This is a genomic window from Paenibacillus cineris, assembly GCF_018333335.1.
Taxonomy (GTDB): Bacteria; Bacillota; Bacilli; order Paenibacillales; family Paenibacillaceae; genus Paenibacillus_AQ; species Paenibacillus_AQ favisporus.
In genome coordinates this window covers 919219-1034561 of the sequence record NZ_BORU01000001.1, presented here as the reverse complement: position 1 = coordinate 1034561, position 115343 = coordinate 919219, and the positions used below count along the sequence as shown (strand labels likewise).

At 52.0% G+C, this 115343-nt stretch carries 102 protein-coding genes, 1 tRNA gene and 1 other RNA gene (2 of these 104 only partly in view); 36 read left to right on the top strand and 68 right to left on the bottom strand.

The genetic code is table 11. The annotated features are described in order from the left end of the window. The 7 genes from KI379_RS05180 to KI379_RS05150 form a co-directional block, all read right to left on the bottom strand. Nucleotides 1-578: the 5' portion of a DUF5696 domain-containing protein gene (locus tag KI379_RS05180; RefSeq protein ID WP_212982956.1), read on the bottom strand. The gene continues 1978 nt to the left of window position 1, outside the view; 578 of the gene's 2556 nt are visible here — the first part of the coding sequence; it begins with the start codon at nucleotides 576-578; the stop codon falls past the left edge of the window. Nucleotides 579-595: 17 nt separating this feature from the next. After that, entirely contained in the window at nucleotides 596-1222 is a 627-nt protein-coding gene (locus KI379_RS05175) for a Yip1 family protein (RefSeq protein ID WP_212982955.1), read from the bottom strand. Next, the gene (locus KI379_RS05170) at nucleotides 1212-2678 is read right to left on the bottom strand and encodes a hypothetical protein (RefSeq protein ID WP_212982954.1); all 1467 of its coding nucleotides are present in this window, start codon (nucleotides 2676-2678) and stop codon (nucleotides 1212-1214) included. The genes KI379_RS05175 and KI379_RS05170 overlap by 11 nt, the downstream gene beginning before the upstream one ends. Before the next feature lie 16 nt (nucleotides 2679-2694). After that, a complete protein-coding gene (locus tag KI379_RS05165; protein WP_212984614.1) occupies nucleotides 2695-3558 on the bottom strand; it encodes a carbohydrate ABC transporter permease in 864 nt (287 codons plus the stop codon). Nucleotides 3559-3571: 13 nt separating this feature from the next. After that, nucleotides 3572-4531 (bottom strand): carbohydrate ABC transporter permease, encoded by a 960-nt coding sequence (locus tag KI379_RS05160; protein WP_089546167.1) that lies wholly within the window; start codon nucleotides 4529-4531, stop codon nucleotides 3572-3574. Between the two features lie 15 nt (nucleotides 4532-4546). Next, a complete protein-coding gene (locus KI379_RS05155) occupies nucleotides 4547-7426 on the bottom strand; it encodes an extracellular solute-binding protein (RefSeq protein WP_212982953.1) in 2880 nt (959 codons plus the stop codon). 94 nt (nucleotides 7427-7520) lie between these two features. Beyond that, a complete protein-coding gene (locus tag KI379_RS05150; protein ID WP_212982952.1) occupies nucleotides 7521-8915 on the bottom strand; it encodes an ABC transporter substrate-binding protein in 1395 nt (464 codons plus the stop codon). 276 nt (nucleotides 8916-9191) lie between these two features. Here KI379_RS05150 and KI379_RS05145 point away from each other — a divergent pair, with 276 nt between their 5' ends. After that, nucleotides 9192-9962: a helix-turn-helix domain-containing protein gene (locus KI379_RS05145; protein ID WP_212982951.1), complete on the top strand. Its 771-nt coding sequence runs from the start codon at nucleotides 9192-9194 to the stop codon at nucleotides 9960-9962. 127 nt (nucleotides 9963-10089) lie between these two features. Here KI379_RS05145 and KI379_RS05140 read toward each other — a convergent pair whose 3' ends face one another. The 10 genes from KI379_RS05140 to KI379_RS05095 all read right to left on the bottom strand — a co-directional run bounded on the left by KI379_RS05140 (nucleotide 10090) and on the right by KI379_RS05095 (nucleotide 26528). Next, nucleotides 10090-12825, bottom strand: coding sequence for an endo-1,4-beta-xylanase (locus KI379_RS05140; protein WP_212982950.1), 2736 nt, complete (start codon nucleotides 12823-12825; stop codon nucleotides 10090-10092). A gap of 105 nt (nucleotides 12826-12930) precedes the next feature. Beyond that, entirely contained in the window at nucleotides 12931-13824 is an 894-nt protein-coding gene (locus KI379_RS05135; protein ID WP_076169193.1) for an ABC transporter ATP-binding protein, read from the bottom strand. A gap of 3 nt (nucleotides 13825-13827) precedes the next feature. Continuing rightward, the gene (locus KI379_RS05130; protein ID WP_244879197.1) at nucleotides 13828-16710 is read right to left on the bottom strand and encodes an ABC transporter permease; all 2883 of its coding nucleotides are present in this window, start codon (nucleotides 16708-16710) and stop codon (nucleotides 13828-13830) included. A 43-nt stretch (nucleotides 16711-16753) separates the two neighbouring features. Beyond that, on the bottom strand, nucleotides 16754-17821 hold the full coding sequence (locus KI379_RS05125) for an efflux RND transporter periplasmic adaptor subunit (protein ID WP_076169194.1): 1068 nt from the start codon (nucleotides 17819-17821) through the stop codon (nucleotides 16754-16756). Beyond that, on the bottom strand, nucleotides 17775-18506 hold the full coding sequence (locus KI379_RS05120; protein ID WP_212982948.1) for an ABC transporter ATP-binding protein: 732 nt from the start codon (nucleotides 18504-18506) through the stop codon (nucleotides 17775-17777). The genes KI379_RS05125 and KI379_RS05120 overlap by 47 nt, the downstream gene beginning before the upstream one ends. Nucleotides 18507-18845: 339 nt before the next feature. Then, nucleotides 18846-20306 carry a glycoside hydrolase family 43 protein gene (locus KI379_RS05115; RefSeq protein WP_212982947.1) on the bottom strand — a complete coding sequence of 487 codons (1461 nt, stop codon included), beginning with the start codon at nucleotides 20304-20306 and terminating at the stop codon, nucleotides 18846-18848. 104 nt (nucleotides 20307-20410) lie between these two features. Beyond that, nucleotides 20411-22042, bottom strand: a complete 1632-nt coding sequence (locus tag KI379_RS05110; RefSeq protein ID WP_212970134.1) for a response regulator — start codon at nucleotides 22040-22042, stop codon at nucleotides 20411-20413. After that, the gene (locus KI379_RS05105; protein ID WP_240913228.1) at nucleotides 22020-23783 is read right to left on the bottom strand and encodes a sensor histidine kinase; all 1764 of its coding nucleotides are present in this window, start codon (nucleotides 23781-23783) and stop codon (nucleotides 22020-22022) included. Before KI379_RS05105 ends, KI379_RS05110 begins: the two co-directional genes overlap by 23 nt. 18 nt (nucleotides 23784-23801) lie before the next feature. Beyond that, nucleotides 23802-25433 (bottom strand): extracellular solute-binding protein, encoded by a 1632-nt coding sequence (locus tag KI379_RS05100; RefSeq protein WP_212984613.1) that lies wholly within the window; start codon nucleotides 25431-25433, stop codon nucleotides 23802-23804. A 270-nt stretch (nucleotides 25434-25703) separates the two neighbouring features. Next, nucleotides 25704-26528, bottom strand: a complete 825-nt coding sequence (locus tag KI379_RS05095; protein WP_212982946.1) for a sugar phosphate isomerase/epimerase family protein — start codon at nucleotides 26526-26528, stop codon at nucleotides 25704-25706. A 98-nt stretch (nucleotides 26529-26626) separates the two neighbouring features. Between KI379_RS05095 and KI379_RS05090 the strand changes: the two genes are divergently transcribed. Then, nucleotides 26627-27460 carry an AraC family transcriptional regulator gene (locus tag KI379_RS05090; protein ID WP_244879195.1) on the top strand — a complete coding sequence of 278 codons (834 nt, stop codon included), beginning with the start codon at nucleotides 26627-26629 and terminating at the stop codon, nucleotides 27458-27460. 49 nt (nucleotides 27461-27509) lie between these two features. Here the strand turns inward: KI379_RS05090 and KI379_RS05085 are convergent, their stop codons facing one another. The 9 genes from KI379_RS05085 to KI379_RS05045 all read right to left on the bottom strand — a co-directional run bounded on the left by KI379_RS05085 (nucleotide 27510) and on the right by KI379_RS05045 (nucleotide 40117). Next, nucleotides 27510-28883, bottom strand: coding sequence for an ABC transporter substrate-binding protein (locus KI379_RS05085; protein WP_212982945.1), 1374 nt, complete (start codon nucleotides 28881-28883; stop codon nucleotides 27510-27512). Between the two features lie 293 nt (nucleotides 28884-29176). After that, a complete protein-coding gene (locus KI379_RS05080; RefSeq protein WP_163877868.1) occupies nucleotides 29177-29947 on the bottom strand; it encodes an alpha/beta hydrolase in 771 nt (256 codons plus the stop codon). 64 nt (nucleotides 29948-30011) lie between these two features. Continuing rightward, a complete protein-coding gene (locus KI379_RS05075; protein WP_306433642.1) occupies nucleotides 30012-31310 on the bottom strand; it encodes an SGNH/GDSL hydrolase family protein in 1299 nt (432 codons plus the stop codon). A 122-nt stretch (nucleotides 31311-31432) separates the two neighbouring features. After that, nucleotides 31433-32971: a response regulator gene (locus KI379_RS05070; RefSeq protein WP_212982943.1), complete on the bottom strand. Its 1539-nt coding sequence runs from the start codon at nucleotides 32969-32971 to the stop codon at nucleotides 31433-31435. Next, on the bottom strand, nucleotides 32964-34784 hold the full coding sequence (locus KI379_RS05065; RefSeq protein ID WP_163877878.1) for a sensor histidine kinase: 1821 nt from the start codon (nucleotides 34782-34784) through the stop codon (nucleotides 32964-32966). The genes KI379_RS05070 and KI379_RS05065 overlap by 8 nt, the downstream gene beginning before the upstream one ends. A gap of 24 nt (nucleotides 34785-34808) precedes the next feature. Then, nucleotides 34809-36347, bottom strand: coding sequence for a response regulator (locus KI379_RS05060; protein ID WP_212982942.1), 1539 nt, complete (start codon nucleotides 36345-36347; stop codon nucleotides 34809-34811). A 121-nt stretch (nucleotides 36348-36468) separates the two neighbouring features. After that, nucleotides 36469-37380 (bottom strand): carbohydrate ABC transporter permease, encoded by a 912-nt coding sequence (locus KI379_RS05055; RefSeq protein WP_076169204.1) that lies wholly within the window; start codon nucleotides 37378-37380, stop codon nucleotides 36469-36471. Nucleotides 37381-37394: 14 nt separating this feature from the next. Next, nucleotides 37395-38381, bottom strand: coding sequence for an ABC transporter permease (locus KI379_RS05050; protein WP_212982941.1), 987 nt, complete (start codon nucleotides 38379-38381; stop codon nucleotides 37395-37397). An 80-nt stretch (nucleotides 38382-38461) separates the two neighbouring features. Beyond that, nucleotides 38462-40117: an ABC transporter substrate-binding protein gene (locus KI379_RS05045; RefSeq protein WP_076169206.1), complete on the bottom strand. Its 1656-nt coding sequence runs from the start codon at nucleotides 40115-40117 to the stop codon at nucleotides 38462-38464. 314 nt (nucleotides 40118-40431) lie between these two features. On the opposite strand from KI379_RS05045, the gene KI379_RS05040 reads away from it, so the two are divergent. After that, nucleotides 40432-41196 carry a helix-turn-helix transcriptional regulator gene (locus tag KI379_RS05040; RefSeq protein ID WP_076169207.1) on the top strand — a complete coding sequence of 255 codons (765 nt, stop codon included), beginning with the start codon at nucleotides 40432-40434 and terminating at the stop codon, nucleotides 41194-41196. Between the two features lie 18 nt (nucleotides 41197-41214). Here KI379_RS05040 and KI379_RS05035 read toward each other — a convergent pair whose 3' ends face one another. The 6 genes from KI379_RS05035 to KI379_RS05010 all read right to left on the bottom strand — a co-directional run bounded on the left by KI379_RS05035 (nucleotide 41215) and on the right by KI379_RS05010 (nucleotide 49163). Further along, nucleotides 41215-42759: a carboxylesterase/lipase family protein gene (locus KI379_RS05035; protein WP_212982940.1), complete on the bottom strand. Its 1545-nt coding sequence runs from the start codon at nucleotides 42757-42759 to the stop codon at nucleotides 41215-41217. 53 nt (nucleotides 42760-42812) lie between these two features. Next, on the bottom strand, nucleotides 42813-44579 hold the full coding sequence (locus tag KI379_RS05030) for a hypothetical protein (protein ID WP_212982939.1): 1767 nt from the start codon (nucleotides 44577-44579) through the stop codon (nucleotides 42813-42815). A gap of 39 nt (nucleotides 44580-44618) precedes the next feature. Continuing rightward, complete coding sequence (locus tag KI379_RS05025) at nucleotides 44619-45527, bottom strand: carbohydrate ABC transporter permease (protein ID WP_212982938.1); 909 nt, start codon at nucleotides 45525-45527, stop codon at nucleotides 44619-44621. Beyond that, on the bottom strand, nucleotides 45524-46444 hold the full coding sequence (locus KI379_RS05020) for an ABC transporter permease subunit (protein WP_212982937.1): 921 nt from the start codon (nucleotides 46442-46444) through the stop codon (nucleotides 45524-45526). The genes KI379_RS05025 and KI379_RS05020 overlap by 4 nt, the downstream gene beginning before the upstream one ends. A gap of 394 nt (nucleotides 46445-46838) precedes the next feature. Further along, complete coding sequence (locus tag KI379_RS05015) at nucleotides 46839-48119, bottom strand: glycoside hydrolase family 27 protein (RefSeq protein WP_212982936.1); 1281 nt, start codon at nucleotides 48117-48119, stop codon at nucleotides 46839-46841. A 129-nt stretch (nucleotides 48120-48248) separates the two neighbouring features. Continuing rightward, nucleotides 48249-49163, bottom strand: a complete 915-nt coding sequence (locus KI379_RS05010) for an AraC family transcriptional regulator (RefSeq protein ID WP_212982935.1) — start codon at nucleotides 49161-49163, stop codon at nucleotides 48249-48251. A 346-nt stretch (nucleotides 49164-49509) separates the two neighbouring features. On the opposite strand from KI379_RS05010, the gene KI379_RS05005 reads away from it, so the two are divergent. From KI379_RS05005 to KI379_RS04985, 5 genes are read left to right on the top strand one after another with little or no spacing between them, the layout of a single operon-like run. Further along, a complete protein-coding gene (locus KI379_RS05005) occupies nucleotides 49510-50799 on the top strand; it encodes an ABC transporter substrate-binding protein (RefSeq protein WP_244879194.1) in 1290 nt (429 codons plus the stop codon). 30 nt (nucleotides 50800-50829) lie between these two features. Beyond that, a complete protein-coding gene (locus KI379_RS05000; RefSeq protein WP_212984610.1) occupies nucleotides 50830-51744 on the top strand; it encodes a carbohydrate ABC transporter permease in 915 nt (304 codons plus the stop codon). A 15-nt stretch (nucleotides 51745-51759) separates the two neighbouring features. After that, nucleotides 51760-52605 carry a carbohydrate ABC transporter permease gene (locus KI379_RS04995; RefSeq protein WP_212982934.1) on the top strand — a complete coding sequence of 282 codons (846 nt, stop codon included), beginning with the start codon at nucleotides 51760-51762 and terminating at the stop codon, nucleotides 52603-52605. Nucleotides 52606-52638: 33 nt separating this feature from the next. Further along, complete coding sequence (locus tag KI379_RS04990; RefSeq protein WP_212982933.1) at nucleotides 52639-53328, top strand: PIG-L deacetylase family protein; 690 nt, start codon at nucleotides 52639-52641, stop codon at nucleotides 53326-53328. Between the two features lie 28 nt (nucleotides 53329-53356). Beyond that, nucleotides 53357-54283 (top strand): AraC family transcriptional regulator, encoded by a 927-nt coding sequence (locus KI379_RS04985; RefSeq protein ID WP_212982932.1) that lies wholly within the window; start codon nucleotides 53357-53359, stop codon nucleotides 54281-54283. Between the two features lie 75 nt (nucleotides 54284-54358). On the opposite strand, the gene KI379_RS04980 is transcribed toward KI379_RS04985, so the two are convergent. The 3 genes from KI379_RS04980 to KI379_RS04970 form a co-directional block, all read right to left on the bottom strand. After that, a complete protein-coding gene (locus KI379_RS04980) occupies nucleotides 54359-54742 on the bottom strand; it encodes a YmaF family protein (protein WP_212982931.1) in 384 nt (127 codons plus the stop codon). Nucleotides 54743-54935: 193 nt separating this feature from the next. Then, the gene (locus KI379_RS04975; RefSeq protein WP_145135652.1) at nucleotides 54936-55796 is read right to left on the bottom strand and encodes a hypothetical protein; all 861 of its coding nucleotides are present in this window, start codon (nucleotides 55794-55796) and stop codon (nucleotides 54936-54938) included. A 113-nt stretch (nucleotides 55797-55909) separates the two neighbouring features. After that, on the bottom strand, nucleotides 55910-56941 hold the full coding sequence (locus tag KI379_RS04970) for a Cfr family 23S rRNA (adenine(2503)-C(8))-methyltransferase (protein WP_212982930.1): 1032 nt from the start codon (nucleotides 56939-56941) through the stop codon (nucleotides 55910-55912). Nucleotides 56942-57421: 480 nt separating this feature from the next. Here KI379_RS04970 and KI379_RS04965 point away from each other — a divergent pair, with 480 nt between their 5' ends. Continuing rightward, nucleotides 57422-57841 (top strand): DUF1259 domain-containing protein, encoded by a 420-nt coding sequence (locus KI379_RS04965; RefSeq protein WP_212984609.1) that lies wholly within the window; start codon nucleotides 57422-57424, stop codon nucleotides 57839-57841. A gap of 53 nt (nucleotides 57842-57894) precedes the next feature. Further along, the gene (locus KI379_RS04960) at nucleotides 57895-58314 is read left to right on the top strand and encodes a DUF1259 domain-containing protein (protein WP_076169218.1); all 420 of its coding nucleotides are present in this window, start codon (nucleotides 57895-57897) and stop codon (nucleotides 58312-58314) included. A 111-nt stretch (nucleotides 58315-58425) separates the two neighbouring features. On the opposite strand, the gene KI379_RS04955 is transcribed toward KI379_RS04960, so the two are convergent. Then, the gene (locus KI379_RS04955) at nucleotides 58426-60039 is read right to left on the bottom strand and encodes a GMC family oxidoreductase (protein WP_212982929.1); all 1614 of its coding nucleotides are present in this window, start codon (nucleotides 60037-60039) and stop codon (nucleotides 58426-58428) included. A gap of 42 nt (nucleotides 60040-60081) precedes the next feature. On the opposite strand from KI379_RS04955, the gene KI379_RS04950 reads away from it, so the two are divergent. Further along, nucleotides 60082-60417, top strand: a complete 336-nt coding sequence (locus KI379_RS04950) for a hypothetical protein (RefSeq protein ID WP_212982928.1) — start codon at nucleotides 60082-60084, stop codon at nucleotides 60415-60417. 171 nt (nucleotides 60418-60588) lie between these two features. Here KI379_RS04950 and KI379_RS04945 read toward each other — a convergent pair whose 3' ends face one another. Further along, nucleotides 60589-61746, bottom strand: coding sequence for a DUF5050 domain-containing protein (locus KI379_RS04945; RefSeq protein ID WP_212982927.1), 1158 nt, complete (start codon nucleotides 61744-61746; stop codon nucleotides 60589-60591). Nucleotides 61747-62007: 261 nt separating this feature from the next. On the opposite strand from KI379_RS04945, the gene KI379_RS04940 reads away from it, so the two are divergent. Then, nucleotides 62008-62388 carry a hypothetical protein gene (locus KI379_RS04940; protein ID WP_212982926.1) on the top strand — a complete coding sequence of 127 codons (381 nt, stop codon included), beginning with the start codon at nucleotides 62008-62010 and terminating at the stop codon, nucleotides 62386-62388. Between the two features lie 82 nt (nucleotides 62389-62470). Here the strand turns inward: KI379_RS04940 and lepB are convergent, their stop codons facing one another. Then, nucleotides 62471-63043: a signal peptidase I gene (gene lepB / locus KI379_RS04935; protein WP_145135663.1), complete on the bottom strand. Its 573-nt coding sequence runs from the start codon at nucleotides 63041-63043 to the stop codon at nucleotides 62471-62473. Nucleotides 63044-63988: 945 nt separating this feature from the next. Between lepB and KI379_RS04930 the strand changes: the two genes are divergently transcribed. After that, nucleotides 63989-64279 (top strand): hypothetical protein, encoded by a 291-nt coding sequence (locus tag KI379_RS04930; RefSeq protein ID WP_244879193.1) that lies wholly within the window; start codon nucleotides 63989-63991, stop codon nucleotides 64277-64279. A 205-nt stretch (nucleotides 64280-64484) separates the two neighbouring features. Here the strand turns inward: KI379_RS04930 and KI379_RS04925 are convergent, their stop codons facing one another. Continuing rightward, on the bottom strand, nucleotides 64485-67097 hold the full coding sequence (locus KI379_RS04925; protein WP_212982925.1) for an adenosylcobalamin-dependent ribonucleoside-diphosphate reductase: 2613 nt from the start codon (nucleotides 67095-67097) through the stop codon (nucleotides 64485-64487). Nucleotides 67098-67549: 452 nt separating this feature from the next. On the opposite strand from KI379_RS04925, the gene KI379_RS04920 reads away from it, so the two are divergent. From KI379_RS04920 to KI379_RS04910, 3 genes are all read left to right on the top strand, one after another. Further along, on the top strand, nucleotides 67550-69295 hold the full coding sequence (locus KI379_RS04920; protein WP_373309528.1) for a DEAD/DEAH box helicase: 1746 nt from the start codon (nucleotides 67550-67552) through the stop codon (nucleotides 69293-69295). Then, on the top strand, nucleotides 69295-70236 hold the full coding sequence (locus KI379_RS04915; RefSeq protein WP_212982923.1) for a YqhG family protein: 942 nt from the start codon (nucleotides 69295-69297) through the stop codon (nucleotides 70234-70236). The genes KI379_RS04920 and KI379_RS04915 overlap by 1 nt, the downstream gene beginning before the upstream one ends. Nucleotides 70237-70377: 141 nt before the next feature. Beyond that, on the top strand, nucleotides 70378-71364 hold the full coding sequence (locus KI379_RS04910; RefSeq protein ID WP_212982922.1) for a hypothetical protein: 987 nt from the start codon (nucleotides 70378-70380) through the stop codon (nucleotides 71362-71364). Between the two features lie 97 nt (nucleotides 71365-71461). Here KI379_RS04910 and KI379_RS04905 read toward each other — a convergent pair whose 3' ends face one another. Then, a complete protein-coding gene (locus KI379_RS04905; protein WP_076170208.1) occupies nucleotides 71462-71680 on the bottom strand; it encodes a YqzE family protein in 219 nt (72 codons plus the stop codon). 221 nt (nucleotides 71681-71901) lie between these two features. Here KI379_RS04905 and KI379_RS04900 point away from each other — a divergent pair, with 221 nt between their 5' ends. After that, on the top strand, nucleotides 71902-72567 hold the full coding sequence (locus KI379_RS04900) for an N-acetylmuramoyl-L-alanine amidase (protein WP_373309582.1): 666 nt from the start codon (nucleotides 71902-71904) through the stop codon (nucleotides 72565-72567). Here the strand turns inward: KI379_RS04900 and KI379_RS04895 are convergent. Beyond that, nucleotides 72542-73450, bottom strand: coding sequence for a divergent polysaccharide deacetylase family protein (locus KI379_RS04895; protein WP_244879191.1), 909 nt, complete (start codon nucleotides 73448-73450; stop codon nucleotides 72542-72544). The genes KI379_RS04900 and KI379_RS04895 overlap by 26 nt on opposite strands. A 174-nt stretch (nucleotides 73451-73624) precedes the next feature. Further along, nucleotides 73625-73709: transfer RNA gene (locus KI379_RS04890), tRNA-Leu, on the bottom strand. Nucleotides 73710-73912: 203 nt separating this feature from the next. Here KI379_RS04890 and KI379_RS04885 point away from each other — a divergent pair. Continuing rightward, the gene (locus tag KI379_RS04885; protein ID WP_076170211.1) at nucleotides 73913-74374 is read left to right on the top strand and encodes a hypothetical protein; all 462 of its coding nucleotides are present in this window, start codon (nucleotides 73913-73915) and stop codon (nucleotides 74372-74374) included. 58 nt (nucleotides 74375-74432) lie between these two features. Here KI379_RS04885 and KI379_RS04880 read toward each other — a convergent pair whose 3' ends face one another. The 4 genes from KI379_RS04880 to KI379_RS04865 form a co-directional block, all read right to left on the bottom strand. Then, nucleotides 74433-74648: a hypothetical protein gene (locus KI379_RS04880; RefSeq protein WP_076170212.1), complete on the bottom strand. Its 216-nt coding sequence runs from the start codon at nucleotides 74646-74648 to the stop codon at nucleotides 74433-74435. A 373-nt stretch (nucleotides 74649-75021) separates the two neighbouring features. Beyond that, nucleotides 75022-75351 carry a hypothetical protein gene (locus KI379_RS04875; protein ID WP_076170213.1) on the bottom strand — a complete coding sequence of 110 codons (330 nt, stop codon included), beginning with the start codon at nucleotides 75349-75351 and terminating at the stop codon, nucleotides 75022-75024. A gap of 118 nt (nucleotides 75352-75469) precedes the next feature. Next, the gene (locus tag KI379_RS04870) at nucleotides 75470-76042 is read right to left on the bottom strand and encodes a xanthine phosphoribosyltransferase (RefSeq protein WP_076170214.1); all 573 of its coding nucleotides are present in this window, start codon (nucleotides 76040-76042) and stop codon (nucleotides 75470-75472) included. A gap of 91 nt (nucleotides 76043-76133) precedes the next feature. Beyond that, nucleotides 76134-76724 (bottom strand): DedA family protein, encoded by a 591-nt coding sequence (locus KI379_RS04865; RefSeq protein ID WP_076170215.1) that lies wholly within the window; start codon nucleotides 76722-76724, stop codon nucleotides 76134-76136. A 185-nt stretch (nucleotides 76725-76909) separates the two neighbouring features. Here KI379_RS04865 and KI379_RS04860 point away from each other — a divergent pair, with 185 nt between their 5' ends. Beyond that, on the top strand, nucleotides 76910-77938 hold the full coding sequence (locus KI379_RS04860) for a YkvI family membrane protein (protein ID WP_076170216.1): 1029 nt from the start codon (nucleotides 76910-76912) through the stop codon (nucleotides 77936-77938). 75 nt (nucleotides 77939-78013) lie between these two features. Here the strand turns inward: KI379_RS04860 and KI379_RS04855 are convergent, their stop codons facing one another. Further along, nucleotides 78014-79141 carry a glycosyltransferase family 4 protein gene (locus tag KI379_RS04855; protein ID WP_076170217.1) on the bottom strand — a complete coding sequence of 376 codons (1128 nt, stop codon included), beginning with the start codon at nucleotides 79139-79141 and terminating at the stop codon, nucleotides 78014-78016. A gap of 289 nt (nucleotides 79142-79430) precedes the next feature. Here KI379_RS04855 and KI379_RS04850 point away from each other — a divergent pair, with 289 nt between their 5' ends. Beyond that, nucleotides 79431-80441 (top strand): GGDEF domain-containing protein, encoded by a 1011-nt coding sequence (locus KI379_RS04850; protein WP_244879343.1) that lies wholly within the window; start codon nucleotides 79431-79433, stop codon nucleotides 80439-80441. 43 nt (nucleotides 80442-80484) lie between these two features. Continuing rightward, nucleotides 80485-81882 carry an RsmB/NOP family class I SAM-dependent RNA methyltransferase gene (locus KI379_RS04845; protein ID WP_076170219.1) on the top strand — a complete coding sequence of 466 codons (1398 nt, stop codon included), beginning with the start codon at nucleotides 80485-80487 and terminating at the stop codon, nucleotides 81880-81882. Nucleotides 81883-81968: 86 nt separating this feature from the next. Here KI379_RS04845 and KI379_RS04840 read toward each other — a convergent pair whose 3' ends face one another. The 5 genes from KI379_RS04840 to KI379_RS04820 form a co-directional block, all read right to left on the bottom strand. Then, complete coding sequence (locus tag KI379_RS04840; RefSeq protein ID WP_076170220.1) at nucleotides 81969-82769, bottom strand: Cof-type HAD-IIB family hydrolase; 801 nt, start codon at nucleotides 82767-82769, stop codon at nucleotides 81969-81971. A gap of 78 nt (nucleotides 82770-82847) precedes the next feature. After that, nucleotides 82848-83609 (bottom strand): pseudouridine synthase, encoded by a 762-nt coding sequence (locus KI379_RS04835; RefSeq protein WP_116232469.1) that lies wholly within the window; start codon nucleotides 83607-83609, stop codon nucleotides 82848-82850. After that, nucleotides 83606-85168, bottom strand: coding sequence for an RsmB/NOP family class I SAM-dependent RNA methyltransferase (locus KI379_RS04830; RefSeq protein ID WP_212982920.1), 1563 nt, complete (start codon nucleotides 85166-85168; stop codon nucleotides 83606-83608). The genes KI379_RS04835 and KI379_RS04830 overlap by 4 nt, the downstream gene beginning before the upstream one ends. A gap of 206 nt (nucleotides 85169-85374) precedes the next feature. Further along, entirely contained in the window at nucleotides 85375-86223 is an 849-nt protein-coding gene (locus tag KI379_RS04825) for a GTP pyrophosphokinase (protein WP_076170223.1), read from the bottom strand. A gap of 24 nt (nucleotides 86224-86247) precedes the next feature. Then, nucleotides 86248-87342 carry a quinone-dependent dihydroorotate dehydrogenase gene (locus KI379_RS04820; RefSeq protein WP_212984608.1) on the bottom strand — a complete coding sequence of 365 codons (1095 nt, stop codon included), beginning with the start codon at nucleotides 87340-87342 and terminating at the stop codon, nucleotides 86248-86250. A gap of 188 nt (nucleotides 87343-87530) precedes the next feature. Between KI379_RS04820 and KI379_RS34225 the strand changes: the two genes are divergently transcribed. Then, a complete protein-coding gene (locus tag KI379_RS34225; protein WP_258167940.1) occupies nucleotides 87531-87665 on the top strand; it encodes a hypothetical protein in 135 nt (44 codons plus the stop codon). Between the two features lie 65 nt (nucleotides 87666-87730). On the opposite strand, the gene KI379_RS04815 is transcribed toward KI379_RS34225, so the two are convergent. From KI379_RS04815 to KI379_RS04805, 3 genes are all read right to left on the bottom strand, one after another. After that, nucleotides 87731-89182: a L,D-transpeptidase gene (locus KI379_RS04815; RefSeq protein WP_212982919.1), complete on the bottom strand. Its 1452-nt coding sequence runs from the start codon at nucleotides 89180-89182 to the stop codon at nucleotides 87731-87733. A gap of 123 nt (nucleotides 89183-89305) precedes the next feature. Further along, nucleotides 89306-89548 carry a ferredoxin gene (locus KI379_RS04810; RefSeq protein WP_089546064.1) on the bottom strand — a complete coding sequence of 81 codons (243 nt, stop codon included), beginning with the start codon at nucleotides 89546-89548 and terminating at the stop codon, nucleotides 89306-89308. 165 nt (nucleotides 89549-89713) lie between these two features. Then, nucleotides 89714-91036 carry a DNA polymerase IV gene (locus KI379_RS04805; protein ID WP_244169261.1) on the bottom strand — a complete coding sequence of 441 codons (1323 nt, stop codon included), beginning with the start codon at nucleotides 91034-91036 and terminating at the stop codon, nucleotides 89714-89716. Between the two features lie 155 nt (nucleotides 91037-91191). Here KI379_RS04805 and cimA point away from each other — a divergent pair, with 155 nt between their 5' ends. After that, entirely contained in the window at nucleotides 91192-92811 is a 1620-nt protein-coding gene (gene cimA, locus KI379_RS04800; RefSeq protein ID WP_076170226.1) for a citramalate synthase, read from the top strand. Between the two features lie 129 nt (nucleotides 92812-92940). Here the strand turns inward: cimA and KI379_RS04795 are convergent, their stop codons facing one another. Continuing rightward, the gene (locus KI379_RS04795) at nucleotides 92941-93492 is read right to left on the bottom strand and encodes a TlpA family protein disulfide reductase (protein ID WP_076170227.1); all 552 of its coding nucleotides are present in this window, start codon (nucleotides 93490-93492) and stop codon (nucleotides 92941-92943) included. 240 nt (nucleotides 93493-93732) lie between these two features. Here KI379_RS04795 and KI379_RS04790 point away from each other — a divergent pair, with 240 nt between their 5' ends. Next, entirely contained in the window at nucleotides 93733-94188 is a 456-nt protein-coding gene (locus KI379_RS04790) for a Mov34/MPN/PAD-1 family protein (RefSeq protein ID WP_212982918.1), read from the top strand. Here KI379_RS04790 and KI379_RS04785 read toward each other — a convergent pair. From KI379_RS04785 to KI379_RS04775, 3 genes are read right to left on the bottom strand one after another with little or no spacing between them, the layout of a single operon-like run. Beyond that, nucleotides 94174-94914: an exonuclease domain-containing protein gene (locus KI379_RS04785; protein ID WP_076170229.1), complete on the bottom strand. Its 741-nt coding sequence runs from the start codon at nucleotides 94912-94914 to the stop codon at nucleotides 94174-94176. The two genes, KI379_RS04790 and KI379_RS04785, sit on opposite strands and share 15 nt — an antisense overlap. After that, nucleotides 94911-95990, bottom strand: coding sequence for a DUF294 nucleotidyltransferase-like domain-containing protein (locus KI379_RS04780; protein WP_105441570.1), 1080 nt, complete (start codon nucleotides 95988-95990; stop codon nucleotides 94911-94913). The genes KI379_RS04785 and KI379_RS04780 overlap by 4 nt, the downstream gene beginning before the upstream one ends. Before the next feature lie 50 nt (nucleotides 95991-96040). Further along, nucleotides 96041-97486, bottom strand: a complete 1446-nt coding sequence (locus KI379_RS04775; RefSeq protein WP_076170231.1) for an ammonium transporter — start codon at nucleotides 97484-97486, stop codon at nucleotides 96041-96043. A 264-nt stretch (nucleotides 97487-97750) separates the two neighbouring features. Here KI379_RS04775 and KI379_RS04770 point away from each other — a divergent pair, with 264 nt between their 5' ends. Both KI379_RS04770 and KI379_RS04765 read left to right on the top strand, forming a co-directional pair. Continuing rightward, entirely contained in the window at nucleotides 97751-98185 is a 435-nt protein-coding gene (locus KI379_RS04770) for a MerR family transcriptional regulator (RefSeq protein WP_076170232.1), read from the top strand. A 31-nt stretch (nucleotides 98186-98216) separates the two neighbouring features. After that, nucleotides 98217-98903: a zinc metallopeptidase gene (locus KI379_RS04765; protein ID WP_076170233.1), complete on the top strand. Its 687-nt coding sequence runs from the start codon at nucleotides 98217-98219 to the stop codon at nucleotides 98901-98903. Nucleotides 98904-98956: 53 nt separating this feature from the next. On the opposite strand, the gene KI379_RS04760 is transcribed toward KI379_RS04765, so the two are convergent. Both KI379_RS04760 and KI379_RS04755 read right to left on the bottom strand, forming a co-directional pair. Beyond that, nucleotides 98957-99874 (bottom strand): LysR family transcriptional regulator, encoded by a 918-nt coding sequence (locus KI379_RS04760; RefSeq protein ID WP_076170234.1) that lies wholly within the window; start codon nucleotides 99872-99874, stop codon nucleotides 98957-98959. A 48-nt stretch (nucleotides 99875-99922) separates the two neighbouring features. Beyond that, the gene (locus KI379_RS04755; RefSeq protein WP_076170235.1) at nucleotides 99923-100540 is read right to left on the bottom strand and encodes a rhomboid family intramembrane serine protease; all 618 of its coding nucleotides are present in this window, start codon (nucleotides 100538-100540) and stop codon (nucleotides 99923-99925) included. Between the two features lie 121 nt (nucleotides 100541-100661). Between KI379_RS04755 and tpx the strand changes: the two genes are divergently transcribed. Beyond that, complete coding sequence (gene tpx / locus KI379_RS04750; RefSeq protein ID WP_076170236.1) at nucleotides 100662-101180, top strand: thiol peroxidase; 519 nt, start codon at nucleotides 100662-100664, stop codon at nucleotides 101178-101180. Between the two features lie 71 nt (nucleotides 101181-101251). On the opposite strand, the gene KI379_RS04745 is transcribed toward tpx, so the two are convergent. The 3 genes from KI379_RS04745 to KI379_RS04735 all read right to left on the bottom strand — a co-directional run bounded on the left by KI379_RS04745 (nucleotide 101252) and on the right by KI379_RS04735 (nucleotide 102932). Then, nucleotides 101252-101644 carry a DUF1499 domain-containing protein gene (locus KI379_RS04745; protein WP_076170237.1) on the bottom strand — a complete coding sequence of 131 codons (393 nt, stop codon included), beginning with the start codon at nucleotides 101642-101644 and terminating at the stop codon, nucleotides 101252-101254. A gap of 187 nt (nucleotides 101645-101831) precedes the next feature. Beyond that, nucleotides 101832-102023, bottom strand: a non-coding RNA gene (gene ssrS, locus KI379_RS04740) — 6S RNA. A gap of 75 nt (nucleotides 102024-102098) precedes the next feature. Beyond that, entirely contained in the window at nucleotides 102099-102932 is an 834-nt protein-coding gene (locus KI379_RS04735) for a YesL family protein (RefSeq protein WP_212982917.1), read from the bottom strand. Between the two features lie 176 nt (nucleotides 102933-103108). On the opposite strand from KI379_RS04735, the gene KI379_RS04730 reads away from it, so the two are divergent. Then, the gene (locus KI379_RS04730; RefSeq protein WP_208629305.1) at nucleotides 103109-103228 is read left to right on the top strand and encodes a YjcZ family sporulation protein; all 120 of its coding nucleotides are present in this window, start codon (nucleotides 103109-103111) and stop codon (nucleotides 103226-103228) included. A gap of 59 nt (nucleotides 103229-103287) precedes the next feature. On the opposite strand, the gene KI379_RS04725 is transcribed toward KI379_RS04730, so the two are convergent. Beyond that, the gene (locus KI379_RS04725) at nucleotides 103288-104853 is read right to left on the bottom strand and encodes a DEAD/DEAH box helicase (RefSeq protein WP_089546056.1); all 1566 of its coding nucleotides are present in this window, start codon (nucleotides 104851-104853) and stop codon (nucleotides 103288-103290) included. Between the two features lie 323 nt (nucleotides 104854-105176). Between KI379_RS04725 and KI379_RS04720 the strand changes: the two genes are divergently transcribed. The 4 genes from KI379_RS04720 to KI379_RS04705 all read left to right on the top strand — a co-directional run bounded on the left by KI379_RS04720 (nucleotide 105177) and on the right by KI379_RS04705 (nucleotide 109438). Continuing rightward, nucleotides 105177-106001, top strand: coding sequence for a YitT family protein (locus KI379_RS04720; RefSeq protein ID WP_373309526.1), 825 nt, complete (start codon nucleotides 105177-105179; stop codon nucleotides 105999-106001). A 187-nt stretch (nucleotides 106002-106188) separates the two neighbouring features. Beyond that, complete coding sequence (locus KI379_RS04715; protein ID WP_076170738.1) at nucleotides 106189-106383, top strand: hypothetical protein; 195 nt, start codon at nucleotides 106189-106191, stop codon at nucleotides 106381-106383. 347 nt (nucleotides 106384-106730) lie between these two features. Continuing rightward, nucleotides 106731-107903 carry a putative glycoside hydrolase gene (locus KI379_RS04710; protein WP_212982916.1) on the top strand — a complete coding sequence of 391 codons (1173 nt, stop codon included), beginning with the start codon at nucleotides 106731-106733 and terminating at the stop codon, nucleotides 107901-107903. Between the two features lie 176 nt (nucleotides 107904-108079). After that, on the top strand, nucleotides 108080-109438 hold the full coding sequence (locus KI379_RS04705; protein WP_076170242.1) for an MATE family efflux transporter: 1359 nt from the start codon (nucleotides 108080-108082) through the stop codon (nucleotides 109436-109438). A gap of 139 nt (nucleotides 109439-109577) precedes the next feature. On the opposite strand, the gene pfkA is transcribed toward KI379_RS04705, so the two are convergent. Together pfkA and KI379_RS04695 are read right to left on the bottom strand one after the other, a co-directional pair. Continuing rightward, nucleotides 109578-110546, bottom strand: coding sequence for a 6-phosphofructokinase (pfkA, locus tag KI379_RS04700; protein WP_076170243.1), 969 nt, complete (start codon nucleotides 110544-110546; stop codon nucleotides 109578-109580). A gap of 17 nt (nucleotides 110547-110563) precedes the next feature. Then, nucleotides 110564-111595, bottom strand: a complete 1032-nt coding sequence (locus KI379_RS04695) for a tetraprenyl-beta-curcumene synthase family protein (protein ID WP_373309581.1) — start codon at nucleotides 111593-111595, stop codon at nucleotides 110564-110566. A 327-nt stretch (nucleotides 111596-111922) separates the two neighbouring features. On the opposite strand from KI379_RS04695, the gene KI379_RS04690 reads away from it, so the two are divergent. After that, complete coding sequence (locus KI379_RS04690) at nucleotides 111923-113116, top strand: MFS transporter (protein ID WP_212982914.1); 1194 nt, start codon at nucleotides 111923-111925, stop codon at nucleotides 113114-113116. Nucleotides 113117-113285: 169 nt separating this feature from the next. Here the strand turns inward: KI379_RS04690 and KI379_RS04685 are convergent, their stop codons facing one another. Then, entirely contained in the window at nucleotides 113286-113483 is a 198-nt protein-coding gene (locus tag KI379_RS04685) for a cold shock domain-containing protein (protein ID WP_068694440.1), read from the bottom strand. A 278-nt stretch (nucleotides 113484-113761) separates the two neighbouring features. Between KI379_RS04685 and KI379_RS04680 the strand changes: the two genes are divergently transcribed. From KI379_RS04680 to pepF, 3 genes are all read left to right on the top strand, one after another. Beyond that, the gene (locus tag KI379_RS04680) at nucleotides 113762-113995 is read left to right on the top strand and encodes a hypothetical protein (protein ID WP_076170246.1); all 234 of its coding nucleotides are present in this window, start codon (nucleotides 113762-113764) and stop codon (nucleotides 113993-113995) included. 6 nt (nucleotides 113996-114001) lie between these two features. Beyond that, the gene (locus KI379_RS04675) at nucleotides 114002-114196 is read left to right on the top strand and encodes a hypothetical protein (RefSeq protein ID WP_076170247.1); all 195 of its coding nucleotides are present in this window, start codon (nucleotides 114002-114004) and stop codon (nucleotides 114194-114196) included. 200 nt (nucleotides 114197-114396) lie between these two features. Next, nucleotides 114397-115343, top strand: the 5' portion of a protein-coding gene (gene pepF, locus KI379_RS04670; RefSeq protein WP_076170248.1) for an oligoendopeptidase F. It continues 844 nt past the right edge of the window; only the first 947 of its 1791 coding nucleotides appear in the window; the start codon lies at nucleotides 114397-114399; its stop codon lies off the right edge, out of view.

Here is a 115343-nt window from a genome sequence, read left to right as displayed (position 1 = left end):
GCGATTTTCAGAGCCCGCTGACCCGTTTTGTCCAGCTTGCCCAGCATCGCCTCGATCCGCTCGCTGCTGAGCATCATCGGCAAATCGGCTGCCGACTTCACGGCAGTTCCGAACTGGTACGTCACCCTTACCCCGCTTGGGATCGGTTCGAATTTGATCTGCTTATGCGAGACGCTGTCCGTGAACGTATTGATGGAATTCACCTGGCCGAAATTGTTGTAATAATCGATCTTGAGCTGGGAAGAAAGGTTGGCTTTGTTCACCCCCGAGGCGAGCGGGTCCTTGCCCTGCTCCGGCGGGTTGCTGTACCACGTCTCTCCGGTTTCCTTATTTAACACAGCAATAGCGCCCGTACTCTCGTCCACGAACAGCCGCAGTCGTTCATTTTCGGCTACGCCTTTCATGCCGGCTGCGCGGGCGTCGGTGAAAGTCGCCTTCAAAGGCTGGCCCTTGGTGAATCCAACTGCAGCCGGTGCATCATTGGCCCCGGAGCGGGCGGCGTTCGAATCAGCACAGCCGGCCAGCGCGATCCCCGCCATCAGTACCGGGAGCCACAGGGCGATTCTGGCTTTGCGCATGGTTTCTCCTCCTTTCTTTAGTTTCTCAGCATGATTTCCTGATAAATGACGTGAACGAACGAAATCATCTGCTGAATCAGTCCGAAAAACAGCAGGCAGATAAAAGCCATAAAGCCCATCGCCACGATCGTCAGCAGGATCGTCCCGATGGTTTTCGACGGCGAGTATTGATGCACGGTCATGTTGCCGACGAACAAAAGATACGCCGACCAGAGGAAGGCCGCGGTGCTGCAGAAGTTATAAAACGCCGTCTCTTGCAGCGATATGACATTGCTCAGCCAGATCCACGGGAAGTTGATGATCATCATCGGAACAAGAGCAAAGCACGTCGACGTAAAAATGTCTACGAACTTCCCTTCGCCGTCCATGAGCGTCGTCAGCGACCAGTTGGCCACGCACCAGAACAAAACCGGGACAACGATGTACACCACTTCCATCAGGCTGTTCATATCATCCGGATTGGTGATTTTGACCAGGAAGCCGCTGTACTGGTTGCTAAGGACATTGGTGAGGATCATCAAAAACAAAATAATCAAGGAAGCGATCAGCGTGTGCCGCTTGTTTCGTTCGTATTTCAGGTCCCAATAGGCGTTAAACGGATGCACGATGAGATAAAACGGGTATTTTACGAGCTCACGATTCAATCCTAACACCTCCTTGTCTCCTCATCCGCTTCCGGAGCTTTTTGAAGAGCAGGAGAGCTGCGGCGAGCACGATCAATCCGGTCATGACTGCCGGGAAGTATTCTCTCATCACCTCTTTGCGGTAAAGCAGGTACGCCTTTGAATAATTGGCTTGATCATAGCTTTCCTTGAAATACTGCATAGCCCCTTTGTAGTCCCCTTTCCGAAGGAGGGCCTTGCCCACGCCGGAATAAGCAAATTCCAGGTTCGCATTCATATTGATCGCCTGTTGATAGAGATCAAACGCCTTTTCCTCATCGCCCCTATAGTAGCTCCGGACCGCTTCGTTCAACATCCGGCCGTACGCTGTTGTCTGAAACACCGTTATCTCGCCGAATGCCTTATCCAGTACAAGAAAATCGTCCCCGACCCGTTCAATCGCCGCGGGGGTGTTAAATTGGCCCATTTGATTGCCCAAGCCGCCGAATATGTACATCAGATGTCCATCCCCGCTGTAAGTGAAGATTCTGCCCCGCTTGGAGTCGAGGACCGAATACAACTCACTGTCGGTGACATCGATATCGATCAGCCGTGAAGGGCCGATATCTTTTGAATACCGGATATCCCCCACCAGGCTGAGATATCCCGTCCGCCGGAGAATATCGTTGCCCTGAGCGTTCAGTTTTTTGATCGGGTTATTCGAGTAGTCACCGCTTGTTGCGTAAATGAAGCCTTCGTCATCCATATCCAGATTTGTGAATTCGGTAGGCGTGAACATCACCATTTGGCTCCGCTGCGCCTGCGTAGACATCCTTTTCCAGAACAGCTCCACAGGATCAACCGTCACCCGGTTGGCGCCGATGAACGAGGTGAACGCTCCGTCCGGATTGAATTCCATAAAACCGTCAAATACGCCGGTCGACATGACGTAGATCCGCTGCGCCGTGTCAACAACCACCCGAACCGGCTGAAAATCGAAATTGGCCTGCAGCAGGTCGGACTTCGGCGCTTCAAGCACCCCCGCCACCCTTAAGTTTGAATCCAGATGAACCACCCGTTTATTGCCCGTATCGGCGATAAAGAGCTCTTTCCGGTCGGTCACGAAAATCCCTTGCGGGTTATTGAACGTATCTTTCTTCCCCTTGTGGTCAAAGGAATCCACCACCTTAACCGGCTTAAAATGCTCGTCAAGGATGACGATGCGGTTGTTGCCGGAATCGAGCACGTAAATCTCTTTGTCGGCCGTTACGTGGATGTCGCTTGGGTTTTTGAAGGGGCCTACGCCAAGCTGCGCGCCGTTCAGCAAGGACGTGGCCTCATACGCGGCAGGAGCCGGCGTCGTATCATTCCAGAAGGAATAGTTGTAGGAGGCGCTGCCTTCGGCGTGAGCCGCATTTACGCCTAAATTCGTCCCCAGCAGGCAGCAGAGGGCAGCCACCAGGAGGTACTTTTTCACTTTCGGTATGCTCATTCGCATCGTGCTAGTCTCCCCTCTATTCTTTCATTCCGGAGGTCGCCATCGTCTGAAGGACGTTGCTCTGCGAAATGATAAAGAGTGTAATCGGCACGACCATCAGAATCAGCGCGACGGCAGCTCCCACGCCGGCCCGGGCAATCCCGCCCGCGGTGATTTGACCTAAGGCGTAGTGAAGGGTTTTGAGGTTCTCGCTGTAAATGAAATTGCCCCCGTCCGAGCCCCACAGCATCGGAAACTGCAAAATCATCAGCGTTAGCCAAGCAGGCTTCACATTGGGCATGACGATCGTCCAATAAATCCGGTATTCGTTCGCCCCGTCGATTTTGGCCGCTTCCAGCAGGGCATCCGGAATCTGTTCCATGAACTGCTTCATCAGGAATAAGCCTAGCGGGAACGCAAGCGACGGGACGACAATCGATGCGTGCGTATTGATCCAGCCGAGCCACGACATCACCATATAGTTGGGAATCGCCGTAACATGCCCGGAAAACATCAAGGACATGACGACGATCGAGAACAGGATCCTGGACCCGGGAAAACGGTATTTTGCCAGCGGATAAGCCGCGGCGGAAGACAGCAGGATATGGCCGACGGTCCCTACAATCGTAATGAAGAGCGTATTCACGATATACCGGGACAGCGGAACCCAGGAATTTCCCATCAACGCCACCAAATCGTAAAAGTTGTCCATCGTCGGATTGTTCACGAAGAAACGCGGCGGAAACAGGAACAGTTCGTTCAGCGGTTTAAAAGCATTATTAACGGCGTAGATCAGCGGCAGCGCCATGAATGCGCCGAATACGGCCAGGAACGCGAACAGCATAAAGCTGACGGTAAAAGAGCGGTTCAGCCTTCTCGGCATGCGAAAGGCGGCCATCATTCTCGTCACCAAATCACTCCCCTACCTTTCTGAGCAATCGCTGCGTCAATTTGTTGGCACCGAGCATCATGGCGAACAGCACCGTCGCAATCGCGGACGCATACCCCATTTCAAAGCGGATCGTTCCGTAATCCATCAAGTGCGTGACGATCGTATGCCCCGCGTAGTTGACACTGGGAAAACCGGCGAGCGCCACCGAGATATCGGCCACTGCAAACGAGCTGGTGATCTGCATAACCGCACCGAACATCAGCTGCGGCCTCATGGACGGCAGCGTAATGAACCACAGCTCCTGCCAGCGGTTGCGGATGCCGTCGATCGCTCCGGCTTCAATCAGGGACTTGTCGATCGTCTGCAATCCCGCGATAAAAGCCAGGAAGCTGGTACCAAGGCTGAGCCACAGCTGGACGATCATGATGATCGGCAAAATGTACTTCTCGTTCGTCAGCCATTGGATCGGTTCCAGCATAAAGCCGAATTTAATTAAAAAGCCGTTCAAATAGCCGTATCTGTCGCCTGAAAAAATAATGAGCCAAATAAAGAAAACGTTGCCGGAAATCGACGGCGCATAGAAAACAAGCGTCATCAATGCGCGGACCTTCGGGGACAGCTCATTGATAATCCATGCAAACAGAAAGCAGGCAATGTAGCTGATCGGTCCGCAAATGACCGCAAACAGCAGCGTATTTTTCAAAGCGATCATAAAGACGTCATCATTCAAAAACAATCTGGAGTAGTTCTGCCACCCGACAAACCGGGGGAATTCCAGCATATTGAAATAAAAGAAGCTGAGAACGATCGAGAAAACGACCGGAACCACCGTAAAGGCAAAAAAGATCAGCATGTACGGACTCATCAGGATGTAATAATGCTTGTTTTTCTTCAGCTCTCTCCAGACGTTGGCCAGCCGCGACTGCTTTTTCGGCTGCACGAGGCTCGATACGGCGGACGGGCTGGTTGTTTCGGCTTGCATCCGATTCCCCCCTTACTATTCAGGTAAATTGAATTCCTTCCGCTTGACCGCAATTTCGTCATTGATGTACAAGAGGTAATCCGACAAAGCCTCACGGGGATTCTCGCTGGCGTTGACGACTTTGCGGAATGCGTTGTCCAGATGCCGGCCGGTAAAATAGCCGCCCGGAACCTGCGGGATTCCCCGGACCCATTTCCACTGGTTCTCCAAATTTCGATAGTCTTTAACCGGCCAAGGCAGCTCCTCAAGCGCCTCGACGTTGGCTGTCGGATAACGGGCAGCCTCGCCCATCAGCCCTTCCATCTCGCGGCCGTATGCGATTTGGGTATCCTTATCCGTCCACCATTTCATGAACTCCCAAGCCGCCTCTTGATCCCGTGCGCCCTCGAGCATCATCACGCCGGTCGTGTGGCTTGCCACTTCATGATGGATCGTGCCGTTCTTCTCCGTGCCGGGCACCATGGTAAATTCCCATAGCCCCTTGATCTCCGGCGCGAGGACGGTCAGCATGTTGTACGTCGTATAATCCGCAATGCCGATCGGCATTTCGCCGGTGCGGAACCGGTTCGGAAAGTCGGCCAACAGCGGGAACTTGTAGCTCGTATAGAACTGCGTCCATTTCTTGAAGGCATCCATGGAGATTTCGGAATCCAGCGCGCTCTTTCTGCCGCCGTCCCGGTAGAATTCGCCGCCGTTCTGGTACAGCAGCATGGAGAACGTCGGGTTCGGCACCAGGCTCGCGTTGGCGGCCTCAATCGGCAGATAAAATTCCATGTTGTGCTTCTGCAAAACCGAAATCATGTTATAGATATCCTGCCACGTCTGGGGCGGCTCCAGGTTAAGCTCCTTCAGGATATCCTTGCGGTAAAAGAGCATCGGGAACGACTGCTGCTCCGGCAGCGCGTAGACGCCTCCGTCATATTCGTAAGGCACCAATCCGCTGTCGCGAAAGCGGGATGCGACTTCGTTATAATCGGCAAATTTCGACAAATCGGCGGCGGCTCCCCGCATGGCATAGTTCACGGGCACGTCTTCGCCGATCTGCATTGCCACGTCCGGCCCTTCCCCGGCGAGCGTCGCGGGCAGAAGGATGTTGGCGGGTACGAGCTTCAGATTGACCGAAATGCCCGATTTCGGGGTAAACGAATCATCGATCAGGTTTTTCAACACCTGTGCCTGATCCCGTCCCGTCGTAATCCAAACGGTCGTCGACCGCTTCTGCTTGCCGGTATTGCCGATGCTGTCGTAATCCTCGGTATAAGAAGCGGTAAGCGCCCCGGCTTCATGCTTCACCACCTGCAGAAACGACGCATCCGCTCTCGGCAGCTTATGATCCGGGGAGGAAACGACCAGATAATCCAGTGTAAGCGGCTGTTCCCGGACGGTCAGAATCCAGGTACCCAGGCCGCCGACGTTGGTCTTGAAGGCCTCCAAACGGTTCGCAACCGTATCCGGCCGTTTGGCCATCTCTTGGAGCTGCTTGACCATCGTGTGCAAAATGGCCACCTTGTCGCTCTGTTCGCCTGTCGCTTGTTCCAGGTAATCGGCCACGCTCTGGATCGTTTCGGCTTGTTTGCGGAATACCTCCGCCATTTCCGGGATCCGCTTCTCCAATTGGTAGTCCCGGTACGGATCGGGCGAATTGGACGTGATCATCAAAATTTTGCGGTACATTTCGTTCAGCTGCAGCACACTTGACTCGATCGTCTGAATCAACGGGGCCAGCTCGCCAAGGGAAACCGTCATGCGAATCCGGTGCTTGCCTTGGGTCAAATGAAACAGGTACGGCTCATCCTCTCCCAAGACGTACATGCTCCAGTCCCTGCTGAATTCAAAAGGGATCCGCTTCATCTCCTTGAACGGAACCTTTCCGTCAATCGTCAGGCTTCGCGTGGCGAAGACGCCGCGCAGCTGATCCTGCTTCTCTTTTAAAGCGATCTGGTACAAGCCGTCCTCCGGCGCTTCGAATTCCCACTCGATCCATTGTCCGGGCAGCTTCCAGTTCAGCCCTCCGATCGTGTTGATCCGAATTTTGGACACATCGTATGGAATAACCGTCGGGCTCGATCTGTCAGAAACCGGGTACAAGGTCGGAGAGGACTTATACACCGCATCCTCTGCCTGAATCAGAGTGTATTGGTCTTTGACCGGCTGCAGCCCTTCGGTTGAATAATCGCTCTTGATTTCTGCGTACGTCTTTAATGCTTCTTCCTGGTACAGCTCGATATAATCGATGGCCATAGGCTCACGCAATGCCGTCAAGGTCACGCTTTGATTGCCTTTGTCAAAATAGAACAAATAGGGTTCGTCATAATAACCGCTGCGGTCGGTGACGGATTCGACCTGCCAGATCGGCTTCTCTACCTGACTCGGACGCAGATCGTTCCCTCTGTCATCGCGACCGATCTTGTCGTCCCGGTTGCCCCAGACCCGGTCAAACGTAACCAGGTCGGCGCCCTTAAAGGGCAGCTGTTGATTGATTGTCAACCCGCGTTCGATCGCGGAACTTTTGCCTTCAACCGGCAAATACCGGATTCGGATGTTGTACAGGCCCGCCTGTTCGATGGGCACGTTCCAGCTGATGGAACCCGACTCCGGCGTGAGGACGGCGGTTTCCCCTGACGGATGGACAACCTCGAATCCCGGCCCGTCGGTTTGGGTAAAGCTCTCGCCCTCGATCCGGATAACCTGATCCGGGCGCTTAGCATCCGAATGGGCTTTCACATATGCATCGTAGCCGCCGTCATCCCCGCCCGATCCCGTAACAGCCGCAAAGTCGGCCATGGCTTGAACGCTCCGCATTTCGGATGAACCGGTAGGGTAGAATGCCCAAATGGACACCAGTATGGCAAGGACGAGCAGGACAGCGACGTAGCTCTTCTTTCGGTTGTTCACGCTTCTCCCTCCTGAAGCAAGAGACATGTCATGTCAATAACAGTCCCCGTTAGAAAAAAATTTCTAATAGGGACTGCTGCTTCAACATGTGAAATTATTTCGATCCGTATACCTCATCAATGGCTGCCTGGAACGGCGCTTTGTACTTTTCCACCACCGTAGACACCGAGGTTCCGCTGGTGATTTCGCCGAGGAAATCGTAGAACTTCAGGTTCGGGAATGTGAAGTGGTCGAGGACAATCAAATTGGCGGCGACTTCCTTCGCATTGTTAATGTCGTTTTCATCCGTGAATGAGGTTTCATAGTAGGCCTGGTCCGGATAGTCATACATCGAATCGATGTCGTTGATCTTCTCCCAAATATAGAGCAGCTTATCCGGATCTTTCACAGCCTTAGGGATGAACAAAGATTGATAGAGGCCTTCGTAAGAGTGGTACGAGCTTGCACTAGGCCCTTTAGGGAATGGAACAAATCCGATATCCGCGTCAGGCATATCCTTCTTGAAACCGCTAAGTTCATAGAGCGCTCCCGTGTACATCAACGTGTTGCCTTGACGGAAAAATTGGCCCGGCTCCGTCCAGTCGCCGCCTTCCGTTGGTCTGGCCACTTTTTCGGTCGCAATCTTGGAAATAAAATTAAGCGCTTCGGTCGTTTTCGGATCTTCCAGGTTTTGCTTGTTGTCCTTCGTCAAGCTCGTTTCGTTGGAAGCGAGCGCAAATTCGAGCGGCGCCGGGTTAGCGAGCCCCCAGGAATCAAGCTTGCCGTCATTGTTCGTATCCTTGTTGGCTTCTTTGGCCACTTGCAAAAACGTATCCCAATTCCAGCTGTCTTCATTGACATAATCTTGAAGCGACTTCAAGCCAAGCTTGCTCATGAGCGTCCGGTTGTAGAAAATACCCATGACATTGTTGCCCTGCCCTTCCGAGAAACCGTAACCCCTACCGTTATATTGCATGTATTGATTGGTCACACTTTGGTTAAAGGCTACCGGATTTTTCGTATACTCATCGACGGGCCACAGCAGGTCCTGTTTCACAAGTGCCGGAATCGTGTAGGTTTTGCCCAATCTGACGATGTCGCCAAGCGGTTCGCCGGCCAGAAGGGAAGCCGTCACTTTTTGCTGGTATTCGCCGTAATCGATCGCGACGTATTCCACTTTGAAGTTATGCTTCTTCTCCAGCTCCTCCAGATTTTTTTTGCGCTGGATGTTATCCGGGTTATCCTCCGGAATCGTCATATCCCACCACGATACGACCTTGATCGTTCTTCCGCCCATGTCGAAATCCATGTCAGGCGTCTTGTACGTTTGCTCCGCATCCTTCTCTTCCGCACCTTTATTATCGGTGTTGGTTGCCGCAGTCTCGGTACTCGTCTCCGTACTCGTCTCCGCCGTACCGGCGCTTGACCCGCTTTTAGAGCCGCCGCTGCTGCACGCCGAAAGCACAAGCAACAGTGTGCAGAGCAGCAGCATCATTTTTCCCATACGCATTCCTCTAATCCCCCCGTTAAAGTGGTTTGCATCCCAATTACATTCAAAGTGTAGCGCTTACATTGAAAGGGCAACAACCTGTGGTAAGTTAGATATTCTACCCGTCAAAATATAGGTTGCTTGTAACCCCTTACATTACAAATGGCCAATAAGTAAACAACGGATAGCAATATAAAGAAAAGCACATTGTTTGGGGATCGGGTTCTTTTTCATAATGAGAGATAAGCAGTTTCACCGGAGCCAATGATTTACAAAAAAGAAATAGGGGGGAATATCGTGTATAAGGTGCTGCTTGTTGATCCCGATCATCATGCGAAGGAATGGATAAAGCGTATGCTGGACAGACACCAAGCGGAATTTGAATTGGAGTGCCATGCCGCTGCAGCTGCCGAGGCGATGTCGATGCTATCCGCCCAGGATCATCAGCTGGTGCTGATCAGCATGAGAGCCTCGGAGGAAGAAGGACTTCAGCTCTGCGGCCGCATCCGGGAGAAAAGCCGTGTCCCGATCGTTCTGATCGGCGGGCGCAATGAGTTTCAGCTTGCCCGGAAGGCTTTGTATTATCAGGTGAACGACTACCTGCCCGACCCCGTATCGCCGGAGGAATTCGCGGCTAGCCTGAAGACCGTGAAGCGGGAAATGGATGAAGCGCCGTATTCCGGACATCAACCGGTCCCATGGGCAGGAAGCGTTCAGGAAGCTGCCTCCGCCATCTCTTCGGCCGGTATCATCGACAAGGTGAAGGCGTATGTGGAAGAGGCCCTGCATCAGAACATCACGCTGAAGGAAATCTCCCATGTATTTCACTTCAACTATTCTTACCTCGGCCAGAAGTTCAAAGTTGAAGAGAAGATGACCTTCAAGGAATATCTGCTTCAGCAGCGCATGGAGAAGGCAAAATTCCTTCTGGAGAACACCGACATGAAGGTGTATGAAATCGCTAACGAAGTCGGTTATACCGAGATGGACTGGTTCTATAAGAAGTTCAAAACGTATACCGGTGTAAGCGCTAACAAATATAGAAAGACCCTGATAATAACGGCGTGATTTAAGCATACTTCCGCGTACATGGCTCACATTCGATGAAGCCTGACCACCTGATCCCTTAAACCAAAGGCCGCTTCCCGGTTGTTTATCCGGGAGCGGCCTTTATTCGTTCCCCCACTTGCTGGGGTTATTCCAATGTTAACAGTCCGATGTTAGACAGGTTTTGCCACGTTCTGTCCGACGTATCATTCCAGATCGCCACGCTGTCGCGGACTCCGTCGTCATTCCCGTCATTATTGACCTGCACGTCAAACCCGATGAGGCTGCCCGCCTTTGGAGGTGTACCAACCCAATCGACAGCGGCCTCAATAATGTAGCCGGTCGGGGTCCGCTTTGCGGCGGATGTCAAATTGGCGATGAGCGATCCGGGGCTGACCGACGGCTCGTTATCGAAGTTCACACGATACTGCCCGTCGTCGCTGTCATAAGAAGCGGCTCGTGCGTTGTTCTGATCGATGAAGATTTCGACCGAATCCTGCTCCCACGCATTGGCGCTCCGCTTGGTCACCAGAGAGTCGGTCACCTCGGCCAGCACGTACAGACGGTGATCGTCCCAGAGCGTCCGGACCTTGGCCGTTGAACCCGAAGATCCGCTGACCCAGCGGTCGGTTACGATCTGCTCGGCCTTGTTCCAAATGTCATCGATGTCTCCGTCGATGACCGCCGTTCCTTTTACAGCCTTGGCGGTTCGCGGACCTTCCACCATCGTTAATATGCCAAACCCGGACGTATCCGTATCCTGCCTGTGATGAATATCGTTCCAGGACGCCAGCTCTTCCGCTGCACCGGACCGGTCGCGAATACGGACGTCAAAGCCGAATTCCTTTCCGGTGTGCGCACCGTCAACCGGGATCGAGGCTTCGATCCGGTATCCCTTCTCTGTTTTCACCACGTTATACTCGGCCGGTTTATGCGGATTCGCGCCGCTGCGCCGAAACGTATACTTTTTGTCGTCCGATTCATAAGCATTCGTTTTGCCGTTATTGCCGTCAATGTACACTTCGACGGAGTCATTGCCGTTCACCGTGGCATCATCGACATCGACCCATATATACAGATGTCCCGCATCCCACAGCGTCTTATAAGTCGCTGCCGCTTTGCCGCCTGTCTGAATCGGTACCGCCTGCGCCACATTCCATACCGCCTCCGCCTGGCCGTCAATCTTCACGCTGGCCTCCAGGGCTTTCGTGCGTTTCGTTTCAACCGGAACCTTCGCCGGATCGACGAGCGCCCAGTATGCGTATTTGGCTTGCAGCCGTTCATCGAACAGCAGCGGCCAATTGTTGCGAACGACCGGGAACGTGCGCAGCCAGGTGTTCAGGTCATCCTTGCCCCAGAATATGACGGCGCTGAGCTGATCCGAATGCTTCCTGAATACGTCGAAGATCTCCCTGTAGCGGTTGGCCTGCTTGATTTGCAGCTCGGCTGGGAACGTCTCATAAGCCTCCGTGTCATTCGTATAGATGCTCATGTCCAGTTCGGTGATTTGCTGATCGATGTCAAGATCCCGGAACGCCTGAATCATATCGTCTAATTCCTGCACCCGGGGATATTCGATCCCGATATGCGTCTGGTGGCCGACGCCGTCAACCGGAATCCCCTTGGCCTTCAAACGCTTAATCAGATCATGCAGAAACTGCCGTTTCACGGGATCATTCGTGTTGTAATCGTTGATGAACAGCTTGGCGTCCGGATCGGCCTCATGTGCATAAATGAACGCCTTTTCAATGAATTCCTCGCCTGCAATTTGATACCATAAGCTGTTGCGGAGGCCCCGCGGTTTCTGATCGCCGGGCTCAATAACCTCGTTTACGACGTCCCAAGCGTAAATTTTTCCCTTGTACCGGCCGACGACGGTATCGATATGCTTTTTCATCCGCGCATATAGAAGCTCCTTGCTGGCGAGGTTACCGTTGCCGTCGTAAAACACCCATTTCGGCGTCTGGGAATGCCAGATGAGCGTGTGGCCCCGCATGGCGATCCCGTTATCCATAGCAAAGCTTACAATTTTATCGGCTGCCGTAAAATTGAATTGACCCTCCGTGGGCTCGGTGGCGTCCCATTTCAGCTCGTTGCCGGCCGTCAGACTGTTGAAATGCTTCCGGACCAGCTCCGCATCAGGGCTGTTTGGATTCTGGATTTCATTGACCAGCACAGCCGTCCCCAGCTTGAATTGGCCGGCAAACACGTCCTTCAGGCTCGGAATGTCCTTCTGAATCTCGATCGGAACCGGATCCGGAGCGCGCTCAATCACGACATCGTCCACGTAAAAATCAAGCGTCGGATAATCGAAGGATTCGATATAAACGGCTAGGCTTTCAATCGGGTGTTGCAAGGTATATTCTCCGCTGAGCTTGACCCATCCGCTGTCGCTCGCCTGGACCGATTTAACGAGTTCATAGGCATTGGCGCCATCCGTCGTGCGTTGCACCACAATCGATACTGGCGAGCTTGCCGTTCCGGCAGGCAGCTTGACCCAAGCCGATAAGTGGTACGTCTTTCCCGTTTCCATGATTGGCGTCACGTCGAGCTGCGGGCCGTTCCAGCCCTGGGTTCTACCGGTGACCTGCAACCCGTAAGATCCCGTATGGGCTGCATTCGGGGAAACCGTCAGGACTTCGCTGCCGCCACGCCCGTACCAGCCTTGAAGCGTCCCGTCCTCAAAATCTTTTGAGATGCTTACCGGAACGCTTGCTGCCGCATCGCTCGTTCCGGCTGTCCCCATGCGGCCTTCAGATAGCAGGCCGGCCGACTCCTGCTCAGCACGGGCCAGACCCGGACGTGTGCCGAGCGATAAAGGGGCCAATACGAGAACAAGCGCGAGCATCAGCAGGATGGAACGTTTGATTCGATGCTTTTTCATGAATCCACCTCTCCTCATGTCATCTATTCCATTAAAACGCCGCTTAACGGCGTTCCATGGTCATGTTATGGATCACTTCATTCCATAAATAAAACCAGGTTAAGTTCAGACCGTCTGCCTTTCGTTTGCCGGGTACAGAACGATACGCCCGTCTTCAAGTTCGACACGCACCTTGTTGCTGTCCTTGAAGCTCCCCGTGTCGAGGTAACCGGCAGGAATTTGCAGCCGGCCAGCCTTGTCGAGCACTGCATACTCGATATGGCTCTCGGCTTCCCGCCGGGCGGTGTCGGCGTCCATTTGCGTCAGCACATCGGAATAAGAGATTCTGCGGATCATCTCGGCCGACGTCTTGCCGTCGCGGATCTGAACAACCCGGTCCACCTTGCGGGCCAGCTCCGGATCATGAGTCACGATCACTATCGTAATGCCGATCGACCGATTCAACGTCCGGAACAAATCGAGAACCTGATTCGACGTGCCCGTATCGAGCGATCCGGTTGGCTCATCGGCCAGCAGCAGCCGCGGTTCGTTCGCCAGCGCGATGGCGATAGCCACCCGCTGCTGCTCACCGCCGGACAATTCGCTGAGCTTGTTCTTCACCCTGTGGCTCAGGCCGACCGCTTCCAGGAGCTCGAGCGCACGGGCACGGCGTCTTCGGCCCCGCAGGAGAATCGGCAGCTCGACATTTTCGATCGCGGTCAAATAGGGAATCAGGTTGCGCGCGTTATTTTGCCAGACGAACCCGACCGACTCCCGTTTATATTGCACCAGGTCGCGCTCGCTGAACGCGAGGAGGTCCTTGCCGTCTACGAACAGCTTGCCGGCCGAAGGTTTGTCGAGGCCGCCCAGCATGTTGAGCAGCGTCGATTTGCCGCTGCCGGAATTGCCGATGATCGCCATGAATTCACCGTTCTCCACCTGAAGGTCAAGGCCCTGAAGGGCGACGACTTCCAAATCCGCCGTTTTATAGATTTTGACGAGCCCTTCGCATTGAATCATGAGCTATTCCTCCCCGAGCTTCAGCGCCTGCGCGATGCGGATTCGTGTCAGCCGGTACCCCAGAATGAGCAGCCCGGTCGCCAGCGTGAACCCAATAATGCCGTACAGCTGCAAATAATCGCTGAGCTGATATGTAATCGTGAATGGAGGGACTTGTTCTTTGGACGCAAACGACATTTCAAACAGGGGCACGAATTTCATGCTCGTGACGTTGCCGATGAACACGCCGATGAGGACCGCGGCCCCCGACGTGAGCAGCTGTTCGCTGACGAGCATGCCGATCATTTGCGGGAAAGAGATGCCCATGGCCCGCAGAACCCCGTATTGAAGCGTCCGGCCGGATAAGGTCAGCACCCAGAACAGCAGGAAACCGATGAAGCTGACCAGCATCGAAATGGAAAAACCGAGCGTCATCACGCCGTTCATCGCCAAACGGAACGGATCATTTCTGGATTGGACCAGCTCCTGCGTCGCGTCCCGCAGGCTCGTCACCTGCAGCTTCTTCTCCTGCAGCTCTCTGTAGATTTGTTCGCTGTTCGTACCGTCCGCCAGCTTCAGCCATACCTCATACGGCTCGACGGCCAGCCTGTTCTGAATCGTGCCCAGATGTCCGACAACGAGATGCGGCTGCTCGGGTTTTCCGCTTCCCTGATCGGACGGCAGCGGGCTCCAGCTGGGCCAATAATCGATGATGCCGTACACCGTGAACGTCGCCCCGTCCAGGCTGTCCCAGTAAACCCGGATCGGATCGCCGGGCTTCAGCTTGGCATCCTCTGCGAGCGACCGCGAAATGAGCACGGCCTCCGGATTCGGGGCGATCAGATTCAGGTAGCTGTTGATCGGATACTGCAGCAGCCCCTCCTTCAACCAAGCGGTACTGCCGAAATCCTTCGTGTCGATGCCAAAGAGAGCCGTTTTGCCGGACTTTTCATTGCCGACGGCACTGAATCTGGCCTCCTGCTTCTTGAACACCTTTGCTGTCGCTTGCACACCGTCCAGCTCCTCAAAGGGCTCGAAGGGCGGCTCCGTATACTGAACCCTTTTCTGCACCGTTGTCGTTGCCTGCTCAGACTGAGGCTGCCCTCCCGCCCCGGGGGATACAGGTGGAGGCGCATCGCTTTCCCATTTTGTCGTCAGCGCAATGTCCGTGCCGACGGCATACCGAACCTTGCTGTCCATGTTGTCGTTGATCGTCCTGGCCGCGTTCGCGCTGAACAGACCCGTCGCCACCGTCATGATCAGGAACACCTGAATAGTCAAATACTGCCCGGACGAGCGGCTGATCTGAACGAGCGTATGATACAGCGCAGGCGGCCATCCGTTTCGGCCCAGCCAATAAACGAGCCGGACGAACCAGGGGTATACCCGCAGCACCAGCAGGCCGCCTCCAAGCGCGAAAAGAGCCGGGGTCAGGAACAGGAGCGGATCAACCTGCAGGTCGGCAGATCCCAGCGCAAGCCTCCGCAGATCCTCCTGGCGCTGGTTGAAATTGTACAGCAGGTAAGCTGCCAGGCAGATAAGAACAAGATCCAAACCTGTCCTGTGCCAGATCGACAGCCGGGTGAGGCGCGCCGTCTGCTGCTTGTGGCTTACGATGCTGACCCGCGTTGCGAGGAAGGCCGGAATGAGGATCAGGATGACCGCTCCCGCCACAGCGGCTGCAGCCACTTGATAGGCGCTGCTCGTCATGCTGACCTTCAGCGCGGAGCGCTGCACGAACTCCAGAAACCCATTGGAGGCGCCAAGCAGTTTGGTAAACCATACGCCGAGAAACGGCCCGGCCGCCAGCGCGCTCAGCCCGAGCAGCAGGCTCTCCAGCAGGTAGGCAGCCATGATCTGCAGCCGGCTTGCTCCCCGGCTGCGGAGCACGGAAATTTCCGTTTTTTGCCGGTCAATGATCAGATTGGCGGTCATATATAAATAGAATGCCAGCATCAGCATGACAGGGGTATACAGCGAAAGCGTCACCGTATCGAGCTTCTCCTGTTTGCCCTGGTACGATGCGATGGTCGGGCTCGCCGGAATTTTGATTTCGGCTACCCCAAGCTTGCCTTTGAAATAACGCCGGACCTCCCGGTCCGCCTGGGTGAACGCATCGACCTTGCCCAGCGACAGCTGTTCGTAATTGAGCGCGAGCCGCCATTCCATGCTGGAGACCCTGGCTTTGCCGCCTTGCGTAAATTCTCGCTCGAACTGCTGGAAGGGGATCAGGAATCCGTCCTCGTTCTCCGTGGTCAGAAACGGCAAATACCGGTCCGCCTCCGGATTCGTCTCTACGATGCCGACCGGGATGACCCGAAAGCGGGTACTTCCGCCATCCTGCGGCTCTACGGTCAGTTCTTCACCAAGCTTCCGCTTGGTCGCCAGCTGAAACTTCTGTGTGACCAGCGCCTCGATGATCCCGTCCGAACGATCCGCAGGCATCCGCCCCTCGATCAGCCGGACCCGCTTCTCCAGATCAGACAGCGACATAAAGCTTCCTAACGTCTTTTGCGATTGCTTCTCTTGAGCCGAAGCATCGGCGCCGTATACCTTCATCTTCGGCGTGAACCGCTGCTGATAGAACGACAGTGCTTCCAGCCCCATGCGCTCCGGAATCGTCTTCACGAACCGGTCGGCGCTTCCGATGGCTTCCTTCGTCTTTGCGTCCATGGATGATGCCGAGACCGTCGTGCTTATTCGGAGAAAGCCCGGATACACGCCGTTCCCGGTCTGCACGGACTGCAGCTCCTTCAGTAATGTCCGCTGCAAAATGGCCTGCGAGTAGAGCGGCATGGAGCTGAACAGGGCCACGCATACGGTAAGGCCGATCCACAAATTCAGCTGCAGCCACTTGTTGTTGGCCATCTTGCGCAGGATCATCGTCCACAAAGCCAATACATACACCCCATCCCTAAATGCCCGGTCGGCCCGGGCCATAGCTCTTCGGTTAATTGTTCAGAATGACCTTCTGGCCTTCCTCAAGTCCTTTGACAATCTCGACTTCCGTCGGCGTCGTCAATCCGATCTCGATGTCAACCTCCTTGCGGCGTTCTCCTTCGGCGATTTGAACATAGGAACGCCCCATATAGGAGCGGATTGCCGAGCGGGGTACAATGATGGCGTTATCCCGCTTCTGAAGCTCGATCGTCAGCTCGGCGCTGTCGCCGACCTTGACGTCTCCCGGAGCGTTGTCCATGCTCATGAAAATCGTAACCCCGTTCTTCTCGGCCTTCGAACTGTCGGCGGCTGCCGGCAAATCCGAAGGGGCTTGAAGGACCTTTCCCTTATAGTCCTTGCCTTTATACTTGAGACTCACAGGCATGCCGGCTTTGACCGGGTTCAGATCCTTGCTGTCCGCTGCAACATAAGTCAGCTGCACTTTGGACGGGTCGGAGACCGTGACGATCGCTTGATAAGCGTTCACGTTGTCTCCCGCATTCAGCTTCTCGACAAACGTCACCGTTCCCGAGACGGGAGCGTACAAGCGTGATTGGCCAAGCTTGGCCTTCATCTCCTGCAGCGACATCCGCTCGCGCTCCAGGTCGATTTCCTTGAGCCGCAGGTCTACGGCGCCTGCACCGGCATCGCGTGCCTGTTTGTACAGCAGCTGTGCGCGCTCTACATTCAGCTGCTGCAGACGCACCTGAAAATCGAGGTCGCCCGTCTCCAGCTCGGCCAGCAAATCGCCCGCCTTCACCTCCTGGCCCACCGTCACCGGAATCGATTTGAGCCTTCCGCCCATCTCCTTGAAGGACAGCGCTTCGGATTGGGCCGACACAAAATAAGCCGTCCCCTTCAGGAAGGTCTGAATCTTCCCGCGGCTGGCCTGCACGAGGTTAAACTGTTCTTTGGCCGGCTCGACCAAGGGCGGCTGCAGCGTTTCCGGTTCGACCGGAAGGAGCGAACAGCCCGAGAGCAGCATCAGCGCCGTCAGAAGCGCGGCTATTCGCCGCAGACGCCGGTCTATTCTAGATAAGGGGAGATTCGTTCGTTGTCTGCGATACAATATTTCCATCCTCCAATGCGATAACGTGATCGACAAGCTCCATCATCCCGGGGTCATGCGTCGTGAGAACGACCGTCATCCCCGATTCTTTTACCAGCTCGCGAAAAATGCGGACGACCTGCAGCCCCATCCGGCTGTCCAGTTCGGCGGTCGGCTCATCCGCAATCAACAGCTCAGGCTGGTGCACGATTGCGCGGGCAATGGCTACGCGCTGCTGCTCGCCGCCCGACAGTTCGGACGGCCGATGCTTCATCCGCTCCCGCATGCCGACGCGGTCAAGCGCATGCTCCACCACCTCACGGTTACCCTTCAGTCCTGCGATACGCAGCCCGAATTCAACATTTTCGTAAGCCGACATCAGCGGAATCAAGCCATACGACTGGAACACGAGGCCGATCTCCTTGCGCCGGATCTGGCTGCGTTCGGAGCCGGATAAACCGGTGATTTCCCTCCCTTTGAAATACACCTGTCCCTCCGTCGGATCGTCTAATGCGCTGAGAATGTTCAATAGTGTGGTCTTTCCGGAACCCGAGCGCCCTCTCAGAGCCACGATCGTTCCAGGCGGAATGTTCAGATGGATATTTTCCAAAGCGGTAACGGCGGTATTCCCTCTGCCAAAAATCCGTGTGATCCCGCTTGCCTGCAGAATCGGTCCGCCGCCCGTAACCTTCGTCTCCGTTTCCTTACCGGTCATTGCACTCGCCCCTTTGTTCTGACCCGATTCGCCTTCACCTACCTCATTGTAGCGCTTCCATTCTGGGGGAAGTACCCGCCAGTTCCCGTTCGTTTACCTGAGAAAATGTAGATATGTGCAGGCTGCAAGTTCTGCGGCTGTGTGTATTTGCAATAAGAAAAACGTCTATCGACGTACTCTCAAAGGAGACAGACCGCGTTTAGATGTTGTTTTTCTTGCGATATCAGGAAGGTCTCGCTTCGAATTTTATACTTTCTGATATCTTAAAAAAATGCCGCCCGATGAAACGGACGGCATTTCTTACAACGACCTTACTCTCACATATTCATTACCGGCGCATTATCGAAATTGCCAATAGTCGATCTGGAACAGCTCGATATCCGGCTTCCCTTTGAAGATCAGGAACAAATCATGCACGCCCTCCGCACCGCTGACGGGCGCCGCCATTTCGCTCCACTGTCCGCCGGTCGAAGACACTTGAAGCGTACCGATCGATTTGCCTTCAGGGCTGTCCAGGCGGAGCTCGATGACTCCTCCGTCATTCGCGCACGATACAGACGCTGAAAACGCTGAGGCCCCGGCGCCGAAATCAACGCCGGACACGGCGGTCCAGTCCCCATGATGAATGTCCGTTAAAACCATGAGGTCTTCGCCCTGTTCCAGTCCATCCGTCTGAAGCTTACGCACATTCACGCCTGCGCACCAAGCGATCGTCTCCGCTCCAACGCGGTCATATGGATTCAGCGGCTTGATCTGCTCAACGCCGGCCATGTCCGCTTCAATGGATTGGATCGCACCATCCTCGTCCAAGATCACCCGGTTAAGGTGGGTCGACCGATACCCCTTCACCACGCCCATGGCCTTCGACAAGGTCTGGGCGTGATAAGCGATATACCAATCCCCATGAAACTGGAATATGGCATGGTGGTTGTTGCCGCTGACACCGAAAAAATGGCCGGGATTTTTAAGGATCGTCCCCTGGTACGTCCATGGCCCCATTGGGCCGGTGCTGGTCATATAGGCAATCTCCCCTGCCGGAGGACTTCCCTCCGGGCGAACGCCATTGTAGAAGTTGGAGCAATACGAATAGTAATATTGGCCGCCTTCCTTATGAATGCCTGCATCCTCGAACATAAACGGAGCCGGGATCGGCTCGGCTTCGCCGATCACGCTGATCATATCGTCACCCAGCCGCATCATCCGAGCGGTCCCGGGATTCTCATCCTGGCCTTCCGGAACGCCCCCGCCAAAGTAAATATAGCCTTTGCCGTCATCGTCCACCAGCACGGCCGGATCGAAGAGCCATACGACGCCTGGAACGCCCGGCGTGTCCCTTGCGATAAGCGGCCTGCCGATCGGATCGATCCATGGGCCGGTCGGACTGTCGCTCGTCAGCACACCGATGCCGCTGGCGTTGTTGGCAAAGTACAGGAAGAAGCGGTCTTTGCCGTCTATTCTTTTGTGAGCCGCCGCAGGGGCCCAGGATTGCGTCGCCCATTTGGCTGCTCCATCCGGACCTGCCACCTGAATGGCGCCATGGTCCGTCCAGTTCGCCAGATCATCCGAGGAAATTACCGATATGCGGTTGATGGAGCTATAGCTGTTTTCCTTGACCGCTCCTTGCTCGTCATACTCTAATACATCATCTGTATTGTAGAGGTATACGCGCCCGTCGAACACCAGTACATAGGGGTCTGCTCCAAATTTATGGGCGACAAGCGGATTTCCGTTTCGCGGCAGCTTGCCGATCGGTGCATGAACGAGTTCATTCATTTTTGTGTCAACTCCCGTATTCAGCATTTTTTGTATAACCAAACTCTCTTAAAAAGAGTAAGGCTTGCGTTCAGCGGTAACAACCTGTCTGATCCGTCCGGATCACCCGCCAAACTCTAGTTTCCAGAGGTTCAATTCAAAGAAAGTGTATCCCGGTATTCCTGTGGCGTGAGCCCCGCTGCTTTTTTGAAAAAACGGGTAAACGAATGGGCCGCCTCGTAACCGACGGATAACCCCACCTCGCGCACTTTCAAATCGTTGTCCCGCAGCATCTCCTTGGCTTTCTTCACCCGGCACTTGTCGATAAAATCGGATAAGTTGATTCCTTTCTCCTGCTTGAAGAACCGCGACAAATACGAGGGATTGAAATAATGGATTTCCGCTAGGCGCACCAGGGACAAATCCTCACTCAAGTGCTCTTCGATGTACTGGCAGATCCGGTCGACAATCAGCGAGGCCCTGTCCCTCTCCTGCGTTTGTTTGCTTAGGAAAATGGATTCCGCGACGCGTTTCAAATAACCGAAGGCCTCCTCCATTGAGGGATGATCGTTCAGCCGCATCAATTTTCCGGTATCCCCGATATGCCCGTGCATTCCCATACGGCCTATGCAGGAATGCAGCATCAGCGCAATCGTATAGTACGTCTCGATCGTTAACTGAACCTTACAGCTCATCTTCAGTGCACTGGCCGTTACCTCCTCAAGCGCTTGGATAAATTCATCGTGTCTCCCCGACTCCAGATAAGCCCTCAGCACCTCCGCTGTCTGACTGTCCGCAAAGCTCGCTTTGCAGTCCATTCCATCAAGCGGCTCGAAGCCGTCGCGTACAATGATGGCTCCCCCGCTGCCGCTCCTTAACTGCTGCAGCTCCCGCAGCCTTTCGTATTGGCGCGTCAAGCTTTCCCACCTGCATGCTTCGCTGCTCAGCGCCAATCCGATGCTCAATCCAAGAAAACCGATGCAGGATTCCTGAACCAGCTCCAAGGTCCCCTCCACGAATCGGATGAAATGGCTGTCGGTCCCGCCCTCGGCCAGTTCAGACGGTTGCAGAAACCAAAAGGCGTCGCCATGCTTGTCGGTGATCCCCATACTCCGGGCCCTGCCCGAAAAATAGGTATCCCATATCCTTCTGACGGACGACAGGATTTCGCCTCTTTCCGTATACGTCCTGCCCTCCGGATACGAGATGCGGCCAAGGACCAGCACGACAGGCTGGGCGGGATCGAGGCCGATGCCCAGCTTGCTGAATTCGCGAGCCAGCATGTCTGTATCCTCATCCAATACACGGCTGTTCTGGAGAAGGTGCCTCATATAGTCACCCTGCGCCATGAATTGGAACGCCAACAGCTGCTCGCGGGACTGTTCCAGCAGCAGACTGTCGTGATGCGCGCGTTCGATATCGTCCAAGACATCCTGCACGGTGTCGGTCACTTTGGCGTACCCTTCCGTCTTCAGCACATAACGGGCATTGGTCATTTGGATCGCGCGGTACGCATATTCGAATTCACTGTGGCCGGTCAAGAACACGACTCTGCATCTGGGCCAGTACTTCCGGATTTCCTCGGATAATTCCAGCCCGCTCATGCCGGGCATGGCTATATCGGTCAAGACGATGTCGATTCTCGTGCGCGACATCCAATCCAGCGCTTCCTTGGCGGAATAGGCTTTGCACACATCGAGCCGCTCCGGCTGATAGCGGTTGAACACTTCATATAGCCCGTCCGTAATGATATCTTCATCGTCAACGATTAGCAGTCTGTACATCCCCGTTCTCCTCCCTGATCTTGATACGAATGGCGGCCTGAAGCCCGCCCAAACTGCTTCTGGACAAGAACAGTCCGCTGCCTTCGCCGTACGTAAGCAGGATCCGCCGATGGATGTTGATCATCCCGGTCATTTCGTGGGATTCGGCAGGACCTGTTACCCGATGCTGGAGGGCTTCGAGCCCGGCATCATCGATGCTGTTCCCGTTATCCTCCACCTTGATGACACATTCGGAGCCGGTTCGTTCAAACGTAACGCGGAGAAACCCTTCGTTCGGCATGCTCTCCAGACTGTGCTCATAGGCGTTCTCGATCAACGGTTGGACGATCAACCTCGGAACCTTGATGCGCTGCATGTCCACAGGCAATTCGTCGAACTGGACACGGATGCGCCGGGAGAAGCGGAGCTGCTGGATTTCCGTGTACATTCTCGCATGCTTGATTTCTTCCGACAGCGTGGCATGGTCCTCGCCGTTGCGGGCGATGAACCGGTAATACTCGCCGAGCATAATCGTAAACAGCTCGATCCGGTCCGTATCGCCCGTCTTGGCCAGCGAATTCAGGATAAAGAAGCTGTTATACAGAAAATGCGGTTTGATTTGCGACTGCAGCTGCTTCAGTTCCGCCTTCTGCATCATCAATTTCTGTTTGAAATCTTGATCGATCAACGTCTGCAGCTTGACGAGCATCTGATTAAACCGGTCATACAAATAGCCGAACTCATCCTTCTGCTCATGCTGAATCGGAATATCAAGGGTCCCTCCTTCCATCCTTCGAAAGCTTTGGACGAGCGACAGCAGCGGACGATGAACGTAACGATAAGTGGAATAGGCATATACGATAATGGCAAAAACCGAAGTTACCGCAAACACCCATGCCCACAGGTTGAATTTGATCAGCGGTCTCTTGACCGTCCCCTCCGGTAAGTACGAAACGAGCGAGAGGGCCAGCTTGTCGGAATTGGCGATATTGAAATGGTACTCCCTTCTCCCGATATCGAGCAGTATCGTACTGTCGTCCAAGCCCTTGGCCGCCTTTATAAAATCCTCCAGCAGCTCTGGCGGCGTGCCGTTGCTGGACAATGTGAATCCAGCTTCCCTCGCGATCAGAATCGAGCCGCTTCCGGGATACACGCTGAGCGGTTTCAATGAGTCCTTCAGCTTGTCGTTATCCAATTCGATTTCAACGAGGTACAGCGGATCCTCCACATTGTTCCCGCCAAACTTCGAGGCGGTGAGCTGAAGCGAATCCCCCTGCCGCATCAGCCGGGCGCCGCTTCGTTCTCCGATGGAGCGTATTGCATCATATCTCTGCTGGTCCAGCGAACGGACAGCATTGCTGGCCGAAATCGTTTTACCGATCGAATGAATATGGACATAAATATCTTTGATGTACGGGCTGCTGTTTTTTATGGAAGTCAGACGGTGGAGCAAGTAATTTACGCTGGACCTTTTCTCGGCGCTGTCCATCATCCCCCAAGTGACGGCAATTTTATGAAGCTCGCTTTCCTGCAAAATGTCGAACTGCTGAATTTCAAGCCATTCGATTTCCCGGTTCAGCCCCTCGAGATAGGATGATAACTGCGCCAGTGAATTTCTTGATATTTCTTCGCTTGCGTTGGTATAGCTCCAATTGTACAGGTATACGCCGAGCAGAATAATCGGGAGGATCACCACCAGATACATCAGAACGAGCCTGGCCAGGATGGTATGACGCAACGAATTCACAGGAATCCTAATCAAAACAACGCCTCCGATGCACTAATCTTTCTGTTTGTTCGAGTACCATTCATTGACTTCGGCTGTCATTTTATCACCGCCCAGACGATGCCATTCCTCGACGAAACGGTCAAATTCATCGATGGGATGACCAAGTATAATGTTAGTGAACGTATCCATCGTCAGAGAGTCCAGAATCGATTGTTTTTCGATCATCGTATCGGTTGGCGCGCCCACAAAACTCTCATACAATAACTGGTTGTTCCTTTTATACCGGTCAAGGATGGAAAACGCTCCCGACGGGCCATAGGTTCGTTCCCAGCCCCAGCCGGACGGATTGCCACGGGTCAGATAAGCCTCGATGTTCTTTTGAATCGACCTTGCCTCATCCTTAAGCACATTAGGGTTTCCGGTTCGGCGTGCCTCTTCAATTTGGTAGTAGGCGTCCAGATTCTTCAGTGCAGGATACGGAGTAACCGGAGAAAGCTGCCAAGCCGGATATGGGGTGCTGTAATAGATTTCGTACTCGGCCGTCGCTCCCCAATTCTTTTCCAGATGCAAATTGAACAGCTTTACGATGGCCTCGGGATGCTGGAATCCCTTACGGACGGCAAGAAATTGATGGGTAGCGAAGCGGAGCGGCACTTTCGCCGGTTTCCCTGTGGCCGAAACAATGGGAAAAGCCTGCCATCTGGCTTCCGGATCCTGCTCATGATTGCCCTGCACGACAAACGATCCCCACTGTTCGCCGTACATCATCCCGTATTTACCTGCGGTAAGCTCTGCCTTGGCCTTGATGCCGTCTTTAAACATAAATTCCTCGTCAATTTCTCCGTTCCGATACATGTCCTGAAGAGCTTTCAGCGCAGTTTTGACTTCAGGTTGAACGGCTCCGTATACGAGCTTGCCGGATGGATCGCGAATCCATATATTAGGGAAGGCGTCGTAACCGGCCATAAATGCCGACAAGCCCATCACGGGATCCCATAAATATTGGGTTACCGGGAGCCCCAATGTATCGTTTTTTCCGTTTCGGTCGGGGTCATTTTCTGTAAACGCTTTCGAAATGTTCAGGAGGTCATTCATCGTTTGTGGCGGCTGTAAGCCGAGACGGTCCAGCCAATCCGTCCGGATCCAAATATACTGTGCTCCCTCGATCGATGAGCTTGTCTCGGGAATTCCCATCAATTTGCCGTCTACCGTGGCCGCTTCAAACGGCCCGCTCCCCTCCTGGCCCAAAATTTCCTTCGTGAACGGCGCCGCATATTTCTCATAGGCTTCGGTCAAATCCTGAATCAGGCCTGCATTGCTCAGCTGACGCAGCTGATCTGCATCGACTCTCACGACATCAGGCAGGTTTCCCGAAGCAAGCGCAACGCCCAGCTTCTGGTTATAGAGGGTGCCTTTGGCTGTCCAATCATACTTGATCTGGATGCCCAGAACTTGTTCATACAGCCGGGTCCATCGGTTATCTTCCAGCGTTTCTCCCTGAAACGTTTTGATCAGGTTGTCCAAATCATCGCTCGTCTCCCGCACGAAAGTGAGCTCAATCGGGGGATCATACTTCTCCAGGCCGGGTTCCGAGTAGATGTACTGACCATCGGTCTTCCCTGTTACCTCCTCACCGTCAGACACCCCGACCCGGTCGCACGAAGCCAGCATGGACAAGGGCATCGTGACCGTCAGGACTAGACCAACTACACTCCATTTGGGAATACGCAATGCGCCAACCCCATTTCGATTAGATTCATTAAAGCGTATCAAGACTATTATCTTGATGGCGTACGCACACACACAACCCGCATCTTTTTACTTGCTCACCCGTTTTTTACTTTTTTTGTGAAAGCGTAAACATTTTCTCTATTTATTTTAAATCAGTTTTTATGATCTCTCCTATTCATAAACTAAAGAAATACCCCCAATAAATGCAGGACTTTGCGCCAGTCAATTCCACTTCATTTCCTGCTCGGCCAGCAGTTTCTTAATTGCTTTCGCGGCTACTACGAATAGTTCAGGCTGGCTGAGCCCCGCGAGCTTTCCGGTTGCCTGCAGGTGCGGCTCCAAAGACATAAATCCGGAATATCCCGTCTGTTTCAATTGCTGGAGAAGCAGACGCAGCTGGCCGTCTCCCTCGCCGGCAGGAACCACTGAACCATTGTCCATCCGCGCGTCCTTCACATGAATATAAGAGATGTAGCCGGCGAGCAGCGGGTATGCCTCAGACATGGGGTGTACCCTGCATTGCACAAAATTTGCGGGATCAAAGGCCGCTCTCATGCCGGGCGACGAAACGGCCTCCAAAATGTCCTTGCAGCGTTCTCCGGTATCGCCGTAAATGTGGCTTTCATTCTCATGCAGCAGTACGATTCCGGCATCATTCGCCAGCTGAACGAGCCGCTTCATACGACGGAATACTTCCTCTCGGAATCTTTCATGTTCTCCCTCCGGAATATAAAACGAAAAGATGCGGACAAACTTCGCTTCAAAAAACGCTGCCAATCGTATGGCGTGCTCGGCCTTCGTAAAATGCGGATCAAAGTCCTCGGTGATCTTGATTTTTCCCAGAGGAGAGCCGATTGCGGAGACGCCGAATCCCCGCCGGGTCAGCCGTTCTTTAATCTTCACCGTTTCCGCTTCGGTTAAATTCAATACATTTTTCCCCCAGACTCCCCGCAGCTCCAGATACCGAATATTTTCCGATTCGAGGACATCCAGCTGTTCTTCCAAATCCGATGAAATCTCATCTGCGAAACCAGTTAATGTAATCATGACAAAACCCCCTTCATTTGTTCAACTGAAATGAAATTCTTTATCATGGATGAGTCATACAATCTCGATTTTCTCTTGAATTTTCTGGAGCGAAATCTATGATTAGCTTAAAGGAGGCGGTGTACTTGGAAATTGAGCATCATCCTCATCTTGTTCCGAATATCTTTCTGTTCATCGACCGTAGATGCTTTCCCGAGTGGACGATCCAGAAAGCGAAAATCGGCTTCCACGATCTAACGTTTGTGGTTGAAGGCATGGCGAATTACTATATTAATGGAGAAAAATTCACAGTAGAAGCAGGTGACATGATCTACGTCCCCGGGGGAAGCATCCGGGAAGCCCATACGTTCAAGGAGTCCCTCATGCACTCGTATCCGTTCAACTTTTTTTGGGCTGAACCGTATAATCATATCCATCTTCCGTTTAAAGGCGTCACCAAGAAAGTGATGACCAAGGAGATTCTGGGGTATATTCGTGAATTCAACCATGTATGGATGAGCAAGCAGCCGTTTTACCACATCCAGGCACGCGCTTTGTTCGAGCTTATCCTCCACCGTCTGCTCACCAACTATTACCGGAAAGCGCCCATGCCGATCGATCCGCGGATCAAGAAATTAACCGAATACATTTCAGAGCATTACTCGGAAAATCTCTCGATCGCCGAATTGGCGGAATGGCTGCATCTGAGCCCCGTCTATTTGGGCAGGTTATTTAAGCAGAATACCGGTACGACACTCAAGGAGTACATCAAACGCATTCGCATCAACAATGCCGAAATGATGCTGTCATCCGGTGACTTTACCGTGAAGAACGCGGCGGAAATGTGCGGGATTGACGATATTTACTATTTCAGCAAGCTGTTCAAGGAAATGAAGGGCTATCCTCCATCCGCTGCAAGGAAGCAGGCAGGGCAGAAGCACATCCTTGAATAAGGAGTCCCCACTTCGGATATTTTCTTCGTGGGGACGGTACCTATCACCGCTACTTTTTCCAAACCTCATCAATCGAAGCCTGGAACGGCTCTTTGTATTTTCCAATGACCGTGGAAACGGAATTTCCGTCAATAATGTCTCCGACTAGCTCGTAGTAAGGCATGGAAGGATACCCGTCTTTGCCGTCGACGACGTTGATGCTTTCCCCTGCCATTTTTGCATTGTTGATGTCGTCTTCGTTCTTGAATAACGTTTCGAGTGAAGCTTGTTTCGGGTAGTCGTAGATGGACTCGATATCGTTGATTTTTTCATAAATGTAAACCAATTGCTCGGGATGTTCGACCGCCTTCGGGATCGTCAAGTAATTCGGAATCGTAAGATGGGAGTGGTACTCTGTCGCGCTGGGCCCTTTAGGGAAGGGCAGGAAGCCTATGTCCAAATCAGGCATATCCTTTTTAAATCCATCCATCTCATAATCGCTCCCTGCATACATCAGCGTGTTCCCTTGACGGAAAAATTGGCCGGGTTCGGTCCAATCACCGCCTTCGGTCGGTCTGGCGATGTTTTCCGTTGCGAGCTGGGAAATGAAGTTTAAGGTTTCTTTCGTTTTCGGATCCTCTAGGTTTTGCTTATCTCCCGACACGATATTTGCGTCGTTGGCTGCCAGAGCCTGAACTAAAATGGAAGCGGAAGCAAGCCCCCAGGTGTCCAGCTTACCGTCATTATTCGTATCTTTGTTCGCCTCTTTGGCTGCCTGGATGAAGGTCTCCCAATTCCAGTCGTCTTCGTTGACGTATTCCTGCAGCGGCTTAACGCCCAGTTTCTCCATCAAGGTTCGATTATAAAAAATACCTGATGAAGCACCGTTGATGCCTGCTCTGAACCCGTAGCCCCTGCCCTCAAACTGCGAATAATCGTTCGTGTACTGCTGAATAAATACGTTCTGATTTTTTGTGAATTCATCAACCGGGGAGAATAAATCCTGCTTCACGAGCGTTGGAATCATCCAAGGTCTGGCCATCCGGATGATGTCGCCGAGCGGCTCTCCCGCGAGCAGCGATGACGTCACTTTATTCACGTACTCGCCATAGTCGATCGTAACGTATTCCATTTTAAAGTTATGCTTCTTCATGAGTTCGTCCAGGTTCTGCTTCTTTTTAATATTGTCCGGGTTATCTTCCTTGATCGATTCGTCGTACCAAGATACCCATTTGATCGTCCGGCCACCCATGTCGAAATTCATTTCCGAAGTACCGCTCTCTTCTTTTTCGTCCGGCTTCGCGGGTGCATTCGTGCTTTCCTCAGCGGCATTCTCGCCGCTTGAATCCGTGTTGGATGCGCCTCCTCCGGAACCGCTGCTGCAAGAGGCCATCAGGATCAGAATCAAACACCAAACCAGCACCATTGACTTACGCTTCCTCATAAAATACCCCCCCTTTGGATTTCGCCGTCTCATAGGACAGCGCTTTCAAAACATGAGCTTGCACGCGTATGCCTCCGTGATGACCGAAAGAATCGGTTCCGATGCCGGTGGTTCCTGATGAACTGCAAGCACACGGATCATGTTAAATGGATTTCCGGCAAACAACCATAGATAATCTAAATGGCATTTGTAAGTTTTAAACATCATTTTTCAGCCTTCCTGAACCTGACCTGCTTTAACTAAAAAAAAAGAAACCTCTCCCTAAAGGAAAGGTTTCTTCCTGATCCATGATGCTAAACTCGAAACAGCAGCTGCGAGAAATGGTACAGATCGTTTTTCCAAACCGGCCAATCGTGACCGCCGCTTTCCTCGTACCAGACATGAGGAACGCCGTGCTCTGACAAATACGAGTGCGTCCGGTCACTGATATGCTTCAGGTCATCCTGGTCTCCGCAGGATAGCCAGAGCAGTCTGAGCAGATTTGCTGCCTCTTCGGGATTCGGTACGAGCAGTTCCGGGACCTTGGTATTCGGGGCCGGAGAAAAGGCTCCTACCCAGGCAAAGCGGTCGAGATGATTCAATCCGATATTCAGCGCCTGCCCTCCGCCCATGGACAAGCCGGCGATACTATAATTCTCTCTGCCTGTGAATACCGGGTATTTCGATTCCATAAAAGGAATCAGATCATGAAGCAAATCGGACTCGAAAGTCTCGAAGGCTTTCACCTTGTCGGGGTCGAATATGTCTCCTTCCGCCCTGTCGTTCGGCATCGCGCGGCCATTAGGGAGTACGACGATCATGGGCTCGAGCTTGCCGTCGGCGTAAAGATTATCGAGCACAACCTGTATATTGCCGTGATTCTTCCATTCGGCTTCATCCCCGCCTATTCCATGCAGGAGAAAGAGCACGTTATACTTGTGTTGTTCGGAGTACCCGGGTGGGGTGTATATGAACATATTGCGGTCACAGCCGACTGTTTCTGAATAATATTCCACAAGTTCGATTTGTCCGCGGCTGATATGTTCCCTATATTGGTCAAAGCCCGTTGGCGCTGTTTCTATCAATTTCTTTTCCTCCCCTGTTATGACTCACATGATTAAATAGAACTGTATCAAGTACAAACAAGCTTTACAGCACGTAACCAAACCCCAGAATCGTAAACCGTTTATGTTCGCTGCCCGCCGCCATACGGATCTCGACGGTATGCTGCCCTGATTCCGGCTCATCGTACAAAATAACCGCACTGCAGTGCGTCCAGTTCACTTCATGCGGATCAGCGGTCAGCTTGTGCTTTCCGTCCACCCGAATCTCCGCGGATCCGAAATCGCTGCTTCCCGAGTCTTTAAATACGAGAATGAGACGCTTGCTCCTGATGGTCATTGTAAAATGGCCCTCTCCCGATCCGGCTGTATGCATCCAGTTATGGGGAAATTGGGGCGTGCCGTAATCGTGATCGTCCATTTCCGCGAGCTGCAGATCGGTATCGGTCTCCTGAAAACCACCGGTATCGATCTGAGCGATACGATCACCGTTCTGACGATCCAGCAGCCGGGTGTGAACGTAATCGCTGCCGATCAACGGCGGTTTATCGGTCAGGACATCCTCCTCATCAGGTGCAGACCGTTCCGTGACTTCGAACAGCCAGTCCAGGCAATCCGCCATGATCTGATGGCCGCTATTCGTCGGATGATAGATATCATGGAAGAACTGCCTTTTGGAGATGACGCCTCCTTGGTCCCTGGCCAAACGGAACTGCTCGACGACAGCATCCTTTATGCTGACCATGGGAAGGTCGTAGTGCCACCCGACCGGAGCCAGCCGATCCTGAAGATTCCAGTCGTTCAGGAACACGCTGAACAGCAAGATCACCGCAGGCCGGCTATCGCCGCCAAGCGCCTTGAGCACCAGGCTTTCGTAACAATTGCCCCGCGTCTCATCGCCGGCGTCATTGACAGCAAACTCCACGACCACGATATCCGGATTCACCGTTCCGTCCCGGAGCACATCCCGATCATAACGTACGATTCCCAGCTCTGACGGCGTCCCGCCTACTCCCGCTTTGATCAGACGGATCGAACTGCCTTCGGAGGAGGCGAACCGCTTCCTAAAAAGATCGTACGACCTGTAGGCGTAACAATTTTCAGGAAGCGGGATAGCCCCAGCTCCATGGGTGATGGAGCCGCCGATGTAGGCGATGGTGACCGGCTCCCCTCTCTTCGCTTTTTCGATGGCCGCTTTCAATCTCTTGTTGCTGCCCCGATTCAAAAGAGATTTGGCGATCATATCACGGTAGAACTGCCCTTCAAAGTCAACCGGAGGATCGATCATGTCTTCGGCAGCTTGATCATCTTCACGCCGGTTTTCGGGGTCCCGCGGGGCCGCAGGGCCGCGAGCTTCGTTCGTGGATGCAGCTGGATGGTCTGTCATGGGAAATCCCCTTTTCACTGTGATTAGGAATTTGCGTTTCGATTTATCAAACTTCATTATCCCTGCAGCGGACGGATAAACTCAATCCGCATCTCTTTACATACCCACCCGATGTTTACTGCTTACGGGGCAGAAATACCTAACCGATCTCCCGGTTGATGCCATTTTCTGTAAGATACAGGTTTGAGAGACGTCCGCTTCTCGAATTCTCTTAAAAAATGGTGATAGTGGACATATCCGAGATCCTCTGCGATCACCCGCACCGTTTCTTCGGTGTCGCACAATCTTCTTTTGGCTTCGGCAATCCGCAGATCGTGGATGTATTCCAGAATGCCGACACCGTTCTTTTTGATAAACGCCTGCCCTAAATAAACCGGATTGATAAAAAACCGTTCCGCGATCTTCTTGATCGTCAGATTCTGATGGAAATTCTCTTGCAAATAACGCTCGATTTGCACCAAGGGATGCTCGGAGTTCATTTCTTTGTAGTGCTTGACGGTTCCCATGCATAATTCTAAAAACGTGTGCAGCGACTGCTTTAACGCAGTAATGGAACCCGGCTTCGTTTTTAAAAAATGGAACACATCCCGCCATAAATCCATGGTCCCGCCGAATTCCCTGAGCAGCTCGATACTTTTCATGACGATCTGAATGCTTGCCATGTACGCCACTTCGGGGGCAATCTTGTTATCCTTAAATGTCTCGAACAACTGATGGAGCATATCGCAAACTTTCTGCTCCTGTGATCTCTCAACAGCGATGAGCAATTCATCCAAGACAAGAGACGGAGGAAGAACGTAACTCATTTCAGGCGAGGAATCCGGGTCCCCGTCAATCACCCCTCCCTCCTCCGAACGGAAGAAGTGCTGAAGGGAAGCCTTGGCTGCCCTCATATAAGACTCAGGCAAGTCATGAAGAGTTTGAACCGAAGGACCGACGGATACGGAGCAGTCAAGGCCATGCTTCAGGAGTTCTTCGTGCACGCGTCGCGCGAGCTCTAATGGTTTACGGGCAGTATCTACGATAAGACCGGCTTGGTTGCAGTACATATCTACATATAATGCATGCCCTGACTGGGAAAACGACCGGCAAATTTCCGTTCCCTCGCATGTCAGTCCTTCAATGTGGATATACCGCCAGCCGGTGGCTTGCTGATTCATCTGATCCATTAAATGCGCAATATCCCCGTCGACTTCGGTCAGTTCTCCGCGAAGCATTCGGGAAAGGGCGATGGCCAAGACCTGTTTGGAGGTAGCTTCCTCTTGCTCTCTGGTGCGTGATTTGGCGTCAAGTTCATTAACAATCGTCGCGATCATCGCATCCCACTCAGGCTCAATGACCGGTTTGAGCATATAAAATCTCACCCCGTACCGAAGAGCCGTGCGGGCATATTCAAAGTCGCTGTACCCGCTGAGAACGACAAAGATCGGATCATAATGTTCTATGGAACGGACTCGACGTATCAATTCCAGCCCATCGATCCCCGGCATGCGAATATCGGTGACCACCAAATCCGGCAGCGTGTCCATAATCAGAGACAGGGCATCTTCGCCGTCGTCGCATGCTCCGCAGATTTGAAAACCGAGTCCTTCCCAATCGCTCAACATCTTCAGCCCCTCGAGGGCAATCGCTTCGTCATCCACAAGAAGCACGCTATACATGAATTTCACCTCCCGCTTGTGCTTGAACCTGGTTCAACGGGATTTGGATTACGATCGCCGTACGTACATAGGGATCGCTTTCAATGACAAGCTTGGCTTGACCGTCGTAGTACACTTTCAGACGCTTATACACGTTGCGCAGTCCGATATTTTTTCCGGTGTCATCGTCCGAATGAAGATTGCGGTTGATCCAATCCAGCTTGTCCTTGTTCATGCCGATCCCGTTGTCTTCCACGGTAATGATAAGGTCCTCATAGGACCGATGGATCCCGATCCGGATCAACCGTGCTCCTTTGACCGACTGGAGTCCATGCTTGCAGGAGTTTTCCACGAGCGCTTGGATGCTCATTTTAGGGATCCGGTACTTCATCAGGCCGGGATCAACGTCCAGCTCATAGGAAAACCGGTCCTGGAACCGGAATTTTTCGATCTGGAGGTACATTTCAATGAACATCACCTCCTCCTCAATCGTCACCAGGTCATCTTTCCAGCTTAACAATCTGCGCAGGATCTGGGCCAGATTGCGAATAATATCGGTCACCTGCTCGTACTTGTATTTTTTGCAGATGACCAGCACCGCATTTAATGTATTAAATAAAAAGTGGGGGTCCACCTGGCTTTGCAAATAGTTCAATTCCGCCCTGACCCGTTCCAGCTCCAGATCCTTCTTCTGGATTTCCAGCTTGTAGACGTCGTTGATCAAATTGCGGATTTTTTCGGTCATCATGTTAAAGCTCCGCAGGAGCCCGCCGATTTCATCTTTTCCTTCGTACATATGAATCGTTTCAAAACGTTCGTAGTTCACAAGTTTCATATGCTTATACAGCTGCTTTACTCTTAGATTGTAGGAACGCAGAATGACTACAAATAAGATGGCCGGGATCAGCGTGGTGATCAGAGCCAAAATCAGGATAAAACGAAGGATATGACGAAGCTCGCCGCTGATATCTTTCCTTTCGGGTGTTCCGACCAGATTCCAGCCCTGTGTATAATTTGCCGGTCCTAATGGCCTGATAATATCCTTTATCGCTCCATCTCCGGAAGCTCCGCTCTCAACAGGGAGGCTCAACAGCTGACTGTCGCCCGCATCATCATGCGACTGATCGGATGCCAGAACGATTCTGTTTTTGTCATCGATCAGCTTTAACGTCATATAATCCCGTTCCTTGGCGAACAATTCCTTCAGACTGTCCAATCGCAGATCGATCCGCAGATACTTTGTATGCTTTAATAGTCCGGGGTAATTGTCCATTTTCCGAATGATGCTGATGTATACCTTCTTTTGATTCGGGTACATCGGGTTCGTATCCAAATACGAAGTGAGCAGCACTTTTTCTTTGCTCCCGGCGATTTTTTGATACCACTCGCTGTTCTTATCGCTGTCTTGCAAGACAAAATAGCTGTTGCCGCTTTGAATGGTCGGATTCGTCGTATATACGCCAAGCCATAAAATATAGGAATGCAGGTTACTGTACTGTCGCAGCCGATCTCTTAATACATTATCGTAATTTTCATAGTACTCATCATAATCCGCATAGTTATAATCCAGCATTTCATTTAACGTCCGGTCCGCAGCTACCGTGTTGCCGATGGCAACGCATTCATTAACCATTTGCATAAAATCATAGCCCGCCCGCTCTACCGAAATTTGCAGATTTTCCTGTTCACGGGTTTCGGCATTTTTGCTGGTCTGCAAATAGAACAGCGTATTAATGCTGATGATCGGAATAAGTACACCGAGCAGGATGATTAAAAACTTGTATCTTAAAGGGATATCGTCCATGAGAGCTGAGGTCTTCCACTTCACGTTCATGCACCTGTCTCCTGCATCATATTTTCAGCCCTTCTTATAAACCGAAGGGGATATGCCGTTGATGGCTTTAAATTTGGCCGTAAACTGATCGGTATCGGCATAGCCGACACGAGCCGCAATCTCGCGAATGTTCAAGTCGGTTCGCCGAAGAAGCTTCATAGCTTCTTCAATCCGCACGGCATGATAATATTCGTTAAAGGAAATGCCGAGTTTCTTCTTGAAGCGCTGTCCCAGATAGGCCGCATTGACATGCAGAACCTCGGCGATATCCTGCAGCTTCAGTTTCTCGGGATAATGATCACGGATGAATTCTATCGCTTTCGATATGTTTTGATCCGTTTGAACCCCATCTTCTTCAGCAAACCACTCGGCCGCTTCGCGAAGCTCGGTCAGGGTTTGTTGTTCAAGGTCGCTTTGCATCGTCAACGCCGGTGAGCCAGTAAACCATCTCCTCTCCCAATCCGCTGTGCTGCCTCCCCTTCTGCCGATTTCATGGAGGAGTTCAACCTTGATATTGGCTGCATAAGCGCTGATCCACGGTTTTGAAGCGTGGTCTCCCGAAATGACGGCGAAAAATTCGTGCACACGACCGGGCAGCTCATCCACCTTGCCTTCCACAACCGCCTTTGTGAGCGATTTCATAAACGCAGAGGGAAGAAGGAGCTGCTGCTCCAGATTCTCCTCCTCATAATAGTAAACCTCTTGATGACGGTTATCGAGACGGGAAACCCCAGCGGCAACGGCTTCTTGGAAAACGGTGTTGAGGGAATACGGTCCTTTATGCTCATCGCTCACCGAGAAGGTGACATTCTCCTGATAATCGTTTCTAATGCATCGGATGAACCGGGCAACAAGAAGGGGAGTCAATTCCGGGCCGTCGGGGCCGGATATCAATACGTAGCCGTGCTTGTCCTGCCCGATCACGAAAGGAAGCACGGTAATATGCTCTATTTGCTGTTCGGCCAGACGGCTCAGCCGATCCAGCAGCTGACAGCCGCGAACATTTCCGTGCTCCAAAGCAGTTCCATACACGAGCATGCAGCGAATCCGCGATTCATCGCCGATGGGGAGCTGCCTAACCGCCTGCTCCAGCTCTTGCGGAGCGTATTCTCTTGTGAGAAGCTGCGAGAGCAGTTCTGTTTTGACATAGGCAGTCTCGGCTCTGCGGTACGCATCCGATTTCTGCTCGGACCGGATCTCCGAAGCTATGTTTTTCACGGCCGATTCCAACTCGCCCTCATCCAGAGGCTTGGTCAGATAGTTGCAAACGCCATATTGAATGGCTGTCTTGGCATATTGAAAATCAGCATATCCGCTTATAATAATAAATTTCGGTTGGAGAGACCCGCCCTGCACCTGCTTAATCAGCTCTAATCCATCAATGACGGGCATACGAACATCCGTAATGACCAAATCGGGATTGAGACTCTGGATTAGCTGCAAGGCGTCATCCCCATCCATAGCCGTACCACAAATCTCAAAGCCCAATTCGGTCCAGTCGACCAAAAAACACAGACCTTCCAGCATCAAGGGTTCGTCGTCGGCAAGTAAGACTTTAAGCATTTGGCATCACCGCTCCACCGATTGAATTTGCTTCATTATACACCCATGGAATAGGAGAAACCGTTCCGGCAGGCTGCCGGAACGGTACTGTTCTCGTCTGAAACGAGCACCCGAAAAATTTTTATTCTTTGACACTTCCCAAGTTCAAGCCTACCACAAAGTACCTTTGCAAAAAAGGATAAACGAATAATATCGGCATCGCGGTCACGATCGTGATTGCAGCCTGAATGGACGCCGGCGTTACCATGGCCTGGGTTTGGTTCGTATTAGCCCCTGCCATCATGGACGGATCGTTATTCGTGCTCATGGTCGATCCAAGCAGCTTCATCATTTCATACTGGAGTGAACTGAGGTTCTGTTCAGAAGAAGCGTACAGGAACGTGTCGAACCAGGAATTCCAGGAGCCTACGGCGATGAACAAGGCAATGGTCGCAAGGACGGGCGTACACAGCGGAAATACGATCCGCCAGAAAATCCGGAAATCACCGGCTCCGTCAATTTTGGCGGATTCTACCAGGCTCCCCGGGAGCGACCTGATGTACGTTCGGATCACGATCAGGTTAAATGCGCTGACCAAACCCGGCAGGATATAGACCCAGAAGCTGTTCCGCAAACCCAGGTCTTTGATCAAAAAATAGTTGGGAATCAAGCCTGCGTTGAAGTACATCGTCAATATAAACAGCATGCTTATTTTTTTGCGGAAAATATAGTGAGGCTGGGCCAATGTATAAGCCAGCATCGTCGTCAGAAATACGCCGAGCACGGTCGAAATGACGGTACGGGACACAGAAATGAACGCGGCGTGATAGATCGTGCCCGATACGAATACCGCTTTATAATTTTGCAGGGTCCAGGTGTGCGGCCAAACGTACACGCCCCCCTTCAGCGAATCGCTTCCGTCATTAAATGAAATCGCCATCGTATGAAGAAAAGGGTACAGCGTGACAATGACAACAATCAGCATAAACAGGGTATTCAGCGTATGGAAAACGACGGGTTCCAGGCGAAACTGACTCTTGACTTCTGTTTTCATTTCCCCGTCCTCCTCTATACCAATCGTTCTTCGCCAAGACGCTTTGCGATGGAATTCGCAATAAGCACGAGTATGACGCTCACGATCGTTTTAAATATGCCTGCAGCCGTGGCAAGGGAATAATTCCCCATCGATATCCCGTACTTCAGCACGAAAATATCAATCGTTTGCGACCAGTCCACGACCAGGCCGTTGCCCAGCAAATACTGAACCTCAAATCCTGCATCCAGGATATGCCCGATATTCATAATGAGCAGGATGATAAAAGTCGACTTGATCCCAGGGAGCGTCACATACCTCATTTTATGAAACCTGCCTGCACCGTCGATGGAAGCTGCTTCGTAAAGGGACGGATCGATCGAGGTAATGGCAGCCAAATAGATGATCGTATTCCAGCCAACCTCTTTCCAAACGTTCGACAGCCCGACGATTCCCCAAAAATAGTGTCCTTTACTCAGCCACATCACGGGCTGATCAATCAGATGCAGCTTCATGAGTACGGTGTTGACGATGCCGTCATCCACAGATAAGGAAGTCGCAACAATGCCTGCCGCGATGACCCATGACAGAAAATGCGGCAGATAGGATATGGTTTGTACCGTCCTTTTAAAGAACCGCACCTTGATTTCGTTCAGCAGCAGTGCCAAGGCAATCGCCGTTACAAAACCCAAAACCAGGTTGATGAAACTCATGGCAATCGTATTTCGCAGCACCCCAAGGAAGGCGTCGTCCTGGAACAGAAAACGGAACTGCTGCAGTCCAACCCAATCCTGCTTCCAGAAGGACAGGGCCGGACGATAGTTTTGAAAAGCCATCAGCCATCCCCAGACGGGGACATATGAAAAAATGATTAAGTAAATGGCAATTGGAACCGACATGAATATCAGCTGTTTTTGGGCTTTCAGGGTTTTCCAGCTCAGGCTGACGCCAATTTCCGGGTCCACTCTCTTCTTCTTCTTCTTCTTGCTCTTGACCTCCCCGGTCAGCACGATTTCAGACATCTCGTTGTTCCCCTCCCTTATGACATTTCCAATACGGGGCGGGGAATGAATTCCCCGCCCCGTTTGGATTTCTACAGCTCTTACTTGCTGCTCCAGTTCTTAATCCGCCATTGAATTTGTTCATTCATGCGGTCTTCGTAAGCCTTAATATCCAGCTTGTGGATCTGATTCACATAATCCTGCCATACACTATCAAATTCCGAAGGGGAAGCCATAATCGCTTTCGGCAAATATTTTACCGACAGGTCGTTTAATTTGGTGCTGGCCAGTTGAGCGGCCGAACCGTCCTCCAGAATGATGGTATAAGCCGGGAAATATACCGGGTTCGGGCCGGGCTCCTTGAAAAATTCCGCCCAGGTTTTATGGTTGTATGCTTTCAAGATTTCTTGATCATAAGGCTTCAAGCTATCGTAAAATTCCTGCGGCTGGGTTCCGGGATCCGTCGCGTTGCCATCACTGTAAGATCCCTGCATTTTAGGCATGTATCCAAAGAACGAATCTGCCTTGTTCGCTAATTTCCAGGTATTGTTGTCCGCATTTTTCCGCTGCTCCGGAGTCCGGTAGAACGTGCCGTCTTCTTTGACCTCATAATCTTCTCCCTTGATTCCCCATTGCAGCGTCTTCTGCCAATCCTCTGTCATCAATGCATCCATAAACTTAATGATCCGAACCGGATCTTTGGCTTTTACGGAAATACCAAACCCGCGATTGAGGTTCAACCCTCCGCGATCACGATAGTATTCCTTTGCACCGGGATACATGAGCGGAAAGCCGACGTAAGTGCTTCCAATTTTCCCTTGGGAAATCAAGGAATTCTCACCATCTTGGAAGTTCCAATGCTGATCGAACATGCCGATCACTCGCCCGCTGGCAATTTTGGCCAGGTACTGGTCATAGTTCTGCACGAAGGCCTCTTTATCCAGCAAGCCCTGTGCGTTCACTTCATTCAGCTTCTTATAGTAGGTTTTCGCGATATCCTTGTCCGCAAAAATTTGCGCCTTGTTGTTGTCCACGATCACGCCGCCGTCATTAGGGTGACCGGATAAATGCTCCGGCGCGTTCTGGAGCGGAAATACCCTCCAGTCAAAATTCAAGGTTTCAAATCCGATCATATCCGGATGCTTGGCCTTATATTTCGCGATAATATCAAAATACTCTTCCAGCGTTTTCGGCGTAGGATAGCCCATTTCTTTCAAAACATCCTTTTGCAAATAGAACCCCGGTCCCTGATAGGTCGTATCGTGAACCGAACCGGTGTACACGCCGTAGCTTGGGAGTACATAAATATGTCCGTCCTTCGGATCCTTCATTTGATTCCATACTTCCGCATAATGCTTCTTCAAATTGGGCGCATACTTCTCAATTAAATCTTCCAGCGGAATATAAGCCCCCGCATTGATCAGTTTGTCATTGCCCGAGATGAGATCCGGGTAGTCGCCGCCTGCGATCATAACGCCCAGCTTCTGCTGCAGATCCCCGACCAAAAATTCCATATTCAGACTGACGCCGGTTTTTTCTTTAATCAATTTATAAATTTTGTTGTCGGCCGTAGGCTGCTGGCCCGGGGCGTCCATAAACACAGACAGGGTAATGGGTTTCGTATCGTCCCCGCTTGATTCAGCCGTCGATCCCCCGCCGCTCGTTTTTCCTGATCCGCTGCAGCCGGATAGCAGCAGTGCCGTAGAAATCATGCCGATACACAAAATGATGAGTGAACGTTTTACCTTTTTGCGCATTTCTTTGTGCCCTCCCCTTTTTCATCTATTGTCACATATTCTCACCTGGTGATAACTAAATTATATCTTTCTAGAAATCGCTTACAATTCACAAACTCAAGATGTTCCCCCTAAAAATATAGTCGCCCAAGGTTTAACACAAACAAGCGCCCCGCGGCGAATTGACGGCAGCCGCGAGGCGCTTGTAAACGGTGGATCATCTCATGACCCGGTCACTGAACATATTTCCTGATGCTAAGGTAGAACTCATAGGGTTTCGTTCATATTTTCCTTGTTATAGTATAGTAGAAACATCATTCCAAGGAGGGATAAGGATGGCCCGTATTCATTTTGTTGAGTATAACACGACGCACCCAAGCAACTTTGTGATCGATGTTCCCGTGGGTCATCACTGGCTTCTTGTCATCACCAAGACTCCCGCGCAGTTCTGGGTCAATGGTGCGCTGAAGGAATATCCTACGCACAGCGTTATCCTTTACCGCCCGCAGCAGAAAGTGTATTATCGGGCCTGCGCCGATCAATTCATCAATGACTGGATCCGCTTTGAATCTAATGAGCCCTATATTACGGAATCGCCGCTGCCGCTCGGAGTCCCCTTTTCCCTGGATGATCCGGACTACTGCCGCAAGCTGTTTGAACTGTTGACCATCGAACACAACTTTCATCGGGATTACAGGGCTTCGTCCATCGACTGTTTGCTGCGGACGCTGTTCAACAAGCTGTTGGAATCTTATTTTCACGAACCGATTACGCCTCAGTATTATAACTTGTTGAAGCTTCGAACCGCGATCCAGAACGATCCGGGCGATTACTGGACGATTGCGAAAATGGCCGAATATCTCGGAATCAGCCCAGGCTACCTGCAGAGCATCTACAAAAAAACCTTTAAGGTCACCTGCATGGAAGACGTCATCAACAGCCGAATCCGGTTGGCCAAAGAATATTTAATTCACAGCACCCAAAACATTGCTGAAGTCGCCTCCCGATGCGGGTATCAAAATGTGGAGCACTTCTGCAGACAGTTCAAACAGATGACAGGCTATTCGCCAAGAAAATTCCAGGAGCATAAACAAGCTTGATATCCATATCACGCCATGCTAAGCCTCTGGTTGCAAGACGGGTCTGTTCTTCTTGAAATATTGGCGCACCAGAAATTTCATGATCTCGCTCGGCTGCTCTTGGGAAAATTCAGCCTGATCCGCAAAGAGCATTCCATAAGGGGCTTCCGGGGTATAAGGCTCCCATCGCGGCAGTTCCTCTCCCGTTGCATCCAGCCCGTTCGGATCACCGTTACGGATGAAGTTCGCCCAGTAATTGCACATCTGGCGGGCCAAATCGTAATGCTTGCCGACAAACGGCCGCCAGCATTTCGCCAGCGTTTCGAAGAAAAACCAGAGATCTACCGAGTGGAAGGTGCCCGGATCATCCCAGCCGGGGATCTCGGCATCAAAATTGTAATAGTACAATGGCGTACCGGAGCCGGTCTCGGCATTGGCCTGTGCGGCGATGCGGATCGCATATTCGATGCCGCTCACCGCAGCCTTCTGCCGGCTCTCCTCCACGTTGGCCGATGGCGCGCCACACAGTTCCAGGAACGCCTCTGCGTCGTCTCCAAACATGTCTTCGGCCAGCTTCTTGAATTCTTCAGGCGTATGGACATCCGGAGTACTGAAGAACTCGGAGGACGTGTGGCCAAACATGACCGGCACATTCCAGCGCTTGTTCTCAAGGAACAATTCAAACGGATTGCCTACGCTGAACACCTGATCTGCGACGGTGCCCCAGAATCCCTTGTATTGCACAGCCTTGTCGCGGAGAGTGACGGCATCCAGCTGCCGGGCTTCCGCAAGTGAAGATACGCCAAGGTATTCAAAAAATTTCACGCCATCCTGTTCGGCCTCAGCCAAATGACTCCGAAGCGGGGGCACACGAGTCCCCGGATACAGCTTCGTGTAGATTCCGCTTTGAATGATCGCCTTTTGAAACAGCCCCTCATTCTGAGGCGAAGTCAGCTGGGTCATCACGCTGCCGCCGCCGGCGGACTGACCGCCGATCGTGATGTTGTCCGGGTCGCCGCCGAAAGCCGCAATATTGCGCTTGACCCATCTGGTGGCCGCCTGCTGATCGAGATTGCCGAAGTTAGCCGGCGCTTCGGGCGCTTCCGCCGTAATTTCCGGATGGCATAAAAATCCGAACACATTGAGGCGGTAGTTGATCGTGACGACCACGATCCCTCTTCTGGCGATGCGTTCACCGTCGAACTCCATTTCAGCCGTATGGCCGACCTGAAGACCTCCGCCAAAATACCATACGTAGACCGGCAGCTTCTCATCGGTCCGATTAGCCGGTGTCCATACGTTCAGGTAGAGACAGTCCTCGTCCATGGCGATGTCCGGTTCCACGGCCCATTCCCGGGTATAGATATTGTTTTCGTCGATCTCCTGCCTCACCTGCATCGAGATCGGCGCGAATTCGTACGCCTTAAGCACGCCTTCCCAGTCCTGGGCGGGCTGCGGGGCACGCCACCGATTGTCGCCTACGGGTGGAGCGGCGAATGGGATTCCTTTGAAACTGGTGATTCGGGGGTCGGCTGCCGGTAGTCCCTGCACCACCCCGTTTTCAACTTGTACGATTCGAAGCATGTGTAACGTCTCCCTTCATTGTTGGAATTCACCGGCCTTCACAGCCCCTACTCTCATTTGCCGGCCGATGCCTCGGAACGCATTTGAACGATTTTTTGCGCTTTTGCCGTATCCGCAGCAAGTACATCATTCCAGCCGAGACCTGCCACATCCGTTTTCATCTTTGCCCACAGCTGGTCAAACTCCGCCTGATCCTTCGCAAACACCATTTTCCAGGATGCATTTTTTACATAGTCCGAAATCTGGCTGCGTTTATTTTTAATATCCGACGAGTCAACACCGAAGCTCGTATTAATATTCGGCACGATGTCGATCATCTTATTTTTCTGATAGTAGTCTGTTGCGTTCTTGGCGTCGTAGGTTTTTTGCCAGTCCGTGGTCAAGGCGGTCTTGTTAGCTTCTATAGTGGAACTCCAGTAATTGTTGTTATAGAATTCGCCGGTGTCCGGATCCTTGACAAAATCGCTCATGATCATGCTGTTGATCTTGCTCTGTCCGTCCTGGTATCCGCCGCCTCCATATTGATCCGGTACGGGGGTGTTCTTCTGGAAAGCGGTTTGCCCTGTTTCGGTCAGCTTGAACTTGCCGTCATCCGTCTTTTCGTAATTGAACCCTTCAAAGCCGTTCGTGTAGTAGCGCAAGCCCTCGGGAGAAACCGACCAATCCAGGAATTCCATGATCCTTTCGGGATTTTTGGCCTTTGAACCGATGGCAAAAACCCTGCCGTTGCCGTAGTAGGCATCACTGGTCTGAATGATCCGGGAATCCGCGATCGGGACTGAAACGTAGCCGTCGCCGTTTTTGCCCCTTTCAATGGAATTGTAGAACCCTCTTTGCCAGGAATACCATAAGAGGAGCACCTGTTTGTTGGTCAGTTTTTCAGAGACTTTGTTCCAATCCTGCGACGCGGAATCCGGATCGATCAGCCCCATCTGATTGGCCGTAAAATAAAATTGCAAAATCTTTTTGTACATGCTGTTATCATCAATGAGCGGAACGATATCGCCTTTTGCATTCAGCTGTAAGGTTGAAGTTCCGTCAGGCTGCTCATAGCCGTACCAGTTGCTCAGCCAGCGTACGTTCTCCATCCCTCCGCCATCCCAATCCTTCCACAGGGTGATCGGAACGATCGGTTTCCCGTCCGGAGTCTTGGGATACTTCTCCTGCATTTTTTTCAGTACATTCAGGAGGTCGGTCAAATTGTTCAGCTTGGGTGCCCCTACCCCCTTGTAGTAATCCCAGGGTAAAATGGGGCTGGAATAAGGCTGGTCTTCCGAGAAGGTCGTTGGCGAAGTATCGGCTGTAAACGTCGGTAACGCATAAATTTTGCCGTCCGGATTCACTTTATCGAAAGCCTCGTTGAAAGGTTTGAAGTGATTATCCACATACTGGGACAAGTACTTGGTGTTCTTGACCTTATCCGTCAAGTCCATAATGAGACCGGCCGGGATGAGCTCTTCCAGCTGACTGTTATCGATGATCAGGAGATCCCCCAAATTTCCTGCTGCCGACCTCGTCTTGTATAACTGATCCCCGGCAACCTGCGGAGCAAGTATGTTCAGCGTCAAATTAAACTTGTCTTTAAGCAGCTTGCCATACCATCCGGTCTGCTCGCCCTGGTAATTCGCCGCGTTATCGAACACCGTAATCGTCAGCGGCTTGCTGTGATCGATGGCTGTGTTATTCTCGGAAGTCTTTGCATCGGTACCCGGCTCCTCATTGGATGCGCTTCCACAGCTGGCCAGCCCGACCGAGGCGATGAAGAGGCAAGCGAACAATAGCATGACCGATTTTTTTGCTGCTTTCCTGCTTTTACTCATTGGCCATCCTCCTAAATCCATTTTAATATCAAGTGAAAATCAACCTTTGACCGCCCCGATCATAATTCCCTTGACGAAAAACCTCTGGAAGATCGGGTAGACGAGCAATATGGGGGCAACGACGATAATGGTAACGGTCATGCGAATGGAAGTCGTGGTTTGCTCTGTGGCTAGACTGGCTATGGCCGTCGAACCGGCATTTTGCAGGTTAACCATGGTCGATAATGAGCTCGCCTGATTGATATAGTTATAGAGAATAAATTGCAGCGTGTATAATTTACTGTCCGTAACGAGCAGCAGCGTATCCTGAAAAGAGTTCCACTGATCCACTGCAGTGAATATCGCGACCGTCGCCAATATGGGCTTGCTTATCGGCAATATGATCCTGAAGAAGATCATCATCGTTCCCGCTCCGTCGATGCTTGCCGCCTGCTGCAATTCCTTTGGCGTCGATTCCACGAAGGTCTTGACCAGAATGATGAAGAACGGGGCTACGATCGTCGGCAGAATGTATGCCAAAAAATTGTTGGTCAAATGCAGGGAGCGCATGGTGAGATACCACGGAATAATGCCGGCGTTAAAGAACATGGTGATCACGGTGAACCGGTACCAGAATCTTCTCCCCCACATATCCTCTTGGGAGAACATAAATCCCAAAAAGGCGGAGGCCCCTACCGTCAGCAGGGTTCCGATCACGGTTCTGCCCAGGGAGATCAAAGCCGCATTCCCCAATCCCGGTATTTTAAAAACGTCCAAATAGTTCTGGAAATGGATGTGCCGCGGATAAAAGACGACATCCCCCCGGGCACTGATATCGTTTGCGCTTATCGTATTAATGATGATGGAGTAGAACGGATAGACGCACACGCAAGCAAACAGGGAAAAAAGGACGTAGATCACTACGGTGATCATTTTGTCGGTCGGGCTTACCTGAACTGCTTTTCTCATACGATACTCTCTCCTCTTAACAATTTGGAGAATCCGTTTACCGAAAAGAGAAGAACAACACTAATCAAACTCTTCAGCATGCTGATTGCGACCGATACGGAGTAACTGCCGCCCCCCATCGCCAAGTTATAAACATACAGGTCCAGAACTTGTATATTTTCCTTGTTGAATGCATTCTGGAATACGAAATATTGCTCCAAGCCATTATTCAGAAAGCTGGCGATCTGCAGCATCAGCAGAACAAAATACGTCGGGAGCATGCTCGGCAGGATGACGTTCCATATCACCTGCATTCTCGTTGCCCCGTCCACATGGGCCGCCTCATAAAGGGAATCATCAATTCCCGTAATCGCCGCTATGTATAAGATGGCGGACCAGCCTAACGTTTTCCAGATCGTCCACAGCCACATGGTGATCCAGACATGATCGGAGTTCTGAAGGAATAAAATCGGGGAATCGATCAGTCCCAGCTGCTTCAACAGACCGTTGACGATGCCTTCGCTGGAAAACATGGAAAACGCCAAAGAATATACCAGTACCCAGCTGATAAAATTCGGCAGGGTCGTTACCGTCTGCACAAACTTCCGGAACCGCACGGCCTTTATTTCGTTCAGGAATATGGCAAAAATCATGGGGAGCCAGGAGAACAGCAGCCCCAATCCACTCATCCCGAACGTGTTCTTGATGACCTGGAGCAGCTGGTCGATCTTGACCTTGTTTTCGATCAAGGAACGAAACCACTGTAAGCCGACAAACGGAGATTTGGACAACGGAATCGGCGGCGAGTAGTCGAAGAATGCATAGACCCATCCGTATAGCGGATAGTAGGCAAAGACAGCAAGCAAAAGCATGAACGGAAGTATGTAGAGGAATTTCCTAAAGGATATGCCTTTCGTGCTGTACTCTCGTATGCGCATCGTGTCACCTTCCCTAAAGATTCGTAGATTTGACGGGGAACCACAATATCCACTCCCAGCCAATCATTCGAAAACGCTTTCAATAATAAGCAAAAAACGCTCTGACCCCATCCATTTCTCCAATCACAATGGTCTCATCTGTTTTTTCGGAACACCTCCATACATTCTCTCAAGATATCATTGTATCTCTATATGACTTGCACTAAATTTAAAAAAATTGTAAATGACTCCCCTGATTTAAACAATGATCTATACCAACATCTAATTGATATATCGTCACATTGGGCAGCCAGGAAACATACAGAGCTTTATGAATTCGATCATCTTAACAAAAAGGAAGCCTATCTATAAAAGATAGACTTCCTCTGATATGTCTGCATCAACAAAAGGGTTGTTATTCCGGTATAAGCCGGAACAAAGCGGCTCCATGCGGCGGAACGGCAGAATCCAATGTGCCGCCCAGCTCCCTGCGCTCCTCTCCGGTCCATAAATTTCGCGCATGCGCCGAGCCGGATATGCCCAGCTCAGCCAGCGACACGGAAACTTCGGCAGCCTCCTCGCCGGTATTGAACAGCGCGGCGTAACGCTCGCCATGAGGACCCTCAGCAGCCCATATCACTCGGCCTTCGCTCCGGCTCACCTGGCGGGCGCCGAAGCTGTGCTGATGCATGTCCAGCACGTCCCGGTTCGTCAGCAGCGATAACGTCCACTCGTCGTTGTCACGCATCTCCCCGCCGAACATGAGCGGCGAGCGGAAAATCGTCCACAGCGTCATCATCGTCAGCTGCTCGTCACGCGTAAAGTTCGTCATCCGGTCGGGATGGCTGCACCGGACGCCGATGCGGCCCAGCGGGAGCATGTCGCAATCCGGCCAGCAGCCGGGCTTCGGTCGTCCCTGCCACGTCTCGCAGCGGTCGAACATATCAAGCAGCAGCGGCCAGCGGTCCCAGAAATCGTCGGTCATCCGCCACATGTTGGCATGGGCTTCAAGGAAATCGGCATGCTTCACAGGTGCGGGCCCGGGCGACAGGCTCAGCACCATCGGCCGGCCGGCATGGTCGATCGCCTTGCGGATCAGCTCAATTTCGGCCAAATGCGGCCCGCCGTGCAGCCAAGAATCCGCAATGTCATCCACCTTGACGTAATCGACGCCCCATTCGGCGTACAGCTCAAACAAGGAATGATAGTATTCCTGAGCCCCTTTCTTGCCCGCGTCGACGCCGTACATATCCGTGTTCCACCCGCAGAAAGAATAGGTATGGGCGATATCCCGGGCCGTAACGTTCGTGCCCTTGATCGGCGTATTATCATGTACGGCCTGCCGTGGAATGCCACGCATGATATGGATGCCGAATTTTAGTCCAAGGCTATGTACGTAATCCGCCAGCGGCTTGAAGCCCTGGCCTCCCTCCGCAGACGGAAAGCGGTTCACTGCTGGAATGAGGCGCGAGTAACCGTCGGTTTCCAGCCGGACGAAGGGCCTGTACAGGTCTGAGACCGCTTCCGGCTCGTACCACTGAATATCGACGACAATGTATTCCCAGCCGTAATCCTTTAAATGACGCGCCATATATTCGGCATTGCCCCGAACTTCCGCTTCCGTAACGGTTGCGCCGTAACAATCCCAGCTGTTCCATCCCATAGGGGGTGTTGGTGCAAACGAATGATGCTGCATGACGTTCCTCCCGAATTGATTTCGTATCATAAAATTGCTTTTACGCCTCCTATATTACGTCCGGGAAGAACAACGTTTCCATAGTAATCTTTCTTCTATTACAGCAAAATATTGCGGTTTATTCGCCGACTAATCAGAAAAACGTCTGTCGACGTTATAATCTTCAAAAAACATCCGGCTGAACGTCAGCTGCCCCTCTTCGGAGCGGAAGCCCCCGGGCGTCAGCCCGGTCATCTTGCGGAACACCTTGATCAGGTAACTGCCGCCGGAATATCCGACCTGCTCCGCAATCTGTTCAACGCTCATATCCGTCTGCCGGAGCAGCCGCATCGCTTGTTCAATGCGGACCCGGTTTAAATATTCGCTCGGCGTCTGGCCGACCGCGGCCGCAAACGTGCGCAGCAAATGGTATTTGGACCACCCGAGCCGTTCCGACAGCTGGTCCAGGCTGATCATCGAGCGGTAATTCGCATCCATATACTCGGCGGCCTGTCGCACTTTCTCCGGCCAGTTCCGGCGCTCGTCATGCGGCGCTACCGCATACCGGCACAGCTCAGAAATGAAAGAGTATACACAGGAAGAGGCCGTGTAAGGGTCGGTAATCCGGCCGTGGCCCGCCTGATCCCAAATCTCCAGCAGGGCGCGGACAGGCCGGCTTGTGGGCGGCAAGTAGGGAGCCTCTCCCAACCGCAGCTTTGCTTCCTCCCAATTCGGCAGGATGAGCGATGGGCGTATCAAAATAAACACGAAGGACCAGTGCGACCCGTCCGCCGGAAAATAGTAGCGGTGATCACCCGGGATCTCGGTCATGATCGCCCGTCCCTGATCGATCCGGTACGTCTCCGTCCCCGACTCGAACATGCCCTCACCCTCCAGCGTATACTGGAACAGCAACAGCGGACCGTCCTTCCGCTCCTCCCCGTCCCATCGGTACGACGGATGCCTGATCTCGTCCCGCCCGACCGCAAACAATTCGCACAGCGCCAGGTGCGAAGGCGCCGTGAAACGAAAGCCGTATGTGCCTGTCTCCGTACCGGATGCCATGCGTCTCCCTCCTGTTCAAGCATGATCTTTATATGATAGGGCTTAGTTATAACTATAATCCCTCACCGTTCATGCGCATATAGAAAAAGACCGCCGAGCTGGCAGTCTTGGTTTTATTCTTAGGAAATCAAGCACTCTTAACAACCAATTGAAGAGGCTTCCCCTCCATTTCCAATGCTATATTCTTCAAAAAAAATAAATTGGCAAAAGGTAAAAATATCTAATGTTTCACGCAAGGAATCATTTGAAAATCACGATAGATTATCCTAAGATATTAAATATCACTAAATCCTAGTGGTTTACACGGATTTATTCTATTTAATTCATAGGGGAGTGACAAACGGATATGAACAAAATTTATGCACCCATCCTCATTTTTACGGTTATGCTCACACTTCTTCTTTCCGGGTGCGGAGCCGGAAATTCAGCCAGCGATTCGTCCAATGAATCAGAGTCCGCCTCCGGCAATGTCACGCTGACATACGGACTTTGGGATCAAGTCCAACAGCCGGCCATGGAGAAAATTATCGCGAAATTCGAGGAACAGCATCCGGATATCCATGTTGAGATCAAGTTAACCCCATGGAATGAATACTGGACCAAATTGGAAACGGCAGCTACCGGAGGAAACCTCCCCGATGTATTTTGGATTAACGGAGCAAGTTTGCCGAAGTATGCATCCAACAATCAACTGCTGAATCTGGACGACTACGCAAAAGACACAAGCCTCGATTTCGGAAATTATCCTCAGGGCCTCGTCGACATCTATACATACGATGGCAAACATTACGGGGTACCCAAAGACATGGACGCTATCGGTTTATGGTACAACAAAAGTTTATTTGATCAAGCAGGCATCCCTTATCCGGATGAAACATGGGATTGGAACAAGGCCGCCCTGGCCGCGCAGAAATTAACTGATCCGGCCAATGGCATATGGGGGCTTCCCGCTCAGTTCCAGGGACAAACAGGATATTACAATACAATACTTGAAGCCGGGGGTGGATTCTATACGGATGACGGAAAGAAATCCTTGTACGATTCTCCGGAGAGCATTCGCGGCCTCCAGCTTCAGACCGATCTGATTCACAAGTATAAGGTTTCTCCAACGCTTGCCCAAATGACGGATACGTCGCCCAAAGATCTGTTTAAATCCGGAAAAGTAGCCATGCTGATAGATGGATCTTGGAATGTCAAAGATTTTGCCACCAATGAGTATACCAAGAACGATGTCGATGTTGCTCTTCTACCTAAAGATAAGTTGAGAACAAGCGTCATTCATGGGCTCGCTAATGTAGGTGCAGCTAATACGAAGCATCCTAAAGAAGTCATCGAATTCCTTGATTTCCTGGGTTCCAAAGAATCTGCCGATATCCAAGGGGAAGACGGAACCGCACTGCCTGCATTTCATGGCGGACAGGAATTGTGGCTCAAATCGGTACCCCAGTTCCACCTGCAGAACTTGCTGGATATGGCTAACGCTGCAAAAGCATTACCGCGCGGACCGCAAAATGCCAAGCTCGACGGTTTGGAAGAAGAGTACCTGAAAAGTGCTTATACAGGTGAATCCACTCCTGAAGAAGCCGCCAAAGCGTATGCCAAAGCTGTGAACGAAGCCATCGCATCCAATCCATAAACGTCATTGCATCGGAGGGAAACTCATGTGATGAATGCAAAACAACTATCCACTATCAACGCCAAGCGTTCAAAGCTGAAGAGGAGGGAATATGGATGGGGATACGCCATGGTATTACCCCTTCTGTTCGGCATGAGCGCGTTGTTCATATGGCCGGTACTGAGGACCATTTATTTATCCTTCACGGAATGGAGCGATTTTGGCAATTATCATTGGACAGGTCTGAGCAATTACACCAGGCTGATCCGTGATACGGCCGTATACCATTCCCTTCTGCACACGCTTCAATACGTAATCATCTATGTGCCTGCGATTGTCATTCTGTCCACCTTGGCGGGTGTTCTGCTGAGCAGCAAAGTTCGCGGCATATCGGTGTATAGGACGATTTTTTTCCTGCCGTCCGTGTTGATGCCGGCTGCCATCGCCATGTCTTGGAAATGGATATTAAATGGCGATTACGGGCTGCTGAACGCCGGCCTGAAGCTGCTTTCGATTCACGGCGTTAGCTGGCTGACGGATTCCCGAACCGTTCTCATCTCCGTCGTAGGCGTAGCTGTATGGGGAGCAGTTGGTCTTCAAGCCGTCATTATCATATCGGGGATTAAGGGAATTTCCCCTATGCTTTATGAAGCGGCTTCCATCGAAGGCGCGGGCCGAGTGTCCCAATTTTTCCGGATTACGCTCCCTTTGATCACGCCGACCCTGTTTTTCGTATCGGTTACTTCGCTCATCGGAGCCATGCAGGTATTCGATCTCATTTATATGATGGTCGGCACAGTAGCCATCGATCATGTCAATACGGTTGTCTACTTGTTCTATCAACAAGCTTTTATTAAAAATGATAAGGGATATGCATCTTCCATTGCCGTTCTATTATTTATCATGATCCTGATCGTGACGGCGCTCCAATTCAAACTGCAGAAAAAATGGGTGCATTATGATTAAGGAGGGGCGGTAAAGATGACCACAGCTACGCATGAAAAACAAAAACGAAGATTCCAGCCTATGATCATTCATATCGTGCTTATGGTCGGGTCGTTCCTTATGGTTGTCCCCGTATTATGGTCACTCCTTACTTCCCTAAAAGCTCCTGATGAAGTGACCCGGATCCCGATCACGATTCTTCCGGGCCAGCCGCATTGGGACAATTTCCAAAAGGTCGCCGACTTGCTTCCTTTTATGACGTTTTATTGGAATACGGTTGTAACGACGCTCGTCAAGGTGCTGTTCGGTTTATTAATCAGTTCCTTGGCCGCTTATGCCTTCGCCAGAATTTATTTTCCCGGCAGAACCCTGCTGTTTTTGCTGGTTTTATCGGTTATGATGGTTCCCGGCCAAGTCTTTCTGATTCCCCAATACTTATTAATGAAAGATTTGGGGTGGCTGAACTCCCTGAAAGCCATTACCGTAACCGGTATGTTCAGCGCGTACTCCACTTTTCTGCTTCGTCAGTTTTTTCTTGGGCTTCCTTCGGAACTCGAGGAATCTGCCAGGATCGACGGATGCAATCCCTTCCGTATCTACTGGAATATCATGCTCCCATTAGCAAAGCCAGGATTGATTTCCGTGGCGATCATCTCCACCCTATGGTCGTGGAACGACTTCCTCTGGCCGCTTGTCGTCAACGATTCGATGGACAAAATGACGCTGGCCGTCGGACTTGCCTCCCTTCAGGGGCAGTTCACGACAAATTATCCGGTATTGATGGCAGGCATGCTCTTGGCCGTATGGCCCATGATCCTTATTTTTTTTCTGCTGCAAAAGCAGTTCATCGAGGGAATTACCTTAGGCGGGTTAAAGGGATAACGATTCAAAACCTAAATGACTGGAGGGTTTCATATGGAAAAGTGGAACGTACTTGTAATCACGGCACATCCCGATGACGAAGTATCCTGCGGCGGCACGCTGGCCAAACTGGCCGAACAAGGCCATTCGGTAACCATCGCCATCGCGACGAACGGGAATCGGGGAACGCAGGATACGTCAGTAAAGCCGGAACAATTAGCCCAGACCCGCGAAAGGGAAATGGAGGAAGCCGCCCGTATTCTGGGTGTGAATCGAGTGATCCAGCTCGGATTCGATGACGGAACCTTAAGCGAACAGCCGGACTTGAAGGAACGCATCTTCCGCCTGATCCGGAACGAAAAACCCGATGTGGTAATCACTTTGGACGCCTGGAAAAAATGGGAATTCCATCCCGACCATCGCGCACTCGGCCTAGCCGCTGCCGAAGCCGCCTATTTGGCCGACAGCTACGGTTATTATCCGAAGCATCTGGAAGAAGGCATTCAGCCGTGGAAGCCGCGCGAGGTCTACCTCCTCTGGTCGGATGAACCTAATTATACGGTGGATGTCACTGACACATGGGAAGCCAAGCTACAAGCCGCTGATTCGCATGTCAGTCAAGGTTCCGGAGGCAAAACGTTTAAGGAGAACTATTTGAGACATGTCCAGTCCGCTTCGAAAGATGGTGAGCTTCGGAAAACCGAATCCTTTCGCAAAATCTATGGCAGCTCATATCTCATATAAACCAATAAAACCGGGGGAGGATGAAGAGATGGATAAGCACAAGAACAATATCTCCCCAAAGGATGGTCTGCCCGATTCATTAAAAACGTTTCAGGGATTCGATGAATTTCAAATATTTACGAATCTAAACGAGGAAGAGTGGCGGATGCCCTTTGAATGGCATGAGCAGTTGGAGGTGTTCTATGTCTTATCGGGACGGGGGCAGTTTTATATCGATAACAAAACCTATGTGTTTGAACCAGGCGACCTGTTCGTCATCGGCAATCAGGAGCTCCATAAAAGCCAGCTGGTCAACAACGAACCGTTTGAAGCCAAAGTACTTATGTTCAACCGGCAGCTTGCCGAAACCGACCCGCTGCAGGACGAGGTCAATCTGCTGTCTTTGTTCGAAAAACGCGAGCCGGGGTTCTCCCATTGCCTTAGAGTCAATGAACCTTTAAAAAAGAAGCTCGAGTTCGGTTTCAGTCAGCTGCAAGAGCATTACGACCATCAAAACCGTTACTCGAGCCAAAAAATCAAGTCACTCCTGCAATGGATTTTACTGGAGATCAAAGAAGGTTATGAGGACAATTCCCCATATTCTAAGATGGAGGACGCGTCGCATGTGCATTTCAAACCCGTTGTATCCAAAGCCATGGAATACATCGCGCAGTACTATGCCGAAGAAATCACTCTGGACCGTATCGCCGATTTTATCGGAGTGAATTCATCCTATCTGAGCCGCGTATTCAAGCAAAATTCAGGCTTTTCCGTCGTGGAGTTCATTACCTTCAAGCGCATTTGGCGGGCCAAGGAAATGCTCCTGTATACGAACCAGCGGATTACGGATATCGCTCATTCGGTCGGGTTCAACAACGTCACCCATTTTCAATGGACTTTTAAAAAAATGTTCGCCATGAGCCCAGGGCAATACCGCAAATCCCCGCGCAACTATTACCACTTGGAGAAATACTGAGCAGATCACGTATGCATTGTATCCCATTTATGGAGCAAAAAAAGCCGGAAACTCCGGCTTTTTTCCATGCTGATTTCAATTAACGAGCGGGGATTGAATTAGCGTGGCGAATTTAAATTTGTGTACGTGACCGTCATTTAATGTCGTTTGGCCGGTAACAAAGTGGACGTGTTTCCCATTCCCTACTGAAATCGCTGGTCCGGTTCTAATTTTTTTCAGATTATGAAAATGATCAAAAAAATCGGTTCTTGTCAGATCAATTTCATGCACATGGCTATTCCCTACAGGAATGGCTTGACCCGTAACCCCGGCAAAACGATGGTTATGACGTTCTTCGCCTTCTTCGGCCAGTTGGGTACTGCCTTCAAATTCATGTACATGCCGCTGCGACTTTTTGGAAGATGTTTTTTTCGTTGAGATGACGGCCTTTTTTTCGGCATTTGTAAATTCCTCCTCCATTCTAACATTGCTAAGGCTAACAACATCTTATTAGGGCAAATGCATAAACGTTCCGGGCGAATATCACGACTCTCGGTTCGGTTTGCCTTAACGAGCACCACGCGAAGAAGGCACTCCAGGTTGGAGTGCCTTCTTCCATAATGAAGATCGGAGAAAGTCCGGACAGACGGAACGGTTACTTGGTTAAGTCACTTCATTTTTTCTTCAAAGTCCGCCGACGGTTTGCGGCGGGTCTACAGCATGGCTTTCTTGCCTTTGATATGGCTTTCGCGGTGCGTCTGCGTCGGCTTACATCCGGTTTCATTCTTCTCATTTTCGCAGTCAGGGTATTATTGAGCTTTTTCACCATTGGCCGGTTGTTCTTCTTCCGGGCGCTCCCTAATTTCTTGTTTCTCAGGTAAGAACTCGCGGCATTTTGTACGATCACTTTACTCTGCTTGGCAACCGAGCACTGAGCCGAATTAATGATTGGATCACTTGATGGAATAATGGGATACATCAGGTTTTGTGGATTATTACTGTGGGCACTGCCAGGGTTCGAAGGATCATTGATCGTAAAACTCCCGGGGTTGCTGTTGTCCAAAAAGCGTCCAAATAATACATGGCCTGCCTCATGCGCAAATGCATACGTGTCAATAGCTCTACCACTCAATACAACACGGCCTATGAGTCCATAATCCGTTGTGCTCCGGAAAAAGGTGAATTCCGGCCCTCCGTTTCCGATCGATCCCGGCGACAAGCTGTCTCCGCTTAGATAAACAACGTATATGGCGGTCGCATCATTAAGAGTGGTTCTCGCTTGAGTAATAAGATTCGCTACTCTTGGGTCATTGACGTTAGACACAGTACTCGCATCGATCGTGACATCCGGATGATAGAATATTCTTAATGAAGCAAATCGAAGCCCGCAGCTTACACCCGGAGCAAAACCGGTTCCCCATGCTGCATTTGCGAGGGTTAAATCGTTATTAAACCTGGCTTGGCGTTCTTCGGCCGTTGCACTTGACCGTGCACCGTTCGTAAAAATACCTACGACGCGAATGGTAGAAGCCATCTATCGTCATCTCCTTTTAACTGAAGTCATTCTAGTAGATGAAAAAGGAGCATAGATGGCCTGGATCAATAGATTAGGGAACCTGGCTCAATTTTTAGATACGTCCATGTTTGCTATTGTGATCCGTACAGCTGACCGCATCCTGCGTTGATATCGGAACCGAACTGGGTTCTGACGGTAACATGGACTCCTTTGGTCTTTAAGATTTTAAGGAACATGCTGATTCCGCTCTGATCCGATTCTTTATACCTTTGCGGGGTGGCCGTGGTGGCATTGTAAGGGATGAGATTGACGTGATATAAATGTTCCCATGGTCCTCTTCCACGCAGTAAATCAGCAACCGCTTCAGCGTGTTTAGCCGAGTCGTTGATTCCCCTCAAAAGGATATAAGCAATGTATACCTTTCGTTTCGTCGTTTGAATATGCTCATCAAGCACTTTCATCACTTCTTCCAGCGGAAAATGATGATTGATGGGCATGAGCTCGCTTCTCTGATCCGGAAATGGGGAGTGGAGAGAAAACGTTAGATTCATCTGCGGAAAATCCTTCATTAATTTCTTTACTCCAGGCAGTATGCCTATCGTAGACACCGTAATCCTCCGATGCCCCAGGCCGAAAAGCTCAGGATCGGTCAGCACATGTAAGGCATCAAACACATACGGATTTGCAAGGGCTTCGCCCATCCCCATAAAGGATACACTGTCCAATGGGTAGCCATTCAAGTGGAAATAAAGAAGCTGGTCCGTGATTTCATCCGCTGTGAGATTTCTCTTCAGCCCCAGCGTTCCCGTAGCGCAAAAGGTACAGCCAAACCCGCAGCCGCACTGGGATGAGATGCAGTAGGATTCCCACCCGTTTTTATAACTTAACTTTACGGATTCGATATGTTCGTCGCCAGGGATAACAAATAGAATTTTGCTAACTTGCTTGGATTGCTGCACGATTTTGGGCGTAATGCTCAGCACAGGGTTGCCAATCTCCTTGATGAATTCGTTTCTTACGGCTTTAGGCAAGCTGCTCATTTCTTCAAAATGTCCGATGTTCTGCTTGAAAATAGCTTCTGTTATTTGCTTGTATCTATAATCCGGTTGTTTCAGGATAGATAGGATCTGGCGGATTTTTTCATATTTCGTGATGTGCTTCAACGTTAACGATCTCCTTTTACACGGAGACAACGCAAAAAAAGCACCAGCATACCGGTGCTTTCTTGCGATACATTAACCAAGCTATACACAAACAAGCGACTATTTTAAAAACAAGTCACCTGCGATATTTATGCATAGAAGGATAAAGCTCCGGTATCCGATTTGTGATTTGGTGAACCTTGCCCAGCATTGCTCCCGAAGACAGGTTCACCTGATCATCTACAATCTCAGAAATCGTCATCGCTTTATCCCTCCCTGTTCATTTGATATGGATGAAACTATCACAAAATGCCTCTCCCCGTCAAGCATTTGTCATGCTGCTCTGGAAGAAAAAGCGTCGCAGGTTCAGACAACGGGCCGGCCTGTTCATGATGCAGCATCGGTCGTTCGTTTTTTATGCTAGTACCCTACGCTATCAGTCCATACCTCTTCCTTCCTTGATCATAGGATACATAGAACTTGATTAAAGGAGGACTTATGATGGCGGAACAAGTAAAGGTTAGCCCGCAGTTCAAAAGACTTTGTGCCCAATTCGGAAAAATATTGGGAGGCGAATCGGAAATTGAAGCAGGTCCGGTTTGCTTTGTTACGCGGATGACGAATTTAAGAGAAACCATTCTTGGCAAAAGAACGCGTTCCCCTTTGGTTCAAATGCAAATGTTTTCCTTCGAATCTCTTGATAAGTCGGGCCGCGCGCTTTGTTTGGGTGAAACGGCCGTTCACCAAAATCAGGTGAATCGGTTGATGTCGAACCTCCGTAAACGCGGGATTAAAGTAACCGCAGTCCATAACCACTGGCTGAAAGAGCAGCCTCGCTTAATGTATATGCACTGGGAGTCTATTGACAATCCGGTTGCATTCGCCAGAAAAACAAAAGAATCCATTAAATTCCTGGGCTAACACGGTTAAACGGGCAGGCTGTATTATATCATTTCATGGGAGGATGATTTCGGATGGCGCAAGTTAAAGTAAGTCCTCGCTTTAAAAAACTATGTAACGAATTCTCAGCTATTTTAGGTGGAACGGAGCACGAAATTACAAAAGGTCCGGTTTGTTTTGTCTCCAGAAATCGGGTCATTAGAGCCTCGATTTTAGGAAGACGTACCACTTCTCCTTTGGTCCGCTATCAACTTTTCTCCTTCGAATCTCTGAACAGTTCAGGCAAGGCGCTCTGTTTAGGCGAAACGGCTCTCTTCCAAAGTCAAGTCAACCGCTTGCTGAGCAATCTCCGCAAAAACGGGATTAAAGTAACGGCCGTCCACAATCACTGGTTATTCGAGAATCCGCGCTTGATGTACGTTCACTGGGAGTCGATCGATGATCCCATTGCATTTGCCAGAAAAACCAAAGAATCCATTAAGTTTTTGGGCTGAAGAACAACAAGGAGCAAAGCGCTTCATGTACCGGCTGCACAGCATATAGAAAAAGTCCCCGGGCTTTCGAGCTCGGGGACTTAGGCGTTATTTATGATTAAGTTGGGGTCATTACTCTTCGTCGCCCTCGGATGGCTGTCTTCTGCCTTTTTTATCCGGTGAGACCAATTGCCTGGCAATCGTATAACCAATAAGGAAAGTAGCGGCGGATGTATTACCGTCCACCGTAAATGGAATGATGGAAGCGTCGGCAACGATCAAATCCTCTACCCCATGCACATGGCCCGTTCGATCCACTACCCCTCCCTTTTTTAACGGAGCCATACGAAGGGAGCTTTGCTGGTGATGATTATGGTCGAAATTCTGTTTAATATACTCCTCCAATTGAGCGTCGTCCTCGATTATATCCAGTGTCGGTGAAACAAGCTGGTACGACGGATCGATGGATGCGAGTTCTGCCGCTATATTTTTCACATAGGTTCTAAAAATATTTTTAACCGCTTCCATGTCATCCGGATTGGCGAGAAATCCTTCATCCGCAAGCACGATTTTAAGCGGATCCTTGTTCTGTATCTTAATCGAGCCGCGGCTCTTGGGGCGCAAGTAAAGAACCGCTAAAGTTAACGTGCTGTCAGAACCAATGCCAATCAGTTGAACCGCCCGGCGATTGCTGTTTACACCCGACGGATCGGGCAAAAAGGCTCCCCCTGTATAAAGGGCATCCGGGTCATTCGCAGGCAGGGGAGCATCGTTCGGATTGGTAGTGAAAGCGGCAAAGTTAAGCGTGTGATTTCTCAGCCTCTTACCTACGTTCGGGTTATTAAAAATCACGGGGATACCCGCTTCTTTAAGTAATGCAGCTGGACCAATTCCGGACAGCATTAATAGTTGAGCGCTATTGATGCCCGCAGATATAATGACCTTTTTTTGGGCGTAAGCACGAATGCGTCTTCCTTCTTTCAGGAATTCGACCCCTGTGGCGCGTTTCTTGTCAAAAAGCACGCGCAGAGCCGTTGAATTAAAGAACACTTTGAGTTTCCTGCCGTTTACACCGCGGCCGGAAGGCGTCATGATGTCCGGGGAGAGAAAGGCTGTGGAGGAACTTTCCCTTCGGCCATTTGGATTTTGATACAACTGCCAGCGGGTAAATGGACCCAGGGGAGTTTTAGGATCGTTATAATCAAGGATCTCGGGATAGCCTGTAGCCCTCTCAATAGCCGTCGTGAGCTTTTCCGCCATAGATGTGGGATTTACCGGGGCCTGCCTAATATCGATCCGTCCATTGAATCCACGGGCGTTTAGATCATCGGTTTCTCCGTTATACTTCTCTAATTTTTTGAATCGGCGAATGGCCCGTCTAGGTGACCACAGCGGACCCAAGAGCTTTTCCCATTCCCTGAAAACGGCTGATGTAGGACGTACATACTGCTCACCGTTAATCGATGACCCTCCGCCAAAAAGGCGTCCCGTTGTCCATTCAAACGCCCGTTCATCCAGCTCCTCTTGCGGAACCCCTTCCCCCTGCCAAAAATATTGGGGAAAGAACTGTTCTTCCAATTCCAGCGCGAATGTAGAGTCCCTGATGGGAGTGTCTTTATCGTTGTTCCCACCGGCCTCCAGGACAAGAACCGATACTTCTTTATGATCGCTTAATGTTTTGGCGATGACGGCGCCAGCAGGACCCGTTCCTACGATAATATAATCAAAGGTTAATTTCCGGCTCATCTAAGCTCTCCTTGTTATATGGTCTAATGTAAGGATATTACATTGACCTGTACCATGTTCCTGAGCGGAAATCAAAATGCTATAACATTAAAGAATTACCAAATTTTAAAAACTGGTGGAAATTCATCTTCTTTTGATGGAAAGTTAATTATTAATGCAATAAACACTACTGCCGAAAATATTGCAGAAGGCAAAAACGACATTAATGTATTAATTGGGTTTGAAAATGGAACATATTCGGGAGAACCATACAACAAATTTGCATGCCCTAGACCAGGAGTCGAACATAATAGAACGATTCAGCGGATTGTAACATTAACCCTATCCTCAGATGACAAAATTAGTGCAATCATAGCAGTGGGAAGATCTTTTGAATAGATAATAAATTTCCGAGACATATGTACCGATTTTGTGAACAGGTCCATGCCCTCCGCAACGCGATCAAGGTCAATCTCGAGCAAACAAAGGCTGGCTGAACACTGAAAAGGCGTTATTTGTTGCGATTTTTGCAACAAATAACGCCAATCAATTATTCAAGCAATACTAAATTTAATTTATATTAATTGGGATCCGCTTATTTCCATCAATATAGTACCATTCATTATAACCAGCGGAAATATCCGTTACATAATAGTGGTTAGATGTAGAGTACAATCGAAGACCACTTTCTCCAATTTCGTCTTTAACTTTTCCATCTAACGTTAATTTGACCATCGTTTTCTGTCCGTGATTACCATCATTCCCCTCGTCCAACAATATATATTTATTGTCTACATTTAACGAGAAAATGTTGTTTTTTTCTGACTGGTAAATAGCTTTTCTGTTAGTAGCATCAAAATTCATTGAATAAACAATTCTATGGTCATGAAAGTATATTTTTCCATTTTGTATTATTGGTTCAAGTGTAGTTTCACTAGAAAAAGTATATAATTTCTTCTCCTGTGGATTTAAAATATTTGTTTTGAAGAGTACATTTTTACGCATGAAGAATAAATCATTATTAACTACGTTAATCAACGTTCCATCATTAACAACGGAATGTTTCTGTGATCCGTCTCTCTTCATTTTATAGATACGATTATCTTCATCATTATAATAAAGCCAATCACCAACTAAAACTAATCTTGTTCCACTGCTCGATAGCTTTTGAAGTTGATTATTGCTTAAATTCAGTTTGTAAATCCCATTATCAACGAAATAAATATTGTCTGAATCTAAGTTTAAATATGTCGCCACATTAGAAGCAATTTTAATTTGCTGAGTTCCATCTGGTTTTATCTTATAAAGACCATCTTTTGTGGAAGGAGTAGCGAGGCTTTCTTTATAAGATACGTAGACCCAGTTATCATTTCCAGCAATTAAACCACCGTTGGCTAAGTTACTTGCAGTATTTCCGTATTCCCCTATTGTAAGAGGAGGATTCTGATCTTCTTCCGGGACTTGCTCTCCAATAGACACAGTCTTATTCTCATTATTCCAAATTACTTCTTTACCTAAAAGTTCACTAATACTGCGAAGAGGGACATAAGTTACACCTTTATAATTAAAGTTATCGGTATCTACGTGTTTGCCATTCACCATTATTGTTATGGAATTAAAAAGTGCAGAAATATTTGTTTCAATTTTTTTCGCAGAAACAGAAGACGTATTAAAAACAATAGCTGCTCCGCTAAATCCAATTACTAATCCGAGAAAAAGCTTTTTCAACTGGTTCCTCCTTCTTATAACATGAATTATTTTTAAAAAGTATGTGTCATATTTATGACGGTAAAAGAAAAGTAAAAGTTTCGGTTTTGGTAAACTTTGAGATAAATCCAAAGCGTCATTAACCGGCAGTTTGGGGGCGCACCCTGAAGCTGCCGGTTTAATTTTACCCTACAGGGGTTTTTCGAGATATTTATATTCCTCTGGGGAAAACTATTTACGCTGGCTGGGTTGATAAACCATACAGAATCGGAGGATAACAGCATGAAGAGGGTTCTGATTGTTATCTCAATTTCTTTACTGATAATTGTCTCAAATACAGAATCAGTTTATGGGGATAGGGATGAGTCTAAAAATGATTTAGAGCTTGCTCATCAAGCGTTAATAAGTTTGCTGCAATCTGAGATAAGAACTGGACTTGTTCAATATACAGGTCAGAAGTTTGTGAAATTTGAATCTGAAGAGATCACAGATATTAAATATATTCCATTGGAATCAACAAGTGAATACTTACAAGAAGGGCACGCTTTTGAGATCTCTGTGCGTATTAGGTTAGTTGAACCGGATTCGAATATTATGATTAAACTACGGAATGACCAAGTCCCTCTAGGCAAATATGTAATAACAAATATCTGGAAAGAATAAGGGGATCTAAGCAAAGTGACTTATACTTAATCCAAGACTAAAGCATTAACGGCTCCTGGTAAGGAAATGGCCACTTTTGTATTTATTTGGTCACTCCGATGACTTTTCCAATTAGGTTTTCAGTTTTTATAGGTCCAAATAATGTGCTATCTATACTCCGCCACCAGTTATCACCGATAATAAAGAAGCAGTCGTCAGGAACCTTCACTCCCTTCATATCTCCATCCACTTTTGAGTATTCACTTGGGTATGGATATTTGCCATAGAAGGTATCTAGCTTAGAACCATTAATGTAAATTTGGTAATCCTTTATACTAACTTTCTCTCCTGGCAAGGCAATGATTCTCGCTATACTATTTTCAGGTGGGTTTAATTTAGGATTAAATGAATGATCGAACTGAGGAGTTTTATAATAAACAACGTCACCCCTTTTGAAGTTCTTGTCATTAGTATCTACGATGCTGTAGCCATGAATTAAATAAATATATCGTTCGAACATTTGATCGCTATAAAATTTTATTTTGAGATAATTTGCTGGAGGATCCTTAATAATCTCGACTTTTTCTAATGTATCAGCATCTTCTATAACTGATTTACTATTAGTGCATCCGGCTAACAATGATAATGCCAATAACAATGCAAAAGAAACCTTCAAATCAACTCACCTTTCTGATTTATTACCATCGGTTTCTCGTCTTAGCGATCAGATCCCCAAGCTGCTAGATGGCGATGACCTCAGGTTACTCTTTTGCATACTCAAATATTTCCTCAAACTTGTCTTGCATGAGTCATCCGTCCCTGTTGTTCTTAATGAGCGCTAGTCGTATCGGAAGAAAATCGCCTTGGCGGTTCTTCGTTAGCTTAACGAGGATAATTTGTTTTTGTGCTTAAAGTAATACCACCCTGAACTAAAAGCGATCACAAGATGTAACAGGTAAGGTGAGTATTCAACATATCTTCCTGGAATTCTTGCCATTAGGGCGATTGTTAAAAACCCCCAAGTCAACTGATACATGAAATTCAGAAAAAATATGGGCTTTCGTATACGATGCCAATCTTTTGAATATATCGCGATCCCCAAAAAGATTTGAATAAAGCACCAGATTAAGCTCAATTCTGCCGATTCTACACCCCAAAAAAACTCTAATATCGGGGGCAAATATAATATCCCCATAGCTGTTGTTGCACACCCGATAGCCGGTAAAAAGTTATCTGCTTTTATTTGAATCCCTCCTTAATGTACCTCTCTTAATTTAGCGCCGTCATCCGATGAAAGAAGCAGCGGCTTTGGGGTTGGCTGCCTTCAACCGTCTTTATTGAGCTATCGTTTCCCATTAGTTTAGCCTTGGATAAGTCCAAGTATATCCTGATTATTTTCTAAGATAATTATTTTCTAAGTTTATTCTGATATTCACAGTTTTTTTCAATAAATTGCGGAAGCGATTTTAAGATTGAATTTTCCATTCCATTTCAAGAGCGCCTTAACACGCGCACACCGCCAACTTGCAGCAAGGCGAAGGCTTTTCCTTATACGTATTTGGCAAGTTTGCCTTTGACGCAGCTAAAGGACGTCTGTTTCTTAGCAGCAACCCGGAGTACTATGTCGATATCGAAAAGCTGCCTGCTGAATTACGATTTAGCTCAGCTTGCAGCTGGTAAAAAGGAGTTGGCTTCGTTCGGCGAAGTATCCGATCATAGCGGAGAGCTTGTCGAGCATCCGCTGGGATTTGCCGAGCTCTATCTTCAAACCTCGGGCGCTGAAGGAATTCACGATGATATCGTGTGGAAGTCAGAACCAGGCGATGCCTTCCTGTTTCGTCTTCGGAATCCGAAAGGCGAGGAGACTTCCGATTTCGCGGGCCAAGTCCTCGTTTCTTTATCTACGGTTTAGAGCGATTCGAGTTAGAAGAACACCGGGATTATTACCCGGTAACCCGGCTTAAATAAAAAACGCCTGATCCATTGAGGATCAGGCGAAGGACATGTGTGTTTTGTTACAACTCATACACGAGCGATGAGAGGGAATCTATCTAACTTTCTCTCTTTTTCTCTATCTTCTTTTTCTCTTCTCTATTTCCCAATCAACACATCCACTCTTACGAGCACTTACTGTACCCGCAGTTGCCGCAAGTCTTGCAGCCCTCGATATTGATCAGCGCCGCAGCCCCGCAGGACGGGCACAGGTCCACCGATGCCTTCGGCGCATCATGGCTGTGCGAGTGTGTGCCGCCATGGTCCGCCGTCTCCGGTGCCAGCGTAGCTGCCACGGGCGCAGGCTCCGGATGGTCATCTTCGATGCCACTTTGCACATGCGCTTCCAGCGCCTTGGCGACCGCGTCGGCGATCGATTCCACGCGGTTGACGCCAAAGCCGATCGCGCCGGACCCGCCGATGCCCTTCAGGTGCTTGATCAGCAGCTCCACCTTGTGGCCATGGTCGCCGTAGCGGAGGAACAGGGAGCAGACGCGGCCCAGGGCTTCCGCCATGGCGAACACGTCGGAGCCTGCCTTGCCTACGTTCAGGAAGATCTCGCTCGGAATGCCATCGAGGTCGTTGATCGTAATGTACGCCATGCCGAACGGCGTGTTGATCTTATAGGTGGCACCGCGCAGCACCTGCGGCCGGCGCTTGTACTGCTTATCCACTACGGAGCTCTGGCTGCTTGCCACGGCAGCGGCTACCTGGGCACCCGCCTGCTCTGCGGCAGCCGGTACGGCAGCCTCGGAGGCAGCTGTTTCTTCAGCCGGAGCGGCCTTCGCTTCGCTCTTGTCTTCCTTCTTCTCCGTTTGCAGCACCTGCACGTCCCGGCTGCCGTCACGGTAGATCGTCACGCCCTTGCAGCCAAGGTCGAACGCCAGCTCATACAGCCGCTTCGTTTCTTCGACCGTGAAGTCGGCCGGGCAGTTCGCAGTCTTCGAGATGGAACTGTCCACCCAGCGCTGAATGGCGGCCTGGGCGCGGATATGGTCTTCCGCCGTCAGATCCATCGCCGTCACGAAGTAATCCGGCAGTTCTTCACCCGGATGGGCGTCCAGCCAGTCCTGCGCGATCGGTACGAACTGTTCGTCGAAGCCGAGGCGGCTCTGACGGAAGTATTTAAACGCGAAGTATGGCTCGATACCGGTCGACGTGCCGACCATCGTTCCCGTGCTGCCGGTCGGCGCCTGGGTGATGACGGTCACGTTGCGCATGCCCTTCTCACGGATGGCCGTGCCGACTTCCGGGAACGCCTCGGTCATATTTTTCATAAATCCGCTCTGCAAATACGGATCCGCGTCAAACGCCAGGAACGAGCCTTTCTCTTCCGCAATGTCAGCCGATGCCAGGTATGCTTCGCGGGCGATAAAACCGTACAGCTTGTCGAGGAACTCGAGTGATTCCGGACTGCCGTACCGGATGTTCAGCTTGATCATCAGCTCCGCCAGACCCATCGAACCGAGGCCGATCCGGCGCTCCTTCTTCTGGTTTTTCTCGTTTTCTTCAAAATGGTACGGCGTCGTGTCGATAACGTTATCCAGGAAACGCACGGAGTAGCGCGTCACCGTCGCCAGTTCGTCCCAAGCCACGTCATGCTTCTCTTCATCATAGAACTTGGAAAGATTCATCGCAGACAGGTTGCAGACGCCCCATGCCGGAAGCCCCTGCTCGCCGCACGGATTCGTGCAGATGATCGGGTTGAAGTACCAGCTGTTGGACATCTGGTTGTAGTATTCCATAAAGACGACGCCCGGCTCGGCTGATTTCCACGCCGATTCGATAATCGTATGCCAGATTTCGCTCGCCTTCACCGTCCGGTACGGAATGACGGCATGGCCGCCCTGCTTCCATTTCTCAAGGTCGCCGTCCCACAGCTCGTCGTAATCCGGATCCGTCGTATCCGGGAATACCAGCTCCCAGTCCAGGTCCTCCTTGACCGCCTTCATGAAATCATTGCTGACACAGACGGAAAGGTTGGCGTTCGTCACTTGTCCCATCGTCTGCTTGACCGTAATAAAATCGAGCACGTCCGGGTGCCAATCGTTGATCATGAGCATCAGCGCGCCGCGCCGGCTGCCGCCCTGCTCAATCAGGCCGGTCGTGTAGCTGAACAGTCCGCCCCAGGATACCGCACCGCTCGAGGATCCGTTCACGCCCTTGACCACGGATCTGCGCGGACGGAGCGAGGACAGGTTGATGCCGACTCCGCCGCCCCGCGCCATAATTTCGGTCATCTCGGACAGCGTCGCCATGATACCGCCACGGCTGTCCTTCGGCGAAGGAATGACGTAACAGTTAAACAGCGTCAGCTCGTCACTGGCACCCGCTCCGGCGGCAATCCGCCCGCCCGGAACGAGCTTCCAGTCTTCCAGAATATAGCGGAACTTCTCTTTCCACTCGGCCTGCAGCTCCGGCGTCGGCTCCGCCGATGCCATGGCTCCGGCCAGCCGGTCCCACATTTCCTCAGGCGTCTTCTCGATATTCAGCGTCAGCTTCTCGACGTCCGTCTCCACCAGCTCGCCGCGGCGTGTTTTTACCGTCGCCCGTTTCCCCTCGCGCGATACGATCTCGCCGACTTCCTTTGTCGGAAACTTCGGATCATCTTTGGTCAGTACAAGTACGACGTCTCCAACTTTGGCGTGATTCGGGTCCGGGTCCTTCCATGCATACCGGTCCAAAAAGATTTTTTCGCTTAACCCCTCAAGCTTCTGTTTGCTCTGAACTTGATTCACTGTTACATTCTCCTCCCATGACTGTTCTGCCGAACGTATCGGCTCTTAGTTCCGATCAGCGGATGATGTCGGTCTGCCGACTGCGCTAAAAGTGCCGGTTCACTTCCGGGAAAGGCCTGTATGTAGCCGGGTTCCTTCCATTCAATAAACGAAATATCCCCATTTAAAACGCAAATCCGCTCGTCATGTACCATATATTGTGTGCATTGATGATTATACTATACCACATATTGTTACTCCACGCCTTAATCCTGAAATTTAGACCATGAAAGCTCTTCACTCTGGGACAACCTTTGCTTTTCTCCGCCAATCTCACTTTTTTGCTTCGGTTCCTTTGAAAAAAATTGTGAAAATCAGCGGATGCCTCCATCCATACGGAGGTTATGAACTCTCCGGTTTACGTGCATACTACTGTTACGCGAGATTACGAACCTATGAAGGAGGTACAAGGCTTGAAAACTTCTCATCTCGGTAGCGGGGCGCAGGCCGGGGACCTTCCTGTTCCCCTGAATATTGACCGCAGCTGGCTGGATAACCTCGAATCCCGCCTGGATAAAGGCGGCCCCTGGGGTGACTTCCGGCTGTTTCAGCTGGCCGTTCAGGGCGAAGAGGCGCGGCTTGTGACGAGCTTTGACGAGCTGCAGTGTGTGAAGCATTTGCAGGACCTGTCCCCCCTTCCCCATCAGATCGACACGGCGCGGAGGGTGCTGTTTGAGATGTCCGGCAGAGCCATTCTGGCCGATGAGGTCGGACTGGGCAAGACGATCGAAGCAGGACTCATTTTAAAAGAATACATGGTGCGCGGGCTGGTATCCAAAGTGCTGATTCTGGTACCCGCCTCCCTGGTGCTCCAGTGGGTCCGCGAGCTGAACAGCAAATTCGGCATCCCGGCGGTCGCGCAGAAAAAGGCTTATTCCTGGCATTCCGACGTCGTCGTCGCCTCCATGGATACCGCCAAGCGCGAGCCCCACAAGGACATGCTGATGGAACAGGAATACGACATGCTCATTATCGACGAGGCGCACAAACTGAAGAACAAGAAAACGACGAACTATCAATTTATCCAGAAGCTGCGGAAAAAGTACTGCCTGCTGCTGACTGCGACGCCGGTTCAAAACGATATGAGCGAGCTCTTCAACCTTATTACGCTGCTGAAGCCCGGCCAGCTCGGGCGGCAGGGGGATTTTGCAGCCAACTTCGTCGTCGGCAAACGGCAGGCGAAAAACGAGGGTCAGCTCCGGGACGTGCTCGCCAAGGTGATGATCCGAAACCGGCGCGGCGAAGGCCCGGTGCAGTTCACCAAACGGACGGTGCGCAACGTCAGCCTGCAGCTCTCTCCGGAGGAGCAGGCGCTGTACGACGGTGTAACTTCTTTCGTCAAGAACCAGTACAAAGCGTCCGGGGGCAACCTAAGCAGCATGCTGTCCCTTGTCACGCTGCAGCGCGAGGTGTGCAGCAGCCGGGACGCGGTGTTCCTGACCCTCGTGAACCTGTCGAAGAAGATTCCGGACGACTCCCCACTCACCGCCGAGGTGTGGGAGCTGGTGAACGCAATCCGGAACATCAAAGCGAACACGAAGGCCGAAAAGACGATCGAGCTGATCAAGGACATGAACGAAAAGGTCATCGTGTTTACGGAATACCGGGCGACGCAGGAATACCTGCTGCAGTATTTTCAAAAGCACGGCTTGTCCTGTGTACCGTACCGCGGCGGAATGAACCGGGGCAAAAAGGACTGGATGATGGACCTGTTCCGCGGCCGGGCCCAGGTCATGATCGCCACCGAAGCCGGCGGCGAGGGCATCAACCTGCAGTTCTGCCACCATATGATCAATTTTGACCTGCCATGGAACCCGATGCGGGTGGAGCAGCGGATTGGCCGCGTCCACCGGCTCGGGCAGCAGAACGATGTGAAGATCTACAACCTGTCCACCACCGGAACGATCGAGGAGCATATCCTGAACCTGCTGCACGAAAAAATCAACATGTTCGAGACGGTCATCGGCGGCCTGGATGTCATTCTGGAGCGTTTCGAGAAAAAGGAATCGTTCGAGAAAAGCCTGTACAAGCTGTTCCTCGAGTCGGAGTCGGATGAGGAAATCCGCAGTAAGGTCAGCTCGCTCGGGCAGTCGCTTGACCAGATCAAGCGCGAGATCGAATACGAAGATGCGGAAACCGTCATTGAGGAGGAAGCTTGATGAGCCTGTCCCCGCAGGAAGTTCAGAAGCAAGTGCTAACTTATCTGGAAACGACCGAATGCAGCATTATCGAGAAGTCCCCTTATCACGTGACCGTCAAACTGTCACCGCAGGCGGACAAGCAGCTGACCAACCGCCCCTACTACTGGGGCTTTATTGAACGGACTGGGGCGGAGCCGGAGACTCTCTCCTACACCTTCGTCTTTGCCCCGGACCAATATAACGAACAGGTGGCCAAAACCCCGCCCCCTTCAGCGCAGCCTCAGCCGCAGGACAGCATTCTGTCGAGGTATTTCGGGGTGAATCCGGCAGGGCCGCGGATCGGCCCGGGGCGGATTCCCCGCGAAGACGTCACATACGGCAGCAGCCGGCTGCAGCAAATTTGGGCCGTAGCCCGGCAGGAGGGCTCCTGCGTGTATCTGTTTGAGCAGCCGGGCCCTTTGCAGCGGGAGACGCTGTTCTCCGCCCCCTACGAGCCTTGGCTGGGCGTCTGCTTCAAGGTCGAGATGACCTGCGACGTGAAGAAAGAAGCGCTCCACTTCATCGGCATCTCGCTGGTGACGGGGCAGATCGACCAACAGTTTGCCCAGCGACTGGAGAAGCTTCAACTCGGGCCGCGGCTGCCCGAGAATATCCATATCCAGCCGGGAAGCCTCTCGCTCGCGGGCGCGGCCAATCTGCTGGAGAAGCATATGAAGGATCAGCTGGCGGGCGAGGATTACAGCTGGGCGGAAGCCGCAAGGGAGCGCCTTAGGGATGAGCTTGCGGTGATCGACATGTATTACGAAGACCTCCTCAAGGAAACCGAGGAGGAGAAGCTTACGGCCATCCGGGAGCAATACGACAACCGGCGCAGCGAAATGACATGGCAGTATGAACCTAAGGTGAACCTGTCCGCCATAACCTGCGGTCTGTTTCACTTAAGATCCATCCGTCCATGAGCATTTGACCTCCCTCGCTAAAAGAAGGCAAAAAAAGACCCGTGCCCGCGCCCCAAAGCCCGACACCTTGCAACAGCCTTTTTACGGCTTGTCCGATACAATGATGTCAATAAAGCTCTGAAATCGAGGAGGGTGAATGTGGTGAGGATGGTATCTCTCGCTTTAAAAGTGACGGCGTTGACCTGTGCCGTCAGCTGCGCCTGGCCGGCCTGGAGTCCTGCGGTCCCGCAATCGGCCGCAGCGGTCGGCATCGCTGCCGCCAAGGCGGCAAGCCCCGCGCGGGCTGCCTTGCTTCGGATCGCAGCGGGATCGGACATGCAGGCGGTGCCCGCGCCGCTGGAGAGCTTTGCCGGCTCCGTCGTCCGCGAGCTGTCCGCGCAGTCCGAGTTTCAGCAGTGGGACGGCGCCGCCATCGACTATTACCCGCTAGGGCCCGGCACCCACAGCTGGCTTGCGGTCGTTTCAAAGGATAGCAAGCAGCTGGGATATTTAATATTCACCGCCAGGGAGGAAGGCGGATATATGCTCAGCGAGTACGGCAGCGGTCCAGCCATCCCTTACAGCAGCGATGCGCTTCATGACCGGCTGGCTGAGGATGGCCTTATTCCCGATCACCCCGGCCTCCCCGCAAACGTTCAAATTCAAGCTCAATATTCGGCAATGCTGCCGGTTTGGAAAGTGACCCTGCCCGGCAAGCCGGCGATGTACATCAATGCGCTGACCTTGGAGCTTCTGCCGGCAAATGCCGTTTCCGCCAGCACCGCCTCCGTTTCTAAGACGGCGGTCGTTACCAATCAGAACGGTCTCCGGCTCGAGGCATCGTCACCTGCTGCGAAGATAGATAGTAATGATCCTTATGACGACCTGCTCTGGATGACCTCCCCCCGGCTGAACATCCGCCGCGGAGACGATCTGCTGAAAGCCGTCGCATCCGGCGGCAGCCTGATCTTCACCGCTCCCGGCCGTAACGCGTCCTATGGGGCTCCCTTTGCGGTAAGCGGAATTCAGACATGGTCCCCGGCCGCAGGCGCTCCTGCGGTCAGCTACGCGGCCACAGGACGTGCCGGAACCCGGTACCTCCCTGTCTCCATGCTGATGGCTGCCGGAGAATTTCATGCCCGCCCCTAGATCTCCTGCATGATTATCTGTTCCTGCCCTTATCGCGTTTCATTCCCAAAAAGAAGCGGACCTCGTATCCCACGAGGTCCGCTTCTTTCATTTTCGTTCAGTCATGAAGATTCCGCATCTTGATTTTTCGCCGCTTCGGATGGCGTTTGTCAGCCGTCCGGCCTCCCCATTGGGACAATCCGAACGGGATCATGCCGAACCATTTGACCGTCCACGGCTCTTTATATTTTTGCTTCCTTCGTTCTTCCTTGGGTGTTTCCATGTAGCTGACGACGCGCTCTGTAATGTATTTTACAAGTTCATCTCCACTGGCCATTTCCATTCCCCCCACAATGCCAAATTACAGCTCTGCTATGCTCTTAGTTTGCACAGAGATACGGTAATCTAAACGGAGGAATGCGGACGGTGCATTATTTACCGTTTATTGCACATTCTAACTTCGACATCAATTTTTCGCTCCAATCCCGTTTAACGAAAGGAGGGCCATCCTTTATGCCTATCAAAAGCTTGATCGCCGCCATCCTCCTGATCCCGGCAATGTTGTACACAGGCAGCTCGTCCGCTTGGGCCGCTGGCCCCGGTGACCAAAGTACGACCGCCTATCCGGAGCATCCGGCTTTTCCGCATGAAGTGATTATCGTGGATGCAGGACATGGCGGTGTTGACGGAGGGACTTCATTTCAGAACATTCTGGAAAAGGACATTAACCTCGCCATCGCCCAGAAGCTGTTTATGCTTCTGCGCAGCCAGGGGTACGACGCGGTCTTGAACCGGACGGCTGACTACGCTCTCAGCGACGACAATCACTGGCTCCGCAGCTCTTCCCGCCATAAACGCGATCTCGCGCAGCGGAAGGAGTTAAGCCATCAGCTGCCGACCCTGATCGTCGTGAGTCTTCACGTCAATTGGGGCCGCAATCCTTCAAAGAACGGGGCACTTGTGCTTCACCAGAACGAAGGGCGCAGCGTCCTGCTTGCGGACAGCATTCAGCAGCAGCTTAACCCGCTGTACCAGACGAAGGGAAGCATCCGGCTGGGAAGCCCGTTTTATCTGCTGAACCAGGTCAAAGATCCTGCGGTTATCGTTGAGACCGGATTTCTCAGCAATGCCGCAGACCGGGCGATGCTGTGCAATCGGCGCGGGCAGCTCAAGATCGCGCAGGCCATCGCGAACGGAATCAGCTATTATTTGACGGCAATATAGGCGCCGGCTTCCAATCCCAGATATCCCGGACGAGATCGCTGATTCCTACAAAAGATACGGAATTCTGCATACCGGTGATGCTTTGGCGAATGGCCTCCGCCGTCTTTTTCCCCTGCACGCCGACATGCCCGATCGTTACACAGTTCTGATGTTCACTCGCCCAGGTTTCAACGGCTTTCATTTGTTTGCTGACATGGCTGACGGTGTGCCGGTCGTCCAGAAATATGTTATTGGCCACCGGAGGCATTCCCATCTGAACGGCCAGCTTGCCGACAACGGAATGGTAGTTGGTCTTGCTGTCCACGAAGAACAACCCGCGTTCGCGGCAGACCTCCAGCACGATGGACATGATCCGTTCGTCTCCGGTAATCTTCGATCCCATATGATTGTTCATGCCGACCGCATACGGCACGTTGTCGATGGCCTCCTCCACCCGTTTGCGAATCTCCTCATTGCTCATATTGGAGGTAATGGCACCGGGACCTAGCCACTTGGGATTGCCCTGCTTGGGCTCCATCGGCATATGGACAATGACGTCATGCCCCTGTTTATGGGCCAGCTCCGCGTCGGTTTTACTGGTAGGAAGAAACGGCATGATGGCCACGGTCAGCTTAATCGGCAGGGACAGCATTTCTTCGGTTCCCCCTTGCCCGTTCCCGAAGTCGTCGATGATGATCGCAACCTTTTTATCCGGCTTCATGTCACTTTGCCGCTGGTCTGCCCCGGGCTCCTCCGCTTGCTCGTTGAAGACCCGCTCCGCCGCCAGTGATCGTTCCCCATCCGCGAGGGCGGTTTGATCAGAAAGCGCAACCGTAAGCGCCAGTCCCGCTGCCGCAATATTCCGCCAGCCGCGATGCAGCTTATTGAAAGATGATGTACTCAAGCAACTTCCTCCTTTACTCGGTATCTCCACGATGTGGTTTCATTGTTTGAGGAAGTTGGAGGAATTATGTATAGCAAAAATCCCCGCTACTCCCCTCTCAGGAAAGTACCGGAAATAACAAATAACACAAAAAGGCGTCCCCGTTGTTCAAAACGGGAACGCCTTATGTATGTATGCGGTCGAGAGGACTCGAACCTCCACGGGGGGTTAGCCCACACGGACCTGAACCGTGCGCGTCTGCCAATTCCGCCACGACCGCAAATCGGTCGGTCACTCTTTGAAAGATTCAATCTTTCGCGGCGACAAGATAGATCATACCATGCTGGACAGGTATAGTCAACACTTTTTCAAAAAAAGTTTAATCTCCTCTTCATTCTGAACAATTTCCAGTTCCTATCTCTTGAATAATCCAAGCATTTGCGGGTAAAATAAGAACATAAGTTCGTACAGGTGGTGATATGTATGGCAGCACCCGGCATGACGTCGGAAGAAGCATCGCTGATTAAGAGTTATCTGCTCCTGATTTTTATTCATAAAGTTTTCGAACGGGACATTCGGATTATGGAGGAGAGCGGCGTATTCAAGACCCCCCAGTTGTATTCGGAACTGATTGTGAACGGCGACCGGCAGGCCGGCACGCTGCTCGCTGAAGTCAAGCGGGAAATGAGAAGACGCAAGATCCGGATCCTTCGAATCTTACAAGATGATACCGGGGTCAGGGCGGAATATTCCTGCAGAGGCTATACCGACGAAATGAATATCCTATGGCCGGCTTTTCGTAACGAAATGCTCGTTCGGATGAGAGTGTATCTCGGGCTGGATCCTTTCTCTCCCGAAGACCGTTCTCTCCTTCCCGTCTCTTCTTTTACTCACCATATGGACCACCCCGCTGCTCCCTATTTTCAGGAGGGCTCCAAACCATAAGAGCCGCCTGGAGTCCCCCCATGTGAACCAAGGGGAACCGAACCAGACGGCTCTGCTATTATTCCAGAGGGCTTTGACGCGGAGCGCTCGCAGGCTGGAACAAGTAGTTCCGGTCCAGCTTGACCACTTTGCGGTTGCGGCGGCGGATCAGCACCTGGCTGCCGTCCCAAGCCACAACAATCCCGGTTACATCATTGCTTTCGATGCCGTCGCGAACCACCCGGACCTGCTCTCCGGATTGGCGGTACGCATCCAATTCCTCATCGCTGATCATCTCCAATCCTCCTTTGCTTCTGAAGCAATCTCTTCATGTAGTGAACATGGATAAGTATATGCTTTTCCCGCATATCTTACAATGGAATCGGTGTGTACCGACCTTTATCAGACACAAGACTGAGCGGGTTCAATGGCATTTTTCGTTAAAGTCATCCGGCATGATTAAGAAAAACGTCTATCGACGTACCTTCAAAGAAGACAGACCGCGTTTAAAGGTAATTTTTCTTGCAATATCAGGAAACAATGCTCTGGCGTTTATACTTTTCTGATATTATAAGAAAGGACCAGCAGCCAATCGGCCGCTGATCCTGAATGTGTTGGTATAAAGGTGTGTATATTAATCAACTGAACCTCTCGGTGACGCTCAGCAATTAACGTTGTGCGTGTTCTTTACTGTCGTTCTTCTCGTACCAATAATCGAGCACCGTCGACGACATCACTCGTTTTTCCAGATATTCAACTTGATGAGGGGTAAACAATTCCTTCCAGGAGAAGTCTAGCTCATCACACATGCCCACGATGGTCAGCAGTTCTGACCAGGCCACGTAACGTTTATACCAAAAAAACTGAGGATGCTCTATAATATAGGGATAGAGGTCATCGAATTCGGTATGCTTGCAATCAAGCGCTCTTTCAAAGTGATCCTTTGCTTTGGCCAATTTATCAATGAAATACTGTTCGGTTACCGGTTCTTTCCCCATTGTGCTGCCTCCCCTCATGATCATCTAATACATATTATAAGCCAAAAGACGGCCGGTTGAAAGAAATTGTTTCGATTTATCCGCGGAAAATGCGGCGAAACGGGCTTTCATCCCGGGGTTAATCGGCAAAAGTGATGACGCCGCCTTCGAGCGACTGGATACGGACGAGCGGTTCAATACTTATGCCCTGCTCCCGGATGGTCCGGGCTCCTGCCTGAAAGCACTTCTCTATGACGACACCAAGGCCGACCAATTCCGCGCCGGAGCGTTCGATAATTTTGATAAGCCCCCGCGCAGCATCTCCGTTTGCAATGATGTCATCGATAAAGAGCACTTTATCCTGTTCGCTGATATAATGACGCGACAGCATAATATCCGTCACGATCCCTTTGGTAAACGAAGGAACCCGTTCGCAAAGAGCGTCCGGATCGGCCAGCAGCGTCTTCTTGCGGCGGGCGAACACCAGCGGCACGCCAAGCTCGTAAGCCGTCGCAAAGGCCACCGCAATCCCGGACGATTCCACGGTAACGACCCGGGTCACACCGGCTTCGGCAAACCGGGATGCAAACTCTTTTCCCATCTCCATCGTCAGCTGCGGATCCACCTGGTGATTAAGCAGACCGTCCAAGTTCAGCACCTGATCCGAAACGATGACGCCTTCTTGTAAAATTCGTTCTTTTAACTTATCCATTTCAATAGCCCCCCACGCCGTTCCTTTGACGTAAAAGTAACATATCTTGGGCTCCCACTTCAAGGGGAAACTCCATACATAACTTCAAATGTCAGCGTTTCTTCCACCGAAGCAAGCCAATGGCCGCTCCGAGTGCAAGAAGAGCCGCAAGCAGCGCGATCCGGATCGTGGTGTGCGTCATCCTCCCGGCAATTTCGCTCCAATGATATCCAACGGCATGTCCGATCAGCATAAAGATGGTGCACCACAAGGCGGCACCTACTCCCGCATACACCACATAAGCCCTGACAGGAAGTTTCGTCGTCCCCGCGATATACGAAGATAAATGCCGGAGTCCCGGCACGAAGTAGCCGACGATAATGCTTAGTGATCCATAACGCCTGAACCACTTCTCCGCCCCAGCCAGCCGCTCCGGAGTCATTCTTACCCATTTTCCATACCGGTGAAGCAGGGGTTCCCCGACCAGACGTCCAAGAGAATAGCTGATCATCATCCCGGTCATGCTTCCCAGAAAAGTGACGGCCAGCGCGCCGGCAAAGTTGAACTCCCCCCTCGCGGCCATCCCCCCGAAAGCAACAATCAGCGTTTCGTCAGGCACCGGAATACCCAGAATGCCCAGGGCCAGCAAAAAGTACATGGCGGCATACCCGTAATGGGCAATGTAAAAGGTAATCCCTGCCATACCAAAGCCTCTCTTTCCTATCGGTGTGTCTATTCGTCCATTCGAACGCAGCCGCTCACGGGAAACGCCTGATGGACTGCTTTCATGAGACATGGACAGGTTCCAGTCATGTCCTACCTCTAAACATCATAACCTGTAGTACAGGCAGGACACAAACCGGACTGCTTGGAGCAGGGAGGATAACGATGAAGAACGGGATCAGGGTACTTCAAATTGCTTTTACATATATCGGAACCATTGTGGGTGCAGGCTTTGCGACCGGACAGGAGATCCTGCAGTTTTTTACCCAATACGGCAAATGGGCGACGCTGACGATTCTGCTGTCCACCGCCCTGTTTATTTGGCTTGGGACCAAGATTATGATCATTTCACGGCGGATATCGGCCAGATCCTATGAGGATTTCAACAAGCATTTGTTCGGGGACCGGGCCGGGGGAGTGATCAGCATCGTGATGATGTTCGTGCTCATCTGCGTAAACAGCGTCATGTTGGCGGGAGCCGGCTCCGTTTTCGTCGAGCATTTACACCTTCATTATCAGACAGGCCTGATCATCACTCTGGTCGGATCCTATGTCTTGCTCACCCGGGGAATGAACGCTATCGTGCAGATGAACAGCATTGTCGTCCCCTTGATGCTGACGTTGTCTTTGGCCATTATTTTCAATACGATCCGCATGCCGGGGGCAGACAGCTTCCTGCGGATTACGACCGACCATCATTTTACGGCGGTATGGACCTCTCCGCTCCTGTATACAGCCTTCAATCTCGTTATGGCGCAAGCGGTGCTGGTCCCCCTTGGAAGCAAGACGGACAGCCATACGGTGGTTAAATGGGGAGGCATTCTGGGGGGCGTCGGCGTCGGGTTCATGCTGCTGGCCGCGCATGTTGCCATGTCCGCCCACATGCCGGGCATCCGGCAGTACGAAATCCCGATGGGCAGCATCGCCAGCAACCTGGGCACCGCGATCCAGCTGATTTATGTGATGCTGATCTTTTTAGAGATCTTCAGCACCTTCGTCGCCGACATCTACGGGGTCACCCTTCAGCTGCAGCAGCATCTTCCTTTGCCGCCAAAGCTTCTGATCGTCTGCGTCATGTTCATCTGCTTTCTGCTGAGCCAGATCGGATTCAGCTCCCTGCTGTCCGTGCTGTACCCGATTATCGGCGCGCTGTGCCTGATATTGGTGCTGAAGCTGATGTTCATATCCAAATGACAGAGCCATGAAATAGAAAAAAGGCGGGAGCTGAATATCTCAGCACCTGCCTCTTTGAGTTGGACGGCCAGCACGCTACACCTTTTGATAAGATAAATAAATTTTCTTCAGTTCATTCACCGCATGCGTCAGGGAATATTGGCTCTTCGCCTTATCCCAGGCCGTCCGGGCGAGATCGTAGCGGTACATCGGGTCGGTGATGACCTTCTCAAGCGCTTCGCAGAGCGCGATCGGGTCCTCGGGCGGCACGAGCAGGCCGTTCACTCCGTCTTCGATCTGCTCCGGAATTCCGCCCACGTCGGTTCCTACCAGGGCCAGGCAGCTGAGCGCCGCTTCCGCAAAGACCGAACCAAAGGCTTCCGCTCTGGAAGGGAGCACGAAAATATCAAAAAACGGCATAAACTCTTCCGGATGCAGCGTGTATCCATAGAAAATAGTTTCGTTATAAATGCCAAGCTCTTTGGCAAGGCTCTCCAGCTCCGTGCGGAACGGTCCGTCTCCGATGATGTGCAGCACGTAGTCATGACCCTTCTTCTTAAGCTCGGCGCAGGCCTTCAGCAAAATATCCAGCCCTTTGGCGGGTACCAGGCGGCAGACCGTAATCAGCTGCGGCACCTCGTTCTCATGGGGAACCGGCTTGAAACGCTTTTCGTCAAAACCGTTCGGAATGACCCCAATCTTATCCGGATGGTCCACATAGTCCGACAAATAGCCGGCGAACGACCGGGAAACCGTCAGCATGCGTTGGCTCTTCTGCTCCAGCTCCCGATACAGCGATACGAGGAACCGATGCTCCGGCCCACCGTTCTTAATGCGTCCGTTCAATATTAATTCCCGTTCATAACTGGAGTGAATGGTCTGAATTAACGGCGTATCGGGAAAAACCTGCTTGGCGGCCAGCCCGGCGATGGGATGGTGCGCATGGATCAGGTCATACGGCTTCTGGATCCGCAGACGCGTCCACCACAAGTAATCCTTATACGTCTGAATATATTTTTGAACGACAGGGGAGTCCTTGAACTCGGTCCAATCGAAGGTGTCGAACACGACCTCCTCATGCCCCTTGTTGCGGATCCGTTTAGGAAGCCAAAACAGCTCCATATCCCATCTCGATGATTGGAATCGCTCCTGCATATACGGAATCATGGAGGATACTCCGCCCGGCTGCTCGGGTGGGAAAAAGAGGGCCTGTAACAATCTCATAATGGGAAAACCACCCCTTTCTGTAGGTCTCTTAGCTTTTCGGCATCTTGTAAATTATGATATATTAGAACATATGTTTCAGTAAAGTAAAACCGCTGATCCAAAGAATATTCAAGAGAGCAGGAGAACGATCCATGCCCTACTCTTCATTCTTATCCCCCATTGTACCGGGGATTGCCGCCGCATCAGGTTTATATATCATACTCATCATGCTGCTGATTTGTCTCACGATGTACAGCAGGCAGCGCAAAAAGCCTATCTCTACATGGTGGCGGCCTTTTTGTTCATTATGGCATACGAAGGGGTGAACATCCATTTCGCCTTCTCCGGATCGCTGAGGCAAGGGAATTATCCGGAAGGTGCCGATTGGCTTCTGGCCTTCTCCTTCCTCCTCCTCAACTTCGCTGTGTACCAGCTGTACCACCGGATGAACCGCAGGCTGCGGGCGCTCCTGATGGTCATGGCGCTTCTGTATGTCGTTCCGCTCCTGTCTCCCGGGTTTCTGGAAGGGGCCGGAAGCTGGCAGGCGGGTTATATAGACCTGTGCCAATTGGGCACCGTAATGATAGGGCTATTCGGCATGGCGCCTCGGGTTGGCCAGCGCAAGAAATATACCGCCGGATTGGCCGTCTATTTCGTCTACATTTTGGTCCATCTGCTGAACAACCTCATCCCCTTGGAAAAGACTTGGATTCCGGCGATCTGGATCTGGCTGCCGCTCTTGTTTTACACGCTCCTCTTTTTTATTTTGTTTACGCGGATCGTGGAGCAAATGCAGTCGATCTATCGCTCCTCCATTACCGACGGCTTGACCAATTTATACAACCGCCGCTTCTTTACGAGGCAGCTGAACCGTTACGTGGAACAAGGGCTGAAGGTCTCGCTGATCTTCTGCGACATCGACAACTTCAAGAAGCTGAACGATACCGAAGGCCATGCCAGAGCGGATCAGGTGCTGAAGCAGGTGGCCGCCATCATCGAGGAGGAAGTCGACGAAGCAGGCCTGGCCGGGCGGTACGGGGGCGAGGAGCTGGTAGCCCTCATCGTGGACAAAAGGGCCAAAGTCAGCCGGATCGCCGAGCAAATCCGGGCCCGGGTCGAAGCCGAAACGATCGTGACCCTGAGCGTCGGATACAGCGTCCTTCGCGCCGGCACGAACGCCGGTACGCTCATTTCGCAGGCGGATCAGGCCATGTACCGCTCGAAGACGACAGGCAAAAATAAAGTGACCGCATACCGATCTTCAAATCCGCCGGCAGCCGCCGGGACGGCCCCTTCGGCGGAAAGCGCGAATACATAGAAACCGCATCCATGATGATGTTGAATAAAGGAGTATGTAACGAATGAGTAAACAGGAACTCCCCGCAGCTTTTGTCAGACAGATGGAATCCCTGCTGGGAAGCGATACCGAAGCATTTCTTGACAGCTACGAGCGTCCGAGAACACATGGGCTCAGGTTCAACGGCTTGAAGCTTGCGGACGCACCGCAGCTGAAGGAGGCCGTCATCCGGGAGTTTAGCTTGACCCCGGTTCCTTGGTGCAGCACCGGCTACTATTACGGGGAGAACGTCCGGCCCGGCAAGCATCCGTACCACACAGCCGGCTTATATTACATCCAGGAACCGTCCGCTATGTCGGCTGTGGAGCTGCTCGATCCGCAGCCCGGCGAGACGATCTTGGACCTGGCCGCGGCGCCAGGCGGCAAGAGCACCCATATCTCCTCGAAAATGAAGGGCGAAGGGCTGCTCGTCTCGAACGAAATCCACCCGGAACGGGCGAAAATTTTGGCCGAGAACATCGAGCGTATGGGCGTTACTAACGCGGTGGTTACCAGCGCGGCGCCGGACGAGCTGTCGCGCCGTTTCCCGCAGGCTTTTGACCGGATCATGCTGGACGCCCCATGCTCGGGCGAAGGCATGTTCCGCAAGGACTCCGGGGCGATCGCGGAATGGACGCCGCAGCTGGTCGAGCTGTGCGCCGCCCGGCAGTGGGATATTTTGCAGGAGGCCTATGCCATGCTGAAACCCGGCGGTACGATGGCTTATTCAACCTGCACGTTTAACCGCAGCGAAAATGAAGACATGATGGAGCGCTTTACGGCTCATTATGCCGATATGGAAATCATCGCCATGAAGCGGCTGTGGCCGCATCGCGAGGCGGGGGAAGGGCATTTTGTCGCCCTCCTCCAGAAACGGGGCGAACCCAGCGGTGGCGGGCAGACCCTGGAGGCCTCGCCAAGCGAGCGGCAGCGGCCGCGAAGAAAAGGCCGCAGCGGAAACGGCAAGCCGGGAGCCGGCCTCCAGGACGCCCAGTCTGCGCTGAAGGCGTTCCAGGCTTGGGCGGATGAGGAGCTGCCGGACTTCGCGCTGCCGGCGGGTACGCCGATTCTGTTCGGCGAATCGCTGTACCTGCTTCCAGGCGGGGAGCTGCTGCAGGAACAGCAGCTCCAGGGCCTGAAAGTGCCGCGGGCGGGCCTCCACCTGGCCCACCTCAAGAAAAACCGGATCGAGCCGGCGCATGCGCTCGCCATGGCTCTCTCCCCGCAGCAGGCGGCCAAGCGCATCACGCTGGCCGCAGAGGACCCGCAGGTCTCCGCCTACCTGCGGGGCGAGACCCTTCAGGTCGATGCCTCCCTGAAGGGCTGGGTGCTCGCGGCCGTGGACGGCCTGCCGCTCGGCTGGGGCAAAGCCAGCGGCGGGCAGCTCAAAAACCACCTGCCCAAAGGCCTGCGGCAGCACTAGCCGCCCCGTAATCGGCCATCAACAGCAAAGAGCCTTCCTACGCCAGCGTGTACCAAGCTGAAGCCGTAGGAAGGCTCTTTTTTTCATTACGACAAACAGTATTTCAGCAGCGCCGCGTGCACGCCGTCCTCATTGTTCGAAGCCGTCACCTCATTAGCTGCGGCCTTAACCTCCAGCGGCGAGTTATCCATCGCCACGCCAAGGCCGGCGTAGGTGAGCATCGTAATGTCGTTATAATAGTTGCCGATTGCCAGAATCTCCTCCTGCCGGTAGCCGCGCCGCTCAGCGAGCTGCTTCAGGGCGTTCCCTTTGGACGCTTCCGGATGCATCAGGTCGACGAAGTATTCGCCGCTTCGCAGGATGTTAAATTCCGGCGTCCACGCCGCGATGTCCTGATGTACCTGGTCCATCGTGTCCGGCTGCCCAAACGCGGTGACCTTGACGATCGGATCACTCAGGTCATGCAGCGGCGGCAGAACCGACGGCAGCATCAGATAGTTTTCATACATGCTGCGCACTTCCACAGCCAGTCCCTCAACGTCGTCGACAAACATCTGAAACGCCGTATTAACGTCAAAATGCACGCCTTCCTTCCGGAAGTAATCCAGGTAAGGCACGATCGCCTTGGCGTCCATCGCGTATTGGTGAACCACTTCCCGGGTGTCCACCTTCACCGTCGCTGCCCCGTTATGGCTGATGACGTAGCCGGAGAGCCCCATCTGTTCCATAAACGGAATGGAATTTTGCGGTCCTCTCCCGGTGCACAGCACGATATCAGCGCCTTGACGCGCGGCCTCCTGAATCGTCTTCTGCGTCTGTTCGGTTACTTCATGCTCATCATTAAGCAGTGTGCCGTCGACATCCAATGCAATCAGTTTGTATTTCATGCTCCATCCATCCTTTGCCGTAATATCTCTATCTGTTCTAAAGCGAGCCGGTCTTTGGTCTATTGTAGTATGCCAATGTTATCGGGATGTTTCATCCTTCCCGAGCTGCAGCAGCTCATCCTCCGTCAGCTCACGGTAAGTCCCGATGCGCAGGCCTTCATCCAGCTTCAGTTCCCCCATTTGCACGCGCTTGAGGTAGGTAACCTTTTTTCCGACAGCCTGGAACATCCGCTTCACCTGGTGAAATTTCCCCTCATGGATCACAAGGGAGATGTGGGAGACGACTTCGTCCCCCTGCTGCTCTTTGCGCAAAATGGTGAGCTCGCCGGGCAGCGTAACATAACCGTCGTCCAGCGTGACCCCGGAGGCGAACTGCTGTACATCGGCTTCGGTCACGTCGCCGGATACGACGGCCTCGTATGTTTTGGGAACATGCCGCTTGGGCGACAGCAGCTCATGCGCCAGCTTGCCGTCGTTGGTGAGCAGCAGCAGGCCTTCCGTGTCCTTATCCAGCCGCCCGACCGGAAACGGCTCGAATGCCAAATGCTCCGGTTCCAGCAGATCCAGCACGGTCCGGTCCCGGGTATCCTCGGTCGCCGATACGACGCCTGGCGGCTTATGCAGCATGAGATAGATAAATTCCTTATACTGCACCTGTTCCCCGTCAATCCGGATGTCATCCTTATACGGGTCGACATGCATGCCGCTGTCCTTGGCCCGGACTCCGTTGACGGTAACCCCCGCCTGTTTGATTTTCTTCTTGATATCGCTCCGGGAGCCATATCCCATATGCGTTAACACCTTGTCCAACCGCAGTGTCGTTCTGCCCTGCTTGCTCATGCGGATGTCCACCTCCAGCCTGCCGGATATTCGTTCTTCAGCATGCCCTCCTGCCACTTGCCCCATCCGGCCGAATAGCCGTCGATGCAGACCAGGGCGTAGCCCTTGGGCGAAGCTTCGCCGCCGCATTCCACGCGGTCCCCGGGAATGCTCAGCGTTTCGCCCTTCAAATAACGCACGGCTTCGCCGCTCCCGGAGTCGAGCCGGATGACCCGGATGAACTCACCGGGATGCAGCGCCGTCGCCAGCGGATGGGCCGGAACGAAGCGGCCGTTCTTGGCATCGCCCATGTACCAGCCCGGGCGGACGACCTTCAGCCCGTCGAGAAGGCTTGGCGGCAGCGGCGATTGATAAATATGGGAGCCGTAGACGACCGTATGGCCCCCCGGCACGAAGCCAAGGAGATGTTCGCGGATGAAAGCTTCATACGCGGCCGTTGGTGCGGCTTCGCCCTGGTTCCCCGCACCTTTTTTCGGCGGTTTTCCTTTCACGGGCTTGGCGTTTCGCGTCGGCCGTTCCTTTCCCTTAGGCCGGTCGGCGGACTCCGCCGGAGCCGTGCTGCTCAGCAGCGCGGCTCTGGCCCGTTCCGCTTCGGCGGCAGACTCAGGGTCCGCCTCATGCTGCAGGACAGCCAGGAAATGCCCTTCGCCCTCAATCCGGTGCGGCCACAGCCGGGCTGTGCCCCGAACCTGCTCCCAAACCTGATCCGGAATATGCCCGAATCCGGAGCCTTGTTCCTTCAGCCAATCCGTTTCCCCTGCGGCAAAAGAAACGGTCCCTCCGACCGGAAGCACGCGGAATTCAGGATGACCTGCCACGAATTCCGCAATCATCCCCTCGTTTTCTTCCGGAGAAAACGTACAGGTCGAATACACGATCCGTCCACCGGGTCTGAGCATCGTGGCGGCTGCCCTAAGAATGCCACGCTGCATGTCCGCATACTTCAGCGGCGAATCCCCGTCCCATTCCTTGATCATCGCTTCGTCTTTGCGGAACATCCCCTCGCCCGAGCAAGGAGCATCGATCAGAATTTTATCGAAAAAGGCCGGGAACTTCTCCGCGATCCGGTCGGGATGCTCATTCAGCACGACCGCGTTGCGGACGCCGTACAGCTCGATATTTTTGGCCAGCGCCTTGGTCCGGTCGGCATTCAAATCATTGGAGACCAGCATGCCTGTCCCCCGCAGCTTAGCCGCAATTTGCGTCGATTTGCCTCCAGGGGCGGCGCACAGGTCCAGTACGGCCTCTCCCGGCGTTACGTCCAGCAGCTCCACCGGAGCCATTGCGCTTGGCTCCTGGATATAATAAAGGCCCGCATGGTAATACGGATGCCTGCCGGGCCGTTCACCCGCTTCGGTATAGAAGCCTGTCCCACACCAGGGAATCGGCCGCAAATCCCATGGGGCGATAGACAGCAGGTCTTCTGTGGAAATTTTCAGCGTATTGACCCGGATGCCGCTGCGCGGCACACGGTCATACGAATCCATAAAATCGGTATACTCCTCTTTCAGCAAGGAACGCATCCGTTCCTGAAAGGCAGCCGGCAGCTTAAGTGCCATGTGCTTCATCATCCTGTCTTTAATATAAAATCGTTGGCCGGACCCCATTGTATCAGCCCTCGACCATACAAACAACCCGCTGCGCATGATCGGCAGCGGGCTGAATCCGAATGTTATGCCTCATCGGAAGGATCGTTTTTCTTTAGATCATGGCTGTAAGATTTCAGGGATACTGAAACATCCCATGATCGCAAGAAAAATTTCCGCTAATCTCGGTCTGTCTCCTGTGAGAAGACGTCGATAGAATTTTTCTTATAGGCCGCCATCAGTTCCCGTACCTCGTCGAGGAGCTGTCTCATGCTCTCCATGTCATGGGGCTTGCCTGGCTCGGTCTGGGACCAGATTTGATTGAACCGTTCCTGGAACGCCATCGCCTCGTTCACTAGATGATAGAAGTAGAGCTGATGGATCATCGCCAGCACCGTAGAGGTCACGTTGGAATCGTCCTCAAACTGCTTCTGCGCCTCAAGGATATCCTCACGGATGCTCGACATTTCGTTATCCAGCACGGATGCCGCTTCGGCCGCGGTCTGCAGCCGCTTGCGGATGTTCTCCGGAAGGCTCTCCCGGTACTTATAGCTAAGCGAATGCTCGATCGTCGCCCAGAAATTCATCGCCAGCGTGCGGATCTGAATCTCCGCCAGCACCGGTTTTTGACCAAGCGCCGTCTGAACCGGGTACTCCACGATCATATGAAAACTGCGGTAGCCGCTTTCTTTATAATTCGTAATATAATCCTTTTCATACAGCACCGTCAGATCCTTCCGCTTGCGGATATATTCGGCCACGCGGCGGATATCCTCGACGAACTGGCACATGATCCGGATGCCGGCGATATCCTCGATCCCTTGCTCCAATTGGTCCATTGGAACGCTAAGCCGCTTCGCCTTGTCCAGAATGCTCGATATTTTCTTGACGCGTCCGGTCACGAACTCGATCGGGGCATATTCCTCTCTCTTCTTCAGTTCCGCACGCATCGTCTTGAATTTGACCTTCAGTTCCTCAACGGTTTGTTCATACGGTAGTAGAAACAATCCCCAATCTCTGCCGTCCATTCACATGCCTCCTGTCTGTCTCCCTCAGTGATGGTCTGCCCCCACAGCCTCGGAGATATGGGCAAAGCCGTCACGACGCAAAAGCTCTCTCAGCCCGGCGTTGATTTTCCGGTTGATTTCGGGTCCTTCATATATAAGGGCAGTATAAATTTCCACCAGGCTTGCACCTGCCCTGATCTTCTCATAAGCATCTTCAGCCGTAAAAATGCCGCCGGAACCGATAATCGGCAGCTTGCCGCCCGTCTGGCGGTATACCCGGGATACGACCTCCGTGGAACGGATACGCAGCGGTTTGCCGCTAAGTCCACCGGTTTCCTTGGCATTCGGATGGCTCAGCCCTTCCCGCCCGATCGTGGTGTTCGTGGCGATAATGCCGGAGATCCCGCTCGGAGCCAGCGCGTCGACCATTTCTTCCAGCTCGCCGTCGCTCACATCAGGCGCAATTTTCACCAGAATATGCTTGGACTCTCCGTGATTGGCGGCTTGTGCCCGCATCTCTTCCATAATATGCCGGACCAATGTCGAAAGTTCGCTGCCGTACTGCAGATTGCGCAAATCCGGCGTGTTCGGCGAACTGATGTTAACCACAAAAAAATCCCCGTACGGATACAGGGTACGCAGGCATTCCTGATAATCCTTATAGGCTTCCTCGTTCGGAGTTACTTTATTTTTGCCGATGTTCACGGCGACCGGGATTCTGCGGTCCTTGACAGCCGCCAGCCGCTTGGCCATGGCCTCCGCTCCCTCGTTGTTGAATCCCATCCGGTTCACAAGCGCCTCGTCGGGCGGAAGGCGAAACAGGCGGGGCTGCTCGTTGCCCGGCTGTCCCTTCGGCGTCACCGTGCCAACCTCCATAAAGCCAAAGCCGATGGAAGAAAAACCGTCGACCGCTGCCGCATTCTTGTCCAATCCTGCTGCAAGTCCAACCGGTGTCGGAAAATGTATGCCGAACAGATCCACTGCGAGGTCTGCCGTCTCGTTCACGCCGTACATGCTTCGCAGTAGGCCCGTTCCTCCCGGAAACGCGCCCGCGGAATGAAGTCCGCCGATGACCAAATGGTGAGCTTTCTCCGGATCCATTTTAAAAAATATCGGTTTTGCCAAATTTCGGTACAGCACCAGCCAATCTTCCTCTCCATGCACATTGTTGTCTCTATCCTTCAGTTTATCCTTAATCGGTATAAAAATAAAGTTTTTTGCCTGATCGAACCGGCTGGCTCCAAGCCCTTCCCCTGCTGGTATTTTACATTGAAAGCCATTACAATGAGGGTAAGATTGAATCTGATTAGGAAAGAAGGTAGAACGTCATGGCAACCAAGCGCAAACCGCCGACGCTTCAGCAGAAGAAGGACGAAGTCAACCGGAGGGCGTTGCTTTGGGTCGGGATCGGCCTGCTTTTGCTCATTCTGCTCATTTCGGTTCTGATTATTTTCAACGTGTAAATTTTTAAAATTCTATAATCTAACGCATTTTCGTTTGGGACAAGCCTTTCTGCCAGGGCTGCGGTTCACAGCCAGTGATACGTCTGATGGGGGTTCGTCTGATCCTGCTTCGGCTTCGTAAGGAATCTTTCCTTCGGCACGAGCGGCAGATCAGGCAGACCCCCCTTGCTGATGAGTACAGGGGTGCCTAACGGCACGAGATCAAAAAGCTCCTCAATGTCCGCCCTGCTCATGCGGATGCAGCCTTTGGATTCGTCCTTGCCCACGCTGTCCGGTTCGTCCGTGCCGTGAATCGCGTAATTCGTGTCCGACAGCTGCATGCCCCTGCTTCCAAATTCGCCGTCATCCCGGCCGTTCGGATTCATCACCTTGATCGAAATTTTGTATTTTCCCTCCGGCGTACGCTCTCCCCCCAGTCCAACCTGATAACTGCGAATGAGCTTATCCCCGCTGACTACGGCCAGACGGTGCGCCGCTTTATCGACGATAATTTCGAGCCGCTCCTGCAAAAAGGGCTCCTGCCCCCATGTTGAAGCAAACGGAGACGACGGCGTATTGGCACCGGATGCCGTTTCACCGCTCCCGCCTTCTTGTCCCTTAGAGGAACTTCCGCCGGATTGCATCCATTCGGCCATCGGGGCAAACGCCTCCTGCATGCGCGGCGTCCGACCCGAAACCCAATTTTCCGGAAACGGCCGCGTCAGATCGTTCACGGACTTCGGCAGGGCTCCGTTCTTGTCCCGGTAGGCAGCCATGGCGCTGTACAGCAAAGCCAGCTCCTCCTGCTCCAGGGTCCATTTCGCGGCAGCGGACTGCAATGCTTCCTGATCCTCAGGTTTGCATGCGCAGTCTTTGGCGTTATAGGACTGATAGGTCATCTTTCCTTTCCCGCCGGAAAGCATCGTATAAGAGACTGGCAGATCGCGCGACCACAGCAGCCATTTTCCCTGCCGTTTCATGGTCAGGACCGCCAAGCGGTTCCTGGATTTCTGCGCGATTGACATTTCATCCGCTAGCAGGTGCGCCTTGCCGTCCCCATCGTCCTCGCCCAGTGCGGTAAACACCGTACCGGATGCAGGCTGTCCGGCTTCTTCCGCAGCCCCCTCGCCTTTACCCGTACCCTTTTTCTCCGGCATATCACCTGCTGCTGCAGCCGCCTGCACTTCTTCCCCGGGGTTCGCCGATTCTTCGGCAAGGCTCTGCCGCTGCGGCGACTCCACCGAAGGAATCAGCACCAGAATGAGAATCATCAAGGCAACCGCCGCCCGGCGGATCCGCCGCCGCTTCCGCTCCGCATCCTCAGCCTGCTTCAGCAGCTTCTGTTCGTATTCCAGCCAAATATCCGAAGGCACCCGGCTCGTTTCAAAGGCTTCATAAATTCCGCCCGACTGGTTAAAGCAGTAGTTGGCTTTCCCCTGCTGCCCGCTTTTTTCATATTCCTTCCCCAGCAAATACCATCCCATTTTATTGTCCGGATGCATCTGAACGTATTTTTTGAGATAGAGCGAATTCTTCAACGGTAACCTCCATGCGCAAATGTTCTTTCTATTTATATCGGCACGCGGAAAACAAAAAAACATCCCCCTCGAGGCCTATTCGGCCGGGGGATGCTTTCAGACATAGGCGTATGCAGCGATGCTTCAGCCTTCTTTATGAAAAGGGCAGTCCGCGATCTTAATGGAATCGGTCGGGCAGCCGTCAACGGCATCCTGCAGGTCATCGTACATCTCTTCAGGAATTTCGGTGTTGCCTGTGTTGTCGTCGCCGCCGTACACGACTCCCGCCAGCCCCTCATCGTCGTAATCGTAAATATCCGGAGCGGTTGCGCCGCAGGCGCCGCACGCGATGCAGGTATCTTTCTCAACCCAAGTATATTTGGCCATGGCTCTCCTCTACCTTTCTATTTATCTATATAAATGATCTATCCAAAAAAACGAAATGTTCTCCACTATAGCAGCAAAACCATATTTCTATGGTAACGCAAATTTCACCGTCTCTTCAATGACAAAAATCACATATTTTCGTTTCGTGACTTTCGCCCTAGCCCCCTACGGAAGATCCTCGTCGCGCTTATCGGCAAAATCCATCTGCAGCGACGTTCCCCGCACCCGATGGTTGCGCAGCAGCGCCGACGGATCGTCGCCGAGCATCCCCGCGGTAACGACGGCGTTCTCCCCGAACTTGTTCCGCAGCTCGTCCATGATCTTCGTCAGGTTTTCCTTCTTCGGCTGCTTCTCATAGCTGAACAGATCAAGCTGGATCGCCGATTCCTCCTTCGGCACCAAATGCTGAAGCGTCACGCCGAGCAGCCTGACCGGCTTGTCCCAGCTCCAATGCTCCGCATACAGCTTGCGTGCCGCCTCGTAGATGTCCTCGGCATTTTCGGTCGGGGCAGGCAGCACGCGGGCACGCGTGATCGTCTTCATGTCCGGCGTCCGGATCGTGATCTGCACCCCGCCTGCAACCAGTTCCTTCCTTCTTAAGCGCCGGGCTACCTGATCGCTTAAATTGAGCAGCACCCGGTTGACATCTTCCTTGGCGCTGATGTCGTGAGGCAGCGTCGTGGTATGCCCGACCGATTTGCTCTGCTCCCGATCCTCCACCACCGGAGAATGGTCAATGCCGTTCGCCGCCTGCTTCATCCAGGCTCCCACGACCCCGAACACGCGGATCAGCGCTTCTTCGTCCGTACGCGCCAGCTGGCCGATCGTATGGATGCCGATTTTGCGCAGCTTCTCCGCCGTTTTGCCGCCGATCCCGAACAGCTCGCCGCAGGGCTTGTTCCACAGCACGTTCGGCACATCGCGGATGCGAAGGACCGAGATGCCGTTCGGCTTTTTCATATCGGAGCCCATCTTGGCCAGCAGCTTGTTCGGGGCGATCCCGATAGAGCACGGCAGCCCGAGCTCCTCATAGATCCGCCGCTGGATTTCCTCAGCGATGTGCTGGGGCGTCCCGAACTGCTTCGATCCGGTAATATCGAGATAGCATTCGTCAATCGAAGTCGCCTGCATCAGCGGCGTATAGGAATAGGCGATTCTCATAAACGCCTTGGAGTATTTGCGGTATAAATCAAAATCAGGCTTGATGACGATCAGCTCCGGGCACAGCTTCAGCGCCCGGGTGACCAGCATGCCTGTTGAAATGCCCCGTTTCCGCGCAGCATAGGAACAAGTAACGATAATTCCCTTACGCAGCTCCATGCTCCCTGCAACCGCGGTGGGCATGCCCCGGTATTTCTCCGGCTCCTCCGCCTCATGGACGGAGCAATAAAACGCGTTCATATCGACATGCAGAATGACCCTTCCATTCTGCGGATAATAGGCATCAACGCTTGGCTTGTCCATCTTTCTCACCCTTACCAAATTCATAAATCCAGCATACCCCTCGCCAGAAACGAGGTCAAGAACCCTGGGAACCTACTTGCACGAGGAATTCTTTGTTACATTCCCGCGTAAAAATGATATAATAATGAATTATACAAATGACGTAGTGATCATTCCAAGACTTCCAAAGGAGGACTCCCATGTCTAAGTCCATTTCCATCTTCGATACGACCCTGCGGGACGGCACCCAAGGCGAAGGTGTCAGCTTGTCCGCCGACGATAAACTGAAGATTGCCAAGAAGCTCGATGAGCTTGGCGTACAATATATTGAAGGTGGCATTCCGGGAAGCAACAGCAAGGACATCGAGTTTTTTAAAAGGGTTCAGCAGCTGGGCCTGAGCGCCAAAATCACCGCTTTCGGCAGCACGCGCCGTAAAGACAGCAAAGCTGAGCAGGACGGAAACTTAAAGCGCATTCTAGAATCCGGTGTACAGGCCGCCACGCTCGTCGGCAAATCCTGGGACTTCCATGTCCATACAGCGCTGCAGACCACGCTGGATGAGAACCTGGCCATGATTTACGACTCGATCGCCTTTTTGAAGCAGCAGGGGCTTGAAGTCATTTTTGACGCCGAGCACTTCTTCGACGGCTATAAGAACAATGCGGATTATGCCGTGTCCGTGCTGAAGAAAGCCAAGGAAGCTGGCGCCGATTGGCTGGTGATGTGCGACACGAACGGCGGAACCCTCCCGCACGAAATCCACGGGATCGTCACCAGCCTGACATCGCTTATCCCTCAGGCCCAATTCGGCATCCATACGCATAATGACTGCGAGCTCGCCGTGGCCAACACGCTCAGCGCGGTGGAAGCCGGCGCCCGCCAGGTTCAGGGAACGATCAACGGCTACGGCGAACGCTGCGGCAACGCGAATCTCTGCTCTATCATTCCGAACCTGGAGCTCAAGCTCGGTTACGAGTGCATCGGGGAAGATCGCCTGAAGCAGCTGACCAACACCGCCCGCTTCGTCAGCGAAATCGCCAACGTCAACATGCCGGTGAACCAGCCGTATGTCGGTAACGCGGCATTCGCCCACAAAGGCGGAATCCACGTCTCCGCCATTCTTCGCGACTCGCGCACGTACGAGCATATCGTGCCCGAGCTCGTCGGCAACAAGCAGCGAGTGCTGGTGTCGGAGCTGGCCGGCCAGAGCAATATCGTGTCCAAGGCGCAGGATATGGGCCTGGACTTCGACTCCACGAGCGAGCATTCGCGCAAAGTGATCGAGAAGATCAAGGATCTCGAGCACCAGGGCTATCAGTTCGAAGCGGCAGACGCGTCCCTGGAGCTGCTCCTGCGCGAAGCCGGCGGCGAAATGAAGGAGCTGTTCACCTTTGAATCCTTCAAAATGCTGGTAGAGAAAACCGCCGGCAGAGCCGTCGTTTCCGAGGCGTTCGTCAAGCTGAACGTCGCCGGCAACAACGTCTATACTGCGGCTGAGGGCAACGGTCCGGTCAATGCGCTTGACAATGCGCTGCGGAAGGCGCTTGTGCAGTACTTCCCGGCAATCAAGGAAATGCACCTGTCCGACTATAAGGTCCGCGTGCTCGATGAGAAGGATGCGACCGCGGCCAAGGTTCGCGTATTGATCGAATCCCGCAACATCAACCAGTCCTGGAACACCGTCGGCGTGTCCGAGAACGTCATCGAGGCGAGCTGGGAGGCGCTGGTCGACAGTATGCGCTACGCCCTGCTGGGACAGATTCTTCAGACATCGGAACCTGAAGCGGCTTCACCGTCGCAAGGGCTGGTCAATCACTAAACCATTCATATCAGCTTAACTGAAGCAGACCGTCCGGGAGCTATCCTGGACGGTCTTTTATGTTCTACAACAAATTCACAAAAAAAAGAAGACCTCCGTTCACGCGGCGGGTCTTCCATTCAACCTAAACTAAGACTCGATTAGATGCTTGATCTTCTTCTCCAGATCCTTGGACGGCAGAATGCCCAGGATCACATCCTGCACGACGCCGTTTTTGTCGATCAGCACGTTCGTCGGGAACACGGCTCCTTTGTACTGGTCGTAAATCGTTCCTTTCAGGTCCAGCATGACCGGAAAATTCACGTCGTATTTCTCGACAAAGCTTTTGGCGTTTTTCTTGTTGTCGTATTTGGTGACATTGATGCCGTAAATATTCAGGTCATCCTTGTATTTCTCCGCCAAGGCATGCAGCTCGGGCGCTTCCTGCTGGCACGGATCGCACCAGGAAGCCCAAAAATTCACCAGAATAGCCTTGTCCTGCGCCCCGCCGACACGGTATTCCTTCCCGTCGAGTCCCGTGGCCGTGAAGGCCGGTGCCAGATATCCCGCTTGCGGCTTCGTTTCGGTCGGCATCGGCTTCTCTTGCTGAAAGGCAGCCTGGATTTTGTCGCCTGCACTTTGGTAAACTACAACACCCGCCAGCACCAAAAAGGCCAGCAGAATATACAAATTACGTTTCATTGATGTCGTCCCTTTTTTTCATAAAGTGGTATCCCTTATATTTTACCCTCTTTTCACGGGAACTTACAAATGAACTGCAAAATTTTTCCCAACGACCTATTTGGCTGGCTCACAATACGGTCTGCCGAGCAAGTACCTTGCGGTTGTACGGTCATCCCGCTACACTTGACATGATATGAACGCACAAAAAAAAAGAGCCCCTGCCAAATGCAGAGGCCAAAGTGAGAGGGGAGAATACGGTTGACAGAGCTTCACGTACACGACGAAGAAATATGGCTGGATGCTGCTTGCGCCCACGGATTGGCGGAGCAGCTATTTCTTCATCGGCCTTATGAAGCCTGCGGTGTACTGCGGGGTAATGCTGCAGCGGGCGGCATGCGAATCGAGACGTTGATCCCGATCCGCAACGTAGCGCCTGACCCGCTGCACCGCTTCGCCCTGGATCCCGAGGCGTGGGTCCAGCAGTGTCTGAACCCTTCGGGACTGCTCGGAATCTTTCACACGCATCCACACACCGTTCCCGCTCCGTCCGAGGAGGATTTGCGTCAGCTCCCGCTTTTCGGAGATTTGCTCCGTATCTACTTGATCAGCTCCCCCGACCAATCGGGATCTTCCATCCTGACCCAGGCTTACTTCATTGAACGATCAGCGGCGGGCGATTTTCATCTCCGCCCGGCCCGGTTACGCATGGCTTAGATAGGCGTACAGGTCGCCCAGCGTCTCCACCTGTCTCCTGCGCGATATGTCCCGCAGGTACATAACCCACAGCTTTGCGGTCATCTTGGCATCCTCCAAAGCGTGATGCCTTCCCTCGATCGGAATATTTTTCGCCATCAGCAGGTCGTCCAGCGCAAAGCTCGCGCGCTGCGGCTCCAGCCAGCGGGCAATCATCATCGTGTCGATCACCCGGTGGCTGAGGTTCACCTTCGAGGTTTTCCACAGTGCCGCATTCAAAAAGGATTTGTCATGGGCGCTCGCATGGGCGACCAGCACCCTTCCCCCAACGAAATTCATGAATCCGTGCAGACCGTCCATCAGCGGCGGCGCTTCGTTGATCATCGCCTGCGTAATCCCCGTCAATCCGGTAATGTGGGACGGCACCGGGCGTTTGCATTGAACGAGGCTGTAGAACGACTCATCCTCTTTGATTTCGCCGCCTTTGACCCGGAGCGCCCCGATCGACAAAATTTCATCGCCCTGCTGAACGTTAAATCCCGTCGTCTCCAGATCAAACACGACGGTTTCCAGCTCGCTGAGCGGAGTATGCAGAACCTCCGGCCGCCGTTGTTCTCTCATCAGCGAGCGGATAAACGCCATCTGCTGTGCGGAGGATCCTCCCATCACTGAAGCAATCGCAGAAGGCATGCCTCCCTGCCGAAGCAGGCTCCAGAACCCGCTGTTCCCCCGCTCCGGCGTCTTCATGGTCTTCTCCTCTCCGCGAAACGGAGCTGACGCTGCAGCGCCCGGTGTGTCCGCCTGACGACGGTCAGGCTTTCGCGAAGCTCATACATCAGCGGCCTTTTCTTGAGCTCCTTCTGCGGAATGTATCCGCTGCTCATGAAGATGCCCCTTTCTTCGCGGTGGGGGGCGGTCGACCTCAGCATCAAGGCGGTAAGAAAGGCGCGCTGCACGTTCTCCAGCAGCATGTTGCCCCCGTCCAGCACCATCAGCCTCTCCAGCCTTTTCAGCGTGGATGATTCCTTAACTCCCTGCTGGAGGGCCATATATCGGACGCTGTTGACGATCGGGATGTACACCCCGTATTTCACGTCAAAATCTCCGGCATGTTCCCCAAACCGTTCGGTAACGACCTGGCCGAGCAGATTTAGCGTTGCTTTATGTCTGACCGTATTCCGCAGAATCGCGATCGCCAGTTCCGGCGTCTCATCGAGACATTTTCCGAAAAAAGCCTTCCACGACTCAGAAAGTGTGCGATCACCAGAAATATAGCGCATATCTGTAGCGATAATCAGGTAGCGAACCGGTTCCCAGCTGAAGTCATTGCGCCAGCGGGAGAGCTGCGTTTTCCAACCCTCCAGCGTTTTGCGCCACAGCGGCTCGGAACACATGACTTTCCCCTTGCATTTTTCATAGCCCAAATATTCAAACAGGTCCGACAGCCGTTGACCGAAGATTTGAAAGTAAGCTTCCTTATATGCATCCGGCTCGTCGCTGATAATAAGGCCGTTATCCTGATCGCTCCACAGCGTCGACTCCCTACGGCCCGCACTGCCGAATACGACGAAGGCGTAGGAGACGGGAGGCAGGCCGTAACCGGCCTCCTCCAGTTCCCGCTCGCAGATGTCGACGGCTCTGGCCGCGATCAAATCATGCATTTCATTGACGAGTGCAGACCAGGCCCCGATCGGCATGTCAGCGAACATTTCCTGAAGCTGTTCCTGGCAGTCCAGCCGCCGACTCCGAAGCTCTTCACGCGAGTTCGCATAAGCGATCGTACCGAGGTCCAGATCACATGATTCCGACTTCAGCGGTTCCATACGGTTCACCCCCTCCATGGTGAATTATATTCATTCATATTTCTTTAGACTTAGGTAAAGGACTCGTTGGTTCCCGCAGATGGCTTAGGAGCCGATGCGGAAGACGCCGATGGTCTGATCTCGGAATCAACGAGCAGTCTCATTTGCTCCGGATAGCCGTAAGTGCCGTGTTCGCTGATGTCCAGACCCATCATTTCTTCTTCTTCGGTAACGCGAATTCCCATCGTTGCTTTCATAATAGCGATGACGATGAAGGAGATCACGAGAACGAATACGAACGCCCCGAGGACACCCAGCACTTGAACGCCCAGCTGCGAGAATCCACCGCCATAGAACAGTCCGGGTTTTCCGACGCCAGTAATCTCAACAAGCTTCGGCGTTGCAAACAACCCTGTGGAAACGGCACCCCAAATCCCGGCAATACCGTGTACGGAAAAAGCGTAAATCGGATCGTCAAGGCCCGCTCTCTCAAACCATTGAGCCGTGAAGAAGGTAATGATACCGGCAACCGCACCGATCACGATCGCTGCCCACGCATCCACGAATGCACAAGAACCGGTGATAGCAACGAGAGCGGCCAAAACGCCGTTCAGCATGCTAGGGATATCGGCTTTGCCGAATATTGCCCAGGAAATCAGCAGGGCGGCAACAGCACCGGCAGCTACAGCCAGGTTGGTGGTTAAGGCCACATATCCGAAAAATCCGTCCATCAGCGGTGTCAGCGCACTGCCAGGGTTAAAACCGAACCAGCCGATCCACAGAATAAACACGCCAAGTACCGATAATACCTGATTGTGACCCGGAATGCTGTTAGGCTTGCCGTCCTTGTTGTATTTGCCAAGGCGCGGCTTCAGCATGTAAGTGATGACCAGGGCTGCGGTCGCACCTGTCAGATGCACGACGGTCGATCCGGCGTAGTCCTGCATACCCAATTGGCCCAACCAGCCTCCGCCCCATACCCAGTGGGCAACAACCGGGTAAATCACGATCATAAAAATGGTTCCAAATACGATATATACGCTTAATTTAGCGCGTTCCGCCATACCGCCGCAGGCAATGGCCAGCGATACGGCCGCAAAGGACAGCTGGAACAAAAACTTGACCGTCAGCGACGCATCCGATGCGGATAAGGAATCAAAGGACGCTGCCATGGAATCGCCGGTCAGGAAAAATCCCGTCGTTCCGAATAAACTGTTCCCATTGCCGAACCCAAGGCCAAAACCGACTGCCCAGAAAACGACGATGGCAATTCCGAGTGTCAGTACGGTCTTCCCTGCGATATGACCCGCGTTCTTCATCCGTACCGTACCGGCTTCCAAAAGCGCGAAACCCGCCTGCATAAAAAACACGAGCATAGCAGCCATAAATACGAAGAAGGTGTTCAACCCAGCCTGTAGTTGAACGTTGGTCGCCCCGTCATCGGCTGCAAAAACCGTTACGGGAAACGTCAACAATGTAAGCATTAATAACATGATTCCTAACCATTTTCTTTTCATGTACCCCATTCCCCCAATGTCAATATTTCTAACACAATGTGAAATTCTTAATGACATTATAAGCCGATAGTCCTGAAATTGACAAGATATTTTTTGAAAATACTGAAAAAATGTTTCTGATGTAATATTAACTTACAATGTCAGCTTTACAGGAAAAGCATGACGTTTGACTGTACGGTTCGGATTCATGTATCATAATTTAAGTAATATAATATGGAAACGAGCATTCGTTTAATTTCCTGCGAGGTGATATAGGATGGGGATATGATACTGTATCGGATCGGTGAATTAGCTAAGGCTGGTGGTGTCAGCGAGCGTACAATTGATTATTACACCAAGCTGGGATTGATTTTTCCAGAGAAGCGCACGCTTAAGAATTACCGTTTGTACAGCCATGAAACCTTGGTCCGGCTTAAACGTATTAATGAATTGAAACAAGAGAAATATAGTTTGGATGAGATTAAAGAGATGCTTGAGAAGTGGGATTCGGTTCCGGAAGAGAAGCAGGTGTCCGACAAGCTGTCTCACCTCGAGCTTCATATGCAGCAGCTGCAGCGCGAAGTGAAGGAACTCGAACCGCTGATTAAGCAAATGAAGCCAAGCCATGCGCGGCTGGTGCTGCTGAATCTCCTCCCGCAAGGTGCGGCGTGCATCGAGGCCATTCGCCTCTTCCTTGAACAGCACGGCCCAACCCTCTAGTTTCCCGCAAAATAAAGCAGGAGGTATGGAAATGTATTTCGACGGAATGTATATACTTATCATTATTGCATTTCTGTTTTCGCTCTGGGCACAGTTTCGAGTTCAGGGTACCTTCAAGAAGTGGTCCACGGTTCAGGCGAACAGCGGCATGACCGGATATGACGCGGCCCGGCACATGCTGGATACCCACGGGCTGCATGACGTGCCGATCGAACCGGTACGCGGAGCCCTCTCCGACCACTACGACCCGATTAACCGCGTCGTCCGCCTGTCGGAACCGGTATATTACGAGAGCTCCATCTCGGCGATTTCCGTTGCTTGTCACGAGATCGGCCACGCCATTCAGCATAAGGAGCACTATCCGATGCTGGTACTGCGCCACCGGATTTTCCCGATCGTCAACTTTGCATCTGGACTTGCTCCGATCCTTCTGATTGCCGGTTTCCTTTTCCAATGGCTTGGACTGATCGGACTCGGCATTATCTTCTTCTCCGTTGCGGTTGCTTTCCAGCTGATCACGCTGCCAGTCGAATTTAACGCAAGTAACCGGGCCCGCGAGATTATGGTTTCGGAAGGATACATCACGAACGAAGAAGAACGGGGCGTGGCCAAGGTGCTGAACTCCGCAGCCCTGACCTATGTTGCAGCGGCGCTGGTTTCCCTGCTCGAACTGCTCCGGTACATTTTGATCTTTACGAACAGCAACAACCGTGACTAATACAAACAAGTATGTAAATATCCGGCTTCAAATATAAAAATACCCCGTGTCGTTTAACCGACCGGGGTATTTTTATTGTTCTGGTGTAAGCCGAAATATTTAAGCAGAAAGGTGCGGAAAGACTGGGCCACCAGAGGAAGCTTATCGTCCGAACGATGAATCAGCCCGATCGTGCGGGTGACTTTCGGCTCCGAAATTTTAACGCGTGCCGGCTGCAGCGGATTGGTCTGGAACAAGGCCAGCTCCGGCAGGATGCTGACACCCATGCCAGCGGCCACCAGTCCGCGGATCGTGTCGGTCTCCTCACCTTCGAAGGCGATCTTCGGCGTAAAGCCCGCCTCGAGGCAAGCATGCCAGACAATCGGCCGCAAAGAATAGCCTTTACTGAAGAGAACGAATTTCTCATCCTTCAGCTCGACGAGCTTGATGCTCTCCTTCTCGGCCAACGGATGGTTCGGCGGCAGAATCGCATACAGCTCTTCGGTCAGGATCACTTCACCTTCCACATGTTCATGCTTTTCCGGGAAAGGAGAAATGAAGGCCAAATCGACTTCCGCCGAGATTACATCACGGATCAAGGACGGGAACATCCCCTGCTTGAAACGGAATTTCACGTTCGGATACCGGCGTTTAAATTCGGCCACCACGGAAGGGATCAAATGAATCCCCAGGCTGTGCGGAAATCCGATACGAATTTCTCCCTGCTCCGGATCCAGAAATTCATGAACCTCCATGACCGCCTTATCCAAATCCTTCAGGATACCCTCCACCCGTTTGCAGAACAACTGCCCTACGGGGGTTAACTGCAGGTTTCTTCCTTTCTGCATGAATAAGTGGACTCCGAGTTCCTCCTCCAGCTGATGTATCTGCCGGCTCACCGCTGACTGGGCGACATGCAGCTCCTCTGCAGCCTGCGTGACATGCTCCTTCTGTGCTACCTTCAAAAAGTATTGCAACTGTCTTAATTCCACTACTTTCGCTCCATTCTGCTTATACGATACCTGTTCATCCGAGCTTGGCTAGCGGCGCCTTCTCAGCACCCTCGCCATCAGTCCATAAATAAAGAAACCGCCGATCAATCCGCCCATATGGGCCACCCAGTTGATGTTGGATTGTGAAACCCAGGTTACGACGACACCCACGATCAATATGCCGTACACGGTTTTCCGGGAGGCGTCGTCCATCCACTGCCGCTGAAGCAAAGCGATATACAGATAGGCGCCGTAAATGCCGTAAATCGCTCCTGAAGCGCCTATGGAGATCAGAATCTCTCCGGTACGGTTGTAATGAGCCACTGTCATCAAATTGCCCAGAATACCGCTTAACAAGTACAGCAGCCCGTATCGCCAAGAACCAAGCAGTCTCTCCAGAGGCGGGGCAAATACGAGCAGCGCGAAGCTGTTAAACAGCAAATGGGAAAAACCCGCATGCAAAAACATGGAGCTGACATATCTCCACCACTCATTATATTGATCGATGTTCGTCAGTGCTCCAAACCGGATCAGCGTTTCATTGTTGGTGGAGCCCCCGTTAAAGGCCATAATGAGAAACATCACCAGGTTGATGACAAAGAGCAGCGTCGTGATCGGGTAGTACTTCAAATAACTTTTCAGATTCTCATAACGTACAAATAACATGTTATCCTTCCTTCTATAACCGAGTAAACCGCCGACGAAATTGGACAATGCCTTTTTAAAAAGATTATAATGGACTTTGTCACGAATCACCAATTTTTGATAACCAGGAAGGAGATTTCATATGGCACAAGAACGTACCAATGCAGCTACATTCAAAGGCAATCCGATTACCCTCATTGGCCCGGAACTTCATGTGGGCGACGCCGCTCCGGATTTCAAGGTCAGCAAAAATTTGCTTGAAGAGGCTACTCTTAAGGATTATGCCGGTAAAATCAAATTAATTAGTGTCGTTCCTTCTCTTGATACGGGAGTATGTGACGCCCAAACGCGCCGTTTCAACGAAGAAGCCGCCGGCCTTGGCGACGACGTGATCGTGCTGACCATCAGCGCCGACCTTCCATTCGCCCAGGAACGCTGGTGTGCCGCTGCCGGAATCGACCGTGTCGTGACCCTTTCCGACCACAAGGAGATGTCGTTCGGCGACGCGTACGGTGTTCATATTAAGGAATTCCGTCTGGACATGCGCTCCATTTTCGTCGTGGACAAAAACGACAAGATTACATATGTCGAGTACCTGAAGGAAATGGCCGAGCATCCGAACTACGAAAATGCCGTAGCAGCCGTTAAAGAACTGCTGTAATTAAGCTTAAGCCGCCATGTTCCCATAAAAAGCGGGAGAAAGAGCTGATCTTTCTCCCGCTTTTTCCTTACTCATTGTGTTATTTTGTATTTAGCCAGTTTCTTATCCAATATGCCGAACAAGTTTAAAATAATCCGGTAATTATACCCCAGATCCCCCAGCGAGCCCCGGGAGGCGGAATACATATCAACAGCGGTGCGGACTGGACCAACCGATAGCACCGAAATGGTAATATCCACGGTACGGCCAAGCGAGGTTCTCTTCTCCAGCGTGATTTCCCCGACGGAAGACACCTCGTGCAGCACTTTGTAGCCAGGAATTTTTTTAAGTGTCGAGGAGATTTCCTCCCATGCCTTGTCTTTCGATAAATTGTAATAGCGCGTTTTCATTTTAGGATCCTTCGCGCGGTCGCTTGTTCCTTCTTGACTGCGAATGACCCCCACTAGAACTCTCTTTAGCGACAAGACCTTTCCTCCTTTATAGTAAACATCATCAATACTTAACAGTTTATCATTGTTACGGTCAGAACAAAAGAGTAAGTACGGATTGATGCCGGAGATTCAACAAAAAAACACCCCAATCCGGAAATAGAACCGGCTGGGATGTTCTCTATTCTGCACCATCATGGTCGCAATGGGTTCATCGACAAAATAAAAACCCGCCTATGCCGTCCGGTTAAATTGTCTTCTGAACCTGCTCTAGCAGGTGGGTGATCGCATAAGCGGTTTTGAAGTCCCCATGTCATATAGACAGGGCGTTTCAGCTGCGCTTCATATAGATCTCCCTCAGACATTATCATTGGTTCAAAACAACGATTAACCGTGGCGAACATCGCAGGATGTAGTCTTATTATAGACTGAAATCGTCAGCATGTAAACGAAATGGTAAAAATTTAGAAGAAAATTATCGCTTGCTGGCTTAGTTTCTTTTACCCGGCTCATCGCCATTTGAAACGCTTTCTTCGTACCATTCCTCTCTCTTGTCCGGATCGCCCTGCAAACTTACGGAATCATCTGCGTCAGCGGCTTCCTGCTGCGCCTCTTCTTCCTTCTGTTTGAGCCGCTCCGCTTGCTCCTGCATCTTCATGTAGGTGCCGTAGAAGTTGAAAAACGCCCACAATGCGATGACGCTACCGCCAAAGAAGAAGATCAGCGCAGGATACTTAGACCCGATAAACAGGACGACCGCACTCCCGAGCACGGTAGCAAGCACCCGGAAAGGGCGGATGATCGTAATCAGAATCGCGTTCTTCAAAATCTGTCCGATGGACATATGGTAATGAACGATCATCGAGAAAAAGTTGAACATCGACAGGAACAGAACGATCAGCAGGATCAGCATCACAATCCCGATCAGCTGCATATTGCGGAACTGGGTCATATAGACCGTATAATCCACCATCATAATAACCAGCAGCAGCACGTAGAAAATGCCGCCGACCATGCTTTGTTTGTAGTTTTCCTTGTACGCTCTGAAATAGGTGCTGAAAATTTTAATATCGGTATCGCCCATCACCCATTTACGTACCACTGCAAACAGCGCCGCCGTTGCAGGGAACAATGTAAACGGTGCCACGATTCCCATAGCCCAGTTCATCTGCAGCGACTCGTTAGCCCCCGTTACCAACAGCTTCGTTACGAGAAAAAAGAAGAACGGGATCGAACACAGCATCCACAAGATATTGCTGTAAGCTATCCGGGTAATCCACTCTGTAATTTTGTAAATTCCACCCATTGCACCTTTGAATTCCAAGTAAAAGTCTCCTCCTCCACTAACATGCCTGTACCTTAATAATACCGCATTAGGGACATACATTGCCAGAGCCTAATTTCCGGCATCTGGGTGTTGGTCTATACATGCGGGCGAAAACCGTCATAAGATACACCGTAATCCAAAAGAGTTCAACTTTTTGAAGGAGGTTATGTTCAATGTCTCACGCTGTAGGCGGAGTTGGTTATGGTTACGGTCATGGCCTTTGGGGTTCCACAGGCGCCATTCTGGTGCTGTTCATCCTGCTCGTTATCATCACTCGCGCATTCATCTGGTAATTTGATGATATGAAAAAAGAGGCGAAGTGCACGCGGCACTTCGCCTCTTTGTTATGTTCTTACTTCTCGTAAGAATCTTCGCGTTTCGTAGTACGGCGTCCCTCGCTGCTGCTGGTCCGCGGTTTACGGTCGCCGCGGTACGAATCCCCGCGTCCGCTGTAGCTCTTGCTGTAACCTCCGCGTCCGTCGCCGCGGTCACGGTTATACCCTCCGCCGCTGCGGCTGCCACTGCTGCCGCCGCGATAGCCGCCGGACGGTTTGCGTCCGCTGCGCAGGTCTGGCTTGCCGCTGTGACGGCGCTTGACGCGGATCGGGTCTTCCGGCGTCAGCTGGATATCCGAATCCTTCTTCTCGCCTGTCAGCATCTTCAATGCCGCAGACAGCAGCTGCACGGAGTCGTACTGCTCCAGCAGTTGGATGGCTAGTCCTTTGTATTCGTTCAATTCGCCCTTCTCCACGGTTTCAAGCAATCTTTCTGCTGTCACGCGCTGTTTGCCTTCGATGGCTTCGGCCAGCGTAGGGAGCGGCTTGCGCGGAATACGGTGGCGGGTTACGCGTTCGATCAGGTGCAGATGGTCCATTTCGCGCGGAGTAACGAAGGTCCACGCGGTTCCTTCTTTCCCGGCACGGCCGGTACGTCCGATCCGGTGCACGTAGCTTTCCGGATCCTGAGGAAGGTCAAAGTTCACGACATGGGTAACGCCGGATACGTCCAGGCCGCGGGCCGCAACGTCCGTAGCTACCAGCACGTCGATGCTTCCGTCACGGAATTTGCGCATCACGGTGTCGCGCTGGTTCTGGGACAGGTCGCCGTGCAGGCCGTCCGCGGAATATCCGCGCTTCTGCAGGGCTTCGGCCAGCTCGTCGACACGGCGCTTCGTACGTCCGAAAACGATGGCAAGCTCCGGAGATTCCATATCGATCAAGCGGCTGAGCGCTTCAAACTTCTGGCGTTCCGGCACTTCGATATAAGCCTGGTCGATCAGAGGTGCGCTGACTTGTTTCGGAATAACGGAAACATGCTCCGGATTTTTCAAAAATTGCTGAGCCAGCTTCTGAATGTTCGGCGGCATCGTCGCGGAGAACAGCATCGTTTGGCGTTCTTCCGGCACCAGCTTCAGGATCGTTTGGATGTCTTCCATGAAGCCCATATCCAGCATTTCGTCGGCTTCGTCCAAAATGACGGTTTCGACGTCGTCCAGGCGGATCGTTTTGCGGTTAATGTGGTCAAGCAAACGGCCTGGCGTACCGATAATAATTTGAGGCTTCTTCTTTAGCGCCCGGATCTGGCGTCCGATGTCTTGACCGCCGTAAATCGGCAGCGAGCCAATTCCTTTGAAACGGGTCAATTTTCCGATTTCCTCTGCGACCTGAATCGCAAGCTCACGGGTAGGTGTCATAATGAGGGCGACGATTTTATCCGTATCTTTGGAAATTTTATTAATCAGCGGAATACCAAAGGCAGCGGTTTTGCCTGTACCCGTCTGTGCTTGGCCAATCATGTCCCGTCCGCTCATTGCGATCGGAATGGATTGTGCCTGAATCGGTGTCGCTTCCTCAAATCCAAGCTCCGTAATGGCCTGCAATACCTTTGGTTCGAGGCCTAATTCTGCGAAATTTTTCAAATTTTTCATACTCCTTCTATAAAGTGGACATACCACAATCTTGTCTGTATTCTTAAGTAGCGGTAAACATTATATAGGGTAGCCAAACTTCGATCAAATTTTTCATGGCTTCGATTCTCTATAGCGTTTATCCGGGCAAACAAAACAGCCTACAGAATTTAGTAAACGGTAATTATTCTCCTGAAACAATGCAAAATAATACTATTGTACAACCGTACTCAAGAACATCTAATACATTATATCACAAACCAAATTACAAACACCAGTCAAGCTGAAACAACTTTCACTCGTCTTGCAGAAAATTACATAATGAGGTGATGAGCTTGGAGCTCAAAAATATTTGGAAGTATGTGGTTGTAGTCCTTGGTGCGGCTTTTATTGCCTGCGGGTTCAATTTATTCCTCGTACCGCTTCATTTGCTGAGCGGGGGCGTGTCGGGCCTATCCATGCTCGTGAATTATTTTACACCGATCAGTCTCAGCGTTCTTTATTTCGTGTTTAACATACCGATGCTTGTCGCCGGCTGGTTCCAGCTCGGCAAACGTTTCATAATTCTGAGTATTCTTTCGGTCGTCGCCACGACGTGGCTGATCGCGGTAGTCCCCGAAACGTCCCTCGTGTCCGATACGCTGCTGGCTGCGGTATTCGGCGGCGTCCTCGTCGGGATCGGGGCAGGCATCTCTTTCCGGGCCGGCGGCTCCTCCGGCGGGTTCGATATTATCGGGTCCATCGTTACGCGTTACCGCGACTTCCCGATCGGAAACATACTGGTGGCCATGAATGGAGTCGTCATCCTCGCAGCCGGTTACTTACAGGACAATTGGAACCTGGCGCTCGCCTCCATCGTTTCCATTTTCGTCACCGGCAAGGTCGTGGACATGATCCACGTCAGCCATTTCAAGGTCACTGTGTACATCATCACGAACGAGACGGATGCCCTTCTTCAACAGCTGCTGGAACGTCCGCGCGGCGTAACCAAGATCAAGACGCAGGGCGCTTTTTCCAATGTGGAAAAGGATATGCTGATGACCGTTACCACACGGTACGAATTGGCCGAGCTGAAGCGCATCATCAAGCAGACCGACCCGAAGGCGTTCGTCAACATTGTCGAGACCGTCGGGGTCATGGGTTCCTTCCGCAGAAGCTGATTTTTGTATGCGCTGTGTAAAAAAAACACCAAATGTGGTATATTAATAGTGCGCGCTTCCTACAATAGTTCCATGAGATTAGGATAGACCCGAATTTCCCAAAGCACCAAAACGCTTTTCCGATTCGCCTTGCGTTGGATCATCTGACTGTGAAGATTCGAAGGAGGAAAGGGTGATTTTTGTGGAAATGGAAATGGAAACGGTAAAGTTGTCCCAAATCGTCATGAAATGGTTCCCGGATATGATGCCATTCTTGAAGCAAAATGAACTGAATTCCCTCATTGTGCTGCGGGACGGACTTAGCATTCTGGAACAAGAAGATGCCATGGAGATCATCCAGTACAGCATCTGTGAACATCAGAGCTCCGCGCTGCTTCACTGATTTATAGCAAGTAGCAAGTGATTGAATAACATGCCATTCGCGAATGGCCGCTTTCGGCGGCAGCGCGGGTGGCATTTTTATTTGTCCTGAAGCGGCCACCGGGCAAGGGAACTGCAATTTTGTCAAAATGTTGGAAGTCGCTTTTCCTGCAAGTATTTAAGCATCACGGTGGCAACCCTACGGAAGAGGGAGACCGTTTGATTCCTAGCTGATCCGTTTAAGAAAAGGAAAGGCGCCCCAGATTCCAGCCGCGCAGCCTTCGCCAAATGATTACAAAGCTGTTGCACCAAACAGGAGGTCGTTCCGATATAATTGACATGTAAAGCCATTCAAGGGGAGAGAGTATTATGAATATTATTTGGGCGCTGCTGCTGTTGCTCGGCAGCAGTGCCGGTCATCCGCAGCAGGACAGCCATCATCCGTTAAGCCAATTGTTTCAGGCAACCGTTCATTCCGCAATGATCGCATCCCAACAAGACGTTCCGGTCAGCGCAGACCACCCGCCCGTCAAGGTAGATCCGCAGGTCACCGCCCCCAAAGTCAAAGGGATTTACGTTACCGCATACAGCGCCGGCGGTTCACGCATGAATCAGCTGCTGGATCTCATCGACAAAACCGATTTGAACGCCATGGTGGTCGACATCAAAGACGATGCAGGATACATAACCTATAAGACGGACAATGCCACGTTGAAGCAGATGGGCAAACCGGAGCCGTTCATTCCCGACATCAACCAGCTGATGCAGCGCCTGAACAAGCATAAGGTGTACCCTATTGCCCGGGTGGTCGTATTCAAAGATACGGTCCTTGCCAAGAAGCGGCCGGATCTATCGTTTAAAAATCCGGACGGAACCCTCTGGGAGAACGGCAAAGGCGACAGCTTCGTCAACCCGTACAGCAAGGAAGTATGGGATTACAACATCGCGATTGCCAAGGAAGCGGCCAAGCTTGGCTTTAAAGAAATTCAGTTCGATTATGTACGGTTCCCGGAAGGATTCGAGAAGCGGGCCGATACGCTGAAATACGTTAAGAACGATAAATCCCGCGTGGATACGGTCGCAGAGTTCGTCCAGTATGCCCGCAAGCAGCTGGCCCCTCTCGGCATTCGCGTGTCGGTGGACATCTTCGGTTATGCGGCGTCCGTTCCGGCAGCCGAAGGGATCGGTCAGGATTTCGGCAAAATCTCCGAAAACGTGGACGTCATCAGTCCGATGGTGTATCCGAGCCATTACACGACAGGCTGGTTCGGCGCCCAGGATCCGGACAAGGAGCCTTACAAGACGATCAAGGGCTCTATGGCCGATACGCACAAAAAGCTGGATCCGCTCAAAGACCGCAAGCCGATCATCCGCCCGTGGATTCAGGATTTTACCGCAAGCTGGCTCGGCAGCGGCCATTATGAGAAGTACGGCAAGCAACAGGTACAGGATCAGATTCGCGCCTTGAAAGACGCCGGCGTGGACGAATACTTGCTGTGGAACGCTTCGAACCGGTATTCCCAAGGCGTGGCCTACAAATAAGAGGTACCGTCTAGATCAAACGGCATGATTATAAACGCACTTCTTTATCCCGGCGGCTTTCGCCGGGTTTTATTTATTTGAACAGAGCCCTGTTCAAACCGGTGTGCCATGGTTTACAATAATAGTCTTGTCACCTTTATGTCAGAATTCAAGATATCTGTGAGGCTCATTTTATTATGAAAACAACCATGTCGCTCAAGCAAAAAACGATGCAGTTTCTCGTCATCCTGCTGCCGATTCTGGTCACGCAAATCGCGCTTTCTGCGATCACGTTTTTCGATACCAACATGTCCGGCCGGGCCAGCTCGACCGATCTTGCCGGTGTAGCGATCGGCACAAGTCTGTGGATCCCGCTCCAGACCGGTCTGAGCGGTATCCTGATGGGCATGACCCCGATCGTGTCGCATCTGGTCGGCGGCGGCAGCCGCAATAAAGTAGCGTATCACGTCGTGCAGGGCCTGTATCTCGCCATATTGCTGGCCCTTGTGATCCTTGGAATCGGCTCGCTGCTGCTTCCTGTTATTTTGGACGGGATGAACCTGGAAGGGAATGTCCGGGACATCGCTTTCCGCTTTTTGAGCTACCTGTCCATCGGCATCGTTCCGATGTTCGGTTATACCGTGCTGCGAAGCTATATCGATGCCCTGGGCCAGACCCGGATTTCGATGCTGATCACGCTGATCTCGCTGCCGATTAACGTCGGCTGCAATTACCTGCTGATCTTCGGCAACTGGGGCTTTCCCCGCTTGGGAGGCGCAGGGGCGGGAATCTCATCCGCCATCACTTATTGGTGCGTATTCCTGATCGCGATCCTGTTCATCCACCGGCTTCATCCGTTCACGGATTACGGCATTTTCCGGAAGTTGTACGGTGTATCGCTTTCCGTGTGGAAGGAGCTGCTGAAGATCGGGGTGCCGATCGGCTTCTCCATCTTTTTTGAAACCGGGGTATTCTCCGGCGTCACCCTGCTGATGAGCCGTTTCGACACGGTGACGATCGCAGCCCATCAGGCGGCGATGAATTTTGCGTCCACGCTCTATATGATTCCGCTCAGCATCAGCATGGCGCTCACCATTCTGGTCGGCTACGAAAACGGGGCGGGCCGGCTGCGGGACGCCAGACAATACAGCAGGCTCGGCATTTCCACCGCGGTGGGCCTTTCGCTGATTACCGCCGTCGTCCTGCTCGTAGCCGGACGTTATGTCGCCGGATTTTATTCAGAGGAAAGCCATGTGATTGAACTGATTCAGCATTTTCTGATCTATGCGATTTTCTTCCAAATCTCCGATGCGGTAGCCACCCCCGTTCAGGGCGTACTGCGCGGATATAAAGACGTCAATCCGGCATTCATCATTACGTTTATTTCGTATTGGGTCATCGGCCTGCCCGTGGGCTACCTTCTGGCCGAGTTCACCCCGCTTCAGGCCTATGGCTATTGGGTCGGCCTGATTACGGGACTCGCGGTCGGCGCGGCCCTTCTGCTCGGACGGCTCGTTAAGATCCAGCGGCGGTTCGCTGCCCCAAGCCGAGCGTAGCCGCCCGGGTTCCCCCGAGCGGTTACTGTAACTTGGCTGCGCAAGCGAAACCGGCATACCGCTCCTCCACTTTCGGCTCACAACAAAAAGGCGCTGCAGGGTTAAAACCCGCAGCGCCTTGTCTGTGTTACCGTTATGTTTATTGCGAAAGCCGTGAAGCGAGCTCATACAGCTCTCGGTTAAATTCCTTCTTCGTGTTGACGACTTTATCGATGTCCGTCAGCACGAGCTCGCCTTTAATGATCCCGCACGCCTTGTCGGATTCACCCGCGATCAGCATACGCACCGCAAAATCGCCCAGACGGCTCGCCAGATTCCGGTCCGCCGGAGTCGGCGTTCCGCCCCGCTGGATATGTCCAAGAACCGTTACCCGCGGTTCCAGAGTAGGGCAGCGGTCGGTCAGGGCTTTGGCAACCTCTTCCCCGCTTCCCACACCTTCAGCCACGAGCACGATACTGTGCCGTTTGCCATGAGCAAAGTTCTGCTTCATCCGCTCCGTAATTTCATCCATGTCATGCGGCATTTCCGGCACGAGGATCGTCTCTGCACCCGAAGCGAGGCCCGCATGCAAAGCGATATCTCCGCAGTGTCTTCCCATGACTTCAACAATCGAGGACCGCTCGTGCGAGGACATGGTGTCGCGCAGCTTGTTTACCGCATCAACGACGATGCTGACGGCGGTATCGAATCCAATGGTGTAGTCCGTAAACGCGATATCGTTATCGATCGTTCCGGGCAGCGCCATCGTATTGATGCCGAGCTTGCTGAGCTTATTGGCACCCTGGTATGAGCCATCGCCGCCGATGACGACAAGGCCGTCGATTCCGTGCTTGCGGAGGATTTCCGCACCCTTCTGCTGGCCTTCCGGCGTCATAAATTCCTTACAGCGTGCCGATTGGAGAATGGTGCCGCCGCGCTGGATAATATCGCCCACGCTGCGCAGATCCATCGAAAAGATGTCGTCGTTCAGCAGGCCGTGATACCCGCGCTGAATGCCGTAAACCTCAAGTCCGTGATACAAGCCGCTGCGTACGACGGCGCGTACGGCTGCGTTCATCCCTTGCGAATCTCCGCCACTGGTTAATATTGCGATTTTTTTGACTGCCATGTTATTTCCTCCTCTTATCACTCGTACAAATGCTTGCGGATCCACCGGCTGTTGAAGAAGAAGAATAAGCGGGTAAGCGGGCTTCCCTTCATCAAACGTTTGGATACGGAGCGAACTTCCTGCTGCTCGCTGACTTTGGGATCGGATAAATAGATTGCCAGCAGCCCCTCAATGATCATCCGATGGAACGGGGGCACCGGGATGGCTGCAACATCCTTCCGGGCCGATTCCACAATAAAGGCAATCCGGTCCAGCATGACTTCGGGGCTCTCATAGTAATTGCAAAAATTGAGGTCTCCGCCAAGCCGATCCTCTTCCTGATCAATCAGGTAATCCAGCATAATATGCAGACAGCAAACATGTGGAAAATATGACGCATGAATGGAGGCGGCGGCAGTGCTGCTCAAATGGCGGTTGCTTGCGGCCAGAAAGAGCATGAACACGCCCAAGGTCGAACCGGTTGCCGCGGCGAACTCGTTCCATTGAAGCTGGGGAGTCCGTTCACGATGAAGCTCCCACCATTCAAGCAGCGCCGGTTCTCTTAACTCCGGTTTGATGTGCTTGTAAACCTGCAGGTCGGTATACAGGCCCGCTAAATCCCGGATAAAGGGCATCGCGGCAGCGTAGCCGGGCAGCTGGCGTATGCAGCTTTGGCAGGTTGTCACCAACCCATGCAAATAACCTCCGTCATTCTGCTCCTGACGAAGTGCATAGTAATTGACAGGTTCAGCCGCCGGGTCGATCGCATCCAGCATCGATTGGTGAAGCAGGCGGAAATCTTCGGCTTCCATGGATGTGCTGCGGTCACACAGGTTATCCAGATAGTCGCTGATCGTCTGATAGGCCACGATGAGCTTGGTAAGTATAAGCCGCTCCGGCAGCGGAACGGCGGCGTAGACGCCTCCGCCCTCACAGTGAAATTGCTTCGTCTCTATACTCGCCAAGGCTTGCTTTCTCAGCTCGGGATCAGGGATGTTCCCTGCCTTCCTCCGCCATCCGTCCAGTTCTTTTCGCACTTCCGGCAATATATGCTTGTACACCCGGCTCATTAAACTGACAGGATTCCGGGGAACTTGATATCGAGTTTGCCTATTTTCATTCAAGACGGTGCCTCCACATTGTTGTCTACTTGTATCGATCCTAATGTCTTTTATTATAATATGGTCCTGGAATTTGCACAAATAAACCGTACATGAATCCTCCCTTTTTTTACAACAATATGTGTCCAATTAAAGGAGTGTGCCCAGATCTCCTCGAAAAGGTAAGCTGAAAGATTCCACCGCAGCAGCATATGCTCACTTATAGTATAGCGGGCGGCATCGTGCTGCAGGGTGACTTTTTGCACAAAAATCACAAAAACATCGGGGTATTTGATCATGAAACTAGAACAATCGACGCCAGACGTCAATTGGCAAAGGGCATTCACTTTTACCATCTATGGGACCAGCGTCCTGGTCGCCTCCTACTTCCAGCTTTACTTCAGCCACTTGGGATTCAGCAGCTCGCAGGTCGGCTATCTGTACGCCGTCGGGCCCTTCATCTCCATCTTCTCCAATATGTTTTGGAGCATGGCCAGCGACCGCTACCGGACGACCAAGAAAATGATGATCCTGCTGTTCGCCGGACAGCTCGGTATGGGGCTACTCCTGTCGGCCACTTCTTCCTTTTATGCGGTATTCGCGTTGATTACGGTCTTCTACTTTTTCTACTATCCGGTATTTCCGCTGTCGGATACGATGTCGATCCAAACCGCCCAGAGGCACGGGAAAAACTTTATCGTCATCCGGGTATTCGGTTCGATCGGCTATGCCTTCTTCGCCCTATCCATTGGCTATGTCCTTGGCAACGTCGGTATTTCCCGAACACTGCTTCTGGCCATAATCATTGCTGGAGCCTGCCTCCTGCTCGCTACAAGGCTCAGAGACGGCGTCAAAACGAACGGTCAGAAGATGGAATGGAAAGGCTTGTGGAACGTGCTTCGGCAAAAAGAAGTGCTGTGGTTTTTCGCAGGTGTATTCTGTCTCGCCCTCCCCTACCGGATGAATGAAGCGTTCCTGACCCTGACGCTCAAAAGCATGGGCGCGAGCGAGGGGCTGATCGGCTGGTCCCTGCTCGCGGCAGCCCTCAGCGAAATTCCGGTCTTCTTCCTGCTCAGCCGCTTCGGTGAGCGTTTCAAGGAGCTGCCGCTCCTCGCCCTGGCCGCGCTGATGTTCGCTCTGCGCTTCTTCTTGATGTCGATCGCCGATCACCCCGGAACGGTCATCGCGGTTCAGACTTTACACAGCGTAACCTTTGGCATCTACTATGTGACGGCGGTCCGCTACATCACCCGGATCATTCCGGATGAATTCCGGGCGACGGGACTTGCGCTGTTTACGATCGTATGGTCGAGCGCAGCCGGGCTCGTCAGCGGAACGTTCGGCGGCGTGCTGTATGAGCAGACCGGGCGCACAACCTTCTATTTCATCGCCGCAGGGCTGGCTTTGGTCGCCTGCGCCGGTTTTTTGGCGCGGCACCTGCTCGGAAATGCCAAGATTCCGGGTGCTTCAATGGACAGCCGCAAGATGTAACCCTTCAAAAAAAAGCCCATTTTCTAACCGCGGAGAACGGAAGAAAACGGGCTTTCCCTTTATACACAAAAATATATGATAACAAAAAGGCACAGTCCCCGCATGAGAACTGTGCGTAATAAGCAATTGTTAACCAAAACTTATAAGAAATCCGTTACCGGAGTCAATCTTATAATTTGATTACGTTAGCAGCTTGAGGGCCACGGTTGCCTTCAGTAATTTCGAATTCAACTTCTTGACCTTCGTCCAAAGTTTTGAAGCCGTCTCCTTGGATTGCGGAGAAATGTACGAATACGTCCTCGCCGCCTTCAACTTGGATAAAGCCATAGCCTTTTTCTGCGTTAAACCATTTAACTGTACCTTTCAAATGAACAACCTCCTAAAAATACCGCCATCTGTGGCGAATAAGTACATTATACTTCATGAACTTTGACAATGCAATCGCTCTTTTTCGTCCGAAGCTTCTTTTTAAGGAATGGCATTTGTAAATCTCATCCAGGCTGCACCATTCCGTTATCGCAAGAAAAACTACCGCTAATTGCGGCCTGTCTTTAATGAATTATGCATGGATGACGTTTTTCTTATTTGCTTTTACACAAGCCTCTGCGGTATCATTTTACCAAAAGACCAAACGGAGAATGCGACATGATCAAAAAACATGAAATATACAAAAAAGACAAATGGAACATGATGACTGTCGAGGTCCAAGGCCGCTACATCGTCCTGCGGGAAATTTCCGATCAATGGGGCGAAGAGACCCACACCTTTATGAGCCGTCCGGCCATGATGCAGTGGGTGAACAACCGCTTTCCGAAGGAAGATTACCAGGGCAACGAGGATGAATGGCGTCAAATCATGAATGCGTTTAAAGAGGTATAATTCAGGATGGAATACGGCAGCGTCCTGGTCTTTGTTATTTTGGCCTTCTGTTTAGGCGCAGTCTTGATCATGAGGAAGGATACGATCCCGCCAAAGCTGAAGCGCGGTATGGCCATCTTCGCCCTCATCATGATCCTGGTTGCCTTTTTCCTTATTGTATACAATTTGCTTACCATGGGTTCCAGCCCTAATGGAGGATAAATAATCTTTTTCGGGTAAGGTCATACTAAGGGGTATATTTCTTCAAGACAGACCGTCAGAGGAGGCCCCCTTTCGTGAAATACTCGAAGACCCTGAAGCTTGCCGTCGCCATCAGCATGCTCTCGGTCCTATTTGTTCCTCCTGCGGCTTCTTCACACGGAGCCCGATTCATATTAACCCAACAGTCAAGGAGGATTCCGATGGAACAATTACCGAAACGTTCAGAAGTACCCGCCGAGCACAAATGGAAGATTGAGGACCTGTTCGCCAGCCAGCAGGCTTGGGACGAAACGTATGCCGAGCTTCAGCAGGAAGTGAAAAAGGCCGCCGATTTCCAAGGCAAACTGGATAATGCGGCAGCGGTGAAGGACTGCTTCGCCCTGGAGGATGAAATCTCGCTGAAGACGGAACGTCTATACGTGTACGCTCACCTGCATCACGACGAAGATACAGCCAACCCTACATACCAGGCCCTTTCGGCCAAAGCCAAAAAAATGAGCGTACAGGTGGGCGAAGCCCTCTCCTTCATCACGCCGGAAATTTTGTCGCTGCCGGACAGCAAGCTGGACGAATTTATTGCCGATCCACAGCTTGCCGAATACAAATTTACGCTGACCGAAATGAAGCGCGAGAAAGCGCATGTTCTGTCCAAAGCGGAAGAAGCGCTGCTTGCCCAGGTCGGAAACCTGTCCCAGGCACCGCAGACGATCTACGGCATGCTGAACAACGCCGATCTGAAATTTCCGAAGATCAAGGACGAGAACGGCAAGGAAGTTGAGCTGACTCACGGCAGCTACATTCAGTTCCTGGAGAACCCGAACCGCGAAGTCCGCGAGCGGGCGTTCAAAGCGGTGTACGAAACGTACGCCAAGCAAAAGAACACGATCGCGTCCACGCTGAGCGCCAACGTCAACAAGAACATGTTCTACGCCAATGTGCGCAAGTACCCTTCCGTGCTGGAAATGTCCCTCTACGGCGACAATATTCCGAAGGACGTGTATACGAACCTGATCGACACCATCCATGAAAGCCTGCCTCTGCTGCACCGTTACATGAACCTGCGCAAGAAGCTGCTGGGCGTGGATGAGCTGCATATGTACGATCTGTTTGCTCCGCTCGTCGACGAGTACAAAATGGACATTACGTA

Coding starts and splice junctions, on each gene's coding strand:
- KI379_RS05170 (WP_212982954.1), bottom strand. CDS start 2,678: ATGCGAATGAGCATACCGAAAGTGAAAAAGTACCTCCTGGTGGCTGCC.
- KI379_RS05165 (WP_212984614.1), bottom strand. CDS start 3,558: ATGATGGCCGCCTTTCGCATGCCGAGAAGGCTGAACCGCTCTTTTACC.
- KI379_RS05160 (WP_089546167.1), bottom strand. CDS start 4,531: ATGCAAGCCGAAACAACCAGCCCGTCCGCCGTATCGAGCCTCGTGCAG.
- KI379_RS05150 (WP_212982952.1), bottom strand. CDS start 8,915: ATGCGTATGGGAAAAATGATGCTGCTGCTCTGCACACTGTTGCTTGTG.
- KI379_RS05140 (WP_212982950.1), bottom strand. CDS start 12,825: ATGAAAAAGCATCGAATCAAACGTTCCATCCTGCTGATGCTCGCGCTT.
- KI379_RS05135 (WP_076169193.1), bottom strand. CDS start 13,824: ATGATTCAATGCGAAGGGCTCGTCAAAATCTATAAAACGGCGGATTTG.
- KI379_RS05125 (WP_076169194.1), bottom strand. CDS start 17,821: ATGGAAATATTGTATCGCAGACAACGAACGAATCTCCCCTTATCTAGA.
- KI379_RS05120 (WP_212982948.1), bottom strand. CDS start 18,506: ATGACCGGTAAGGAAACGGAGACGAAGGTTACGGGCGGCGGACCGATT.
- KI379_RS05115 (WP_212982947.1), bottom strand. CDS start 20,306: ATGCTGAATACGGGAGTTGACACAAAAATGAATGAACTCGTTCATGCA.
- KI379_RS05110 (WP_212970134.1), bottom strand. CDS start 22,042: ATGTACAGACTGCTAATCGTTGACGATGAAGATATCATTACGGACGGG.
- KI379_RS05100 (WP_212984613.1), bottom strand. CDS start 25,433: ATGCCCTTGTCCATGCTGGCTTCGTGCGACCGGGTCGGGGTGTCTGAC.
- KI379_RS05095 (WP_212982946.1), bottom strand. CDS start 26,528: ATGATTACATTAACTGGTTTCGCAGATGAGATTTCATCGGATTTGGAA.
- KI379_RS05090 (WP_244879195.1), top strand. CDS start 26,627: ATGATTAGCTTAAAGGAGGCGGTGTACTTGGAAATTGAGCATCATCCT.
- KI379_RS05085 (WP_212982945.1), bottom strand. CDS start 28,883: ATGAGGAAGCGTAAGTCAATGGTGCTGGTTTGGTGTTTGATTCTGATC.
- KI379_RS05075 (WP_306433642.1), bottom strand. CDS start 31,310: ATGACAGACCATCCAGCTGCATCCACGAACGAAGCTCGCGGCCCTGCG.
- KI379_RS05070 (WP_212982943.1), bottom strand. CDS start 32,971: ATGTATAGCGTGCTTCTTGTGGATGACGAAGCGATTGCCCTCGAGGGG.
- KI379_RS05065 (WP_163877878.1), bottom strand. CDS start 34,784: ATGAACGTGAAGTGGAAGACCTCAGCTCTCATGGACGATATCCCTTTA.
- KI379_RS05060 (WP_212982942.1), bottom strand. CDS start 36,347: ATGCTTAAAGTCTTACTTGCCGACGACGAACCCTTGATGCTGGAAGGT.
- KI379_RS05055 (WP_076169204.1), bottom strand. CDS start 37,380: ATGAAAACAGAAGTCAAGAGTCAGTTTCGCCTGGAACCCGTCGTTTTC.
- KI379_RS05050 (WP_212982941.1), bottom strand. CDS start 38,381: ATGTCTGAAATCGTGCTGACCGGGGAGGTCAAGAGCAAGAAGAAGAAG.
- KI379_RS05045 (WP_076169206.1), bottom strand. CDS start 40,117: ATGCGCAAAAAGGTAAAACGTTCACTCATCATTTTGTGTATCGGCATG.
- KI379_RS05040 (WP_076169207.1), top strand. CDS start 40,432: ATGGCCCGTATTCATTTTGTTGAGTATAACACGACGCACCCAAGCAAC.
- KI379_RS05035 (WP_212982940.1), bottom strand. CDS start 42,759: ATGCTTCGAATCGTACAAGTTGAAAACGGGGTGGTGCAGGGACTACCG.
- KI379_RS05030 (WP_212982939.1), bottom strand. CDS start 44,579: ATGAGTAAAAGCAGGAAAGCAGCAAAAAAATCGGTCATGCTATTGTTC.
- KI379_RS05025 (WP_212982938.1), bottom strand. CDS start 45,527: ATGAGAAAAGCAGTTCAGGTAAGCCCGACCGACAAAATGATCACCGTA.
- KI379_RS05020 (WP_212982937.1), bottom strand. CDS start 46,444: ATGCGCATACGAGAGTACAGCACGAAAGGCATATCCTTTAGGAAATTC.
- KI379_RS05015 (WP_212982936.1), bottom strand. CDS start 48,119: ATGCAGCATCATTCGTTTGCACCAACACCCCCTATGGGATGGAACAGC.
- KI379_RS05010 (WP_212982935.1), bottom strand. CDS start 49,163: ATGGCATCCGGTACGGAGACAGGCACATACGGCTTTCGTTTCACGGCG.
- KI379_RS05005 (WP_244879194.1), top strand. CDS start 49,510: ATGAACAAAATTTATGCACCCATCCTCATTTTTACGGTTATGCTCACA.
- KI379_RS05000 (WP_212984610.1), top strand. CDS start 50,830: ATGAATGCAAAACAACTATCCACTATCAACGCCAAGCGTTCAAAGCTG.
- KI379_RS04995 (WP_212982934.1), top strand. CDS start 51,760: ATGACCACAGCTACGCATGAAAAACAAAAACGAAGATTCCAGCCTATG.
- KI379_RS04990 (WP_212982933.1), top strand. CDS start 52,639: ATGGAAAAGTGGAACGTACTTGTAATCACGGCACATCCCGATGACGAA.
- KI379_RS04985 (WP_212982932.1), top strand. CDS start 53,357: ATGGATAAGCACAAGAACAATATCTCCCCAAAGGATGGTCTGCCCGAT.
- KI379_RS04980 (WP_212982931.1), bottom strand. CDS start 54,742: ATGGAGGAGGAATTTACAAATGCCGAAAAAAAGGCCGTCATCTCAACG.
- KI379_RS04975 (WP_145135652.1), bottom strand. CDS start 55,796: ATGGCTTCTACCATTCGCGTCGTAGGTATTTTTACGAACGGTGCACGG.
- KI379_RS04965 (WP_212984609.1), top strand. CDS start 57,422: ATGGCGGAACAAGTAAAGGTTAGCCCGCAGTTCAAAAGACTTTGTGCC.
- KI379_RS04960 (WP_076169218.1), top strand. CDS start 57,895: ATGGCGCAAGTTAAAGTAAGTCCTCGCTTTAAAAAACTATGTAACGAA.
- KI379_RS04955 (WP_212982929.1), bottom strand. CDS start 60,039: ATGAGCCGGAAATTAACCTTTGATTATATTATCGTAGGAACGGGTCCT.
- KI379_RS04940 (WP_212982926.1), top strand. CDS start 62,008: ATGAAGAGGGTTCTGATTGTTATCTCAATTTCTTTACTGATAATTGTC.
- KI379_RS04930 (WP_244879193.1), top strand. CDS start 63,989: ATGTCGATATCGAAAAGCTGCCTGCTGAATTACGATTTAGCTCAGCTT.
- KI379_RS04915 (WP_212982923.1), top strand. CDS start 69,295: ATGAGCCTGTCCCCGCAGGAAGTTCAGAAGCAAGTGCTAACTTATCTG.
- KI379_RS04905 (WP_076170208.1), bottom strand. CDS start 71,680: ATGGCCAGTGGAGATGAACTTGTAAAATACATTACAGAGCGCGTCGTC.
- KI379_RS04900 (WP_373309582.1), top strand. CDS start 71,902: ATGTTGTACACAGGCAGCTCGTCCGCTTGGGCCGCTGGCCCCGGTGAC.
- KI379_RS04885 (WP_076170211.1), top strand. CDS start 73,913: ATGGCAGCACCCGGCATGACGTCGGAAGAAGCATCGCTGATTAAGAGT.
- KI379_RS04880 (WP_076170212.1), bottom strand. CDS start 74,648: ATGATCAGCGATGAGGAATTGGATGCGTACCGCCAATCCGGAGAGCAG.
- KI379_RS04875 (WP_076170213.1), bottom strand. CDS start 75,351: ATGGGGAAAGAACCGGTAACCGAACAGTATTTCATTGATAAATTGGCC.
- KI379_RS04870 (WP_076170214.1), bottom strand. CDS start 76,042: ATGGATAAGTTAAAAGAACGAATTTTACAAGAAGGCGTCATCGTTTCG.
- KI379_RS04865 (WP_076170215.1), bottom strand. CDS start 76,724: ATGGCAGGGATTACCTTTTACATTGCCCATTACGGGTATGCCGCCATG.
- KI379_RS04860 (WP_076170216.1), top strand. CDS start 76,910: ATGAAGAACGGGATCAGGGTACTTCAAATTGCTTTTACATATATCGGA.
- KI379_RS04855 (WP_076170217.1), bottom strand. CDS start 79,141: ATGAGATTGTTACAGGCCCTCTTTTTCCCACCCGAGCAGCCGGGCGGA.
- KI379_RS04850 (WP_244879343.1), top strand. CDS start 79,431: ATGGCATACGAAGGGGTGAACATCCATTTCGCCTTCTCCGGATCGCTG.
- KI379_RS04845 (WP_076170219.1), top strand. CDS start 80,485: ATGAGTAAACAGGAACTCCCCGCAGCTTTTGTCAGACAGATGGAATCC.
- KI379_RS04840 (WP_076170220.1), bottom strand. CDS start 82,769: ATGAAATACAAACTGATTGCATTGGATGTCGACGGCACACTGCTTAAT.
- KI379_RS04835 (WP_116232469.1), bottom strand. CDS start 83,609: ATGAGCAAGCAGGGCAGAACGACACTGCGGTTGGACAAGGTGTTAACG.
- KI379_RS04830 (WP_212982920.1), bottom strand. CDS start 85,168: ATGGCACTTAAGCTGCCGGCTGCCTTTCAGGAACGGATGCGTTCCTTG.
- KI379_RS04825 (WP_076170223.1), bottom strand. CDS start 86,223: ATGGACGGCAGAGATTGGGGATTGTTTCTACTACCGTATGAACAAACC.
- KI379_RS34225 (WP_258167940.1), top strand. CDS start 87,531: ATGGCAACCAAGCGCAAACCGCCGACGCTTCAGCAGAAGAAGGACGAA.
- KI379_RS04810 (WP_089546064.1), bottom strand. CDS start 89,548: ATGGCCAAATATACTTGGGTTGAGAAAGATACCTGCATCGCGTGCGGC.
- KI379_RS04805 (WP_244169261.1), bottom strand. CDS start 91,036: ATGAATTTGGTAAGGGTGAGAAAGATGGACAAGCCAAGCGTTGATGCC.
- cimA (WP_076170226.1), top strand. CDS start 91,192: ATGTCTAAGTCCATTTCCATCTTCGATACGACCCTGCGGGACGGCACC.
- KI379_RS04795 (WP_076170227.1), bottom strand. CDS start 93,492: ATGAAACGTAATTTGTATATTCTGCTGGCCTTTTTGGTGCTGGCGGGT.
- KI379_RS04785 (WP_076170229.1), bottom strand. CDS start 94,914: ATGAAGACGCCGGAGCGGGGGAACAGCGGGTTCTGGAGCCTGCTTCGG.
- KI379_RS04780 (WP_105441570.1), bottom strand. CDS start 95,990: ATGGAACCGCTGAAGTCGGAATCATGTGATCTGGACCTCGGTACGATC.
- KI379_RS04775 (WP_076170231.1), bottom strand. CDS start 97,486: ATGAAAAGAAAATGGTTAGGAATCATGTTATTAATGCTTACATTGTTG.
- KI379_RS04770 (WP_076170232.1), top strand. CDS start 97,751: ATGATACTGTATCGGATCGGTGAATTAGCTAAGGCTGGTGGTGTCAGC.
- KI379_RS04765 (WP_076170233.1), top strand. CDS start 98,217: ATGTATTTCGACGGAATGTATATACTTATCATTATTGCATTTCTGTTT.
- KI379_RS04755 (WP_076170235.1), bottom strand. CDS start 100,540: ATGTTATTTGTACGTTATGAGAATCTGAAAAGTTATTTGAAGTACTAC.
- tpx (WP_076170236.1), top strand. CDS start 100,662: ATGGCACAAGAACGTACCAATGCAGCTACATTCAAAGGCAATCCGATT.
- KI379_RS04730 (WP_208629305.1), top strand. CDS start 103,109: ATGTCTCACGCTGTAGGCGGAGTTGGTTATGGTTACGGTCATGGCCTT.
- KI379_RS04715 (WP_076170738.1), top strand. CDS start 106,189: ATGGAAATGGAAACGGTAAAGTTGTCCCAAATCGTCATGAAATGGTTC.
- KI379_RS04710 (WP_212982916.1), top strand. CDS start 106,731: ATGAATATTATTTGGGCGCTGCTGCTGTTGCTCGGCAGCAGTGCCGGT.
- KI379_RS04705 (WP_076170242.1), top strand. CDS start 108,080: ATGAAAACAACCATGTCGCTCAAGCAAAAAACGATGCAGTTTCTCGTC.
- pfkA (WP_076170243.1), bottom strand. CDS start 110,546: ATGGCAGTCAAAAAAATCGCAATATTAACCAGTGGCGGAGATTCGCAA.
- KI379_RS04695 (WP_373309581.1), bottom strand. CDS start 111,595: ATGAGCCGGGTGTACAAGCATATATTGCCGGAAGTGCGAAAAGAACTG.
- KI379_RS04690 (WP_212982914.1), top strand. CDS start 111,923: ATGAAACTAGAACAATCGACGCCAGACGTCAATTGGCAAAGGGCATTC.
- KI379_RS04680 (WP_076170246.1), top strand. CDS start 113,762: ATGATCAAAAAACATGAAATATACAAAAAAGACAAATGGAACATGATG.
- KI379_RS04675 (WP_076170247.1), top strand. CDS start 114,002: ATGGAATACGGCAGCGTCCTGGTCTTTGTTATTTTGGCCTTCTGTTTA.